The sequence below is a fragment of the Marseilla massiliensis genome (assembly GCF_016899955.1).
GTDB lineage: Bacteria > Bacteroidota > Bacteroidia > Bacteroidales > Bacteroidaceae > Prevotella > Prevotella intestinigallinarum.
The window spans coordinates 1-87,543 of sequence record NZ_JACJJL010000018.1 but is presented as its reverse complement, the minus strand read 5'-3'; the positions used below and the strand labels follow the sequence as shown (position 1 = coordinate 87,543).

Below are 87,543 nucleotides of genomic sequence, written 5' to 3'. Positions count from 1 at the left end.
TGACGATAGGATTATATTGAACCCAATCCTAACTTCTTGCTACAGAAGTATTTATCAAGCGACCAATCTGGGCGCACTTGCATAGATTTGAGTAGTGGTGACATTCTTATGTGTCAACATCTTCGATACTGTGTAAATGTCTGTACCTAAAGAGATTTGGATGACGGCGTATGAATGACGAAAGCAGTGGAAGGTTATGTGCTTTCTGATTCCGGCTTCTGCAATCCATTGTTTTAGGGGATGATGAGTCATGGAGCGAGTTAAGCCTTTGAAGACTTTTCCGGTGCCCCATTCGCCACACAACTCCAGTGCCTCCTGACTGATTGGGAGGGTGGCCTCGGTTTCAGTCTTTTCGGTGCAGATACGGATATAGTAACCTTGATCCGGACCGACTTCAAAATCATGCCAGTCCAGCTTCAAAATATCACTGATACGGAGGCCGGTCATGCAGGCAAACAGGGAGGCCTGTTTCAAGACTGGAATTTTGCAGGGTGTAGCTGCCAGTTTCTTGACTTCATCAAGTGTCAGATACTCTTTCTTGACCTCTTTCCATTCTATCTTTTCCAGGAAGTCGTTCAAGTTCTCACGCAGCATCTTCTCTTTGTAGGCTATTTTCAACAGGGCTCGAAAAGTAGAATAATAGCCGGCTGCCGAATTACGTGAGATATAAGCATTGGGATGATTGATTTGTTTGCATTTGAGCAGGTAATCCCTGAACTTCTCGCACAGTTCCACGGTGACATCGCCAAAGGTACATTTACCGCCGACAAATTTCTCAAAGTGATTATAAACGCAATCCCATTTCTCATACTTTTCTCGTGCCTTTGTCCGGAAGTAGGCAAGGAAATCTACCTTTTGTTTGTTCTTGTCCAGGAACCCAAATTCTTCATTAATAAGCGACTGGACACGGATACAGCGGATTGCCTCTGCTTTGTTCAGCATGTCCTGATTGAACATTCTTTGCTGCTCGTTCTTGGGTTTGGCATAGATGTAGATACCAAGGAATTCCCGGCGACTCATCTTCATCGTATAAGGATTGCGGATGGCCGGATAATAATCCAGATAAAGAGATATGCGGTCGTTACGCAATGGCTTTTGTCTCAAAGTTACGTTGGTGCATGTAAGTGTCATAGCTATATTGTTTTTTGATTAATACTTGTTTTTGTTGCAAATAAAATAGGTGTTCTAATGGTGGTATTTATCACCGGAAAATAACTTTCGACTCATTCTATCTTTGGAGGCTCAAAGAACTTGTCCAGCTCTGCCCGCAGGATCTTGGTATATTTACCGACCTTGATACGGGGAATATTATGGTATTTCACATAATGGTAGAGTTGATCTCGTGTCAGATTGAATCGCTCCATCGCTTCGGCAATGGTGTAGTATTTGGGCTCTTCTGGGGCAATGAGACCTTTGGCAATGTCCACATGCTTTTTGGAGTAGTACACCATGATGCCGACCTTCTTCTTGGGAATGGCATTCTTTGAAACAAAAGAATAGATGGCCGTCAGTGTCATACCGAACTTCTCCTGTATGTCTTGCGTGCTGTACCATTCCTTGATTTCAGGATCGGGAGCTTTCTTTGCAAAGTAGTCATCAATATGCTTTTTGCTCCAATAGGTTTTACCACGGTGAAAGGTTCGTGGAATATTATATTCCTTAGCGATATGAAATATCCAGGAATCCTTTACTCCATACTTTTCCTTGACTTCAGCGGTAGTGTAGAAATCATTAATGGAAGGTTTGTCTCTGACTGGAATCTTAAATTCTATAGATTTATTGAATAAGTTATCAATATCTTCTTTTTTCAATAGAAATTTATATCCAAGTCGGGTGGCTTTTAGCTCACCTCTTTTCAGATAGCCATAAAGAGTAGGTCGGGTTACTCCAATGTATGTGGCAGCTTCTGTAATAGTAAGAATAGGTTTGTCTCTGATTTTTGCAATCGGCTTCTCCTTGATGACTTTTTCGACAACTTGGTTGTTAGCCTTAATAGAAGCCTCACGTTTCTTCTGTTTATACAGAAGGTTTGCACATCTGTGCGAACAACAGGTTGTAGTTGTTTTATGCGCAATGAATTCTTGCTTGCACCACGCACAGATTCGTCTGATTTCAATGTTGCTACTCATGTTATTTCTCCTTATTTCTCCAATATTTTGTATAACTCCGTAAAATCCCGTAAAATGGCGTAAAAGTTCTCCACGACCTTACCAACGAAAATCCTCAGATTTCGTGGTGAGGTACACAGGAGGTACAAAAAATGGCGTAAAAAGGCTTAGCAACGATTATCAACGATACTTGAGCAACAAAAAAGGCGCCCGTAAAGAGCGCCATATTAATCGATTATAATCAATTTAACTATTTGATAATCAAATGTTTACTTGCCGATGCAAAAGTGGCTAAAGATGTTTTTTAGTACCTCTTCTGACGAGAATTCGCCAAGGATTTCGTTGAGGTGGTAGATACATTCGCGCAGGTCTTGTGACAGAAGGTCGGCCGGAAGGTTGGTGTTAAGGCCTTCTATCACCCTGGTGATTGCTTCGAGCGATTTGGTGAGGGCTTCATAGTGTCGGAGGTTGGTGACGATGGTGTCGTTGGCAGACATATCGGGAACGTCGGCCAGTTTGACAAGAAGAGATTTTAGCGTGTCGATGTTCGTGTTGTGTTTTGCAGATATCGTGACCGTATGGAATTGGGCACTATCTTGATCGTGCACAATCTCGTTCAAGAGCGGCGGTATTTCTGCTGTAATATCACATTTGTTCACGGCCAAAATTACCTGTTTGCCGCTTAGCCGGCCTGCCACCTGGCTGTAGAATTGGCTGAAGTCGCCTGCCGGCCTTTGCAGGTCGTACATCATTATTACAATCAGCGCCTTGTCCATGGCCATGAAACTGCGCTCAATGCCCATTGCCTCAATTTTGTCATTGGTGTCGCGTATGCCCGCAGTATCGATAAATCTGAAAGTCAGCCCCTCTATGCAGACAGTGTCTTCAATCACATCACGCGTAGTGCCATGCACATCGCTAACGATAGCCTTGTCGTCGTTGAGCAATGCGTTTAGCAGCGTCGATTTTCCGGCGTTAGTCTCACCGATGATGGCAACGGGTATTCCGTTTTTCAGCGTGTTTCCGGTTCCGAACGAGTTGGCCAGCTTTGCAATGGTGTGCTCGATAGTCTCGGCGAGTTGCCTGAGTTCATCCCTGTCGGCAAATTCAAGCTCCTCGTGGTCGCTGAAGTCAATTTCCAGTTCAACGAGCGATGTGAGGTGTAGCAGGTGGTCGCGCAGTTCCTTTAGTTTCCGGCTGAATCCGCCTCTCATTTGGTTCATGGCCACCCTGTGCGCGGCCTCAGATGACGAAGCAATCAGGTCGGCCACAGCCTCAGCCTGGCTCAGGTCCATCTTGCCGTTCAGAAACGCTCGCAGAGTGTATTCTCCCGGCCCAGCGGCCCGACATCCGTTGTCGATGAGCAATTGCATGGTTTTCTGCAATATGTAAGAAGAGCCATGGCATGATATCTCGACAGAGTCTTCGCCAGTGTAAGAGTGGGGGGCACGGAAAATGCTTACCAGCACATCGTCCACCACCTGTCCGTCAGAACCGCATATATGTCCATAGGTAACAGTCCCCGCATGGCGTTGGGCCAGAGATACGTGTGGTTTTGACGAAGGTGTGAATATGTTGTCGGCTATCGTAATGGCATCTTTGCCTGAAATGCGTATTATGCCCAAGGCACCGCCTGTTGCAGTGGCAACGGCGCATATAGTGTCGTTGGTGTTTGATATGTTGGATGGAGTCATCTTGTTGCGTATAATGTCTTAACTTTTTAGGTTGTATCCGTGTTGCCCTATGCCCCACCTTGAAGCGCCCGTAACTGGCTGAGTTTGAGAGAGAACCATCATCCCTGTCGCCTTTTCGTATTGTTATTTTACTTGTTAAATCATCGTTGCATAACCCATTGACATTTAGATAATTATCAATATAGGGCGTTTCATGCCGCAATATGTGCCGTTTCGCGTTGCAAAACATGCCGTTCTGCATCCTAAAATCGGCCATATCGCTCGACGAGGTGACAGCGGGTGGGGGATTGAACGCCATTTTGTAATGAAACATTCAATTTGCAATATTCTGTGGGCATGGCGTTTCCGGCCCGTTTGCCGGATAGTTTAAATATAGAAGTCGGCCATCAGCGTTGCGTGCTTCGGGTCGTTGAGAGTCAACTCTTCGCATTGCGCTGCCGGCTGTGGCCGCTTGGCATAAGCCAGCATAACCCTCTTTGGCGGCTTTGTCTCTTTTGTCCTGACATAGCACCTGCGCTTCTCAAACAGTCCGGCAATGGCGGCTGCAGCCTCCATGTGGTGGAGGTGGTCGGCCGGTAGAATCATTGAAAACTCGCCCTCACCTGCAAGCAGCCTGAACACGTGGCTTGCCAACTCGTCGTATGTCAGTGATGTGTTGTGCCTGCTCAGTGTCCGCTTGCTGTCGGGGCACTCGAGCGAACCTTGAAAATAAGGCGGGTTGCATGTTATTGCATCGTAAGTTCCGCCGCCGAATTGCTGCATCGGTTGGCAAACCACCTTCATGCGGCTTGAAAACGGCGACGCAGCCATATTTGCTGCAGCCTGGGCAGCTGCGTCCGGGTCGATGTCTATGCCGGTCACGCATGCGTCGGCGCAGCGTTGGGCAAGCATAAGTGCAATTATGCCTGTGCCTGTGCCTATGTCAAGCACGTCAAGCCTCTCACCTCCGTTTGGCGGCAAACCTGCCCACGCGCCCAGCAGTGTGGCGTCTGTTCCCACTTTCATGGCACATCTATCCTGCCAGACAGTAAACCTCTTGAATCTGAAATAGTCGTTAGGCATCGCTACTCACGGTTGCATGCAGTTTGTGATGCAAGGTATGCTTCGGCTTTTTCCAGGTCTCCGGGTGTGTCTATGCCAATGGTCTCGATGTCGGTAATGCCCACCTTTATCCTGTATCCGTTTTGCAGCCACCGCAGCTGCTCCAGGTTCTCCGCCATCTCCAGCGAACTTGGCGGCAGGCATGTTATTTCCTCCAACACTTTGCGCCGGTAGCCGTAAAGCCCGATGTGTTTGAGGAAAGGGTAGTGGCCGGCCCATTCATTGGCCTCTGCACCCCTGACAAACGGTATCACGCTCCGGCTGAAATACATCGCATAGCCGTTGTTGTCTACCACTATCTTAGGTGAGTTTGGATTTGATATTGCCACCATGTCATGTTTGAAGGCAATGCCGAGGGTGGCTATCTGGGTGGCCTTATCGTCGAAGCAGTCGCAAAGGGCCTTGATTTGCACCGGACTGACAAAGGGTTCGTCTCCCTGTATGTTTATGATGACGTCACAACCGGAGCCTATCTTTTCCATTGCCTCACGTATCCTGTCGGTTCCGCTGCGATGGTTGGCCGAGGTCATGACCACATTTCCGCCGAATGCCTTTACCGCGGAGCTAATCCGCTCGTCGTCTGTTGCCACATATACAGCGTCGAGCACCTTTGCCGCACGCTCGTAAACATGCTGTATGACAGGCTTGCTGCCCAGTGGCGCAAGTGGTTTGCCCGGGAAGCGGGTAGAAGCGAACCTTGCCGGAATTATACCAATAATGTCCATAACTATCTGTTTTGATTGGCTTGAAAGAGGCCTCAGCCTCTCTTTCTGGATTATCTGAATGCAAAGTTATAAAATAATGGATTGATAATCAGTTAAAAAAACTAATCTTTTTGGGCACGTGCGGTTTTTTTATTACTTTTGGCAATAATTTTAAGAAGAAACATTTTGAGACATATTATATTATCATTGTTCTTTATCCTACCGTCATTTGTGTGCGCCCAGAAAATAACATTGGGCACCTGCACGACGAAAGACGGCGGGGAGTATAGTGGCGAGATGGTGGGGGGCAAGCCCCAGGGCAAAGGCAAAGCCACTTACAAGAATGGCAACCGCTATGAGGGTTCCTATGTGAAAGGCAAGCGCCAGGGCTATGGCGTATATACATTCTTCGATGGCGAGAAGTATGAAGGCCAGTGGTTTCAGGACCAGCAGCACGGGCGAGGCACATACTACTTTGCCAACAACAACAAGTATGTAGGCCTTTGGTTTCGCGACTACCAGCAAGGCCATGGCGTAATGTATTACTACAATGGCGACAAGTATGACGGAGAGTGGAAGCAAGACCACCGGAACGGCAAGGGCACGTATACATTTGCCAACGGAGCTTATTACAAAGGCGAATGGTTGAACGACAAAAAGAACGGCAAGGGCTTCTTCGACTGGGGCGACGGCTCTACATACGACGGGCAATGGGTTGACAACCAGCGCTCTGGCCGCGGCACATTTAAGTATGCCGATGGCGACGAATACACCGGGCAGTGGAAAAACGACATCCAAAACGGGAAGGGAATATACAAGTTTAAGAACGGTGACGTTTACGAAGGAGATTACGTTCAGGGCGAGCGCACCGGCGTAGGTATATTCAAATATGCCAACGGAGATAAATATACCGGCCAGTTTTTCGAGGGAGACAAGCAGGGGCAAGGCACTCTTGTCTGGAAAAACGGCAATGTGTATGTCGGCGAATGGAAAGCCGACAAGCCCAACGGGGCAGGGAAGCTGACCACAAAGGCTGGCGATGTGTTTGAAGGACAGTTCAAAGACGGAAAGATAAACGGCCAAGGCATAGTTAGGTATGCCGACGGATGGAAGTTCAAGGGCACATTCAAAGACGGAAAGCGCAACGGCCCGGCCATAGAAGAAGACAAAGACGGCAACCGCTTTGAGGGCTCATATCTTGATGATGTGCGCGACGGGCGTTTTGTAGAGAAAGACCGCAACGGCAACGTCACGGCCAAAGGAGTATACATACGCGGCCATAAGAAGTTGGATTGAACCTGATGATGGATTGATATATGAATTTAAGTCTAATTTAATATTTAACAGTTATGGTAGTAGATACACTTGATAATCTGGAATTTTACAAGGGTTTGAATCCTTTGTTTGAAGATGTTGTTGAGTTCGTAAAGACGCATGACTTAAACAAACTCGAAGCAGGTAAGTATCAAATAAAAGGCGACGACCTTTTTGTCAACATAACGACAGCCAAGGGCAAGACCCCCGACGAAGCCGTGCTTGAGACACACAAGAAGATGATTGACATACAGATTCCGCTGTCTTGCGCCGAGACCTACGGATATACTCCGTTGTGCAACCTGCCCGACGCAGAGTACAACGCAGATAAGGACATCACCAAGATGCCCGGTTTGGCTGCCGACAGCTATGTGACTTGCCAGCCGGGAATGTTTGCAATATTCTTCCCCCAAGACGGACATGCCCCATGTATTTCAGCTGAAGCAGAGATAAAGAAGGCCATTTTTAAAATTTTAGCTTGACGCAATATGGTTGATAAGAAAGCAACAGGCCGCAAAAGAAAGGCAGAAGGTAAGCAGCCAGCCAAAGCGGCAGACAAGCATATCGGATTGGTTAAGAACGACCCGTGGCTTGAACCGTATGAGGACGCAATACGGGGCAGGCATGACCATGCTTTGTGGAAACTGGGGCAGATCACTGCCAACGGCAAGAAGGCGTTGGCGGACTTTGCCAGCGGGCACCTCTATTTCGGCCTTCACAAGTTGGCCAAGGGCTGGGTGTTCCGTGAGTGGGCACCGAACGCCACTGAGATATACCTCATAGGCGATTTCAACGATTGGAAAGAAACACCTCGTTATAAGCTTAAGCGCATAGAGGGAACCGGCAACTGGGAATTGCGACTTAGCGAAAAAGCCCTTAAGCACGGCGACCTTTACAAGATGAAGGTGAAGTGGCCCGGGGGCGAGGGTGAGCGCATACCTGCATGGTGCCAGCGCGTTGTGCAGGACGACAATACTAAAATATTCTCAGCCCAGGTGTGGAACCCGGAGAAACCATATGTGTTTAAGAAGAAGAAATTCAAGGCCGACAAGTCTCCTTTGCTTATTTATGAGTGCCACGTAGGCATGTCGCAGGACGCCGAGAAGGTTGGTTCATACCGTGAGTTCCAAGACAATGTGCTCCCGCGCGTCATCGCCGACGGTTATAACTGCATCCAGATAATGGCCATACAGGAGCATCCTTACTATGGTTCATTCGGATATCATGTCAGCTCTTTCTTCGCTCCTTCAAGCAGGTTTGGCACCCCCGATGAACTTAAGGAACTAATTGACACCGCACATCGCAACGGCATTGCCGTCATCATGGACATCGTTCATTCGCATGCCGTGAAAAACGAGGTTGAAGGGCTGGGCAACCTGGCCGGCGACCCCAACCAGTTCTTCTATCCGGGCGATCGTCACGAACATCCGGCATGGGACAGCTTGTGCTTTGACTACGGCAAGGACGAGGTGCTGCACTTCCTTCTCTCAAACTGCAGATATTGGCTTGAAGAGTTCCATTTCGATGGTTTCAGGTTCGACGGGGTCACTTCGATGCTGTATTATAGCCACGGCCTTGGCGAGGCTTTCTGCAATTATGGCGACTACTTCAATGGCCATGAAGACGACAACGCCATCTGCTACCTGACTTTGGCAAACAAGCTGATACATGAGGTCAACCCCAACGCCATCACAATAGCAGAAGAAGTGAGCGGAATGCCGGGCCTTGCGGCCAAGTTCGAAGACGGAGGCTATGGCTTTGACTATAGGATGGCGATGAACATACCAGACTTCTGGATAAAGATAATCAAGGAGAAGAAAGACGAAGACTGGAAGCCCAGCTCCATATTCTGGGAGGTAAAGAACCGTCGTCCGGACGAAAAGACCATCAGCTATTGCGAAAGCCACGACCAGGCTTTGGTAGGAGACAAGACCATAATATTCCGGTTGATAGACGCAGACATGTATTGGCATTTCAAGATAGGCGACGAAAACGAGACCGTCCACCGGGGTATTGCATTGCACAAGATGATACGCTTGGTGACGGCAGCGGCCATCAATGGAGGCTACCTCAATTTTATGGGCAACGAGTTTGGGCATCCCGAATGGATAGACTTCCCGCGCGAAGGCAACGGTTGGAGCTATAAGTATGCCCGCCGGCAATGGAATCTTGTTGACAACAAGGAGTTGGACTATCACTACCTGGGCGATTTCGACAAGGATATGCTCAAGGTTATAAAGAGCGTAAAGAACTTCCAGTCGCTGCCCTTGCAGGAAGTGTGGCACAACGACGGCGACCAAGTGCTCGCATTCAGCCGCGGCGACCTTGTGTTTGTATTCAACTTCAGTCCCACACGGTCGTTTACGGATTATGGGTTCCTTGTGCCGACAGGCGCTTATGACGTGGTTCTGAACACAGACTCAAAACTCTACGGAGGCAACGGGCTGGCTGATGACACCATGACCCACGTTACGAATTTCGACCCCTTGTATGTCCAGGACCACAAAGAGTGGCTGAAGCTGTATATACCGGCCCGCTCTGCAGTGGTGCTGCGCAAGAACTGAGTGGCGATGAGTTATAACTGAATATACTTTTGTCACATGGTCAATGGCAGGAATTGCCATCTAAATCCTTTCATGGGGTGCGCCCCGTTCAATCTGAAGAACAGGGGGCGCCCCATAAATTATGCAAGGCTCAGCATTGTCAAGCCTCAGGCACATAGGTCATGTGTACGTTTAAACGAAACAAGTGCATTAAATTATAAATGAGTTATACCAATCATAGAAGTGCAGACGGGCGCGTCAACTTGATGAAAGCTTTGTGCGCTGTTCTATTCTGTGGCTTTTCATTTGTCTATCTGCTGTTTTATCAGGCAGACATGCTTGCCGTGGCACAGCATATACTGAGTGGTGGCGTCACGACATACAACGGACTTATCGGTGCCATCATCATCACTTTGGTGTTAATGCTGCTGCAAGTTGGCGTGTCATCATTGGCGCGCCTCGGTGCAAAGTCGTACGCACTGACTTACTTCCCCTCTGCATTGGTTCTCGCTTTATTGTCAAGCATGAGCCCGGACGAGGCTGGCAAGATTGCCTTGGGCTTCGCTTGGTGGCTGGCCGTGGTGTTCTTGCTGCTGTGGGCAGGCTTGTGTGTCGTGCTGCGCCGCGTTCCCTCAGGACCCCCGAAGGGGGAGGACAGCTTTGTACAAGTGACAGACGTGCTGTGGAGAAACGTCATGCTGATGTCGGCAATCTTCCTTTTTGTGGGCTTTGCCGGCAACAACGACTCAGTCATGCATTATCGCATGAAAGCCGAGGGCATGCTTGTCAAGCGTGATTTTGCCGGGGTGCTTGCCGTTGGAACGAAGTCTAACGAAGCCGATGCTGCCCTGACACAACTTCGGGTGTATGCTCTGGCTCGCGAGGGTCGGCTGGCCGACGAACTGTTCAAATATCCAGTGAAGGGAACTTCAAGCGACATGATACCAATGGACGGTGCTACCAGGTGCCTTCTTTACCCCAACGACAGCATCTATAGGTTTCTTGGTGCCAAGCCAGCCAAGCCAATGGACGCCAAGCTATACCTGTCTGCATTGCAGCATTCAGGCCACGCGTCCGAGGCGGTACGTGACTATGTGCTGTGCGGATATCTCATAGACCGCGACCTGGACGGATTTGCCAATGCCTTGCCGAGGTATTATGAAATCAACGACAGCCTGCCGCAGCATTACCGCGAAGCCCTGACATTATACACACATTTGCGCGCCAATCCTGTGCTTGTGTATCACAATGATGTCATGGACACCGATTATGAAGATTTGCAAGAACTTGAAAAGACATTCGCGTCTGACGAAGAGCGTAACAACGCCGTTCGTCCACAATACTCAAGTACATACTGGTGGTATTTCGAATATGGGCATTGACAGTGGAAACGCATGTGATTTTCATGGCAAAATGATTAATTCAATATCCGGCCAAAGGTGTTTTGGCCGGATATTGAATTATGTAGCCACAAGCAAGATGCGCAAATGAAGTATACTGTCATGGCATTTTCATGCAACAAGACGCCAACAGGTTTGCACTGATTTTGCCCTCCATGAACAGTAAAAAGCCATTGGGGCACCGGCGAAGGAAGCAAATTGGCGGATGGAGCAAGGCTATTGCCATTGCAGCTTTGCCAAGAACGTAATAAGGAAATAAGCATATCAACATGTGACAAAGGGATATGCAGGGCTCAACAAAAGCCAAACATATCCCCTTTGCACATAAAACTATATACGGCCGTCACGCCTCAAGGCTAACCAATTCGCTGCCTCAAGGCTGCCAACAGTTCGTTGTTTTCAGTTTTGGTGCCTATCGTTATCCTCAGGCAATTGGCACACAGGGCAACCTTGTTGCGGTTTCTTACAATTATTCCTTTCCTTACAAGATAATCGTATGTTGCCTGTGCATCGTCCATCTCGGCAAGGAAGAAGTTGGCATTGGTAGGATACACTTTCTTGCAAGATGGCAACATGCCAAAGGCATCAATCATTCGTGTGCGTTCAAGCAGTATTATCTTAATCCACTTGTCCACCTTATACGGGTCTTTGAATGCCTCGATAGCCTGTTCCTGCGTCAGCGAGCTTATGTTATATGGATATTTCACCTTGTTGAACAGGCTGATAATCTCCTTTGAGGCAAAAGCCATGCCAAGTCGGATGGCGGCGCATCCCCATGCCTTGCTCATGGTGTTGAGCACGATGAGATTTGGAAATTTGTCCAAGTCGAGCCTGAAAGGCCTTTCGGTAGAGAAGTCGCTGTACGCCTCGTCGACTATCACAAGTCCATGGAAACGTCTCAGCACTTCTTCAATCTCATTGCGTTTCAGGTTGTTGCCTGTCGGGTTGTTGGGGCTGCAAAGCCAAATCAGCCTTGTGTCAGCATCGCATGCCGACAGCAAACTGTCTGCATTCATCTGGAACCCATTGTCAAGCAACACCGGCCTGTACTCTATATCGTTGATGTCTGCGCATACTTTGTACATGCCATAGGTCGGCTCTATGGCAACAACGTTGTTCACCCCAGGCTGCGTAAAGCATCGGTAAGCCAGGTCAATGGCCTCGTCGCTGCCGTTGCCGAGGAAGATGCACTCTGCCGGAACCCCCTTGACTCTTGCCACAAGCGTTTTGAGTTCGCTTTGCAAAGGGTCGGGATATCTGTTCAGAGGACTGTTGTAAGGGTTCTCGTTTGCGTCGAGAAACACATTCGCCGTGTGCCCGCTGTATTCATTGCGGGCACTGCTGTACGGAGAAAGGTTCCATATGTTGGGTCTTGTCAATTCTTTTAAATCCATCATTGCTTATATTTGGTATGCACATTCATATAATGGCCACATAAGGCATCTGCCGCGATCAGTTGCCAGAGAGGCTTTTCATTCTCAGCGTCATGGCATTTTTGTGTCCATCAAGCGACTCTGCGGCAGCCATTTCCGCTACGGCCGGCCCAATGTTTGCTATGCCCCGGCTGCTGATGTGCTGGAAAGTTATCTTGCGGAAATAGCTGTCCAGGTTCACCCCGCTGTACGATGTGGCATATCCGTTGGTGGGAAGCGTGTGGTTTGTGCCGCTCGCATAGTCGCCGGCACTCTCGCATGCATACCTGCCAAGGAACACACTGCCGGCGTTTACCACTCTTTCGGCCAGTTCGGCATAGTTGTCCGTTTGAATAATCAAGTGTTCGGGCGCATACAAGTTGGCCATATCCATGGCCTCGTCATCGTCATGCACCAATACCAGCTTGCTGTTATCGAGTGCTTGTGAGGCTATCGACTTGCGCGGGAGCGATTCAAGTTGGGCGGTTACTTCCTGCTGTACGCCGGTCAATGTCTTTTCGCTTGTCGTTATAAGGACAACCTGCGAGTCAGGGCCGTGCTCCGCCTGCGAAAGCAAGTCGGCTGCAATAAACGTGCAATCAGCGTTTTCGTCGGCAATCACGCAAACCTCCGAGGGGCCAGCCGGCATGTCTATTGCCACGCCATGCAGGCTAACCTGCTGCTTGGCTTCCATGACATACTGGTTGCCCGGGCCGAATATCTTGTACACATAAGGTATGCTTTCCGTGCCATAAGCCATTGCGCCAATGGCCTGGACGCCTCCTGCCTTGAATATGTCACTGACTCCGGCAACCTTTGCCGCAAACAGTACGGCAGGGTGAACCTTGCCGTCTTTGCCCGGCGGGGTGCACAGCACAATCCGCTCGCAGCCCGCAATCTTGGCCGGGGTGGACAGCATCAGCACCGTGCTGAACAACGGGGCGGAGCCTCCCGGGATGTAAAGGCCTACGCGTTGTATTGCCACCGGCTTCTGCCAGCACGTGACTCCCGGTTGCGTTTCAATCTTCGAGGGCGAAGTGAGTTGCGATTTGTGAAACACCTTGATGTTGTGGTAAGCAAGGAGTATGGCGTCTTTCAGCTTGTCTGACACGAGCTGTTCTGCCTCGTCCATTTCTTCTTTTGAAACAGACAGCGACTGCAAGCAGACGTGATCGAATTGCTCTTCGTATTTCTTTACGGCTTCGTCGCCATCGCGTTTCACGTCTTCAAGTATGCTTGAGACCGTCGAGCCCAACCTGGCAGCGTCGATGTGCGGGCGCTCCAATATGCTTTTCCACAGGCTCTTTTCCGGGTACCTGACTATTTTCATGCGCTTATTACAATATCATTTTTTCTATCGGAGTCACTAATATGCCCTGCGCCCCAAGTTCCTTCAGCTTTCCTATTATCTCCCAAAAGCATTTCTGGTTGAGCACCGTGTGCACAGAGCACCATTCATCGTCTGCGAGTGGTATCACCGTGGGGCTCTTCAGCCCCGGCAGAACGCTTATTATCTCGTTGAGTTTATCCTTCGGGGCATTCATTCGGATATACTTTTTGTCTTCGGCGCTCCTCACGGCTTCGAACCTGAAAACCATCTGATTGAGCAACGCCTTCTTATCGTCGGTCAGGTTTCGGTTGGCTATCAGCACTGCCTCACTGTGCATCACTACCTCAACCTCGCGCAGGTTGTTGCTCACAAGCGTCGAGCCGCTGCTGACGATGTCGAATATTCCGTCGGCAATGCCAATGCTTGTAGATATCTCGACGCTTCCGGTGATGACGTGTATCTCGGCGTCGATGCCTTGCTCTTTCAAGTATTTTGACAGTATGCCCGGATACGACGTTGCAATCTTTTTGCCATTGAACCATTCTTTCCCCGGATATTCAATGTCCTTAGGTATGGCCAACGACAGGCGGCACTTGCTGAACCCAAGCCGGCATATCACATCGGCTGCTTCCGAGCGCTCTTGAAATTCATTCTCGCCCACAATGCCCAAGTCGGCCACTCCGCTGGCTACGCTTTGCGGAATGTCGTCGTCGCGCAGGTAAAGCACTTCGAGTGGGAAGTTTACCGCTTGGGCAAGCAAAGTGCGTTTGCCCGCGCTTACTTTTATGTCTGCCTCAGACAAGAGGTTAATGGAGTCTTCAAACAACCTTCCTTTGGATTGAACTGCAATACGTAACATAATAATTCCGAGTTATATTAAAACGTGGCAAATTTACTCAAAAATACATGATTGTGCAAGATTTTGTGTAATTTTGCAGTCAAATTGTTAAGGTTTTGAGAGTAAATAGAATATTAGCTGCATATAAACATATAATATGCCACGGTGTTGGCCTGTTTGCCTTGTGCGTCAGCCCTGCCGTTGTTATGGCTTTGTCGGCCTGTTCCAATGGCAACAAGGGCGACGAGCAGGTTGTTGCACCGTGGGGTGTGGTCAACGACACGGTGGCATCCAATGCCACATTCGACCTTGATGAGATTGTCGGCAATGGCGAGATGATAATGGCAACGCTTAGCGGCCCCGAGTCGTATTACGATTACCACGGCAAGCATCTCGGCCTTCACTTCCTGCTTTGCCAGCGGTTTGCCGACAAGATAGGGGTCAGTTTGCGTGTTGAGGTGTGCCGTGACACCATGGAGCTAATGCGCAAGCTGATTGACGGCGACGCCGATGTCGCGGCATACTGGGTGTCGCCTTCCGACACGGCTGCGCTCGCCGACAGCAGTGGTGCCGTTGTGATGTGCGGGCCGCGCAACAATTCCGACGGTGCAAGGTGGGTGGCAAAGGCAAGCAGCGACATGCTGGTCAAAGCCATTGACGAATGGTTCAAGCCCTCGATGCTGGCCGATGTTGAGCGCGAAGAAGACTTTTTGCTTAGCTCCAAAAGTGTCAGCCGCCGTGTATATGCACCGATGCAAGACCGCCAGAAAGGCATAATTTCGCGCTATGACGCATTGTTTGTGAAGCACAGCCAGCGCATAAGGTGGGATTGGAGGCTGCTTGCGGCCCAATGCTACCAGGAGTCTACGTTCGACCCGAACGCAAAGTCGTGGGCTGGGGCATGCGGACTGATGCAGATAATGCCGTCGACGGCGGCGCATCTGGGGTTGGCCCTTTCAGACATATTCACCCCCGAGGCCAACATCGAAGCGGCTACAAGATACTTGGGTGAGCTGGAAAGCAAGTTCAGAGACATTGCCAACCGCAACGAGCGCACCAACTTTGTGCTGGCAAGCTATAACGGCGGCTATCACCATATTAGGGATGCGATGAGCCTTGCGGCCAAAAACGGCTCCGACCCGAAGTCGTGGAGCGAGGTGTCGCGTTATGTGCTGTTGCTCAGCGAGCCCCGCTACTACCGCGACCCGGTGGTAAAGCACGGGTATATGCGTGGCTTCGAGACGGTTGGCTATGTGTCGAAGATACGCCAGCGGTGGCAACAGTATGGTGGGGTGAGGAGCCCCCACGGCAGCGCCTCTGGCCTTACGCCGCGCAAGGCCAGGCACAGCAAGAAAAAGTTTAAGCTGAATCCCGACGGGCAATAGCCGTGCGGGCCGTTGCCTTGCCATGCCTCCGGCTTGCCTGTCACCGCGGAAAGCCGGAGGCATGGCTGTGCTATAGGAATAGCAACAGCACTATCTGGGCCACTATAACCCTCATGAACATGCACAGCGGATATACCGTGGCATAGCTTATCGATGCCGCGTCGCCTTTTATAGTGTCGTTGGCGTAGGTGAGGGCCATCGGATTGGCCATGCTGCCACACAAAATGCCGCATATCGTGCCGTAGTCGTATTTCTTGCTGTGAAGGGCTATGAGGCCTACCACGAGCACCGGCACCACCGTCAGCACAAAGCCCAGGCCCACCCATAGCAGTCCTTCCGGGCGCATGATGGTGTCGAAGAATTGGCCGCCAGACTCAAGTCCAAGGCACGCAAGGTACATAGACAGGCCCAGCTTGCGCAACATCAGGTTGGCGCTTTGCGTGGTGTATGTCACGAGGTGGAAGCGCGGGCCGAATGCTCCGACAAGTATGCCCACCACAATGGGCCCACCAGCAATGCCCATGCTCACAGGTATGCTTATGCCGGGTATGCTCAGGGGGACGGCGCCGAGCAAAAGACCGAGCACAAGGCCGAGATATATGGCGCCCAGGTTGGGCTCGTCGAGGCTGCGGGCAGCGTTGCCCAAGAACGGCTCAACGTTGTCGAGGGCCTTGGCCTCGCCAACAATGGTCAGTCGGTCGCCGTATTGCAGCCTCAGGTTGTTTGTGGCCAGTATGCTCATGTCACCGCGAATCACGCGGCTCACGTTGACTCCATAGGCACTGCGAAGCTGCAGGTGGCCCAGCATCTTGCCGTTGAGTTTGGGCCGGGTTATCACTATCACGCGCGATTCCACCTTAGAGTCGATGGCGTTCCAGTCTATTTCTTTGTTGTTCCAGTCTTCTTCTGCCTTTTTGCCAAAAAGTATTTCCAGGGCGGGCGCCTCTTGCTCGGTTGTCACCACCATCACGCTGTCGTTCAGCTTCAGCTCTGTTGTAGACCGCGGCACGATGACGTCATTGCCGCGCCAGATGCGCGAAACGATGAAGTGGCGGTGGCTCATCTCGTTGATGCGCGCCAGCGTGCGCCCGTCGATGGCCGGGTTGACCACCACAAACCTGGCGATGTATGTGTTGTGCTCGGTAGAGTGGTGCTCTTCCAGGTCGGATGCCCTGACGAAAAACTTGCGCATGATGAGCATTGCCAATATCACCCCGACAACGCCGAGGGGGTAGGTCACGGCGCAACCCAGTGCTGCCCCGTCGGCATTGAGCCCGAACAGCCGCAGCGTCTGTTGTGCGGCACCAAGGGCGGGGGTGTTGGTTGTTGCGCCGCACAGCACGCCCATCATGTCTGACAACTGCACCGGCAGAAACCAGCAGAAGGCAAGGGCCATCATCGTTCCGGCAGCAACGACGGCAAGCCCCCACAGGTTTAGGCTGAAACCTTCGTGGAAAAGCGAATTGAAAAAGCCGGGGCCGACGTGCAGCCCGAGCGCATATACAAACAATACCAGGCCGAATGTTTCGGCATAGCTAAGCATGCTGTGGTCGACAGTGATTCCGTAATGACCGGCAACGATGCCTATGAAGAATACAAATGCAACTCCTAATGAGATGCCTGCCACACGTAACTTGCCGAAAGCCAGTCCGACAGAGCATATTAGTGACAGAATTATTATTGTCTGCAGTGCCGACGGCGTAGCGAAAAGACTTTCAAGCCAATTCATAATTTGGTTGTTGTTTCTTTATTCGGCCGCGAAAGTACAAAATATTATTCATATTTGGCGCATTACGATGCAGAATCTTTGGTATTGCGGGCCACTTTGGGCCTTTATGGACACGCCGCTTGATGATAAGGGCTAATGGCGGTGCTGCAGGGCCCAAGGTTATTTCCATGTTTGACAAAATGTCAACAATAAGGTTGCATGCCTTGTTTCACACTGTGGCACGGGCCGTTTTGCAGGTCGGAAAGGGCTGTTTCACAGCCTCATACGGGCCGTTTCATGATGCAGAACGGCCACCGTGCTGATGCCGCTGTGCCACAGGCAGTTAACGGCATAGCCTCTGGCGTGAAATATTTTTACCCTTTCCTGTTTCATTAATTTTCACTGCCGGATGGCTGATATTGGTTATTTTTAGGTAATTTTGCGCAGAAATGACAATAAGTAGGTGTTCAAAATTAATTGCCATCAAATTGTACGCTATTTCTGAGATGCATGCCACAGTCCGAAGAGAGAGCGTAGCGGGCTACGCGACCGATGAGACTTTGGCATGCGGCCCGAAAGGGCACACAAGATGGTGGCAAAGATATAGAGGACACCTGCAAGGTATATTGTATCGGTTAATTTTGAACAGCTACTTACATAATTATATATAGGCAACAATGACCCTACATGTTTTCAACCCTGAGCACGACCTGGCTATGGGTGCCAACCTGGCAAACTTTACACCGCCGCTGGCTGCAAGGCGCCTGCGCATGGGCCTTGGCTTCATTCCGGCCTTGTGGGCTGCCGACGGCGACGCGGTGCTTGTAGACGACGTTGAGTTGGCCCGCAGCAATTTGAAAGAGGTGCTTACAGTCTTGTCGAGGCCCGCCCCGCGAGTGCACTTCGTCACCACTGCCGACCTGTGCGGCATGTCACCACAGTCCGTAAGCCCATGGGGGTGGGACAGGGCCGTCTGTCACAGGTTGCTACGCCACGGGGTTAGGCCCTCGTCATGCCCTACGGAAGGCTACATCGATGCCGTGCGCTCATTGTCACACAGGCGCACGGCAGCCATGCTCCTGCCCGCATTGCAGCAGGAAGGCACCGTCGGCATGGCCCGCGAGTGCACTTCGGCCGCCCAGATATCAGCCATGGCAGAGGCCCTTGGCCACGTGGTGGTCAAGGCGCCATGGAGCAGCAGCGGCAGGGGAGTGCGCATAATGCACGCCAGCGAGGAAGGGGGCAGCCTGATGGGATGGATAAAAAACATGTTAAATCAGCAGGGGTGTTTGATGGTTGAGCCGTATTATAAAAAGGTAAAAGACTTCGGCATGGAGTTCTTCAGCGACGGACGGGGAGGAATAACCTATCTCGGACTGTCGCTGTTTGAGGCAGAAGGCAGTGCATATACAGGCAACATGCTTGCTGCAGAGAGCGTAAAGAGTGCTGCCATAACGGCCTGCCTGCCCGGTGGCTTGCTCGATAGCGTCAAGGCTCGGATACAGCAGAGCCTTGCAGTGGGCATCGGGTGGACCTACACCGGGCCCTTCGGCATCGACATGATGGTGGTGGAGGGCAATGCCGGCAAGGGCTTCCTTTTGCATCCCTGCGTCGAGATAAACCTGAGGCGCACCATGGGCCATGTGGCGCTATCTCTCACCCCTGCCGACGAAAATGCCGTAATGACGATGAGAATAGCAGCTGGAAATAATTGCAAACTAAAAATACAAGCTTTATGAAATTACCTTTGTTGTTGCTCATGGCAGCACTGCCAATGGCATCCATGGCTCAGTATCGTTCGCAAGTGTGGTGTCCCGACAATGGCGACGGCACTTACACCAACCCTGTCATCAATGCCGACTACAGCGATCCAGACGTTTGTGTGGGGCCGTCTGGCACAGATTTCTACCTTACCGCAAGTTCGTTCAACTGCGTACCCGGCCTGCCCATCCTGCATTCCAACGACCTCGTCAACTGGAAAATAGTAGGCCACGCCATCAAGAAGATGGTGCCCGAGGAGGTGTTTGACAAGGCTGCCCACGGCATTGGGGTGTGGGCTCCGAGCATCAGGTATCACAACGGTGAATACTATATATACTGGGGCGACCCCGACCATGGCGTATTTATGGTCAAGACCAAAGACCCGGCCGGCGAATGGGAGGAGCCTGTGCTGGTGATGAAGAGCAAGGGCATCATCGACACCACGCCATTGTGGGACGACGACGGCCGTTGTTACCTCGTGTTTGGCTGGGCCGGCAGCAGGGCAGGCTTCAAGAGCGTGCTCTCGGTGTGCGAACTGTCGGCCGACGGCACCAAGGCCATCGGCAACCCGGTGATTGTCTTCGATGGAAACAACACCAACCGTACCGTAGAAGGGCCGAAGTTCTACAAGATTGACGGCTGGTATTGGATATTGGCTCCCGCCGGCGGTGTGCCTACGGGATGGCAGCTGGCCATGCGTTCAAAGAGCCCCTTCGGCCCATACGAGAGCAAGATGGTGCTCGCGCAAGGCAAGTCAGAGGTGAACGGCCCTCATCAGGGTGGCCTTGTACGCACGTCGCAAGGCGAAGACTGGTTTCTTCATTTTCAAGACAAGGGCCCCTATGGGCGCGTGGTGCACCTCCAACCGGTCAATTGGGTTAAGGGTTGGCCGGTGATGGGCGTCGACAAGGATGGCGATTTGTGCGGCGACCCGGTCACAAGATACAAAAAGCCAAACGTTGGCAAGACTTACCCGATACAGAACCCGGTGGAGAGCGACGAATTCAACGAGCCCGTGCTTGGCAAGCAATGGCAGTGGCACGCCAATTACAACCCCAAGTTCGGCCAGCCAACCCCTTACGGTTTCTACCGGTTATACACCAACAAGCTCAGCGAAAACTTCGTGAACCTGTGGGAAGCGCCCAACCTTTTGTTGCAAAAGACGCCGGCCGACTCTTTCACGGCTACGGCGAAGATAAAGTTTGCGGCCAAGAAAGAGGGCCAGTATGCCGGCATCATCATGATGGGACTTGACTACAGCGCCCTCGTTGTGAAGAGAGTGGGCGACAAGTTCCAGCTTCTGCAAGTGACATGCCATAAGGCTGACAAGGGCAAACCCGAGGAAGTGAAAGTCATTGCCGAGCTCGACGCTACCGACAAAGACAAAATCGACTACGAACCGGCTATATACGAGGAAATCTATTTGCGCCTGACGGTGAAGGATGGAGCCAAGCTGACATTTGCATACAGCAAGAACGGCAAGAAGTTTGAGACGGCAGGAGACGAGTTCCAGATGCGTGAAGGCAAATGGATCGGAGCTAAATTCGGCTTCGTGGCAGAGGAACCTGCAGGCAAAGCCCCGTCCGGCTTCCTCGACGTCGATTGGATCAGAGTAACAAAGTAAGTGCCACCATGGCATGTCAGGCTTAGTCCTGCCGCATGGTTAAGCCTGTATGAACATAAAAGCCCGCCATGATTGATGGCGGGCTTTTATGTTAGGATGTATCTGTCTGATGCCTTACTTCAACTTATACAGTGTGACCGGCGAATTCAAACCGCTCTTCACAGGCTTCCAGTCGGCGTATGTGCCCTTCTTATAGTTAAGGCCCACCATGTTGATTTCTTTGAACTTACGCCATTTTACACCCCGTCTGTCGAGGTCGGCAATCCTGTTTGCTGGCAGGTTTGTTACTTCTATGCATATCTTGTTGCTGCCCGCCTTCAGCTGGTTCTTGCAGTCCAGCACGAAAGGAACCGACCATGCGCAGCCAATAAGGCTGTCGTTGACATACACTCTGGCGCTCTCACGCACGTCGCCGAGGTCGATTGCCCAATTGCTCTTGGCCTCGTCCTTGGTCAGGTTGACGTAGGTTGTATAAGCACCGGTGCCCATCGTAACCTTCACTGAGTCGTCGTCGAGGGTTTCCCATGTAGTCAGTGTGGGCAGGTCGAATGTCTTTGCCACCTTGGGAGCGCTCTCAACGAAGCTCAAAGTCCACTTCCCGTTGAGCTGCTTGGCCTCGCTGAGCGACGTCTTGCGCTCAACCCTGTTGTCGGTCAGGGCATGGTCGTAGGTCTGCAATATCATCGACTCACCGCTGCGCAGGTTCATCTTCACACCTTCGGCAGTCACGTCAGCCTTGTATATCTCGCCATTCAAGGGGTTGAACCAACGTGCATCCTTCATGCCTACGGCCAGAGGTATGCGCGCATCCACGTCGTTGGGCGACAGGTTTGCTATGAAATAGTGGTGGCCGGAGTCGTTCTTGCGCCTTATCGCGCGCAGCCCGAACTGATACTTCATGGGCTCCGGCTTGGCTGCCGAGGCCATTTGCTGCTTGTCGATGCCGTAGATTATCTTCGCGCCCTGGCTTTTCAGCTCTTCTATGTGCGCCTTGACGTTTTCCGGCATGTTGCCGCTTCCGGGAATAATAAGCGCATGGTAGCGTGTGCCGGCAGCCGTCTCAAGCATGCCATCGTTGAACTTGGTGGTCAGGATGAAGTTTTCGCTGATGTAATCGCAGTCGAATCCCTCCCTGTCAATCTCCAGAATGCTCTTTATGAAGTCCGGTGCTTTCTTGTCCATGCTGTGGATGTCGAACATCATCAGCAGCGATTTGGGGCCAGTTCCGCTGCGTTCGGCCCACATGTCGCGCACAGGCAGCAAAACTAGGAAGTCGTTGTCGGGCTGCCCCATCTGCAGGAAGCTCTGGCATCTCTCAATGTATTTCATCAGATAAGGGGCGTCACGCCAGATGCTGTTGGTCGGGCTCATGTCGATGGAAGCATAGAACTTCCATCCCGGCCATGCGTCGTTGCGTGGCGAATAAGTCGTTCCATGGAAATACATGTTATTGACTCCGCATGTGAACATGAGGTCGATGTCGGGCTTGCACTGCGACAATGATGTGCGGAAGTGCTCTGTCAGCCATGTGAAAGTCTCGCTGCTGGCGAATGTCTTGCCGGTGATGTGAGCCGCGGATGCCGCATATTTCAGCATTGATATGTCGCTGTCGTTCTTGCGCGTAAACCCGCTGTCGGTCCGAAGGCCCTTGATGCCGAATTCAGAGAGGCCAAATCCCTCTATCTCGGGTATGTCCACAGCCGAATAAATGTCTATCAGGTTGGCTGGAGAGCCATGGCCCTGATTGCGGGTCTTGGCCCCGTGCTTGTGGGCCCAGGCCGTCCACTGGTTGACGTAGTTTTCCAAAAGCAGCTCTCCCAGGGTCTCCCTATAGTCTACGAGCACTTTGTTGCCGGCGTCTTCCTTGTAGCCAAGCAGCTCGAGCAGGTGTTCCTCGAGCTTGTATCCCCTGCGTTTCTCAAACTCCTCGAACAGCTTTGGCGTCCAGTTGGCCTGGTAAACCTCATACGAGTCGTTGAAGAACGTGTGCGGATATGGCGTGCCGCTCTTGTCGAAAGCATCTTCAAACCGTTGCAGGTAGTGGGCAACAGCGTCGTGGTCGAAGTGGTCTATCACGTAACCTTCGCCACCGGGTGCAGCCCGTTTCACCTTCTGACGTGTGCGTGAGCAGTAAACCGAGATGATGCGGTACTGCCCCTTCTTTGGAGCCTTCTTCCATGTCACCATGCCTTTGGCATCTGCGAATTCGGTCAGGTTGGCCACTGTGCCGTCTGCAGCGTATGCCATCACCCTGCTGAGCTTGGCATATGGCTTTTCCTTCTCGTCCTTGACACTTATGTCTACGCCCTTTCGCAGTTCCTTGCCCGTGGCATTCACGTCGGTACAAACCAGTTTGGCGGCAGCTTCTTCGATAGGCACGTACGGTCCGCCGAAGGGCCATCCCGTACCGTTATTCATGTCGATGAGGATTCCGTCCTTAGCTCCTTCGGACTCAACAAACTTAAGTGCGTTCATCCAGGGAGTCGACAGAAACTCCAGTTCGTTGTTGTCGTTGCCCTGGACGCCGTAGATAGGCGTTATCTCCAGGGCGCCAATGCCCGCCTTGGAATATTCCCGCATATTCCATTTCAAGTCTTCCTGGTTGACGGCAGAGCCCATCCACCACCATCGCGATCCCGGTTTGGCTTCGGGCTTGGCTACGGGCCACGATTGTGCCCACATGCCGCCGGCCACCATCAGTGCGCCGGCAAAAGCCATGAATCTGTAGTTCATATAATCTGTTGTATAATGTTTTGTTGTAAATCAGTTTACCGCAGTATGTCGGATGCACCGTCAATTGCCGTCGGGCTTGGCCAGCTCGACGTTGCGTGCGGGCGCCCATTTGAATGTTTTCCAGTCGTCCGGCTGACTCGGGTCAAAGTCCTTGAAGTCGGGCCTTATGTCTTTCACGAGCGGAAGGTTTAGTTTCTTCATGCCCATGACCACGATTTTAGCTACCTCATAAGCCCCGTAGGTGTTGAAGTGAGTGTTGTCAGCCAGGGCCTTGTCTTGTCCGGCAAATGTGTTTGCCGGGTAATGAACCAGGGCCCGCTTGCTGTCTTCATATCCCAGGGCCTCAAAGAACGTCGTCGTCTGTTGGTGCAGGTCAATCAGAGGCACATTCTCACGTTCAGCCACAGCCTTCATTGCAGCGGGGAAGTCGCCGTGTGTGTTGATGATTGTTTTCTTGTCGTCGGCAAACCTGCGTCGTTGCGTGGGCGTGCAGAATATTATTGTGGCACCCTTTGAGCGCACGTTGTCTATGAAAATCTTCAGGTTTCGGGTGTAATGGTACCATGCTCCCGTGCCCGGGCCCTTTTCCTTTTCGTCGTTGTGGCCAAATTCGCAGACCACATAGTCGCCCGGTTTCAGTGTAGTCATAATCTTTTCAAGGCGCTTTGAAGAAAGGAACGAACCGGCGGTGAGCCCGCTTTCCGCGTGGTTGGATATGGCGATGCCCGAGTCGAACCACCTTGGTATCATCTGGCCCCAGCTTGCCCACGGCTCGTTGTTTTGGTCTACCACTGTAGAGTTGCCGCAAAGGTACACCGTGGGGCAGCTGTCGTCACGCTCGATGTGTATCGACTTTACGGCCGGGGCGTCGCCGTTGAACTCAAGCGTGAGCTTGTTGTCCCAGTTGAGATATCCCTTTTCGCGCTCTTTAATCCTCACACGCTCTTTCTCATTGATTTGAGGGTTGCGCTTGTTTACCACAAATTCGTAGCTCGTGTACTGCCCTTTCTTGGTGTCAACATTCTCAACCATCAGCCGGCGGCCTTCAGCCCGTACTGTTGTGTTGCCTGCTTTCTTCTTTGAGCCAAGCTCAACCTTGACTTTATAGTTCCCGTCGGGCACTTTTACAGAGAAGTAAAAAGGGTCGTTGCTTTTCTTTTCCGGCTCTCCGAGTATGTCATACCCATAGCCGGCAGCATCCGTGTAGACTGGTTGTTTCTTTGTCATGTCGAAGTCAAACGTCTGTGCCTGCGACATGAAAGGAACAAAGGCCAACATGGCCAAAAACATTTTGTTTACCATCAGTTTGGTTTTTAAGTTATTATTTATTGATTGTTTAATAGCGTTTCTTTAGTTGTATTGGCACGTTAAAGCAATGCAAAGGTAATAAAAAAATAAGTTTCAGCAGGCAGCGTGTCATGCTTTCATGGTTAAAAGTCATTAACTGATGGATAGATATTTCTTATGCAGCCAATTAATCATGTCTTTCCCAACATGCCCGGCAGGTGGTAATAATGATTTACAAACACCCCGTTGCCGCATGAGCAGAGCCGTTTTGCATCGCGATATGGGCCGTTTCGCCGTGTAAAACGTGCCGTATGGCGTTGTAAAACGGCACGTTTTAAAGCGCTTTATGCCCAATGTGGCAACACGCTTTCTGTCAGGCGGTTACGCAATAAGTGGTTGGATTGACATTAAGCTTACATTCGCCCATACGGTACATCCGTTAGCCAAGCCGCTGGCATTGAGCGTTTACCATGCTTCAATGCATAATCCGCCATAATTGCCTCCCCAATTCCCGATGCCAGGTCTCTGTCCGGCCATCCGTGACTTTGAATAAGCCGTAAGCCGACATGCCCGGCATTGTGATGAAACCGACTCGTGCCCAACGCCCTGTTACAGGTAGATGGGGGCGGAAAAGCAAGTCTGCCCGGTAAGCAGCGGTGGCCGTAGGCATTCTGCCCCGTGCCCATCGTGCATCGGCCAATGGCTGTGTTTCAGCATGCAAACACGTTGCCTGCAATCCGTCAATGGGATTGGCAAACGGATGTGGCGTAACCATTATTTCACACACTTATGTTTGGTTGTTGGTTTTTTATGTGTAATTTTGCAGCCAAAAACGCGAGATATGGAAAAGACATTCAAGGCCGCATTGTTTGATTTAGATGGAGTTGTTTTCGATACAGAACCACAGTACACCGAGTTTTGGGGAGCGCAATGCAGGGAATTTCACCCAGAGAAACCACATTTGGAAAGAGACATCAAAGGCCAGACACTGGTACAGATATACGACCGCTATTTTGCCGGCGAGCTTGAGGCCGTAAGGCCAATCATAACGAAGCGGCTGAATGAGTTTGAACAGCAGATGGAGTTTGTCTACGTGGCCGGATTCGAATCGTTTATGGCCGACCTCAAGGCTTCAGGCGTATATACCGCTGTCGTGACAAGTTCGAACAACCGTAAGATGGAGGCCGTCTACGGCAAGCACCCCGAGTTTAAGCAGATGTTCGACGCCATACTTACGGCCGAAGACTTTGAGCGCAGCAAGCCCGACCCTGATTGTTACCTGAAAGCGGCCTTGCGGTTTGGGGCGGCGAGCAGCGAGTGCATCGTATTCGAAGACAGCTTCAACGGACTGAAATCGGGCAGGGCGGCAAAAATGAAAGTCATAGGACTGGCCACCACCAACCCGGCTGAAGCCATTGGGCCTTACTGTGACATGGTGGTAGACGACTATACGGTACTGGACTGTTCGAAGTGTAAGGCTCTGCTGTAAAAAGCGGCTTGCGGAGCCACCGGGGAAAAGTTGTTTTATAAAAGTTTTGCTTTTTTGATGAATTGGTGTAACTTTGCACCCCGAAATTTAAATTGAACGAATTTATGGCTGGATATTTGGTAAGCGACACACGTAAGGTTACTACGCATCGCTTCATGGAGATGAAGCAGAAGGGAGAGAAAATCTCAATGCTCACATCCTACGATTTTACGACGGCAGGCATCGTGGACGCTGCCGGGGTAGACGGAATTCTCATTGGCGACTCGGCGTCGAACGTGATGGCCGGCAACACCACCACAATTCCCATAACCATAGAGCAGATGATATATCATGCCCGTTCGGTGACAAATGCAGTAAAGAGGGCTCTCGTTGTGTGCGACATGCCGTTTGGAAGCTATCAGGCCGATTGCAGCGATGGAGTGAGAAACGCCATAAGGATAATGAAAGAGAGCGGCTGCGACGCCCTGAAGCTTGAGGGAGGCGTTGAGATATTGGACACTGTGAGGCGCATTCTCGACGCCGGCATACCCGTGATGGGCCATCTGGGACTGACGCCACAGAGCATCAACAAGTTTGGAACGTATGCCGTGCGCGCCAAGGAAGAACAGGAAGCCGACAAACTGATGTCCGACGCCAAGGCGCTTGCCGAAGCCGGTTGCTTTGCCATCGTGCTCGAGAAAGTGCCTGCCAAGCTGGCTGCCATGGTTACGGCAGAGGTGCCCGTGCCCACCATTGGCATCGGGGCGGGCGGAGCCACCGACGGACAGATACTTGTTGTGGCCGACATGCTGGGCATGACAAAGGGTTTCAGCCCCCGCTTCTTGCGCAGGTATGCCGACCTCAATTCAATCATGACCGACGCCATAGGCAACTATGTGAGCGACGTAAAGAGTAGCGATTTCCCCAACGAGTCGGAGTCTTACTAAGTCAGGGTTAAACGATATGCACACGCAAAACACTGTGGTTCACATAGATGTATGGCATAAGGACTTCTGGCTGATGGTCATGTCGACGTTTTTGTTGTCGGCATCGGTTTACATCCAGATACCGGCCCTGTCAGAGTGGTTGCCCTCTGTAGGGCTTAGCCATGTCGAGACAGGGGCTGCCTTGGGGGCGCTGGGCATCGGAATGTTTCTTTTCGGGCCTCTATGTTCGTTTTTTGTACAGCGTTTCCGGCGTAACATGGTCTGCGTGTGGGCCGTCGCAGGCATGATGGCAACAGAGCTTGGGCAGATGTATGCCGACCGTTTTGAGGGCTCGCCAGAGTTTGCCTTGCTCGTCATCGCGTTGCGTTTTGTCCAGGGTGCATGTTTCGGGTTGGCTCAGATGGTTCTGTGCAGCACGCTCATCATCGACACCACCGAGTCGTTCCAGCGCACTGAGGCCAACCACATAGCGTCGTGGTTTGCGCGTTTCTCACTGCCATTGGGCCCACTTGCCGGATATTATTCGTATGAGTTGACCGGCTTCGATGGCTCGGTCATAGCTTCGCTGGCCTGCGCATTCTTGGCTATTGTCTTCATAAGTATGGTCAAATTCCCGTTCAAGGCGCCCGGAGAAGACACTCGCCTGTTTCGGCTCGACCGTTTCTTCCTGCCTCAGGGTACGCTGTTGTTTGCCAACCTTGCAGTCGTCACGACCGTTGCGGGGCTGTTGCTGTCGATGCCCCCTCAGCCATTATTTTTTGCAATGCTGTTTGCAGGCTTGTGCCTGGCCGTGATTTCCGGCCGATTTGTGTTCCGCAATGCCGAGTTGAAGAGCGAAGTGATAACCGGGCTCATCATCATGGCAGCGTCGGTGCTGGCCATGCTCACCCGGACGCAGGCCATAGTGTCGTACATGTCACCGCTGCTGCTTGGATGCGGAATAGGCATCATCGGGGCGCGATTCCTGCTTTTCTTCATCAAGCTGAGCCGCCACTGCCAGCGGGGCACTTCGCAGAGCACATTCATACTGGGGTGGGAGTCGGGCATAGCCATAGGCCTGTTTGTAGGCCACGCAGCCTTTGAGGGCTCGGTACACGGGCTGCTGTCGCTGGCATTGTGCATGCTGGCCTTTGCCTTCGTGCTGTATAATTTCATAACCCACAAATGGTTTATGGCCAACAAGAACCGGTGATTGCCCGGTTCTTGTTGGTTACAGGCCGCAGATGGCGGCGTAAGGGCATGTCTTGCAGATGTTGTCGTCGGCCGTTGGAACAAACGGTATGTCGGGGTTGAACATGTCGTTTACCTTTTCCTTTATTTGTTCGGAAAACCTGTCGCGGTGCTCCATGACATCTGTTATGGGGGCCTTGCCGAAGCACAGCGTCGGGTCGTAATCGTCGCCGGCTGTGTGCTGTATGAAGAGCAATGCCGGGCTGACAGGCAAATTGGCCGGATTGAGTTGCGCAGACTCTCCGGCAATCAGGCTGTAGAGCATGGCCTGCAGGTAGTAGTCGCTGTGGTCTTTGAGCCTCGACGGGTCGAACACTGCCTCTATGTCTGGCAATGGCTTTATCTTTTTGCCGCCGGTCTTGTAGTCTACGACACGAAGACGCTCGCCGGCCCCGTCGCTTATACGGTCGATACGGTCGACCCTGCCGCCAATGGTTGTAGAAATGGTGCTGCCGCCTGCTTGAATCACGAAGTCGCGGCGCACATCTTCCTCAAGGCCGACAATGCTGAAAGGCGCCTGCTTCAAGTCTATCTCGATGAGACGGCGCAGGTACATTATTATGACGGCCCTGTTTATCAGTTGCAGTCCGTTATATTCAGTGGCCCTCACTCGGCCAGCCTTTATCTTGAACAGCTCGCTGTTGAAAGCCGAGTCGACAGCCCGCTCAATTGCCGCCGGTTGGCTGAGCAACGACTTCAGGGCACTTGGTGTTATCACGTCTTGCCGGCCTGACAGCTGCTCGTATATGTATTGGGCCGCCAAGTGGAATATGTTGCCAAACACCCGGTTGTCTATACCTTCGTCATCGTCTTGAAGTTCCTTGATATTGCAAACGTAATTGTAATAGAATTGCAGCTGGCATCTCATGTACCTGTTGATGGCCGATGGGGTGAGCAGCGCCTGTGGGTTGCGCGACAAATCAAACCTGGCCAGCAGGTTGTCCATTATGTGGCCCGACTTCTTTACCTCCCTTGGATTGCACACGGCCGGCGTCTGCCCCGACTGAAGGGCTTTTTGGGCAATGGCATGGTTGCTCTCAACCATTATCTGCAACATGAACCGGCTCATCTCGCCGGCATTGCCGTTGCTCACGGCGTTGTTGTATAATATGGTGATGTCGGTGGCGCGTTGTAGCAAGCGGTGGAAATAATAAGAGTAGACGGCCACCTTGTTGTCGACCGTCGTCAGTTCGTGGGCTTTCCTTATGCTGTATGGTATGAAAGATGTGTCGTTGACGCCCTTGGGCATGTTGCCTTCGTTGCAAGAAAGGATGAGCAAGTGGTCGAAATCAAGGTTTCTTGTCTCCAACACCCCCATCACCTGTACCCCCACAGCCGGCTCCCCGTGGAAGGGGATGCTTGTCGACTGTATTATCTGGTTGAGCAGCCGTTGCAGCGTTATGACGTCTATTGTCAAGTCGCCCGAAGCAATCAGTCCGTCGAGACGGTTGACCAGCGTGTACATTTTAAACAACGACTCCTTGAAGAGCGGATCTTTTTCGTCGGCAGAATTGTCGGCTATGCGCTTTAAGAGCTTGATGACCCATGAGGTGATTTGCCCCGCCCGCGTCGCATCTGCTGCGCCGTTGGCTGTGTCTTCAAACAGCAGTGAAAGCCCGTCGTCAATGCACAAGGTGGCTCTGTCGGGGAAGTAGACTTTGGCGTCGGTGTTTATTGCCTTGTGCAACTCTTTGCTTCCGGCAGAGATGTAGCACGCATAAGGGTGATTAAGCACAGCGTTCACATAGTGCAGCCGGTATCTGTCGTGGTTGGCATCGTATCCTGAGGTCTGCAAGGCTATCAGGGCATAGAGCAAGGAGCTTAGCGGTGACTGCGAAAGCGGGTAGCCTGTTGTTATGTTAACGCTCCCGATGTCGTCAGGCAGGCTGTGTATCACTGCATTCAGCAGGCTTTCGTTGCACAAGACTACAGCCGTGGAACGGCCTGCCGCCATGCGTCCATTGTCGTGAAGCCATTTGCTAACATAACGCGCCTGTATGTTTTCTGTCGGTGCAGAGATGTATGTAATCTGCTTGTTGGCGGCAAAGTTGTCGTATATGTCGGTTGCGTGGCTGTCCAGTTCGTTGGGGAAATCGCTCAGGTACGACGAGATGTAATGGCCGGCCTCATGCTGCACAGGGCCGTCGGCAGCCATGTAGTACTTGTCCAAGTCCCAATAGAAGCGGGCCTTGCCTTCGCTCTTGAGATGCTTGAAAAGCTGCCTTTCAACTTTTTGCAGCAGGTTGAAGCCTACGAAGATGTAGCTGCCATGACTGAACTCCACGGCCGTGTCGGTTACAACCCTACGGTATAGGGCACCTTCGTATGCCATCCCCTGGGCAGTGAGGCGCTCGTTATAGTCTGAATAGATGTCGCCGAACTTGCTCCACAGCCTCAAGAAGCGTCTTTTCAGTTCCGAGTCGTGGTCTTCTGTGAAATTGCTGAAGAACGTCTTTATTGCCTCTATCTGCTCAGGGCTGAGGTAAGCAACGCCATCCAGCTCGTGTATGTCTTTTAGGTTGGCAAACACTTTGCCGGCATCGGCCATGTTCTTGTCAATGTCGTCGAAGTCGGAAAGCAGCAGCTGGCCCCATCCGTAGAAATGGTCGAGGGGCTCGTCGATTCCGGTGCAGGCAACGAAACTCTTGTGAAGATCGCAAACCAACTTGATGTTGTCGCCGACTATAAGGTCGGAGTGCTCCCTGAACAAGTCGCTGATGGTTGTGTACACAGGGCTCCACACGGGCTTTCCCGCTGCACGCACCAAATATTCGTTGAGAAAGAGAGACGCACGCTTGTTGGGGAACACAATCATAGTGTCAGCAAGGTTGGTGCCGTGTTTCGACACTATATCCCGTGCGACGTATTCTAAAAATGTTTTCATACTTCTTCTATCCTGTTGTTGTAAACATACCAAAGGTAACCTTTAACGTCTGCATATCCCATAGACGAGATAAGCTCCATGTATTCGCCCACTTGGCGATGGTGCTCTTCGCGCGGCGTGCCAAACTTGAAATCGACCACGATGACCCGTTTGCCGTCTGTCATCACCCTGTCGGGCCTGCGCTCCATCAGTTGTCCGTTGCCATCCATAGACAGGATGGAGCATTCATTGAACAGAGTCCATTTGCCTGAGAACCAGTCTTTCACCCTGCTGTCGGTCAGTCGCTTGTGCAACATATCTATTATAGTCTGGCTCTTGTTGCTGTCGGTGGGCAATATTCCGTCGGCCCGGAGTTGAGCAAGCACCTGTCCTATGTCTGCAGTGGTGGCTATCGAGGAAAACACCTTGTGCAGAATGCTGCCCATCTTGATATAGTTGTCTTTCTCTTTTTCTGCATTTGTGGTTTCGGTAAACTCCTTGCTCCTGTTGCTCTGCCTGAATTCGGTGGTGTTCCTGTACGTTTCTATGACAATGCCCTCGGTTTCGGGCTCTTCCAAGAACATGTTGTCTGTGTGCATCGACTTTTTCTTTACGCCAAGGCTTAGTGTTCCATATTCAAACGTCATCGGCTCATCTGGGGAGTCTGGCTGGCACAGGCGTGCGTCGCCAAGGACATCGGCAACTTGAGGCAGGCACTCTTGTATCAATTCCGAACGTGAATTGGTGGCGTTGTATTTGCCAATCACGAACAGGTTGCGGCTGGCACGCGTAAATGCCACATACAGCAGATTCAGATTGTCGACGCAGTTTTGCAAGCGCTCCCTGACATATTCTTTTTCGTATACGGTGCCCATCAGTCCGGTGCCATAATCGACCGGAATCAATGGAATCATGTTGAAAGGCGCCGTCTCGGGCCTGCACCATATTATGTTACCCGAAGTTTTTTCCATCTGCCAGTCACAGAAAGGCAGTATTACGTTGTTGAACTCAAGCCCTTTGCTCTTGTGAATGGATATGAGCCGTATGCCGTTGAGCTTGTTGCTTTGTATGGTTGTGCTGCCAATGCTTTCGTCCCATTTGCTCACAAAAGTGTCGATGTCGGCCGCCATGTCTGATGTGAAGTTGCAAAGCTGGTCGAAAAAGGCACATACATAAGCGCTCTGGTCGTCAAGGCGCTTTAGCTGGAATATGTAGTATATCCGTTCGGCCAAGTCGTAAAGCGGGGTGCGGCGAAGCGACTCCATTGAGTCTACATAGGTTTTGGGAAGGAGCGACTCAGGGCCACCATATCCTGTAATCTCGTCGTCTGTGATATTGTTTCCGCAAACAGCATTCTGGTATGCCTTGGCCAGAAACACCTTTGCGATTGAATCGTCAGGATGGTTAAGCAGGTGCAACGCATTGACAATCACCCTGACAGCTATTGAGGCGTCGAGGCGGAAGGCCTCGTCGGACACTATGCTTACCGAAGGCTCGTGTTCGGCAAAGTATCCGGCGATGAGCGGTATGTACTTGTTGTTGCGCACTAAGATGGCTATCTCGTTCTGTGGTATGCCCAAGGCCGTCAGTTGTCTCACTCTTTCGGCTATCCCCTCCAGGGTCTGTTGCTGGTATTCGGCAGGCGGCAGCAACTCTATGCTCACATAGCCCTCGGCGCGCCTGTGTTCGGGTATGCCCTGGCATACGTCGCTGTAAGCACTACGCAACTGTTCGGCTGCAGCGGTTTCTCCCTCGGCCTGCGCGGCATATTCCTTCTCGGCGGCGGCTGAGAAAAATGCGTTGTTGAACTCAATGATATTGCGCTCCGACCTGTAGTTGGTTCCAAGATTCCTGATGTCGAGCTGGCGGTCAGGGTGGGGGAACTCGTGTTCGATATCGTTGAGAAGCCGCCAGTCGCTGTCGCGCCATCTGTAGATGCTTTGCTTGACATCGCCCACAATAATATTGTTGGCTGCCTCGCGGCTCATGCAGTCGGCAAGCAGAACCTTGAAGTTTCGCCACTGTATGGTGCTCGTGTCCTGAAACTCGTCTATCATGATGAACTTCAGCAGGGCACCTATTTTTTCATAGATAAATGGCGAGTCGCTGTCGTTGATGAGCGACATCAGCAAATACTGTGTGTCACTTAGTAGAAACCTGTTGGATGTCTCATTCAGTTCGCGAACCTTCTGTTCTATGCTTCCAAGGAGGCGCAGCTGGCTCAGGTGGCGCAGCGTCAGCTCTGCCGACTTATACCTGCACCATTGCACAGGCCTGTCGTCGACTGCCTTTTTCAGCAGGCCGATGAGCTTCTCTTCTGCCAGTGCACTGATTAACTTGCGATTGGGATGGGTCTTGCTGACCCATTTGTCGGGCTGCTCCATGCATTCGGTTATGCGCTTGCCCACAATCTTTTCGTCAAGCGTGCCTTTCTGAATCTTCAGGAAAAAACCGCATACGCCTCGGTCTTTGGACGCGAAGTCGTCGACAACAAGGCCGTTGTCAGAGATGATGTCGAAAAAAGTGTCGGCATAGCCTTTCATGCGTGCTGCAGCCGATGCCTTTTCTGAATACAACACCGACTTGTACTCATCGAACAAGGCGCCGTTGCCGATGGTACCAGCCAGCTGGCCTCTTGCTTCCTTATAGAATTCTCTGAAAATGGTAGTGCCAAAGGCCTTGATCGAACCTATTACATTCCAGCTCTTGTCTTCCGAAATGTTGTCGGTGATAAACCGCATTATCCATTGCAACAGTTCGTCGTGAGGCCCCAGACCCTCGATAAGGGCGTCGACGGCCTGCTCTTCTATCTGCTTGTCGTTGAGCTCTATGCGCAGATTGGCAGTGAGGTCGAGCTCCCTTGAAAGGTTTCTGAGTATGCTCTGGAAGAAAGAGTCAATGGTCTCAATCCTAAATCCATTGTAATTGTGGAGCAACAACCTCAGCGCCAGTCCCGCCTGCCGGCTGACAAAGGCAGGCGAGGCGTCGAGACCAGCGCAAATGGCTTCGGTATAAGAGCGTGAGTCGTCGAGTTGCTTCCATATCCCGTACAGCTGGCTGAGTATTCTGGTTTTCATTTCTTCGGTAGCCTTGTTCGTGAATGTCACGGCGAGTATGGAGCGAAAGTCGTATGGGTTGTGAATAAGCAATTTGATATATTCTATTGCCAAGGTGAATGTCTTTCCACTTCCGGCACTGGCTTTATATACAATTAGGGGTTTGTTCATAATAATAAATATGTGTGAGGGTAGGGTGTTGCACGTGGATGTTCCATGTCATCTCAATGCTGTTTAATATTGCTGTTGAAACTACTGGGGACGCCATGCAAGTGTTCAGGCAATACTGCAATATTATTGCAACAAGATATTGAAGTACAGTAATTTATCAAAAGTCTTGCGCGTAACGAAAAACTTTTACATGGCCAATCAACCATATTGCAGGGCGCAGACCGCCGGCTTATTGCGTTTAGGGCTCTTTTTACTACCATCTTCTGAATAATTCAAATGAGAATTTGCTGCCGAACTCATTGAAACTGCCATTGAGGAAACTCGCAAACAGACCTATAGAGAAATATCTGTTGGTGAGTCCGTAGCCTATTTCCGTGTATGGGCGCGTGTGTTCTATCTGTAGGAAATTTGCATATATACGTTCTGTCTCAATGTATTTACCGATGAGGGGTATCCAAGTGACAAGCAGCAGTGGCGACTCGTAGGATACATTAGTGCGGAAGTAATACTTTGATGCATTATACCATTGGCTGTTGAGGAGCTGGAAATCGCCTGTCCAGTCATCGTCCCAGCCACCGGGGATGTAATTGTCGTGGAAGTTGGCGAAGTCAACAAAGTAGTCGGTCGACTTGTTGGTGTAGAATCCGCCGCCGGCTCTTAGGTTGTATTTACGCAGGCTGTGCAACACCTTCTTGAACGAGGCGTCAAACTCCCAACGCTCGTATTTAATGTTTGATTGCAATATGTTGGTAAGCCCTCGCTCATAGTTAGCCGTGAACGTGGGCCATACCGGGTGGGGACGGAAAGTCAGCGTGACCATTGGCGCAAAGCTTCTGTATTCTGATGGCTTGCCCAATTGCTCCATCTCATGCCTGTTAACGGCAGAACGCCGGTGGTAGACGAAGCCCAAAGCCATCTCAAGATGCTTGGTAATCTGCATGTTACCCGACAGGCTCACCATCTCATCGTCGAAATAGTCGAGGTTGAGCGACGAGAAGTCGATTGTGTCGCGGTTTTCTTCCTGAATTATTTCCAGTACGCTCGAGTTGGTTATCCTGTTGCCGTTGGCCCATGTCAATTCCACCCATCCGTTGCGTTTCGCATCGAAGGTATAGCGGAGTGGGGCGTTGAAGTAAAACTTCTTAATCTTGAAATTGTATCCCAGCCTTGGCGTGAAGGTTATGTATCTGTCCGGCGCAAATATGTATCTGGCACCAATGTCCATCTTGTATGCAAGTCCGTGGCTGTGGCTATAGCTCAAGTATAGGGGGTTGAACAGCGGCGATAATGTCACCGATGCGTTATCGTTACTTGCATCTTGGCCGCTCAGGATATAGTCGTCGACGATGTCCCATGTTTTTTTCAGCATCTTGTTCTTGCGCTTCACAACCGTTGCCTGGGCGGAGTCTTTAGCAATGTTTTCTTGGATGTGCTCTCGATAGATGGATTCCTCTATACGTTCCAACGGGTCGGGCCTAACGCTGTCTATTATGCTTTCTGCTTTTTTGTCGTCGATGGAGTCAATGTCTGGCACTTTGCATTCAAAATTTGCATAAAACCTTACCCTGAGCTCGTTGCCCATGAATTTGAATACGGCCTTTGAGTCGCAACGTGTAGGCAGTAGGGCATAGGGGGTGTCGTCATCACCCATGTATGCATTTACCTCAAAGGTAACCATGTCGTACTCTCCGCTAAAGCGTGTGTGGATTATCTTGCCTGTATATCTGTCAATTATTGCAAAGCCTTTGACCAACTGTGTGTTGTTTAACTTCGGGGTAAAGTTGACGCAAGCCCTGCCTTCATCGCTAATGCTTATCCTGTATCTATAGAAAATCCTGTTGTTGTAATTGAACGGCGACAGCATGTATTTGTCGAACAGTGATATGCCATAGAGGTTGGGAATGATGAAGCGCATCATTACGTCCATTGCCTTCCTGTTGTGAGGAATGGTGCTTTTCAGCGTTTTTTGGTCGATGCGGTAATCGTCAATGGCCTTGAATGATATCCTACCGATGTTCTCACCGATGTAATTCCTGTTACCTCTTGCTATCGAATACATCGTGGGCACAAATATTAGGGTGGGGTTGCGTCTCACTGTCCTGAAGCTGTACTTGAGGTAAAAGTCGTCGGTGAAACCGCTGATGCTCGGCGCAAGGTTCCTTTTATATGAAAACAGCCTATCCATCACCAACGAGTCTGCTGTGACTTTGGCAAAAATAAAACTGGGCATATATAGAAATATGCCCAGTAATATTATTCTTACAAACGGCTTATATTTCACGACTTCAAAAATAATAATTATTATTGAGGCCGCAAAATAATATAACTCTTTTTAGCCTAAATATTTCATCAATATTTTGGCATTGCCGCTATCACGCAATTTGGCTATGCTCTTTTCACGTATCTGGCGAACACGCTCACGTGTCAGACCCAGCTGGTCGCCAATCTCCTCGAGGCCCTTCTCATGGCAACCGATGCCAAAACACTCACGAATGATGGTTATCTCGCGATCTTTCAGAACCTTGTTGAGTACGGAATTGAGCTCTTGTGCCATTGACTCATGGTCTACATGCCTGTCTGTACGGCTGTCTTCGCCACTGGCCATTACGTCGAGCATGCAATTGTCTTCGCCGTCCTGGAATGGGGCGTCTATCGATACGTGGTGGCCGTCGGCCATCAGGCTTTGGCCAATCTTGTCCTCGTCGAGGTTTGTCGCGGCACTCAATTCTGATACAGAAGGATGGCGCTGGTTCTCTTGCTCGAACTTATTGATTTCGTGATTGATTTTGTTGAGAGACCCTACTTGGTTGAGCGGCAGGCGCACAATGCGGCTTTGCTCTGCAATAGCTTGCAGGATGCTCTGCCTTATCCACCACACTGCGTATGAAATGAATTTAAAGCCTCGTGTCTCGTCAAACTTCTGTGCGGCCTTAATTAACCCAATATTTCCCTCATCTATCAAGTCAGTGAGCGTAAGCCCCTGATGCTGATATTGTTTGGCAACAGATACAACAAATCGAAGATTGGCCGTCACCAGCTTGTCCTTGGCTCTTTCGCCTTCAATACCACCTTTGCGGATTTTTTGAGCCAACTCAATTTCCTCATCGATGGAAATCAGCGGGGCGCGGCCAATTTCTACCAGGTACTTATCCAAAGCTTCGCTTGAACGATTAGTAATGCTCTTTTGAATTTTTAATTGCCTCATATCTATTAATTAATGCCTAAATAGTCTGTAACTGTCTGATAATCAATCGTATATCATATATACTGCTCTTAAGCGGTGCAAAATTACAAAAAAAACAGATACATTGCTCTCTTTTTTGCAAATATTTAACGTTAAAAAAGACAAACGGCGTTTTTTCTCATGCAAAATTTCCGCGATTCGGTAATAATTATTATTTTTGCTGGAAAAACGAAGAAACATGAAAAAGATAGCTTTATTTATAATATGTGCATCCATGGTAGCTATTGGCATGGGGCAGACTATGCCGGGCAGGATTACTCGGACAACCGTATTTGAAACATTCAGGCCAGCAATAATTACATTGAACGATGGCAAGCTCCTCAAGCAAAATGAAGCGAATATCTTCCTTAAGAATAGTTCCTTGGTATATAAGCATGGGCGCTTGAATATGGAGGCTGACATGGATCAGGTGGAGTCTGTAAATTTTGGAGACTGCGAATATGTGCGTGTCGATTCTGTTTTAGCCCGTGTGGTTGATACTCTCAACAATGATAAACTTCTTTGCGTATCGCTGATAGATGTGGATGCATACCGCACACAATTGCTCAATAACAGGCAGATAACGAATCTTGAGCTTCGAGAATTTGTAAATGTGAACGGTTCGGACGCGTCGCCGGAGGTACAAAGCAATTATCCCATGCGCAATACATTTTATTATGATATCGATGGCAAGATAATCAAGGTTCATGAGCGAAATCTCAAAAAGTATATTAACGACAAAAATAGGCGATTGTACAAAACCTTGCTGCAGTCACCAGACTTCAGTTGGGAAGACCCCACATCGCTCATTAAATTACTTAAACTGATCACAGCAACTACTTGATTTGCTGATGTTTATCATAATGCCGATTATCTGAAATTTAACACGGTTGTCGGAGAGGCAATATTGAGTGGTCGTTTTCAGTATTGTCCGTTGAGAAACTATTTTTGGTGCAAATTGCTATATATACTTTGCAAATTGCAAAATATTTGCTAACTTTGCAGTAAAGTAGCGAGATGTGTTTAAAATTAAAGTGATATGGAAGCTTTCTTTAGAACCCATGCCTATTTGGTCGAGCATACCAATGCACCAGTACGTCGCATGCTGATGGATGAGATAGACTGGAATGACCGCATGATTGGCATTAAGGGAACTAGAGGTATTGGTAAGACGACTTTTCTTTTGCAGTATGCCAAAGAAAACTTTGATGTGAATGATAGGCGTTGTTTATATATAAATATGAATAACTTCTATTTTCAGGGTCGTGGCATATTTGATTTTGCAGGAGACTTCTATAAAAATGGAGGCCGTGTCTTGTTGATAGACCAGGTCTTCAAGGAGCCGAATTGGAGTAAACAGCTTCGTGATTGTTATGATAAATACGACAAGTTGAAAATTGTTTTTACCGGTTCAAGCGTCATGAGGCTCAAGGAAGAGAACCCGGAACTCAATGGCATTGTAAAAAGCTACAATTTGCGGGGATTTTCTTTCAGGGAGTTTTTGAACCTCCAGACAGGCAATAACTTCCGGCCTTATACTATGAAGGAAATTATAAACGACCACGAACATCTAATCAAGCACATCTTGCCTAAGGTGTCACCCAACAAATATTTCAAGGAATATATACACCATGGCTTCTACCCTTTCTTCCAAGAGCATCGCAATTATTCCGAGAATCTGCTGAAGACCATGAATATGGTGACTGAAGTTGACATCTTGTTCATAAAACAAATCGAGCTGAAATATTTAACAAAGATAAAGAAATTATTCTATCTACTGGCGGTTAACGGTTCTAAGGCCCCCAATATCAGCCAGTTGGCCCATGATATTAAGACAAGCAGGGCAACAGTAATGAATTACATCAAGTATCTGGCTGATGCAAGGTTGATAAATATGATTTATCCTATTGACCATAGTTTTCCCAAAAAGCCGACCAAGGTGATGATGCATAATTCGAATCTCATTTACGCAATATACCCGATAAAGGTTGAGACACAGGATGTTATGGAGACATTTTTGGTTAATTCCCTTTGGAAAGACCATTTGGTTAATCAGAGTGGCCGCGACAATTTCTATACGATAGACGGCGACATGAAATTCAGGGTGTGTGACGCCAACGATTTCAGCCGGATAAAACCGTCATCCGATACGATATATGCGAGATATAATACCGAAGTGGGTAAAGGCAACGAAATACCCCTTTGGTTGTTTGGTTTCTTATATTAGACATAAAGGAACTTTTGTTTATTCATTAATATTTTATCTATTCAAAAAATGGCTAAAGAAAAAAAATTTATCACTTGTGATGGTAATGAGGCCGCTGCTCACGTGAGCTACATGTTCTCGGAAGTGGCAGCCATCTACCCTATCACTCCGTCATCTCCGATGGCAGAGCATGTTGATGAGTGGGCCGCCCGTGGTCGCAAGAACCTGTGGGGCCAGGAAGTCACCGTGCAGGAGATGCAGTCTGAGGCAGGAGCAGCAGGAGCCGTACACGGTTCACTGCAGGCCGGAGCCCTTACGACAACATTCACTGCATCGCAGGGACTTCTGCTCATGATTCCAAACATGTATAAGATTGCTGGTGAGCTGATTCCTTGTGTTTTTGATGTTTCAGCACGTACACTGGCATCTCACTCACTCTGCATCTTTGGCGACCATCAGGACGTCATGGCTTGCCGCCAGACAGGCTTTGCCATGCTTTGCGAGGGTTCTGTACAGGAGGTTATGGACCTTACAGCTGTTGCCCACTTGGCATCACTTAAGACATGCGTTCCGTTCGTAAACTTCTTTGACGGATTCCGCACATCGCACGAGTACCACAAGATTGAACTCATGGAGGAAGACGACATCCGTCCGCTTGTAGACGAAGCAGACATCAAGCGTTTCCGCGACCGTGCATTGTCTCCAGAGCGCCCTGTTACCCGTGGTACAGCAGAGAACCCCGAAACATTCTTCACTCACCGTGAGGCCTGCAATGAGTATTACGACAAAGTGCCTGAGGTCGTTGAGATGTACCTTGGCAAAATCAGCGAAATCACTGGTCGTGAGTACCACCTCTTCTCATACTATGGAGCAGAAGATGCAGACCGCATAATCATTCTTATGGGTAGTGCAACCGAGGCTGCACGTGAGGCCATTGACTATCTGAATGCAAACGGCCAGAAGGTCGGCATGGTATCAGTTCACTTGTACCGTCCGTTCTCTGTCAAGCACCTGCTTGCTGCAGTTCCCAAGACCGTTAAGCGCATAGCAGTGCTCGACCGCACAAAGGAGCCCGGCGCAGAGGGTGAGCCGCTGTACCTTGATGTAAAGAGCGCATTCTACGATGTTGAGAACAAGCCTCTCATTGTAGGTGGTCGTTATGGCCTTGGCTCAAGCGACACCACACCTGCCAAGATCATTTCTGTATTCAACAATCTGGCATTGCCAGAGCCCAAAAACCATTTCACTGTTGGTATCGTTGACGATGTTACATTCACATCGCTGCCACAGGTTGAAGAGATGGCATTGGGCGGAGAAGGCATGTTCGAGGCCAAGTTCTACGGACTGGGTGCTGACGGTACTGTTGGTGCAAACAAGAACTCCGTCAAGATTATCGGCGACAACACCAACAAGCACTGCCAGGCATACTTCTCTTACGACTCAAAGAAGTCTGGTGGTTTCACCTGCTCACACTTGCGCTTTGGTGACTCCCCCATTCGTTCTACTTATCTGGTGAACACACCTAACTTCGTAGCATGCCACGTTCAGGCATATCTCCACATGTATGACGTTACCCGTGGTCTGCAGAAGAATGGCACATTCCTGTTGAATACAATCTTCGACGGTGAAGAGCTTGTGAACTTCATACCTAACAAGGTAAAGCGCTATTTCGCCCAGAACAACATCACGGTATATTACATCAATGCAACAAAGATTGCACAAGAGATTGGCCTTGGCAACCGTACCAACACAATCCTTCAGAGCGCATTCTTCCGCATCACCGGCGTTATACCTGTTGACCTGGCTGTAGAGCAGATGAAGAAGTTCATCGTTAAGTCATACGGCAAGAAAGGTCAGGACGTTGTAGACAAGAACTATGCCGCTGTCGACCGTGGTGGTGAATACAAGCAACTCGCCATCGACCCGTCATGGGCAAATCTGGCTGACGATGCTGTCAAGGAAGACAATGCTCCCGCATTCGTTAAAGAGCTCGTTCGTCCTATCAACGCCCAGGCCGGTGACCTCCTCAAGGTTTCTGATTTCGTTAACCACGGCACAGCCGACGGTTCTTGGCAGGTAGGCACGGCTGCATACGAGAAGCGCGGTGTTGAAGCATTCGTTCCTGTATGGAATTCAGAGAACTGTATCCAGTGCAACAAGTGTGCTTATGTTTGTCCTCATGCATCAATCCGTCCGTTCGTGCTTACTGACGACGAGTTGAAAGGCTACGCCTCTCCCACCCTTGAAATGAAGGCTCCTGCAGCAATGAAGGGCATGCACTTCGTGATAGGTGTTTCTGTAATGGACTGCCTCGGCTGCGGCAACTGCGCCGACGTATGTCCCGGCAACCCGAAGAAGGGTAAGGCTCTTACTATGGTTCCGTTTGCAGGAGACGAGAAGAGGGCTTCCGAGTGGGATTACCTTGTAAAGGATGTTACAAGCAAGCAAAACCTTGTCGACATCAAGAGCAATGTGAAGAACTCTCAGTTCGCAAAGCCTCTGTTTGAGTTCTCTGGTGCTTGCGCCGGTTGCGGTGAGACACCTTATGTGAAGCTCATCTCGCAGTTGTTCGGCGACCGTGAGATGATTGCCAACGCAACAGGTTGCTCATCTATCTATTCTGCATCTATTCCTTCAACACCTTACTGCACAAACGAAGAGGGTCACGGCCCTGCCTTCAACAACTCGTTGTTCGAAGACTTCTGCGAGTTCGGTATGGGTATGGCTCTTGGAAACAAGAAGATGAGGGAGCGCATTGAGTTGCTGTTCAAGGAAGCCATAGCCAAGGAAGGCACACCGGCCGAGTTCAAGGCAGCTGCCGAGGAGTGGATAGCCGGCAAGAATGACGCCGATGCATCTAAGGCTGCCGCTGCAAAGCTGAAGCCGCTTATCGCTGCCGGTGCCGAAGCCGGATGCGAGCTGTGCAAGGAGCTTAAGACTCTCGACCACTATCTGGTTAAGCGCAGCCAGTGGATTATCGGTGGTGACGGTGCTTCTTACGATATCGGCTACGGCGGACTTGACCACGTTATTGCAAGTGGTGAGGATGTTAACATCCTGGTGCTCGACACCGAGGTTTACTCTAACACCGGTGGCCAGGCATCCAAGGCTACTCCGCTCGGTGCCATCGCCCAGTTTGCTGCCCAGGGCAAACGCATCCGCAAGAAGGATCTCGGCATGATAGCAACAACTTATGGTTACGTTTATGTTGCTCAGATTGCCATGGGAGCCGACCAGGCTCAGTGCCTCAAGGCCATACGTGAGGCCGAGGCTTATCCCGGACCGTCACTCATCATCGCCTACGCTCCTTGTATCAACCACGGTCTGAAGGCCAAGGGCGGCATGGGCAAGAGCCAGGCCGAAGAGGCAAAGGCTGTTGAGTGTGGCTACTGGCATCTGTGGCGTTACAATCCTACGCTTGCCGACGAGGGTAAGAATCCGTTCTCACTCGACTCAAAGGCACCGGATTGGAGCAAGTTCCACGACTTCCTCATGGGCGAGGTTCGCTACCTCTCTGTAAAGAAGGCATATCCTAACGAGGCAGAAGAGCTCTTCGCCGAGGCAGAGCGCATGGCACAGCTCCGTTACAAGAGCTATGTGCGCCAGACTTTGATGGACTGGAGCAATGAAAACCAGCCTGAAGCATAACAAGGCATTGCCTGCATTATAACTTGAAGCCTCCTGCCCGAAAGGGCGGGAGGCTTTTGTTTGTTGTCCATTCGGTCGCGAGTCAGATTGCGGAGCGGGCAATCAAAGCAGCCAGACGAGCATGGACAAAACATACCTCATCAAAACGATGGTCAGCTTGACGAGTATGTATATTACAACAACCATGAGCACAATGAGCACCACAGTGATGGCAGCCTTCTTGTTGACGGCACTTATCGTGGCCCTGTCACCATGTATAAAACCATCTATTAGTTTGAAATTCTGCATGTACGACCGTTTGAAAATATCCATCATGTCGCCTATGCCCAATGGAATCATGCCTATGGCAAGGTCACATAGAGAATTATATATGATGGCAAGAGTAAGTGGCAGCGACTTTATTTTGAATATGCTGATATACAGATACGGCAATGTCAATAGTTGAGTAATAAAGTCGCCTACCCCTTCAAGCAACAGACCAATTACGGCATCGAGATAGTATCTGTCCATCCATTTGGCAATTTGCCCAATGCATCTGTACGTCCCCGATTCTTTTATGCCGGCATATTTTAAATGATTGTATTCTCCCATGTCTACTTGTCTGGCATTATTGAAAGCAACATTATTTCGCTGCAAATTTAGCATAAATATTTCCAAACCCTATCATCCGTGCCATTTAATGTTGCCCAAGGATATCATGTATAGTTAAAAACGTGGTTGATGTAATGGCAGATAGCATACGGTTGGCAACCATTTCTGCCAATGGGCCGTGCCATGGTGGTTTATCGCACTGCACCACCACATGTCGGCAAATAACAAATCATGCCGTTTTGCAGTGCAAAACGGCATGATAAAGAAATGTAAGTGGCTTCCGCCGATTGTCAATGCCACGCAAGTGCAGCACGAAATCCAGCCCGTGTTGCTCAGGCGCCAATACCATTGGCTGTCACTTATTTCCACGCTTAAGCATCTCCCTTGCATACTTTGTCGGATAGCCTGGCCTTTGAGGACGCTCAGCCAAGCCGTTGGCAGTGCGCAAGAACCTGCCCGACTTCTCGGGTTTAACCACCATGTCGTTGTACTTCACAATGATGTGCACTGCCAGTTGCTGCCATCGTGCGAGCATTTGCTGGGCTTTTTCGGTTGAGTATTTTGTAAGATAAGCGGCCGCTTCAGCCGGAGATTGCTTGTATAAGCTCTGGGCGTGACTTTCAACCGACTGCTGGGCTGCAAAGTATGAAGCATCGAGCGAGTCGCGCACGGCCTTCAAACTTGGGAACATCTGCTCATATCGCGGATATACCATGTTGCTAACCCAGTTCTGCATCCAGAACGCATTGTCCTTAGAGAATGTCACAGCGTCGGCCCCGGGGGTATTGTAGCAGTGGGGAGCCTTGTCCACACAGCAGTAAACAGGAGTAAAGGGAGCCATGTTGGCATCGTCGTTGGCGAACCAAAGCACACCGCCAATCTCACGCGGCAGCCATGAGCGCATCTGGCTGACAAACACAAAGCCCGACTGTTGGGTTGATATGGGGCGCTCATTGAAGCATTTTTTGCCGTCCACCTCGTATTCGAGCGGGGTAAGCCGATAAGGCATCTGCCATATTCCTCCGCCTATATCACCCTCCTTGTCGAGCGCGAAAGGCGTTCCCTCGTAGTGGTCGCGCATGGCGTTTTCAATGTCGGCTACCGTAAGTTTCTTGTTTGGGATAATCCACAAGGGCATGGGTTCTGCATCGGTTGCGGTGCCCTCGGCGTATGGAACATACTTGTCCATGCCATTGCCAAACATGTTGAAGAAGCTCCAAACCCTGGCCTCGCACCAGCGGCGACCGCCAAAGTCGGGGGCTGCATAGGTCATACAGAAATTAAAATCGGCGTCTTTCCCATCATACCAGCCTTTCTCGCGTGCAAACTTTACAACATTCTTTGAGAACATAACGTTCTTCTTGTCTTTCTGGTCGAATGTCCTAATCCGGCTTTGGTTGGCATGTGCGCAAATGGCATCGTCGGGTATGCGTATGGCTACCCAAACAACGCTTTTGCTTCCGGGGCCGCAACCCATCATCTCCATTATCCACGCCTCATTGGGATCGCATATTGTGAATGTCTCGCCCTCGCTGTTATAGCCGTATTCCTCGGCCAGCTCGGTCATTACCGATATGGCCTCCCTTGCCGTGCGCGAACGCTGCAAGCCTATGTAAATCAGCGAACCGTAATCCAAAATTCCGGTAGAGTCAACCATCTCGGGGCGACCTCCGAATGTGGTTTCTGCAATGGTGACCTGAAACTCGTTGATGTTGCCAATCACATTGTATGTCACAGTCGCCTCTGGTATCTGCCCGTGATACTCGTTGGTATCCCAGTCATATATGTCGCGCATCTCTCCTTTGGCGTGCTTGCCGGCAGGATAATGGCAAAGGTTCTGGAACATGCCGTAGTCATCGGCACTGTACGAACACATCACAGACCCGTCCGCGCTCGCTTTCTTACCTACTATCAGGTTTGTGCATGGCAGTGCGTAAACAGCTACTGCAAGCATGCTTAAAACTAATGATATCTTCTTCATTGATTGTTTTGTTTATGTTAATTACAGGTTATGGTGAATCATGAAGTACCAGACGCAAAGTTTAATACACCAGTGCGTCTCTGACTACAGTCTTGTTGTTTCTGTTGTCGGTGACAACAAACGTCAATGTGCGCAAACGCCCAGCCTTTTTCACTGGAGTATCTGTCAGCGAACATACGTATCGGCTGCTCTTGTCGACATGCTCAAACAGAATGAACTCATTGTCGATGTAGCCTTTCACGGATTTCACTCCGCTTTCTCCGTCGGTTACGTTAAACTGCAGCCTGTCGTTGTCGTCCCAGCCATTGCGCCCAACCTTGACCACCGTAGGCGGGCGGTCGTCATAAGCAAGTCCGTAGGCAACCCCGAGCTCGCGTATGCGTGCGGTCACCCAGCCATTCTTGTATGTGCCTCCGAAATACCGGCCGTCGCCGCTCCTGACATACAGCTTGCTTGGGTCTATGCCTCTCGCCCGCACGGCCAGCCCCAACTCTGCCCACGACGCAAGCGGGCAAGCACTGTCATAAAAAGAATACATTGACATGTTGGGATCTTCCCTCTTTATCTCTATCGGACGGAGCATTATGTCGCCATCGAGTATCCCTTTAGGTATTACGAGCCAAACGCCGGGATATGAGTATGTTGAAATTTCATTATGTTTCATTGTCTTTCCGTTGGCTGGCTCTTTCTTGTGACCCAACTGCGTTTTGACGCCGCTCACCACAAAGCTATAGACAGAGGTGTTGCCATAATAGTCGGTAAGAGAATACTCTACCGTATAGTCTCGCTCTTCGTTGAAATCGACAATGCCGCCGTTGCTGTCGGTAGTGATAAACGGCAATGTATTGCCCTGGGTACGGAACGATTTCATGTACCAAACCCCGTAGCGCAGGTAATGCTCATAGTCGCCCCAATAGTTTATGCGGCGGTTTGCAAATGGCGGTATACCGTCAACGCAACTCCTGAACACCTCCCTGCCGTCTACCCTCAGCACAGTTTCCCTCACTCCGTACCTGTTGTATGTGGCCTCCGTGTAATCGTTGGCCCATATTCCAAAGCCCACCTTGCCCCATGCAGTAAACCTTCGGGCCAGCTTGTGTGAACCGAAGCCAAACGAACGCTTGGCCACCCCTCCCTCAAAGATGCCTTCGCCCGCCACGGGATAAGCCATGAATGCATGGGCCATTGGCGCCATGCCGTCGGCCACGCAGCTGCCCAGAACGTCAAGCGGGTCACGCAGCCGCCCCGTGCGTGTGTCGTGCATCTCAAGATGCAGGTGTGGTGCTTCGCTTGCGCCCGTGTTTCCGCTCACTGCCACAAACTGACCGCGGGCCACCGGACATGCCAGCGGCCCCAGGCGCACGTCGGCCACATAAGACTTATGCGCATACTGCCATTTGCGAAGCAACCTGGTAATTGCGGGGGTGAAAGATTTCAGATGGCAATACACACTGGTATTGCCATCTGGGTGGGTGATGTACAATGCATTTCCAAAACCTGACAGACCAACAGTTATCCTGCTGACATATCCGTCTGCCACAGCCATGAGCCGTTTGCCTTCCACCCCATCGGTCTTTACGTCTATGCCGCAATGGAAGTGGTTGAGCCGTGGTTCGCCGAAGTTGCCAGCCAGGGTGACGTCATAGCCTACAGGCGAAGCGTAGGTGACGCGTATCGCCAATAACAATCCTGCTATTGCGCTCAGCATGCCTTGAAGCTCATGTCGAGCCCTTTCACAGAGTGGGTCAATGCCCCTACCGACACAAAGTCGACGCCACACTCGGCATATTGGCGTATGGTGTCGAATGTTATGCCGCCGCTTGACTCTGTTTCATACTTACCGCCAATCATGTCGACGGCTTTCTTCGTGTCTTCAACAGTGAAGTTGTCGAGCATTATGCGGTCTACCCCGCCGTGCGAAAGCACCCTTGAAAGCTCATCGAAGTTTCTCACTTCAATCTCTATTTTCAAGTCGAGCCCTTTCTCCTTCAGGTATTTGTGGCATCGGTCGATGGCGTTTTCAATGCCGCCTGCAAAGTCAACATGGTTGTCTTTGAGCAATATCATGTCGAACAGGCCAATGCGGTGGTTGCATCCTCCGCCTATTTTCACGGCCTGCTTTTCAAGCATCCTCATGCCGGGAGTGGTCTTACGCGTATCGAGCACACGCGTGTGCGTGCCTTCCAGTTTCTCAACATACTTGTGGGTCATCGTGGCTATGCCGCTCATGCGCTGCATGATGTTGAGCATCAGGCGCTCGGTTTGCAACAATGAGCGCACCCTGCCGCTTACCACCATGGCCACGTCACCTTTGTGTACCGTAGAGCCGTCGCCCATGAGCACCTCGACCTTCATGTCGGGGTCGAACCGCCTGAACACCTCTTTTGCCACCTCTACACCGGCCAGTATGCCGTCTTCCTTGATAAGGAGCTTTGAACGGCCCATTGCCTCTTCGGGTATGCAACACAGTGTTGTATGGTCACCATCGCCAATGTCCTCGGCGAAGGCCAGGTCTATCAGCCTGTCTTCTAATTCGTTAACGCTTAGCATATTTCTATTCTTTATACTCTAAAACCCAATTGAGGGTGTTTTCTTGTCATTGATAAGCACCGCCAGATGGCCTTTTACGTCATAAGTATATTCCGAAGCCAACCCTCAGGCCTATAGTACTGTAGTCGCTGTGGTTTTTGAACGACTGGTTGTAGTAAATCTCCGGTTCGATGGTGACGGTGCGGCTGAGGAAGAAAGCATAGCCGAGTTGCACTCCCGGCAGGAAGTCGTCGTAAGAGTCGCCGGCGTGCATGTAGCTCATCGAGGCCCCGAGATACAGCCCGTTTTGCACTATATAGTACCTTGCACCTACTGCCGCGGTGAATGTCGATGGTATTTCATGCTTCTTGGAATATCCAATCTGTGCCGTTGCCATCCAGTTGTCTTCAAACATGTATCCGCCCTTTGCCTCTACGCCGAAGCTGCCTTTGTTCATACCGTTGTAACTAAGGTCAAGGCTTGACAGCGAAGCACCTATATATTTCTTGCCCGACTCAAACTGAGCCTTGCCGGCAAGTGACACCATCATGGCCATGAGCAATAGGAAAGTTTTCTTTCTCATAAGTTTATGCATTATTGGTTTGTTCACTATTTTATAGCCACCGGCCTGCCGTGACGTGACAAGCAGTTGTTGACATGTATGCCGCAGACCCTCCGATTTTGGGCTATGCCGGCGTCGCTGTTGTCACTATTCGCCTAACTGTGCCGAATGATAGTGCAAAAATAACCATTTAATTTGAGAAATGAAAAAATAATCATAACTTTGCAACTAAATAATCATAATTATGCGACTTTTCAAACTAACAATACCCTGCATCGCGGCCGTAGTGTTTCTGCTGATAGTGTGCCCGGCTACCGGTTCAACCATGAACTCGCGTTCACCCAAGCATGAGGTCAGGGCCGTTTGGCTGACAACAATCGGAGGGCTCGACTGGCCGCACACCTACGCCCGCACACCAGCGGCTGCCGCCTTGCAAAAGCGCGAATTATGCGAAATACTCGACCGTCTGAAAGAAGCCAATGTCAACACGGTGCTGTTTCAGACCCGAATCCGCGGCACCATGATTTATCCGTCGGCCATGGAACCGTGGGACGGATGCCTGTCGGGCCAACCCGGACTGTCGCCCGGATACGACGCTTTGCAGTTTGCCATAGACGAATGCCACAAGCGGGGCATAGAGCTCCATGCCTGGGTGGTTACCATACCCATAGGCAAGTGGAACGGGATGGGCTGCCAGAAAATCAGAAGGCGGCACCCGGGGCTTGTGCATAGGATTGGCGACGAGGGCTATCTTGACCCGGGCAAGCCGGCCACCGCCGAATACCTGGCACAGATATGCCGCGAGATTACGACAAACTATGATGTCGACGGCATACACCTCGACTACATACGCTACCCGGAAAACTGGAAACCGAGGCCAGAAGGCCACATCGGCCGCAGCAACATCACCCGCATTGTAAGACAGGTATACAACACAGTGAAAACCGAAAAGCCTTGGGTGAAGGTGAGTTGTTCGCCCATAGGCAAGTACAGCGACCTGGCGCTATATGACAGCTATGGGTGGAATGCCTACGCGAAGGTGTATCAAGACGCACAAAGCTGGCTTCGCGAGGGCATCATGGACGCTCTCTTTCCTATGCTTTATTTCCGGGGAAATCAGTTCTATCCTTTTGCACTCGACTGGAAAGAAAATAGCAACGGACGAATAATCTCCGCAGGGTTAGGCATTTACTTCCTTTCGAATAAAGAAAAAGATTGGGACATAGAAGTGATTAAGAGAGAGATGAACGTGCTCCGCAGCAATGGACTTGGGCACGCATATTTCCGCAGCAAGTTTTTCACCGACAACACGAAGGGGGTGTTCGACTTTGCCAAAGACGACATAGACCGCTACCCAGCCCTCGTGCCGCCGATGACATGGCTGTCGGACGCGCGCCCGAAAGGCCCCACCCGTCTGTCGGTAAAGAGAATGGCCGATTCCGACCGGCTCTCGTGGGGCGGGGCAAAAGACATGTCGACAGGGCCGTATCTCACCTATAACATATATGCGTCGGAGACTTACCCGGTAGACATTGCCGACGCCAGAAACATCCTGGCGGCAAACCTCAGAGACAGCAACGCCACGATTCCGCTGGCAGCCGAAGGCGCATTTGTGAATTATGCTGTGACGGCAGTCGACCGCTTCGGCAACGAAAGCCTTCCGCTATGCACCAAGCCAAACATGCCGGCCATGGTTCGGTCTACCTATCTGAGCAATGACGGCAATTGGTTGGCACTGCCCGACAAGGGCAACACGCTCGACGCAGAGTTTGTGGCAATAGAGACTCCACAGGGAGGACTTCTCTGCACACGCCCCTACGACGGCCCAAAGGCCGACATTTCGTCGTTGCCTGAAGGTGTATATGTGCTTAAGTCACTTAATTCAAAAGGCATTACCCACCGCCTGGGTCACTTCATAATACGCAGGCAAAGGGGCATGACCACGGACAACAAGCTGACAAGCGGGCATGAAGACTGCCGCTGGCCGCATTTCGGAGGAGTGGTCAAGCCTTCGGGGCTCTGACGGATGGCAACACTAAAGTGGGCACAGGCCTTTTTGCCCATTGGCATGACTCCACAATGTGGCCGGCCTTCATGCCAGAATATTGCAGAGGGCACGCCGGGCGGCAACATAACCGTTGCCACAGAGCGGCCTGGGCAGGCAATCAACCACACCTTATGGCTAACGAAATGCAGGCACCATGGACATGGCCCTATCGGTATTCAATTTCTCTGTGGGGCTACGGTTGTGCCATTGTCATTATTGCCCCGGCCTTTGCAAACGGCAATTCGGGCTGCGCTCTGGCATTGCTGCTGCCCGGTTGGGGCAAGGCCGGATAAACGCCTGGCGGTAATGACATTTGCATTGGAACATAATTATAGTGGCTTGCCTTTAGGTTGAGATTTAATTTAAGTATATATGCATAACATATTGTTATCAAGCTGTTTATAATGGAACACCATTTCTTGTAGATATATCGGCCGTTTTGCGATGCCAAAAGGGCCGTTTCATATTGTCGCAGAGCCTGTTTCGCAATCCCGAATGGCACATTCCGTAATACCGGTCACGAAAGTCGCCTATGGTGACAGGGCATGGTGGCTGTTTTCTGTTTTGCCTGAATATTAACCATGGATATAATAAAATGCTGTCGGCAGTTTTGCCGTCTCGGCCATTTGAGTTACCTTTGTAACATGATATTTTATTTTTCAGGAACCGGCAACACCCGTTGGGCCGCACGGCAAATAGCCGAAATCACGGGCGAAAGACTGCTGTCAATAGCCGGCGAGGCTGATGGCGACTGTAGGTATGCACTTGCCGAAGGAGAGCGCATTGGCTTCTGCTTTCCCGTACACGGTTGGCAGCCACCGGCCATAGTGCGCAATTTTATTTCAAAGTGCAAGTTTGACAATGCCAAGGGGCACTTTTGCTTCGCGTTGTGTACGTGCGGCGACAATATAGGCCGCACGATGGAGATGCTGGCAGCAGACTTGCATAAGGTTGGCATACAGGCTGACAGTGTGTTTTCGCTGGCCATGCCAAACACTTATGTTTGCCTGCCGTTTATGAACACCGACCGTCCCGACGTGGAACGGAAGAAAATAGCCGACGCCGGCAGTGCCATTGTGGAAATAGCCCAGGCAATAAAGGAGCGCCACAAGGGAGTGTGTTCGACAGTGAAAGGCCCTGTGCCATATCTGCTGTCAAATGTCATCGGGCGGTATTTCAACAGCAGGATGATAACCGACAGGCCTTTCCGGGTGGACAGCTCAGCCTGCATCAGGTGTGGACGCTGCGCCGCGGCCTGCCCTACAGGCAACATATCTGGTGGCGCCGGAAATCTGCCTGTATGGCATAACGACGGACACTGCACTTGCTGCATGGCCTGCTACCATCACTGCCCTGCCCACGCCATAAGCTACGGGCGCTCTACAAGGCACAAGGGACAATATTATTTTGGAAGGAAAAACAACAATGGAAACGCATGAGCGGTGTTCCGGCGGATTTCCATGTCGGCGACATTTTGTGCATTAAACGGCTCTGCCTTCAAGATATGTGGGCGCGTTTGCCATAAAAGCCGCCGGCATCAATATTATGGTAAGATGTGTGGCAAACAGCGGGTTGAACGTCACTCATTCCTATATGGCAAAACAAGCGACATTCACAAGCGGCAGCGGATTGCCCTGCCATGAGGTTTAGCATTGCCTTGTGCTTCCCGACGACAGTCGGATGCCATGAGGCTGGACTGATGGAGTGACTAAAACTGGACATCGGCCATGCTGAGCTGACAGATGTTGGCGAATGTACCAAGTGGATGGACCGGCCCCGGGGAAGCGCCCGTCGCTACGCGGCCGAACATGGCATTGGGCAAGCCGGCGGGCGCCATGGCATGGCACATGCCTCGGAAAAAATAATAATCCGTTTGGGCAATATGGCAAAAGCCCAAACGGATTATTGATTAAGTATCAAAAACACAACTGTCTTTAAAGACACTGCGCCCCTTTTACTTTTTCTTGCTCTTGTCGTTGAGCGTCGATTTATACCTCTTGTTCAGTCCGTTTATGACGTCGTTGGTGATGTCATGGCGCTTGTCGGCAAGCAGTATGTTGTCGCCGGCCTTCGAGATGATAAGGTCATACTTCTTGGTCTTGTTGTAGTCCTTCAGGAAGTTCTGCAATGAGTCGCGCAGCGCATTGTTGTACTTGGCAGTCTCAGCGTCGAGCTCGGCTCCGAGGCGGCTCTGCAACTCCTGCAGGTCTTGGTCCTGGCGCTGTATTGCAGCTTGCACACTGGCAGCCTGCTCCCTGCTGGCAAATCCGTTGTTCTGCAGCTTCTGCTGGAAATTGGCAGCGGCAGCCTGCAGCTGTTTTCCCTTCTGGGTGATAGTGTTACGGGCGTTATTGCTCTTTTTCTGCAGCACGGCGGTGTACTCCTTGCAGAACTTGTATTGCGACATCAGCGAATCGACCTCGACATAGGCAATCCTCATGCCTGTTGTTGCCGCGGGTGAGTCCTGAACTGGCTTCTCGTCCATCTTGGGGCTGGAGTTGTTGCATGATGTCAGCATGAACGATGCAACTGCCAATGCCAACGAAATACGAATACTAATGTTTCTTTTCATCTTCTTTATATTTGTTCTTTTAAATTATCTTAACAATCACTGAGCTCCGCTGCAACAGCCTTACACTGGCGAATGCCATAGCTTTTCAGCATGAAGCACGCATATTTTACCATCATACGAAAGAAAAATGCTAATAGCAATTATTAACGTGCTAAATAACATATTTTCAAACATAATTCTGTAATTTTGCGGCTACAAAGATAATACAAATAAATCAATTTACAGGCATGAATGCCTCAAAAAAGAATTAACATGGATAAAAGAGACTTGAAACCAAGTTGCGTCTTCGAGCAATTTGCTCGGGTGTGCGAGATACCACGCCCCTCGAAGCGTGAAGAGAAGATGATTGAGTATCTGCGTAACTGGGGCTTAAGCCACAATCTTGAGACAAAGGTGGACAGCGTAGGCAATGTGCTCATAAAGAAACCCGCCACTCCGGGATATGAGGACAGGCAGACCGTGATACTGCAAAGCCACATGGACATGGTTTGCGACAAGCTGGTTGACAAAGAGTTTGACTTCGACAACGACTCCATACAGACTCACATTGAAGGCGAGTGGCTTACCGCCGACGGCACGACACTTGGCGCCGACGACGGTATCGGAGTGGCTATAGAATTGGCCATACTCGATTCTGACGACATAAAGCACGGGCCGTTGGAGTGTGTATTCACTCGCGACGAGGAAACCCAGCTCACCGGGGCAAGTGGCATGGAGGCTGGTTTCATGAACGGGGACATGCTGATAAACCTTGACAGTGAGGATGAAGGCCAGATATTCGTTTCGTGCGCAGGCGGACGTACAACAATAGCAACGTTTGATTTCAAAGCCGAGAAGGCACCGGCCGGCTATTTCTTCATCAAAGGATGGATAAAAGGGCTCAAGGGCGGACATTCGGGTGACGACATAGAGAAAAAGCGCGCCAATGCAATCAAGATTCTGGGCCGCTTCCTTTACAAGGAAATGCAGAACCATGACATAAGGTTGGCTGCCTTCAATTCAGGCAAGATGCACAACGCCATCCCGCGCGACGGATCGTTCGTGATAGCTGTTCCCAACGATGCCAAGGAAAGCATACGCGCAGACTGGAACATCTTTGCGCACGACGTGCAAGAGGAATATCACGTGACGGACACCGACATGGAGTTTGGCATGGAAAGCACCGATGCCGCAGACGTAATGCCGCAGGAAGTTTCGGGCAAGTTCATCAGGGCAATACAGGCCGTAGACAATGGTGTGTTTGCAATATGCCAGGACAAGGCGCTCAACGGAATGGTTGAGACATCAAGCAACATAGCCAGCATAATTACCGACAATGGGAGCATCAAGATTGTTGCCTCGCAGCGCAGCAATGTGATGAGCAACCTTGAAAACCAGTGCAATACCATCAAGGCCCTGTTTGAATTGGCAGGCGCAAAGGTGGAGCAGACAGACGGTTACCCGGCATGGAAGATGAACCCAGACAGCAAACTGACCGACATTGCCGTTGATTCGTACAAGAAACTGTTTGGCAAGGAGCCCATCGTCCGCGGAATCCACGCAGGACTCGAGTGCGGCCTTTTCTCCGAAAGGTATCCCAATCTCGACATGGTGTCGTTTGGCCCGACATTGCGCGGAGTGCATACGCCGGATGAGAGACTGCACATACCCACGGTCGAGATGGTGTGGAACCACCTTCTTGACATTCTTGACAACATACCCACAAAATAGGAATATGAAAATAAGACACATTTTGTTGTCATCTGCAATGCTGTTGCTCGCTTCGTGCGGGCAACAGCATAAAGCCGAATCTGTTGTAGAAGACTTTATGGAAAACAACCTGAAAGATGCCTCAGCCCTGCAAATAGTTGAGTACAGTGATATTGACTCAACGAGGTATCTTAATGACTCTATAATAAATAAGCTGCGAAATACTGCCAAAAACTCGTCGATGTATGCCGGGCGCACAGAGTTTGCCCAGAGGAACAAAGACGAAAAGCTCATTATCATAAGGGTGAGATACAAGATTAACGGACAGGATTTCCATGACACCTTTTATTTAAATAAGGAGATGACCGGCGTCATAGCGCTGAAAAACAATTAATCTACCGTTGTTTGTAAAATTAATTAGAAAAAATTTGGTAGTGTGAAATAAAAGCAGTACCTTTGCATCGCATTTGAGAGAAGATGCCTAAAGAAAAGAAAATCTGAGGAAGTTTGGGTGAGTGGCTGAAACCAGCAGTTTGCTAAACTGCCGTGCGAGTTTATCGTACCGGGGGTTCGAATCCCCCAGCTTCCGCGGAATAAGGTATTGCGGTGGATTCATCTAATGGTTAGGATACAAGATTCTCAATCTTGGCATAGGGGTTCGATTCCCCTATCCACTACACGAAAGAGTTCATTGACTGAGCTCTTTTTCTTTTCTATATACAGATGTATGGTGGATTCATCTAATGGTTAGGATACAAGATTCTCAATCTTGGCATAGGGGTTCGATTCCCCTATCCACTACAAAGAAGGCCCGGAGTTTCTTCGGGCTTTTTTATTTCACTATGTCCATATATGCAGAACGAAACAATTTCAAGAACAAAACAACTATTAGGCGATGCGGCCATAAAGACATTGGAACACTGCCGTGTGGCTGTGTTCGGTGTAGGTGGTGTGGGCGGCTATGCCGTTGAGGTGCTTGCCCGTAGCGGTGTCGGCCAACTTGACTTGTTTGACAATGACCGCGTAAGCCTGTCAAACATAAACAGGCAAATCATAGCTTTGCATAGCACCGTTGGGAAACTAAAAGTTGATGTTGCCAAGGAGAGGGTTATGGACATAAACCCTGAATGCTCAGTTTTTGCCCATGCCGTATTTTATCTGCCGGACAACGCAGACAACTTTGACCTGACAAGATATGATTATGTGCTCGACTGCATAGACACGATAGCTGCCAAGGTAGAGTTGGTGAAACGCTGTAAGTCGCAGGGCATACCTGTTATCAGTTCTATGGGCGCTGCAAACAAAATGGATCCTACCGCATTTTGCGTGACCGACATATTCAAGACAAAGATGGATCCGATAGCAAAGGTAATGCGAAAGAAACTGAAAGAGCTTGGCATAAGAAAACTGAAGGTTGTTTGTAGCTATGAGCAGCCAATAAAGATTGTATGTGACGATGGTGGCAATCCGTCGAGGCATGTTCCGGCAAGCAATGCTTTCGTCCCTGCCGCAGCAGGGTTGGTGATGGGCAGCGAGGCTGTCAAGGACCTGATTGGCTACAATACGAAATAATGATATGTGGAACAATCAATCACGAGCGCCATTGCAACTATGTAATGGCACTCGTAATCAAAATGTCAAGGATGGCTGTTTTGCAGCAGCAGTAATGGTTTATGTCCGCTAAAAGCTGTTGCTCAAAATATAAGAATAGAATGCCCGAGGATTCTCTCCTCGGGCATTCTATTCTTATACTCCCAAAATGTGGCAGCAGTTTTTTTTATATTCTCTCAACCTGTTTCACCCCCTTTACAGTGCGCAACCTCTTTATTAGAGACTCAAGGCGCGAGGTGTCTTCAAGCATAACCACCAGGTTGCCCCTAAACAAGCCATCGTTGCTGTCGATGCTTATAGAGCGCAATGTCAGTCGTTCGTCTTTGCTTATTATGCTTGTAAGGTTGTTTACGATGCCGATGTCGTCATTTCCAATAACTCTGAGTGTGATTGAATACTTCGACGAACCTTTGCCGCTCCATCGGGCTTTGACAATACGGTAGCCGAAACGCTTTCTCAACTCTGCCGCATTAGGACAGTCGGTTCGGTGTATCTTTATTCCGCCGTTGACTGTGACGAACCCGAAGACGTCGTCACCATAAATCGGTTGACAGCAACGGGCAAGTTGATAGTCGATGCCCTTAAGGTTTCTGTCTATAACCAAAACATCGTCATTGGGCACAGACATCTCATTGGCAGCATTGAAATTGAATTCCTCCGCACTTCGGGCAGGCTGGTCCCCTGCCCCACTCTTTTCCTTTGACTGAAGCTCAACGTACTTGTCGATTACCTCATTGGTGTCCAATTCGCCATCTGCAATCTGCCTATAGAAATCGCTAACCTCTTTGAAGCCCATCTTTTTGATAAGCCGGGCCATGGTTGACTCATCGAATTCAATCTTGCGGTTCTTGAATTTCCTCTCTATGACTTCTTTTGCATACTGCCCTTCCTTCACCTGCGTTTCTTTCAAGGCCAGCCTTACCTTAGCCTTGGCGCGCGATGTCTTCACGATGTTGAGCCATGCCTGCTTGGGTTTCTGGGTGCTTGAGGTCAGTATCTCAACCTGGTCGCCACTGTGCAGTTCTTCGCGCAAGGTTACAATCTTGTTGTTTATCTTGGCCCCAGTGCAGCTACTGCCTATCTTTGAATGTATGTGGTAGGCAAAATCCAATACTGTTGCGCCTTTGGGAAACTTAAACAAATCTCCTTTTGGGGTGAAAACGAATACCTCGTCCTCATACAAATCCATTTTAAACTGGTCCATGACCTGCAGGTCATCGCTCGTTTCGAGGATGTTGCGTATGTTTGTAAGCCATTCATCGAGCCCGCTTTCACCTTTTATGCCCTTGTATCTCCAGTGTGCCGCCACTCCCCGCTCGGCTATCTCGTCCATCCTCTCGGTTCTTATTTGCACCTCAACCCATTTCTGTTCAGGCCCGAGCACCGTGATATGCAGGCTTTCATATCCATTTGACTTCGGCACAGACAACCAATCGCGCAAGCGCTTCGGATTCGGCTGATACATGTCTGTGACAATGGAATAAGCCTGCCAACACTGCATTTTCTCCTTGTCTTGCGGCGAATCGAGAATGATACGTATGGCAAACAAGTCGTATATGCCTTCAAAGGCACACTTCTGTTTCTTCATCTTTTGCCATATCGAATGAATGCTTTTTGTCCTGCCTTTCATGTGGAAGCGCAGTCCGGCATCCATAAGCCGTTTCTGTATCGGTTCGATGAACCTGCTGATATAGGCATCACGGGCCTGCTTGGTAGCATTCAGCTTGTCCTTTATCATGTAATAGGCATCGTGCTCCAAGTATTTCAACGACAGATCTTCAAGTTCGCTTTTCAGCTTATACAGGCCAAGCTTGTGGGCCAGCGGGGCGTAAAGATAGGCAGCCTCTTCAGACACCCTCATCTTGGCCTCAGTGTTCTCCGTGTCGCGTATTTGCCTCATGAGGTTAACCCTGTCTGCTATCATGATTAGAATCACCCGCATGTCTTCGGCGAAAGACAGCAACAGGTTTCGGAAATTCTCACTCTCAATGACAGGATTCTTGGCATACAGGTCGGCTATCCTTTCCAGGCCGTGGAGTATGCGGGCCACGGAATCGCCGAACTGCTCACGCACTTCGTCTATTGAAACATAACCGTTAGACACGCTTGGGTGCAGCAGTATCGCCAGCACGGCATCTCTTTTGAGCCCAATCTCGTCGACAACAATCATGGCTGTTTGGAAACCGAACAATACCGGGTTAAGCCCAAACACATCACGCTTGATGAGATTCTGCTTTACAGAATCAGCAAGGTGGCCACGTATCTTCTTCTCGTCATCGGGAAGAAGTGACGGCCCAATCTTTTCCTTCAGCGTGGAGTATAATAGCAAAGATGCTGCTTTTTCCTGATGTGTAAACTCAAATCTATCGGCCATAATTACTCTCTGTGTGTTAATATATCATTGCAAAGGTACAACTTTTATCTCATTATTTCAATTTTTCGGCGGAAAGTTAGTATATTTGTGACGAAATTACTTTAAATTCAATATATATGTTATCACAAGACGACTTGAAACAGATTGCCTCCAAGGGCATTTCAGAAGAGCAAATCAAGAATCAGCTTGATGAGTTTAAAACAGGCTTCCCATTTTTGAGATTAGAAGCAGCTGCCGGCATCGGCCATGGAATCATGGCTTTGACCGACGACGAATGCAAACAGTATGAGGCTGCATGGGAGAATTACAAGGAGCAAGGCAAGCAGATAGTGAAGTTTGTTCCTGCCTCTGGTGCCGCAAGCCGTATGTTCAAAGACTTGTTTGCTTTCCTTGACGCTGATTACGATGTTCCGACGACAGATTTTGAAAAGCATTTTTTCGACGGCTTGAAGCGGTTTGCTTTCTATGATGCGCTTGACAAGGCTTGCTTAAACAACGAAGGCAAGTCTGTCTGCGACTTGATAGCCGACGGCAACTATAAGGCGATTGTGGCCAACCTACTGGAGAGCAAGGGGCTGAACTATGGGCAGCTGCCTAAAGGATTGTTGCTTTTCCACAAATATGATGACGGTGTTCGCACTCCCATGGAAGAGCATCTGGTTGAGGGCGCCCTCTATGCTTCAAGCAAGGGTAAGTCTCGCATCCACTTTACAGTAAGCCACGAGCACCTGCACTTGTTCAAGTCGATGGTCGAGGCCAAGCTTGGATATTACAGTGAAAAATTCAACGTAGACTATGACATCTCGTTCTCTGAGCAAAAGCCCTCAACAGATACTATTGCCGCCAACCCAGACAACACCCCCTTCAGGACTGAAGACGGCAAGCTGTTGTTCCGCCCGGGAGGCCACGGCGCGCTCATCGAGAATCTTAACGAGATAGAGGCCGACATCGTATTCATAAAGAACATCGACAATGTAGTACCCGACAGGCTCAAAGGCGACACGGTGCTATACAAGCAAGTGATTGCTGGCGTGCTCGTAACGATACAGGAAAAAGTGTTTGAATACCTCAACCTTCTTGAGACAGGAAATTACTCACACGAGCAGCTCGAGAGCATCATACGTTTCGTGCAGAACGACCTATGCTGCCGAAAGCAGGACATCAAGCACTTGGAGGATGCCGAACTCGTGATATACCTCAAAAACAAGCTGAACCGACCGATACGCGTTTGCGGTGTGGTCAAAAACGTGGGTGAACCCGGCGGAGGCCCGTTCCTTACATACAACCATGACGGCACTGTGAGCCTGCAGATACTTGAGAGCAGCCAGATAGACAAGTCTAACAAGGAGTATGTCGAGATGTTCACCAAAGGCACACACTTCAATCCCGTCGACTTGGTCTGCGCCGTAAAGGATTACAAGGGCAACGCGTTTGACCTGCCTAAATACGTAGACAAGACCACTGGCTTCATCAGCAGCAAGAGCAAGAACGGCAAAGAGCTCAAGGCCCTCGAACTGCCCGGCTTGTGGAACGGGGCCATGAGTGACTGGAACACCGTTTTCGTAGAAGTTCCGCTGACAACGTTCAATCCTGTGAAGACTGTCAACGACCTGCTCCGCGAGCAACACCAGTAACAACCAACCTGAATAAAGCGAAGTGGCAAGCCCGACAACCGAGCTTGCCACTTCGCTTTGCCATTCTTAAAACTGGAAATAGATGAACGGTTGGATGGTGCTGCTCTTTATCTGGATAACTATATAGATGACAGCTGTTATAAGCAATGCGTCGACAACTATATTGCCCCGCTTCAGGCAATATATCATGCGCTCCTGCCACGAGTCTGGAATGAAGTGGGTCAGATAGCCCAAGGCAATCAGCATGAACACATATTTGTAATTGACGACAACCTGCCAGAACAGTTCGGGGTGGAAGTCGGTGAATATTTGCTTCAGCATTACACCACAGGCCTCGAACGTTCCGTTTCTGAAAAATATCCACGTGAAGCATACGAAATGGAAAGTGATTATGCACGCCAATGCCTTGCGCAAGCCGTGTGAACGGTAATTCCTGTCGTGGTGAAGCACATCGGTGCGGAAATACTTATGAGCAGCCAGCGCCAAACCGTGCATGCCGCCCCAAGCCACGAAATTTAGGCTTGCGCCATGCCACAATCCGCCAAGAAGCATGGTAACCACCAGGTTTACATACGTGCGCAGCTTTCCCTTGCGGTTGCCTCCCATCGATATGTAAATATAGTCGCGTATCCACGTAGAGAGCGAAATATGCCAGCGCCTCCAAAACTCCGTTATGCTGCTGCTGACGTATGGTGCGTTGAAGTTCATTGGAAAATGGAATCCCAGAAGCAGCGCCAAACCAATGGCCATGTCGCTGTATCCGCTGAAGTCGCAATATATCTGCAGGGCATAGCCATACAACCCGAGCAGATTCTCTATCCCGCTGTACAATCCGGGATTGTCGAATATACGGTCAACAAAGTTGAGGCTGATGTAATCGCTTATCACTGCTTTCTTGAAGAGGCCTATGGATATAAGGAACACTCCCTTGGCAAACATGTCGTTTGTAACGACCAACGGATGCCGTATCTGGGGGGCGAAGTCGCGCGCCCTGACTATGGGGCCGGCAACGAGTTGGGGGAAAAACGACACAAAGAACGCATAGTCAAGCAACGAGGGCAGCGGTTTGAGCTGTCCGCGATACACATCTATCGTATAGCTGAGGCTTTGAAACGTGAAGAAGCTTATGCCAACGGGCAGGAAGATGTCCCACGGCTGAAAGTTGAAGTCAACCATGCGGGCAATGAGACCTGCAAAGAAATTGGTGTACTTAAAATAGCCCAGCATGCCCAATCCGATGCAAAGGCTCAGCGCAACCAGCACCTTTGGCAACAGCCTGCGCTCGGGATGGCGCTGCCTGTAGTTCCATATTCCGGCTGCAATGAAATAATCGCTCACGGTGACAATGGCCAGAAGCACAAAGTAAACACCGCTGCTCTTATAATAGAAGTAGTATGAAAAGGCCGTGACAAACAGCAACCGAAGAACGCGCTGCCTCTGCAGGAGCATGTAGACGAACGAAAAGCCCAGGAAGAGAAACAGGAAAAGGCCGCTGCTGAATATCAGAGGCTCGTCTGGATTGTATGCCAACAAATGTAAAATACTGTCAAGCATTGTTCTATTTAATGTTGTTTCGACGTTTATAGTTTTCAAATCCGGCCATGAATGATTCAAAGATGTAGTTGGCCACATGCTTCCCGCCAGCAAAGCTCAGGTGGGTGTAGTCTTTGTTGGCCCATCCTTTGTCCACCATGGCTTTCATGCTCTCGCGCCCTCCCATGGCCTCGAACAGGTTGAAATAAGCCACACGGCACTCCGAGGCCATCAGCTGTTGGTAAGCGGCCAGCGACTCAACCCCGTTCATGGTACGTATGCCGGCAGCCGTGCGCTGGTCGCGGTCGGGCACGCTCACTATGAGTATCGAGGCCTCTGGGAATGCCTGGCGCAGGTTGTCGACAGCCTTCTGCATACGCTTGGTGTATGCCTTGTAATTGGCAATCTGGCTTTTTTCATTCAGCACGTTGAGTCCGAAATGCAGCACGATAAGGTCGTATGGGCGAAGCCTGGCAAAATCTCGCAATGTTTGCTGCGGTATGTTTGCCAGCGTATATCCTGCCGATCCCCTCATGCTGAAATTGTCGAGCACCACGCCTCCGGCCGATTCGAGCGCCATGCCGTAGACGTAGGTGTCGCGGCCAACGCCGGTGAAGCTGTATGATATGCTGTTGGTGGTGTCGGCCATGGTAAACATCTGTACCGACGGCGACGACTTCACGTTGTACGTGTGCCGCCTGCCGTTGCCCGTCTGTGCCGTCACTGTAAGCGTGGTGTCGGTACGCAAGAAGAGGCGGGCCACTTGCCACGAAGCCGAGTGCGGCTTGTATGTCGTGCCTTTAGTTGTGACAAAAGCCCCTTCAGACGGTATGAAGTATCGCTGGTTTATGCCCTCCACCTTGTGTGAGTATGGTTTCTTTACCACCTCATACTCTACAAAGCCTCCGAAATTTTGTGTTATCGTGCGCCGGAAACCGTTTATTTTGCTTCCGCAGTCAACCCACCCAACTCCGTTTCCGCCAAACGCCTGTTGCAGTTTTTCTCGCAAGTCGCACGTAAGTATGTCGCCCTCGATGAACGAATCGCCAAAGTAGGCAATACGCACCGGACGCCCAGCCGCCCCCGCACCGGCAAGCATGTGGTAAAAATGATCCATTCCACCGGCCTCGCCTGCAGAATAGTCGGCAATCATGGTAACACCATCAGGGTGCACCTCCTCCACCCTTGCTGCCGTACTGTCACTGTCGGCAACGGCAACGGGCGCAGGTGGAACTGGTGGCGCAACTACTTCGGCTGTGGCGCCGTCGGTCCCATAAGGTTCGGGCAGCACGTCGCTCAGTATGTTGACGTGGCGCAATTCAATGTCATTGACATATAATGTGGGCAACATGTGCATGGCCAGCAGTATTGCCACAACAAGGCCGGTCAGCACAAATGCCCGGGAGCATTGGTTCATGATTTGATGTTTATGAGGAAACCGTCCAAGACTTCTATGCCCTTGTTGGTACAGATGCCGCGCAGAGAGATAAATATAAGGTTGTAGAATATTTCTTCCATAGAGTACATGTTGTAGAGTTGCGACATCATTATATATCGTTCTTGCGCGCTTAGTATATATATAATAAGGTCGTAATTGACGTCTTCACGAAAATATCCCTCACCAATGCCCCGGTGGAGGAATTCGCGGAATTGCTTTTGCGACTTTTTCTTGTCTTCCTCGAAATACCTCATTATCCTGGGATATTTCATCAGGTCGGAATAGAATACAGGGTTGGTAAACTTGAATTGCTCTATTGTGAGCCTGAAAGAGTGAAGTATGATGTCCATAACGTTGTCGGCCCCTTCGGCAAATTCGCGCAGCGCTTCCTGCTGGGCACTCTTGCGCTTCTTGACGCCTTCAAACAGCAAGTCTTCCTTGTTCTCGCATATCTCGTAGATGGTGCGCTTCGAAATCGACAGCGAATTAGCAATGTCATCCATCTTCACCGCCTTGATTCCTTTCTCTGCAAACAGGGCCATCGCAGCAGACAGTATTTTCTCCTTGAGCGATTCTTTATATGTTGTTATATTTTTATTTTCAACCATAATCGATAATTTAATTTGCAAAGTTACTAAAATAATAAAAAAAGCCGATAGTTTTCAATTAGTTTTTCTTACCTTTGCATAGAAGTTAATATGCATCAAGCACCATTCTGCATGCTCACCGGGCCAGCCCGGATGGGAATCGCGGCCAAGCGTTTTCTTTACAGAAACGGGGGCGCGGCATGCCGGGCAAGGGCCCAGTGGCCCATACGGCCCATACGGGCATGCCGGACAGGCCGTTTGGACATCCCGTACAGGGCGTTTCGGGGCGGCAAATGGCGCATGTTGCAACATGTTGAACCATAGTTTGTTACATACAAATGGCAGGACAGGTAATTTTAACGTACGAAACGGGGCTGCTCAGCCAGCCATGCAACAACATAAAAACGAATTAAGGAGTAACTATCATGGTGAAAATTTCAAAGGAGGCCGCATTGCAGTATCATGCCAATGGCAGGCCGGGAAAAATCGAGGTCAAACCCACAAAACCCTATCGGACACAGACAGACTTGAGCTTGGCGTATTCTCCGGGCGTGGCATATCCGTGCCTGGAAATACAGCAGAACAATGAAGACGCCTACAAATATACCGACAAGGGCAACCTTGTGGCCGTGATAAGCAACGGCACCGCCGTGTTGGGCCTCGGCGACATAGGGGCCATAAGCGGAAAGCCGGTGATGGAGGGCAAGGGCCTGCTGTTCAAGATATACGGCGGCATCGACGTGTTCGACATCGAGGTGGCCGAGAAAGACCCGGAGAAATTCTGCGAGGCCGTAGAGCGCATAGCGCCCACTTTCGGAGGCATCAACCTTGAAGACATCAAGGCACCCGAATGCTTTTACATTGAGGAACGGCTGAAGAAGAGCCTTGACATACCTGTGATGCACGACGACCAGCACGGCACGGCCATAATATCTGCCGCAGGCCTGAGGAATGCCCTTGAAGTGAACGGCAAAGACATCAAGGACGTCAAGATTGTGGTCAACGGAGCCGGCGCGGCTGCCATATCGTGCACCAAGCTGTACATGGCGCTCGGCGCACGCCGCGAAAACATAGTGATGCTCGACTCAAAGGGAGTGATAACCAGCGACAGGGCAAACCTCACAGAGCAGAAAAAGATGTTTGCCACAGACCGGCGCGACATCCACACTCTCGAAGAAGCCATCAAGGGAGCCGACGTTTTTGTCGGGCTGTCGAAAGGTAACGTGCTCACGCAAGACATGATAAGGTCGATGGCCGACCAGCCCATCGTGTTCGCGCTGGCCAACCCTGTGCCGGAGATTAGCTACGAAAAGGCTATGGAGAGCAGGCCCGACGTGCTCATGGCCACGGGCCGCTCTGACTATCCAAACCAGATAAACAATGTGATTGGGTTCCCTTACATATTCCGCGGAGCGCTCGACGTGCATGCATCGGCCATCAACGAGGAAATGAAGATGGCCGCCGTCAACGCCATTGCCGACCTGGCCAAGCAGCCGGTGCCCGACGTGGTGAACGACGTTTATCACGTCAACAACCTCACTTTCGGCCCGTCGTACTTCATACCGAAGCCCGTCGACCCGAGGCTCATCACCGAAGTGTCGGCGGCTGTGGCAAAGGCCGCCATGGACAGCGGAGTGGCTCGCACGTCGATAACCGACTGGGCAGCCTACAAGAACCAGCTCAGGGAGATGCTCGGACAGGAGACTAAGCTCACGCAAAAGCTCTATGACACCGCGCGCAACAACCCACAGAGGGTGGTTTTTGCCGAGGGCATTCACCCCACCATGCTAAAGGCTGCGGTGCAGGCCAAGGCCGAAGGCATCTGCCAGCCCATAATCCTGGGCAACGATGAGCGCATTGCCAAATTGGCAAAGGAACTCGACCTGAACCTCGACGGCATAGAAATTGTCAACCTAAGGCACGACAACCAGGCCGAACGGCGCGAGCGCTACGCAAGGATTCTGGCCGAGAAACGCCAGCGCCAGGGCTATACTATCGAAGAAGCCAACGACAAGATGTTTGAACGCAACTATTTCGGCATGATGATGGTGGAGACCGGAGAGGCCGATGCGTTCATCACTGGCCTCTATACAAAATACTCGAACACCATAAAGGTGGCCAAGGAGGTCATAGGCATACGCAAGGAGTACAAGCACTTTGGCACGATGCATATCCTGAACTCCAAGAAGGGCACGTTCTACATTGCCGACACGCTCATCAACCGCCACCCCGACAAGGAGGTGCTCGTCGACATAGCAAAGCTCAGCGCCATGACAGTGAGGTTCTTCAACGACACACCGGTGATGGCAATGTTGAGCTACAGCAACTTCGGAACCGACGAGGCCGGAAGCCCGCTGCAGGTTCACCAGGCTGTTGAAGAGCTGCACAGGCAATGCCCCGACCTCGCTGTCGACGGCGAGATGCAAGTAAACTTTGCCCTCAACAAAGACTTGCGCGACAGCAAGTACCCCTTCTCGCGGCTCAATGGCCTCGACGTCAACACGCTCGTGTTCCCCAATCTGAGCAGCGCCAACAGCGCCTACAAACTGCTGCAGACGCTCGACCCTGACACAGAAATAATAGGCCCGATACAGATGGGGCTCAACAAGCCTATACATTTCACCGATTTCGAATGCAGCGTACGCGACATTGTAAACATCACAGCCGTGGCAGTGATAGACGCGTATGTAGACAAGCTGAAAAACAAATGCTGCATGGACTGATGCCGGCATAGCCACATCGCAGCCAAATAAATCCAGCCGCTCACTAAGACTGACACTCCGTCAGGCTGTAGTGAGCGGCTTATTTATGTTGTCAATCGTGCAAAAGAACTGTGGGCACGATTTTTGTTTACGCACACATTTTACGGTACAATTTTGTCATTTTTCCTCAAATTAATCATAAATTAATGGCAAAAAGATAATATTTTCGCAAATATTTTGATAAAACGCTTGCTATTTCAAGAAAATGCTTTATCTTTGCAAGCGATTTTCGGATACACAAACACAATTAGAACAACCAACTAATAAAACAGAAGATTATGAATGCAGCACAAGTCGTAGAGAATCTTAAATGCAGATTCCCCAATGAGCCTGAATACATCCAGGCCGTAAGCCAGGTACTCCCGACCATAGAAGAGGAGTACAACAAACACCCTGAATTTGAGAAAGCCAACCTCATCGAACGACTTTGCATTCCTGACAGAGTTATCGAGTTCCGCGTTACATGGGTTGACGACAAAGGCCAAGTGCAGACCAACATGGGCTACCGCATCCAGCACAACAACGTGATAGGCCCTTACAAAGGCGGCATTCGCTTCCACAAGTCAGTAAACCTGGGCATATTGAAATTCCTTGCCTTCGAGCAGACTTTCAAGAACTCGCTTACAACATTGCCAATGGGAGGCGCAAAGGGCGGCTCCGACTTCTCTCCGCGTGGCAAGAGCGATGCAGAGGTGATGAGGTTCTGCCAGGCATTCATGAACGAATTGTACAGGCACATAGGCCCGGACATCGACGTGCCGGCCGGCGACATAGGCGTTGGCGGACGCGAAATAGGCTATCTCTTCGGGCAATACAAAAAGCTTACCCACGAGTGGAGCGGTGTGCTAACAGGCAAGGGCCGCGAGTTTGGCGGTTCGCTCATCCGCCCGGAGGCAACAGGCTACGGCACTGTTTATTTCTTGCTGTCAATGCTCAGCACCAGAAACATCGAGCTGGCCGGCAAGAGCGTGCTCATCTCCGGGTCGGGCAACGTTGCACAGTATGCTGCAGAAAAGTGCATACAGCTCGGCGCCAAGGTTCTCACCCTGTCAGACTCTGACGGCTATATCTACGACCCAGATGGAATAGACCGCGAAAAGCTTGACTATGTCATGGAGCTCAAGAATATAGAGCGCGGGCGTATCAAGGAATATGCCGATGAATATCCCAACGCCGTTTATCACGCCGGCGAAAGGCCTTGGGGCGAAAAGGCAGACATTGCGCTGCCATGCGCCACACAGAACGAAATCAACGGCGACGAGGCTAAGACGCTTGTGGCAAACGGTGTAATAGCTGTTGCCGAGGGCGCCAACATGCCTTCGACTCCCGAAGCCATCGAGGCATTCCAGAGTGCCAAGATTCTTTATGCACCGGGCAAGGCTTCAAACGCCGGCGGCGTGTCGGTGTCGGGCCTCGAGATGAGCCAGAACTCGGAAAGGCTCAGCTGGACAGCCGAAGACGTTGACAACCGACTCAAAGTCATAATGAAGGACATTCACGACAACTGCGTGAAATACGGAACCGAAAGCGATGGCTACATCAACTACGAGAAGGGGGCAAACGTTGCCGGATTCATGAAGGTGGCCAAGGCCATGATGGCACAGGGCATCGTATGATGAGACCACTACAAGACAACACAAAAGCTTGACATTTCCAAGAAACGGGGGCGCACCTGCAAGGGGCGCCCCCATTGTTTTTTCACGGCCCCCGATGCCTGCCCCCCAGGGGACACCGGCACCATCACCGCCCAAGCCAGCCTGTCGGCGGCCGCAACCGAATAATGCGCCGTAAGCCAGCAAAATTGGTTGCTGTTGCCCAAAAGCCTGCGATAAATGCTCACAGAAGCCCCTCCCATTTGGCCATCTCGGAAAATTATATTAATTTTGCGCTAAATTTACAGACAGTGTTGTTTTTACAGTAAAATAATAAGGCAAAGAGATTATGATCACAGTCACAAACTTGGCTATTCAATTTGGGAAGAAAGTACTTTACAAGGATGTGAACATCAAGTTCACCAATGGAAACATATATGGAGTCATCGGTGCGAATGGCGCGGGCAAGTCGACATTGCTGCGGGCCATCAGCGGCGAACTCGAACCCAACAAAGGCTCGGTGGAACTCGGGCCGGGCGAGCGCATGTCGGTATTGGAGCAGGATCACTTCAAATACGACGGCTACAGCGTGCGCGACACCGTCCTCATGGGCCATGCGCCTCTGTGGGAGAACATGAAGGAGCGCGAAGCTCTCTATATGAAGCCAGACTTCAGCGAGGAGGATGGCATCAGGGTAGCCGAACTTGAGGATAAGTTTGCACAAATGGACGGTTGGAACGCCGAGAGCGACGCCGACCAGTTGCTTACCAACCTGGGCATAAAAGACGACCTGCACGACAAGATGATGAGCGACCTGTCAAACAACGAGAAGGTGCGTGTCATGCTGGCCAAGGCTTTGTTCGGCCACCCCGACAACCTTTTGCTCGACGAGCCTACCAACGACCTCGACCTGGACACGGTGATGTGGCTTGAGGAATATTTGAGCAACATTGAGCAGACTGTACTGGTGGTGAGCCACGACCGCCACTTCCTCGATGCCGTGAGCACCCAGACCGTAGACATAGACTTCGGCAAGGTAACAGTGTTTGCCGGCAACTATTCGTTCTGGTATGAAAGTTCGCAGCTGGCCCTGCGCCAAGCCCAGAACCAAAGGCAAAAGGCAGAAGAGAAACGCAAGGAACTCGAAGAGTTCATCCGCCGTTTCTCTGCCAATGTGGCAAAGAGCAAGCAGACGACAAGCCGCAAGAAGATGCTTGAAAAGCTTAATGTTGAAGAAATACGCCCATCATCAAGGAAGTATCCCGGCATCATATTCCAAATGGAGCGCGAACCGGGCACACAGATTCTCGAAGTCAACGACCTCAAGGCAGTAGACACTGACGGCACAGTGCTCTTTGACCACGTTAATTTCACAATTGAAAAAGGGCAGAAAACGGTATTCCTCAGCCGCACGCCAAAGGCCATGACGGCCTTGTTCGAGATTATCAACGGCAACCGCAAGGCAGATGCCGGAGATTTCAAGTGGGGCGTAACGATAACAACAGCATATCTGCCACTCGACAACTCGGAGTTTTTCGACAGCGACCTTAACCTCGTCGACTGGCTCAGCCAGTTTGGCAAAGGCAACGAGGTGCAGATGAAGAGCTTCCTGGGCAGGATGTTGTTCAAAGACGAGGATGTGCTCAAGAAGGTTAACGTGCTGAGCGGAGGCGAGAAAATGCGTTGCATGATAGCAAGGATGCAGCTGAAAAACGCCAACTGCCTGATACTTGACACACCGACAAACCACCTTGACTTGGAGAGCATACAGGCATTCAACAACAATCTCATAAACTTCAAAGGCAACATTCTGTTTGCCAGCCACGACCACGAGTTCATACAGACTGTGGCCGACCGTATCATAGAGCTCACTCCGAACGGCACTATAGACAAACTGATGGAATACGACCAGTATATATACGATGAGAGTATAAAGGAGTTGAAGGCCAAGATGTACGGCAACAATTAGGCATGGTTTTTGCAGTACTGTTTTGTAATACAACAAAAGACAGACAACTATTATGGAAGAGAAGGAAAAGGAAATAGAAATAGAGAACGGCGACGAGAAGGTCTGCGAAGAGCAGGCCGGCGTTAACGGCGATGAGACTGCAGCAAGCCAGACGGAAAATGAAACCACTGCCGATGAAAAAGAAGCAGAGAAGAGTCCGCTTGATGTTGCCAATGAGCAGATTGCCGAACTTAAAGACAAGTATCTGCGCTCTGTTGCCGAATTTGACAATTACCGCAAACGCACATTGAAAGAAAAGGCTGAGCTGATATTGAACGGTGGCGAAAAAGCCATATCTGCCATTCTGCCAGTCCTCGATGACATGGAACGTGCCATTGCAAACGGAGAAAAAACAGAAGACCCAAAGGTTCTCAGGGAAGGCATGGAATTGATTTATGCAAAATTTCAAAAGGTTCTCGAGGGCTTGGGAGTGAAGAAGATTGACACGGAAGATGCAGATTTCGACACTGATGTGCATGAAGCTGTCGCCATGGTTCCTGGCATGGGCGATAACAAGAAAGGCAAGGTGCTCGACTGCATTCAGACAGGATATATGTTAAATGAAAAGGTAATACGCCACGCCAAGGTGGCCGTAGGACAGTAACCACCAACGACTCTGGCAAAGCAAATGGCAAAGAGAGACTATTATGAAGTGCTGGGCGTAGGCAAAGACGCATCTGAGGATGAAATAAAAAAAGCCTACAGGAAAATAGCAATAAAATATCATCCCGACCGAAACCCAGGCAACAAAGAGGCTGAAGAAAAGTTCAAGGAGGCTGCCGAGGCGTACGACGTTCTCCATGATCCGCAAAAGCGCCAGCAATATGACCAGTTCGGATTCAATGGACCAGCAGGCGGAGGCTTTGGTGGATTCAATGGCGGCAGCATGAACATGGACGATATCTTCTCTATGTTTGGCGACATATTCGGAGGACGTGCCGGATTTGGCGGCTTTGGTGGCGGACAGCGCCGTCCACAGCAGTATCGCGGTAGTGACCTCAGGCTTAAGGTTAGGTTGTCGCTGAACGATGTTGCCAACGGTGTGACAAAGAAATTCAAAGTCCGTAAAGACGTAGTCTGCTCACATTGCCATGGAAGCGGTGCTGAGAGCGGTAGCGCTGCCGAGACCTGCCCCACCTGTCATGGGTCGGGAGTGGTAATGCATACTACGCAAAGCTTTTTCGGAATGGTGCAGACGCAAGGCGTATGCCCGACCTGCGATGGCGAGGGAAAGGTAATAAAGAACAAGTGCCACAACTGTGGTGGCAGCGGTATTGTCAAAGGAGAAGAAGTTGTTGAAATCAACATCCCGGCCGGTGTGGCCGAGGGAATGGTCGTCAACATTCCAGGAAAGGGCAACGCCGGTAAGCACAACGGGATTAACGGCGATATTCAAGTTTATATCGAAGAAGAACCGAACGACACATTCGTGCGCGACGGTAACAATCTGATATACAACCTTTTGCTTGATTTCCCTACAGCAGCACTTGGCGGTGAGGTCGAGATACCAACCATTGAAGGTACCAAGTTGAAGGTTAAGATTGAGAATGGAACGCAACCCGGTAAGACACTGAGACTTAAGGGAAAGGGACTACCGGCCGTACAAGGCTACGGACGTGGCATTGGCGATTTGGTCGTCAACATCAGTGTATATGTGCCGAAGACGCTGTCCAAGGATGAGAAAGAGGCCTTGTTGAAGTTGCGTAATAGCGACAACTTTAAGGGAGATTCCGAAACCAAGCAATCAATCTTCCAGCGATTTAAGAATTATTTCAACTAAATATCAACGATGGGGTGCTGATATCGAGGCACCCCATTTATTTTAGCAGACCTATGACTTATAAAGAAACGACAGAGTACTTGTTTAACCAGATGCCGATGTTTGAGAGGCAGGGCGCGTCAGGATACAAGGAAGGATTGTATAACACATTGATGCTGGATGCCCATTTCAACCATCCCCACAGACATTACAAGACAATCCATGTTGCAGGGACAAACGGCAAAGGATCGTGTTCACATACAATGGCTGCATTTTTTCAAGCCTGCGGATACAAGGTCGGACTATATACTTCACCACACTTGAAAGACTTCCGCGAACGTATAAGGATTAACGGCATGCCAATTAGTGAAGAGTATGTTGTTAAGTTCGTAGAAGACGAGCGCAACTTCTTTGAACCTCTACACCCATCCTTCTTTGAAGTTACGACTGCTATGGCGTTCAAGTATTTCCGTGATGAGCAAGTTGACATTGCAATAATAGAAGTAGGGCTCGGCGGAAGACTTGATTGCACGAATATAATAACGCCTGAATTGTCGATAATAACCAACATCAGCTTTGACCATACCCAGTTTCTTGGCAATACACTCGCGCAAATTGCACGTGAAAAAGCCGGCATTATAAAAGATGGGGTACCTGTTGTAGTCGGTGAATATAACACAGAGACTCGTCCTGTTTTCGAAGAAGTTGCCAAGAGCCACGGCTCTGCAATCATCTTTGCAGCAGACGAACAAGAGGTCGTGGCAGCCCAACCACTTAACAACGGTGGAATGATGTATAAAACAAAGCATTTTGGCGAATTGGTCGGCGACTTGAGCGGACTGTATCAAATTAAAAATGCGAACACTGTATTAACGGCCATCCGCGTATTGAGCGAATCAGGTCAATATCCACAACTTGATGCCAATACAAATCCGAACATGATTGTGGCGCATGCAAGGGATGCATTTAAGCAAGTTGCAGCATCAACAGGACTGATGGGAAGGTGGCAAACCGTAAGCACCAACCCGCTTGTGATATGCGACACCGGGCATAATGTAGGAGGCTGGAAATATCTGAGCGAACAGCTCAAACGTGTGGACTGCCGTTCCAAGCGGATTGTTTTCGGCATGGTTAATGACAAGGACATTGATGGAGTGTTGGAATTATTGCCCAAAGACGCAGTTTATTATTTCACAAAAGCCAACACTAAGCGGGCCTTATCCGAAATTGAGTTACAGAAGATGGCAATCCGTCATGGGCTGGTCGGAAATACATATCCGACAGTGAAACAAGCTTATGAAGAAGCGAAACAGTCTGCATCACAAGCAGATTTGATTTTTGTTGGTGGCAGCAGCTACGTAGTGGCAGATTTCCTATGCGCATTCGTTTAGTTGTTTTTAACACTGATGTAAACGTTTTTTTCCGCGTTTAATTTGTCGATTCCGTTTTTTTTCGGTTACTTTGCAATTAATACGATAACTAAAAACAATGGAATTATGACGAACACTGCAGAAAACGTGAATCTGTGTGGTCTGAATCGGAAAGATTTCCAGACCACGATTAACGGGAAGAAAACCGACTTATACATACTTCGAAACAGGAAAGGCTATGAAGTTGCCATAACCAACTATGGTGGTGCTATTGTTGCTATTATGGTTCCCGACAAGGATGGCAACGTGGCAAACGTCATTCAAGGCCACGACAACATTCAAGATGTGATAAACAGCCCGGAACCGTTCTTGTCGACATTGATAGGCCGTTATGGCAACCGCATCTGCAAAGGCCAATTCACACTCAACAAGAAAGAGTATCAGTTGGCGATAAACAACGGGCCCAATGCACTGCATGGCGGTCCGACGGGATTCCATGCGCGTGTTTGGGAAGCTCGCCAGATGGGTCCCCGCTCCCTTGCACTGCACTATGTTTCAGCCTACGGTGAAGAAGGCTTTACTGGGGAATTCAGGGTTACAGTTGAATTCACATTCACTGATGACAATGAGCTAATTCTGGAATACCTCGCCTGTACAAACAAGAAGACCATCATGAACCTTACGCACCATGGCTTTTTCAGTTTAGCTGGCATCGCAAACCCAACTCCGACGATTGATAATCTTGTTTGCGAAATTAATGCAGATTATTACATTCCAATCGACGTCAATTCAATTCCTACCGGCGAGATTCGCTTTGTCAAGGACACCCCGTTTGATTTCCGTACTCCAAAGGAAGTGGGCCGTGATATCGACGCAGACGACGAGCAAATCAAGAATGGCGAAGGGTACGATCACTGTTTCGTGCTCAACAAGAAGGAAGAAGGCGAACTGAGTTTTGCAGCCAAGATAAAGGAGCCGGTAAGCGGGCGCACCATGGAGGTTTATACGACAGAGCCTGGTGTGCAGGTTTACACCGACAATTGGGCCGACGGATATTCCGGGCAACACGGGGCAACATTCCCACGCCGCAGTGCAATATGCTTTGAGTGCCAGCACTTCCCCGATACGCCAAACCATCCGTATTTCCCGTCGGTGGTTTTGGAGCCAGGCGAGCAGTACAAGCAAAAAACGATATATAAATTTGGAGTGGAAAAATAAATGCACTAACAACAATAGTATTTACAAACCAACCACATTACATTCTAAAAAGAAATGAACCCAAGTCAAAGACCGAACTACACGTTCGCACTTATCGTCGTGTTCATTGTATGTTTCCTCATCGGATTCATAACAACAATGAACAACTCTATGATTGCTTTCTGTTCAGAAGCCTTCAAACTCACTGCACAGCAAGGCCAGTATGTTAACACCGCTTTCTACGGTGCTTACCTATTGTCCATCCCATTCGCGTTTTTAATGAGTAAAATCGGCTATAAAAACACGCTCATACTGGGTCTGGCAATATCAGGTATTGGCTTTATTGTCAATTCTATCGGCATAAGGTCTGCAATATCAGCAGGCATCAATGTCTACGCCATCTTCCTGGCGTCGATGTGCCTCGTAGCAATGGGTGTGGTGATGCTTCAGAATGTTGCCAATCCTTACGTCATGGTATTAGGCTCACCCGAGAAGGGAGCTTTCCGAATGACACTTAGCCAGGCTCTCAACTCTGTTGCCACAACGGTTGCCCCGTTGTTTATCACCTACGTGATAATCAATGGCAAGGCTCCCGCTCCTGAGCACGTTCCCGGGCCGTTCATGGGTCTTGGCATCTTTGCAATCATCATTTGCGTTATACTTGTTTTCCTCAAGTTGCCGCAAATAGACGAAGGGAAACAGGCTGAAGAAGCCGGCGAACACCATGAGTATAAGAGCAGTGTATTCAAGTATACTCACGTTTGGTTGGGTGCCCTTGGAATATTTATGTATATGGGTGTCGAGATTGGTGTGCCCTCAATGCTCCCCTACCGTTTCCAGATGCTGTATCCAGACATGAACAGTGCCGCATTGGCAGCATTGGCAACGCAGTACCTGGCATTCTATTGGGGCGGCATGATGGTGGGCCGTTTCATCGGCGCCGGTATCTTGACAAAGTTTGAGCCCCGCAAGCTCCTGTCTGCATGCCTCTGCCTTGGTGCTGCTTGCATTGCGCTGTCGTTGATAACAGCCAGCAGCATGGTCGGCATTTGGTTCATGCTTGCAGCCGGACTGTTCCACTCTGTGATGTGGCCACTGATATTCAACCTTGGACTGCAGGGCCTTGGCCCGCACACCAAAGCTGCGACAGGCATTATCAATACCGGTGTCATCGGGGCTGCGTTGTTGACCCCAATAATGGGTATCGTCGTCGACGCCACAAGCGTCATCGTGGCCCTTTGCCTTATGTTTGTTTACTATGCATATATCATCTGGTTCTGCAACTTCGGTAGCAAGATTGGAATCAGCAAATAATAACCAACAAAATTAGAAGACTTATGGATATAGAATTTGTTAGAAGTAGATTCATCAAACATTTTGATGGTAAGGAAGGCAACATATATGCTTCTCCTGGTCGTATCAACTTGATCGGTGAACACACTGACTATAATGGCGGCTTCGTTTTTCCCGGTGCTGTCGATAAAGGTATAATGTGTGAAATAAGGCCAAATGGCACCAATACGATAATGGCGTATGCCATCGACCTGAAGGATCGCGTAGAGTTCAAGGTTGACGACCCGCAGGGCCCGCGTGCAAGTTGGGCACGCTACATCTACGGCATCGTTCAAGAAATGCGTAAGCTCGGCGTCGATGTGAAAGGATTCAATACAGCCTTTGCCGGTGATGTGCCTCTCGGAGCAGGCATGTCGTCTTCTGCAGCCCTCGAGAGCTGCTACGCTTTTGCCCTCAACGACCTCTTTGGCGACAACAAGGTGAGCAAATGGGACATGGTGCTGGCAGGCCAGGCCACAGAGCACAACTACTGTGGTGTTAACTGCGGCATAATGGACCAGTTCGCCAGCGTGTTCGGCAAGGCAGGATGCCTTATGCGCCTTGATTGCCGCAGCCGCGAATTTGAATACTTCCCGTTCAACCCTGTAGGCTACAAACTGGTATTGCTCGACTCTGTTGTAAAGCACGAGTTGGCCGGATCGCCCTACAACGACCGTCGCAACAGCTGCGAGAATGTAGTAAAGCACATTGCAGCCAAGCATCCGGAAGGTAAATTTGAGACACTGCGCGACTGTACATGGGAGCAACTTGAAGAGGTCAAGGCCGAGGTCGGCGACGAAGATTACCGCCGTGCCAAGTTCGTGCTTGGTGAGAAAGACCGCGTGCTTGCCGTTTGCGATGCATTGAACGCCGGCGACTACGAGACAGTGGGCAAGAAGATGTACGAGACCCACTACGGCCTTTCAAAAGAGTACGAAGTTTCTTGCGAGGAGCTCGACTACCTCAACGACATTGCCAAAGAGAATGGCGTTACAGGCAGCAGGATAATGGGTGGCGGCTTTGGCGGTTGCACCATCAACCTCGTGAAAGAAGATTTGTATGACAAATTCATTGCTGATGCGAAGGCTAAGTACACCGCCAAGTTCGGCCATGCACCCAAGGTGTATGACGTTGTCATCAGCGACGGGGCACGTAAAATCTGCTAATCTCTGAATTGACAGTTTAAATTAAGATTCCAATCCCCAAAGTTCGGATGGCAATCATTCGGGTTATCAGTTTGCCCGGTGCCTTTGCCGGCTGAGCTTTGGGGATTTCCGTCTAATATGTGCATCAGGAAGTGCGGCTCTCCATTTACGGTTCTAAAGGCAGCCGTAGAAAGAAACTGACTACAACATTATATTAAAACGATGAAAACGATATTTACTTTGATCCTTACTCTTTGTGCAGAATTATGCCAGGCTAACGGCCGGAACACCATATACGACACCAATGTCAAGACCCTGCAGGTGGTCGTAAATAAAGACTGGCTGTCGCCTGCCGTGATGGAATTGAAAAGCAGCGACGTGCTCCACATCAGTTTCGACGAGATGTCACACGACTATCACCGCTTTGTATATAAGATAGAGCATTGCGAGGCAGACTGGTCTGTATCGGATGGGCTGTTTGAAAGCGATTACATTGAAGGATTCAACAACAACCCAATAGAAGACTACCAGAACTCCATAAACACCACAGTATTGTATACGCATTACAAATTGGACATTCCCAACGACAAGTGCAGGCTGAAAATCAGCGGCAACTACAGGCTTACTGTATACGATGAAGACAACGACAACCGAAAGGTGCTTACCGTTGAGTTCATGGTGGTCGAGTCGGACATGAACGTAGGCTTGGCCGTCACTTCTAATACTGACATTGACCTAAACGAAAGCCACCAGCAACTGTCAATGACTTTAAATTACGGAGAATTCAGCATAACCAATCCCACCGAGCAGATACATACCGTTATCACGCAGAACAACAGGCCTGAAAGCGCCCGGATAAACGTCAAGCCAAACATCGTGAACAACAAGGGACTGCAATGGAACCATAACAAGCAACTCATTTTCGACGCCGGCAACGAATACCACAAGTTTGAGGTGCTGGCCCTGAGCCATCCGACGATGGGCATCGACCGCATTTCGTGGGACGGACACAACTACAACGCCTACCCTTTCGTGGCCGAACCGCGCAAGAACTACCTGTATGACGAAGACGCAAACGGGGCTTTCTACATACGCAACAGCGACAACATAGAAAACGATTACACCTGCGATTACGTTTATGTACACTACCGGCTCAGGTCGCCGGAACTGACAGGATGCAACATTGCCGTCAACGGACAGTGGGCAACCGACGAAGACCAATCGGCCTATGTCATGCAGTACGATCAGGCAAATGCCGAATACCAGGCCACAATATTGCAGAAACAAGGCTACTACTCCTATCGTTTCATAACTGTCGACAGCAATGGCATGACAGGCATTCCGCCCACAGAAGGCAACTTCTATCAGACCGAGAACCGCTATCAGGCATACGTTTACTACAAGGGAACAGGTGAAAGGACATGGCGCCTTGTGGGCTACAGGCAAGTTGAGTTCAGAAGCGACACCCCGTCGGCCGTCTCTGTCGGGCTGTAGGCTTGGGCGTAGGCCGGCAAATCACCGATTGCTCCGACACCATGCACAGCAATGCCAATGCCACCAAAGGCGAAGGCGCCACCGGCAGCCATCGGCAAACCAAATGAACAGCAGTGCCATGGCAAACGTGTTGCACCGCAATACTTTGGCAGTCTTATCAAGACAAAAGGCGCAACCACACATATTAGTTATGGTTGCGCCTTTTGCGCTTATTCATATACTTAGCTAACCGCCAGCCGCCAAGCTCTGCCAATCAGCCGACTGCCTGCGCGGCACGTCTGCCTACGGGGCGCATTCGGCAGACAAGCCGGTAAGACTAAAACTTTTGCCTCACAGCGAGAGGCAAAAGTTCAAATCTTCAGTTCTTTCATTATCTCGCTTAATTTCTGAAGCGTAGATATGCGAGTAGGCACGAGCGGCAGTCGCAAAACGTTTTTTATCATGCCCATCTCGTGCAGCATAGCCTTGACGCCAGCCGGGTTGCCATCTACAAACAGCAAACCGAAAAGGTCGGTAAACCGATGGTGTATCTCGCGCGCAGCTGCATACTCCCCATTAAACTCGAGCCTAATCATCCGCGAGAACTCCTTGGGAAGCGCATTGCCAATGACGCTGATCACTCCCACCGCCCCGCATGAAATCATGGGGAATGTCAGGGCATCATCACCACTTATCACATCAAAGTCGGCCGGCTTGTCCTTTATTATCTCATCCACCTGCTCCAGATTGCCACTGGCCTCCTTTATCGCCACAATATTCTTGCAGTCGCGCGCCAGCCTGACCGTTGTGGCAGCTGTCATGTTGACCCCAGTGCGGCCCGGAACATTGTATAATACCACAGGCAACTTCGTTGCACCTGCAATAGCCTTGAAGTGAAGGTAGAGACCTTCCTGCGATGGCTTGTTGTAGTAAGGGCAAACGCTAAGTATTCCCGATATTCCATTAAGGTCTGCCGACTTCAGCTCTTCAACAACAGCCATTGTGTTGTTGCCGCCAAATCCCATCAATATAGGAACGCGCCCGCCTACTTTCTCAACAACTAAATCCTTTATGCGACTCTTTTCGTCGGAAGTAAGACATGGGGTCTCGCCTGTCGTGGCCAATATGCAAAAGAAATCGGCACCATTCCGCAGCTGGTAGTCAATCAGCCTCGACAAAGAGGCATAGTCAACCGAACCGTCTTCGTTGAATGGGGTTATCAATGCTATTCCTAAGCCTTTAAAGATATTGTGAACCATAAAAACGTTGGTTATTCTGTTTCTACGCGCAAAATTACACAAATTAATTGTAATTTGTCACTTCGTTGAGCTTTTTTTCACTTCTTTGCTCTGATTTAATTCATTATTGATGCCATTCTATCATTGAAACAGGTCAATCTGACAGCACCGCCAGATGGGTTTGCCTACATCCCGGACGGATGATGTGCCGGGCAGGAAAAGGCAACCCCGTGATGTTAAAAAACCGACATCGCCAAATGCTTATAAAATATATTCTGAAATTCTGCAAAAAGGATATACCCCTTTGAAATCAAGAGAGTTAGAAGAATTACCTCGTTTTCGGGTAATGAGTTGGCAACCGTTCCAATTGCCGTGGTCTGCATCGCTTTGCTTGTTCAAGTAACTCTTCGGATGCAAAGGTACAAAAAATATTCAGGCTGAAAGAATCATCCCAAATATTCTTTCAGCCTGTTTTGTATCCACCATTATGTTGTTTGAGGCTTGAAATAATTAACAAGCAAGGAAGCCACAGTAAAAGCGATTCCCGTCCAAGCCACGCCTGCCCATCCATAATGTTGCCAGGACAGACCGGAAACGAAAGTGCCCGCAGAACCGCCCAAGAAGTAAATGGTCATATAAACGGTATTGACACGATTGATGGCAGATGCGTCAAGGGCGACTACGCTGGTCTGATTCGACAAATGGATGCATTGCATACCGGCATCAATCAACAGGATGGCAACTATCATCCACAGGTAGCTGTCATTCCCTAAAAATGCCAGCAGCCATGCAGCCAATACCACACATCCTCCGGCAATAGAAAAGAACCTTGCACCGTACTTTTGGATATAGCTGCTGATGAATACGACCGTGGATGCACCTGCCAGTCCGCACAAACCGAGTGCCCCGATAATGTCGTCACTTGCAAAGAAAGGTTCCTGTTTCATCCGGAAAGCAAGGCAACTCCACAGGGCGAAGAACGAGCCATAAGCCAATGCCGCCCTCAGCGACGCGATACGCAAGTACGGGTATTGGGAGAGCAGACGCAACAAGGATTTCATCAGCCCTGCATAACTTTCTTGAGAGCGGGCAGACAGCACGGGCAGCATCTTGTAAATCATCAGAAAACATCCGAGCATAAACACGCAAGCCACGAAATAGACGGAACGCCATCCCCACACATCAGCCAGAAAGCCACTGAAGACCCGCGAGCCGAGAATGCCTATGAGCAAGCAGGATTGTATAATGCCCACATTGCGCACCTTGTGTGCAGGTGCTGAATGGTAAGACACCAACGGGATGAAGAACTGCGGCATGACCGAAGATGCGCCGGCAAGCAAGGATGCGCCCCACACCCAGTAGATGTTCGGGGCAAGGGATATGGCAAGCAAGGCGCACGCAGAAACGATATAATTGGTCAATATCAGCTTCTTTCGTGAAACCAAATCACCCAGTGGGATGACAAATACAAGTCCGGTCACATATCCTATCTGGGTCAATGTCGCTACCATGCTGGCAGAAAAGTCATTTACCGCGAAGTCTTTTGCCATGCTGCCCAACAAAGGCTGGTTGTAGTAACAGTTGGCGACGGAAAGTCCGGTAGCGGCTGCCATCAAAGCCAGCAGAGGTGCCGGAATGCCTTGATTCTCCCTCAATTCATACTTCATTTTCCGCCTCCTCTCAATATGATACGACTTTCAATCCAATCAAGGAAGCAATGAGTGTGAACAGGAAGAAAAGCCGGATGGGAGTGGCAGGTTCCTTGAAAACGAATATTCCTATCAAGACCGTGCCGACCGCCCCGATGCCTGTCCAGATGGCGTATGCCGTACCCAAAGGCAACGTCTGCACCGCCTTGGCAAGCAAAGCCATGCTCAGTATGGTGGAAGCAAGGAACCCGCTTCCCCACAGATAGAATCCAATACCCGATGCCGCCCTCGTTTTCCCCAAGCAGAATGTAAGGCTTACTTCAAACAATCCTGCCAACAATAAGATTATCCAATTCATACCTATGATTTATTAAATTCGGGCGCAAAAGTAAGCAAGTAATCCCTAACAGCTTTTTACATTTGGCAAAAACCGATTTTGCATTTGACAAAAAGCAACCGTTCATTCTCGTTTCTATGTGCTATTTTATAATTTTGCACACCGAATACAACAATGCGCTATGGATATAAAGGAAATCATCAATCAAAGATATGCTATGCCGGACACGTCTTTGGACAAGTTGCGGCAATGTTTGACGGAAGTTTCGTATCCCAAAGGATTCCGCGTGCTGGAAAGCGGCAAGGTGGAGAAGAACATCTTTTTCATCAAGGAAGGCATTGTCCGCGCCTATACCTCGGTGGACGGGAAGGAAATTACCTTTTGGTTTGGCAAGGAAGGAGCGACCCTTGTTTCCATGAAAGGCTATGTGAATGACGAGCCGGGATATGAAACAATGGAGCTGATGGAAGACTCGATATTATATGTATTGGAAAGGAAAGAACTGAAAGAGTTGTTTTCGGAAGATTTACATATCGCCAATTGGGGGCGGCGTTATGCGGAGATGGAGTTGCTTGCCACCGAGGAACGGTTGATTTCCATGTTGTCCGCCATCGCCTCTGAACGTTATAAGGAGTTGTTGGAGAAAGAACCTGATTTGTTACAGCGATTGCCGTTGGGAAGCATCGCCACTTATTTGGGTATCACACAAGCGAGTTTGAGCAGGATTAGAGCACAAATAAAGTGACGTTTCAACCAATGGGAGGGTAGCAAGCGGTTTGAGGCAGACCAAAACACAAACTTGCGATCCTCCCGTTTGTCAGATTTACAACCCTATTCCTTTGTTTTTACGAGGCGATATAACCGTCTTCCGAATGGATGAAAACAGCCTGTCGAACTGTTCCTTGAACCATTCGCCAATCACTTGCCCATTGATTGCAAGTGCGAGTTTGGATTTGTCCGCCGGGTCTTTCACCATTTGGAAACCAGCCCTTTAGGTCATGAACTTCCTCCTGTGTTCCTCCGAATAGAGTTCGACTTCGTAGAACAACGGCTTGCCGCTGATGAGCGTGGCGGTCTGCCTCTCGTTGAAGCCGACTTTGAGGCAGAACTCCTCCATATACACCAACTCTTAGAACAACGGAAACCATTTCTTGGCTTTCTGGATGATAGATTTCAGGAATGACACTTCCTTTTGGTGTGCCGTTTCCTTGTCCGCCATTTCCCTGCGGTGCTTGGATTGCAGTTCCATAAGCTGGCGGCTGTGTTCCTCCTGCTGCCGCTCCATCTGTTGTTGCAACAACTCAATGCTCTCATCACGAGCGGCGACCTCGCCTTGCAAGGTGCGGTTGTCGGCTTCAAGCTCTTTCAATTTGCCGCTTCCCAAAAGAGAACCGACCTTTGCCACAAGTGCAGCTTTTGCCTCGGTCTTGGCGGCTTCCAGCTTCTCCGACTTGATTTCCTTCCGCACTTCGTCAAGCTGCCGTTCCGCCTGCCGCTGTTCGGTTTGTAGTTGTTGCACGTTGGCTTCAAGCTCTCCCGTCTGCCGTTTCAGGTCACGATAATATTGGGCGGTGGTGGTGTGCCGTGCTTCTGAACCCCGTATGCCACGCTGCAAGCCGTACTTCGACATCGCTGCGGCATAGCTGTCGTGGTAGGCGGCAAGCCTTTCTCGGGTCAGGAGGTCATCGGCGCACAGGCGCACGGCGTCGGCTTTCTTGCGGTAGGTGCGTTTGCCCTCCGTCTGCTTCTTCCTTGCTTTCCTGCGCTCTCCCGTCACTATCGGCACGACCGTTGCGTGGATGTGCGGCGTGTGCTCGTCCATGTGCAGCACTGCCGAAACGGTGTTCTCCCTGCCGAATGTGCGGTGCAGCCATTGCAGGTTGTTATCACACCATTCGTTTAGCCTGCCCTCGTCCTGCACCCTCGCCATGTCCTCGTGCGTACCCGAAAGCACGATGCGGATTGCCCTCACTTGGTCGGGCGTTATCTTCCGTTTGATGCCCGCCATGCGAATGCGGTGGCTTATCGCTTCGGTACGGTCTGCCACGCCGTCGGGGAACTGCACCAGCTCACGGTTGAGGTGGGTGCGTGTGGGGTCTGCGTTCTTGGGCGTGGTCTTGCGTTCGATATGGTCGGATGCGCCCGTGTCAGCCGACCCTTTCGCCTTGTTGATTTGGATGCTGATATATCCCATGTTCGTTTCTTGTTTTTGAGGTTGTACAAACTTGTTTGTCGGTGTCCGCCTGTCTGCGGTCATAGCCGCACGGGGCAAGCGGGGGTGTCCAGAGGGGTGCAACCCCGCTGGCTCATTGGGGTGTTTTTAGCATTAGCGTCAGCGGTGCGTGAAGAAAACGCCCTAATGAGCCTATGGCTTTTTGTTTCCCCAAAAGCCTGCGATGGTGTCGGCGGTGATGTCGGTGGACATTGGTCGCCTTTTTCTTTTTGCCAGCCTTGCATGATATTCGGTGCCGTTATGCCGGCATAATTGCCTGTCGGCACACGGGCATACAGGCAAGGATGGTGCTGCCGTTTCCTCGATGGACTTGTTGAGGGGTGAAATTCCGATGAATTGATGATTGGATAGTCTAATACACTGACAGCTAATAGAATAACCTTTCATCAGCGTTTCATCAAACCGCTCGCCAAAAGAAAAGTGATGTGTGGGGCTGCGTTCGTTTTCTCTTTTCATCAGCCAAATACTTTTGTTGAGCGTTTGATGAGTATGTAAGTTACTGTTATTCTTTATGTTATATATGCTTTCATCATTTCATCAAAATATCAGAGCATTTCCAACTGTGATTTGCTTACCGTGTAGTAGCGTCCAATCCTCCTGACGGGTGAGTAGCGGCATTCACGGTTGTAGTCATATTGGTAGGTCGTGTAGGAAAGCGAATTGGATGCAGGAGCCAGCTTCCAGCACTCCTGCACCACTTTCCGAACCTGCGCCTTCTCCACCTTTACTTGAGAGCAGACGAGCAACGGGATAATGTCATTGAGGCAAAAAGAAACAGAACTGATGCCCACGCTTGCCATGATGTCGAGCAGCAGTTCCGCCATCTCTATCTCCAAACGGTTGCGGTTGCTTCGGATTATCTTCCGCAGGGCATCCGTTTCCAGCCGCTTCGGGTCGAACCACATGCGGCTTTCCTTTTCGGTGAATAGCTGCCTGTGTTGCAGGAAATGGAGAAAAGTGGGTATCTCCGCTTTCAGTTTTTGCAGGAAGTCAGTGTCATCACTCCGCAGCGGCACAATCTTCCGCACCCAATAGCGTGTCTCCCCTGCGTCAATGATGACGGGCAGGTGCTCGTTGTTGGAGCAAAGCACGAACTTGGCGAAGAAGCCTATCTCGTCACGGTCTTTGCCTTTCGCCTCCACCTTGTAGGACAGAGTGGTGCTGAGGTTCTTCAACCGCTCGCTGTCCTCACGGCGGTTGAGCAGCACCTCGTCCACCATGATGAGCAGTTTGCCCGCCCAATCTGAATTGAACTGGCTGCGGAAATCCTCGTTGGTGTTGAACGTCACGTTGTTTTGGAATACGGCTTTCAGGAAGTTCAAGAACGTGCTTTTGCCCGTGTTCCTCTCTTCGGACACGAGCAACAGGATGGGCAGCTTCTGAACGGGGTAAAGATATAGCAGTTGCAGGTAATCCATCCCCAACTCGTACTGTTCGCCGAAGATGTGCTCCACCAACGAGCGGATGCAGGGAAAGTCGCCTTGTCGGGGAACATGGCTTATCGGCTCGTAGAGGTTGAGGAACTTGCCGACTACGGGCTGGTAGCCCACATGGTCGGGTACGGTGCAGAAGCCGTCATACTTGGGGATGCCTGCCATGTAGTCCTTGCCGTAGTCCTGCCGCAGGGTCTCGGAGTTCCATGCGATGCGCTTTCTCACATAGCCGCCGTCAATACGGGGCTGGTTCACAATCTTGTAGAGCGTTGTGCCTACACGGATAAATTCTTCTTTTTTCTCCATATTTCAAATACAGGTTTTAGTGCCGCCGACACCTTGTCGGCAAGCGGGTTGAACATGGGTGCAAAGCTACGGTAGGATGGCTAAAACATTGATAAGTAAAACGATGCAGAACGGCGCAAAAGAAACCAACCGATAAGAAAATGCAGCGGAACGGGTAATATCTGCCACTAAAAGACGAAAAGGAAAAGCCCGAAGAAGCAAAATCGCACTTCTTCGGGCAGACTTGGGTTGTGTGAATGCACGAACGTATTGATACGCAACCGCACCCCGCTAACACTTACACGATTGCTTGCTGCCTAACGAGAGCCAAAGCATTTGCCTTTCTTTTCGCAAGCACAACTTTTCCAACAGGGCATCACGCACCCTTGCGGCATTGGGTGTGTCGATACGGAAAGCGAGTGCCACCACCATTGGCAGGGAATATGCTTCTGAATAATAACCGTTGGGCAGCTTAATGCGCCTTTCCACCTCGCAAGGGTTCAACACTCCGCTTTTGTACACGGCTCGGATGGCGGCACGGAGTGTCGGGGCGATTACGTCGAACAGTCTTACCAATTCCATTTCGCTCATCCAAACATTTGCGGTATCGGACGGCACGGCAACCCTGCCGTACTCGTCCATCGTGATTATTGTCCGTTTCATATCCCTGCCACTTTGATGTTGCCGAAAGTCTGGTTCAGTTGGTTACCGAAAGCCGTCAAATCGTTACCCAGCTTCTGTGTGGTTATCTGTAGGCTCGGCTGTCGGCGCCATGCCACCTTACGGTGGTAGGTTTCCGACAGCCTGCCTCCGAACCGTACGTACACG

61 protein-coding genes, 3 tRNA genes and 2 pseudogenes are annotated in these 87,543 nt (G+C 50.2%); 34 read left to right on the top strand and 32 right to left on the bottom strand.

Annotated features, from left to right (window positions below; all coding sequences use genetic code 11):
• Positions 1-54: 54 nt before the first annotated feature.
• The 5 genes from H6B30_RS11055 to kdsB form a co-directional block, all read right to left on the bottom strand.
• On the bottom strand, positions 55-1,131 hold the full coding sequence (locus tag H6B30_RS11055; RefSeq protein ID WP_205110577.1) for a site-specific integrase: 1,077 nt from the start codon (positions 1,129-1,131) through the stop codon (positions 55-57).
• Between the two features lie 92 nt (positions 1,132-1,223).
• On the bottom strand, positions 1,224-2,129 hold the full coding sequence (locus H6B30_RS11050; RefSeq protein ID WP_205110575.1) for a helix-turn-helix domain-containing protein: 906 nt from the start codon (positions 2,127-2,129) through the stop codon (positions 1,224-1,226).
• Between the two features lie 248 nt (positions 2,130-2,377).
• Complete coding sequence (mnmE, locus tag H6B30_RS11045) at positions 2,378-3,802, bottom strand: tRNA uridine-5-carboxymethylaminomethyl(34) synthesis GTPase MnmE (RefSeq protein ID WP_205110573.1); 1,425 nt, start codon at positions 3,800-3,802, stop codon at positions 2,378-2,380.
• Positions 3,803-4,168: 366 nt separating this feature from the next.
• Positions 4,169-4,864 (bottom strand): tRNA1(Val) (adenine(37)-N6)-methyltransferase, encoded by a 696-nt coding sequence (locus H6B30_RS11040; protein ID WP_205110571.1) that lies wholly within the window; start codon positions 4,862-4,864, stop codon positions 4,169-4,171.
• Positions 4,865-4,866: 2 nt separating this feature from the next.
• Positions 4,867-5,628, bottom strand: coding sequence for a 3-deoxy-manno-octulosonate cytidylyltransferase (gene kdsB, locus H6B30_RS11035; RefSeq protein WP_205110569.1), 762 nt, complete (start codon positions 5,626-5,628; stop codon positions 4,867-4,869).
• A gap of 165 nt (positions 5,629-5,793) precedes the next feature.
• Here kdsB and H6B30_RS11030 point away from each other — a divergent pair, with 165 nt between their 5' ends.
• The 4 genes from H6B30_RS11030 (at position 5,794) to H6B30_RS11015 (ending at position 10,846) form a co-directional block, all read left to right on the top strand.
• Positions 5,794-6,903 carry a phosphatidylinositol-4-phosphate 5-kinase gene (locus H6B30_RS11030; protein WP_205110568.1) on the top strand — a complete coding sequence of 370 codons (1,110 nt, stop codon included), beginning with the start codon at positions 5,794-5,796 and terminating at the stop codon, positions 6,901-6,903.
• 53 nt (positions 6,904-6,956) lie between these two features.
• Positions 6,957-7,403 carry a NanQ anomerase/TabA/YiaL family protein gene (locus H6B30_RS11025; protein WP_205110566.1) on the top strand — a complete coding sequence of 149 codons (447 nt, stop codon included), beginning with the start codon at positions 6,957-6,959 and terminating at the stop codon, positions 7,401-7,403.
• 6 nt (positions 7,404-7,409) lie between these two features.
• Positions 7,410-9,485 (top strand): alpha amylase C-terminal domain-containing protein, encoded by a 2,076-nt coding sequence (locus tag H6B30_RS11020; RefSeq protein ID WP_205110564.1) that lies wholly within the window; start codon positions 7,410-7,412, stop codon positions 9,483-9,485.
• 200 nt (positions 9,486-9,685) lie between these two features.
• Positions 9,686-10,846: a DUF6057 family protein gene (locus H6B30_RS11015; RefSeq protein ID WP_205110562.1), complete on the top strand. Its 1,161-nt coding sequence runs from the start codon at positions 9,686-9,688 to the stop codon at positions 10,844-10,846.
• 374 nt (positions 10,847-11,220) lie between these two features.
• Here the strand turns inward: H6B30_RS11015 and hisC are convergent, their stop codons facing one another.
• Genes hisC through hisG form a run of 3 tightly spaced genes read right to left on the bottom strand, consistent with a single transcriptional unit; the run spans position 11,221 to position 14,465 of the window.
• Positions 11,221-12,261 (bottom strand): histidinol-phosphate transaminase, encoded by a 1,041-nt coding sequence (gene hisC, locus H6B30_RS11010; protein ID WP_205110560.1) that lies wholly within the window; start codon positions 12,259-12,261, stop codon positions 11,221-11,223.
• Positions 12,262-12,316: 55 nt separating this feature from the next.
• A complete protein-coding gene (hisD, locus tag H6B30_RS11005; RefSeq protein ID WP_205110558.1) occupies positions 12,317-13,606 on the bottom strand; it encodes a histidinol dehydrogenase in 1,290 nt (429 codons plus the stop codon).
• Between the two features lie 7 nt (positions 13,607-13,613).
• Positions 13,614-14,465, bottom strand: coding sequence for an ATP phosphoribosyltransferase (hisG, locus tag H6B30_RS11000; RefSeq protein ID WP_205110557.1), 852 nt, complete (start codon positions 14,463-14,465; stop codon positions 13,614-13,616).
• Positions 14,466-14,650: 185 nt separating this feature from the next.
• On the opposite strand from hisG, the gene H6B30_RS10995 reads away from it, so the two are divergent.
• Positions 14,651-15,829, top strand: a complete 1,179-nt coding sequence (locus H6B30_RS10995; RefSeq protein WP_205110555.1) for an MltF family protein — start codon at positions 14,651-14,653, stop codon at positions 15,827-15,829.
• Positions 15,830-15,899: 70 nt separating this feature from the next.
• Here H6B30_RS10995 and H6B30_RS10990 read toward each other — a convergent pair whose 3' ends face one another.
• Positions 15,900-17,558 (bottom strand): putative transporter, encoded by a 1,659-nt coding sequence (locus H6B30_RS10990; RefSeq protein ID WP_205110553.1) that lies wholly within the window; start codon positions 17,556-17,558, stop codon positions 15,900-15,902.
• Between the two features lie 656 nt (positions 17,559-18,214).
• Between H6B30_RS10990 and H6B30_RS10985 the strand changes: the two genes are divergently transcribed.
• On the top strand, positions 18,215-19,276 hold the full coding sequence (locus tag H6B30_RS10985) for a hypothetical protein (protein WP_205110551.1): 1,062 nt from the start codon (positions 18,215-18,217) through the stop codon (positions 19,274-19,276).
• Positions 19,273-20,922: a glycoside hydrolase family 43 protein gene (locus tag H6B30_RS10980; RefSeq protein ID WP_239483912.1), complete on the top strand. Its 1,650-nt coding sequence runs from the start codon at positions 19,273-19,275 to the stop codon at positions 20,920-20,922. Before H6B30_RS10985 ends, H6B30_RS10980 begins: the two co-directional genes overlap by 4 nt.
• Before the next feature lie 114 nt (positions 20,923-21,036).
• Here H6B30_RS10980 and H6B30_RS10975 read toward each other — a convergent pair whose 3' ends face one another.
• Together H6B30_RS10975 and H6B30_RS10970 are read right to left on the bottom strand one after the other, a co-directional pair.
• Entirely contained in the window at positions 21,037-23,655 is a 2,619-nt protein-coding gene (locus tag H6B30_RS10975; RefSeq protein WP_239483910.1) for a glycosyl hydrolase, read from the bottom strand.
• A gap of 60 nt (positions 23,656-23,715) precedes the next feature.
• Positions 23,716-24,933: a rhamnogalacturonan acetylesterase gene (locus tag H6B30_RS10970; protein WP_205110549.1), complete on the bottom strand. Its 1,218-nt coding sequence runs from the start codon at positions 24,931-24,933 to the stop codon at positions 23,716-23,718.
• An 850-nt stretch (positions 24,934-25,783) separates the two neighbouring features.
• Here H6B30_RS10970 and H6B30_RS10965 point away from each other — a divergent pair.
• The 3 genes from H6B30_RS10965 to H6B30_RS10955 all read left to right on the top strand — a co-directional run bounded on the left by H6B30_RS10965 (position 25,784) and on the right by H6B30_RS10955 (position 28,549).
• Entirely contained in the window at positions 25,784-26,431 is a 648-nt protein-coding gene (locus tag H6B30_RS10965; RefSeq protein WP_205110547.1) for an HAD family hydrolase, read from the top strand.
• Between the two features lie 104 nt (positions 26,432-26,535).
• Complete coding sequence (gene panB, locus H6B30_RS10960) at positions 26,536-27,357, top strand: 3-methyl-2-oxobutanoate hydroxymethyltransferase (RefSeq protein ID WP_205110545.1); 822 nt, start codon at positions 26,536-26,538, stop codon at positions 27,355-27,357.
• A gap of 16 nt (positions 27,358-27,373) precedes the next feature.
• Entirely contained in the window at positions 27,374-28,549 is a 1,176-nt protein-coding gene (locus H6B30_RS10955; RefSeq protein WP_205110543.1) for an MFS transporter, read from the top strand.
• A gap of 18 nt (positions 28,550-28,567) precedes the next feature.
• Here the strand turns inward: H6B30_RS10955 and H6B30_RS10950 are convergent, their stop codons facing one another.
• The 4 genes from H6B30_RS10950 to H6B30_RS10935 all read right to left on the bottom strand — a co-directional run bounded on the left by H6B30_RS10950 (position 28,568) and on the right by H6B30_RS10935 (position 37,882).
• Positions 28,568-31,471: a PD-(D/E)XK nuclease family protein gene (locus H6B30_RS10950; RefSeq protein WP_205110541.1), complete on the bottom strand. Its 2,904-nt coding sequence runs from the start codon at positions 31,469-31,471 to the stop codon at positions 28,568-28,570.
• Positions 31,468-34,677, bottom strand: coding sequence for a UvrD-helicase domain-containing protein (locus H6B30_RS10945; protein ID WP_205110539.1), 3,210 nt, complete (start codon positions 34,675-34,677; stop codon positions 31,468-31,470). Before H6B30_RS10945 ends, H6B30_RS10950 begins: the two co-directional genes overlap by 4 nt.
• Positions 34,678-34,930: 253 nt before the next feature.
• A complete protein-coding gene (locus H6B30_RS10940; protein WP_205110537.1) occupies positions 34,931-36,862 on the bottom strand; it encodes a DUF5686 family protein in 1,932 nt (643 codons plus the stop codon).
• Positions 36,863-37,009: 147 nt separating this feature from the next.
• Positions 37,010-37,882: a sigma-70 family RNA polymerase sigma factor gene (locus tag H6B30_RS10935; RefSeq protein ID WP_205110535.1), complete on the bottom strand. Its 873-nt coding sequence runs from the start codon at positions 37,880-37,882 to the stop codon at positions 37,010-37,012.
• A gap of 217 nt (positions 37,883-38,099) precedes the next feature.
• On the opposite strand from H6B30_RS10935, the gene H6B30_RS10930 reads away from it, so the two are divergent.
• The 3 genes from H6B30_RS10930 (at position 38,100) to nifJ (ending at position 43,754) form a co-directional block, all read left to right on the top strand.
• Positions 38,100-38,744 (top strand): hypothetical protein, encoded by a 645-nt coding sequence (locus H6B30_RS10930; RefSeq protein WP_205110533.1) that lies wholly within the window; start codon positions 38,100-38,102, stop codon positions 38,742-38,744.
• A 195-nt stretch (positions 38,745-38,939) separates the two neighbouring features.
• Positions 38,940-40,127 (top strand): ATP-binding protein, encoded by a 1,188-nt coding sequence (locus H6B30_RS10925; protein WP_205110531.1) that lies wholly within the window; start codon positions 38,940-38,942, stop codon positions 40,125-40,127.
• Positions 40,128-40,175: 48 nt separating this feature from the next.
• Positions 40,176-43,754, top strand: coding sequence for a pyruvate:ferredoxin (flavodoxin) oxidoreductase (gene nifJ, locus H6B30_RS10920; protein WP_205110529.1), 3,579 nt, complete (start codon positions 40,176-40,178; stop codon positions 43,752-43,754).
• Positions 43,755-43,856: 102 nt separating this feature from the next.
• Here the strand turns inward: nifJ and H6B30_RS10915 are convergent, their stop codons facing one another.
• From H6B30_RS10915 to H6B30_RS10895, 5 genes are all read right to left on the bottom strand, one after another.
• Positions 43,857-44,264 (bottom strand): DUF4112 domain-containing protein, encoded by a 408-nt coding sequence (locus H6B30_RS10915; protein WP_205110528.1) that lies wholly within the window; start codon positions 44,262-44,264, stop codon positions 43,857-43,859.
• A 436-nt stretch (positions 44,265-44,700) separates the two neighbouring features.
• The gene (locus H6B30_RS10910) at positions 44,701-46,326 is read right to left on the bottom strand and encodes a dipeptidase (RefSeq protein ID WP_205110526.1); all 1,626 of its coding nucleotides are present in this window, start codon (positions 46,324-46,326) and stop codon (positions 44,701-44,703) included.
• A 61-nt stretch (positions 46,327-46,387) separates the two neighbouring features.
• Complete coding sequence (locus H6B30_RS10905; RefSeq protein ID WP_205110525.1) at positions 46,388-48,034, bottom strand: M23 family metallopeptidase; 1,647 nt, start codon at positions 48,032-48,034, stop codon at positions 46,388-46,390.
• The gene (gene nadC, locus H6B30_RS10900) at positions 48,028-48,876 is read right to left on the bottom strand and encodes a carboxylating nicotinate-nucleotide diphosphorylase (protein ID WP_205110523.1); all 849 of its coding nucleotides are present in this window, start codon (positions 48,874-48,876) and stop codon (positions 48,028-48,030) included. Before nadC ends, H6B30_RS10905 begins: the two co-directional genes overlap by 7 nt.
• A gap of 79 nt (positions 48,877-48,955) precedes the next feature.
• Positions 48,956-49,438, bottom strand: coding sequence for an outer membrane beta-barrel protein (locus H6B30_RS10895; RefSeq protein WP_205110521.1), 483 nt, complete (start codon positions 49,436-49,438; stop codon positions 48,956-48,958).
• 223 nt (positions 49,439-49,661) lie between these two features.
• On the opposite strand from H6B30_RS10895, the gene H6B30_RS10890 reads away from it, so the two are divergent.
• On the top strand, positions 49,662-51,440 hold the full coding sequence (locus tag H6B30_RS10890) for a glycoside hydrolase family 10-like protein (protein ID WP_205110519.1): 1,779 nt from the start codon (positions 49,662-49,664) through the stop codon (positions 51,438-51,440).
• A gap of 668 nt (positions 51,441-52,108) precedes the next feature.
• Positions 52,109-52,903 (top strand): EFR1 family ferrodoxin, encoded by a 795-nt coding sequence (locus H6B30_RS10885; protein ID WP_205110517.1) that lies wholly within the window; start codon positions 52,109-52,111, stop codon positions 52,901-52,903.
• 515 nt (positions 52,904-53,418) lie between these two features.
• On the opposite strand, the gene H6B30_RS10880 is transcribed toward H6B30_RS10885, so the two are convergent.
• Positions 53,419-54,036: an OmpH/Skp family outer membrane protein gene (locus tag H6B30_RS10880; RefSeq protein WP_205110515.1), complete on the bottom strand. Its 618-nt coding sequence runs from the start codon at positions 54,034-54,036 to the stop codon at positions 53,419-53,421.
• 252 nt (positions 54,037-54,288) lie between these two features.
• On the opposite strand from H6B30_RS10880, the gene H6B30_RS10875 reads away from it, so the two are divergent.
• The 6 genes from H6B30_RS10875 to H6B30_RS10850 all read left to right on the top strand — a co-directional run bounded on the left by H6B30_RS10875 (position 54,289) and on the right by H6B30_RS10850 (position 57,297).
• Entirely contained in the window at positions 54,289-55,746 is a 1,458-nt protein-coding gene (locus H6B30_RS10875; RefSeq protein ID WP_205110513.1) for an aminoacyl-histidine dipeptidase, read from the top strand.
• A gap of 4 nt (positions 55,747-55,750) precedes the next feature.
• Complete coding sequence (locus tag H6B30_RS10870; RefSeq protein ID WP_205110511.1) at positions 55,751-56,119, top strand: hypothetical protein; 369 nt, start codon at positions 55,751-55,753, stop codon at positions 56,117-56,119.
• Positions 56,120-56,226: 107 nt separating this feature from the next.
• Positions 56,227-56,314 (top strand) — tRNA-Ser (locus tag H6B30_RS10865).
• Positions 56,315-56,330: 16 nt separating this feature from the next.
• Positions 56,331-56,402 (top strand) — tRNA-Glu (locus H6B30_RS10860).
• A gap of 52 nt (positions 56,403-56,454) precedes the next feature.
• Positions 56,455-56,526: transfer RNA gene (locus H6B30_RS10855), tRNA-Glu, on the top strand.
• 51 nt (positions 56,527-56,577) lie between these two features.
• Positions 56,578-57,297: a tRNA threonylcarbamoyladenosine dehydratase gene (locus H6B30_RS10850; RefSeq protein WP_205110509.1), complete on the top strand. Its 720-nt coding sequence runs from the start codon at positions 56,578-56,580 to the stop codon at positions 57,295-57,297.
• A gap of 205 nt (positions 57,298-57,502) precedes the next feature.
• Here the strand turns inward: H6B30_RS10850 and H6B30_RS10845 are convergent, their stop codons facing one another.
• Positions 57,503-59,710 carry a RelA/SpoT family protein gene (locus tag H6B30_RS10845; RefSeq protein ID WP_205110507.1) on the bottom strand — a complete coding sequence of 736 codons (2,208 nt, stop codon included), beginning with the start codon at positions 59,708-59,710 and terminating at the stop codon, positions 57,503-57,505.
• 116 nt (positions 59,711-59,826) lie between these two features.
• On the opposite strand from H6B30_RS10845, the gene H6B30_RS10840 reads away from it, so the two are divergent.
• On the top strand, positions 59,827-61,344 hold the full coding sequence (locus H6B30_RS10840) for a DUF4301 family protein (protein WP_205110505.1): 1,518 nt from the start codon (positions 59,827-59,829) through the stop codon (positions 61,342-61,344).
• 66 nt (positions 61,345-61,410) lie between these two features.
• On the opposite strand, the gene H6B30_RS10835 is transcribed toward H6B30_RS10840, so the two are convergent.
• Genes H6B30_RS10835 through H6B30_RS10825 form a run of 3 tightly spaced genes read right to left on the bottom strand, consistent with a single transcriptional unit; the run spans position 61,411 to position 64,923 of the window.
• The gene (locus H6B30_RS10835) at positions 61,411-62,898 is read right to left on the bottom strand and encodes an MBOAT family O-acyltransferase (RefSeq protein ID WP_205110503.1); all 1,488 of its coding nucleotides are present in this window, start codon (positions 62,896-62,898) and stop codon (positions 61,411-61,413) included.
• Positions 62,899-62,902: 4 nt separating this feature from the next.
• Positions 62,903-64,294: a GDSL-type esterase/lipase family protein gene (locus tag H6B30_RS10830; RefSeq protein ID WP_205110501.1), complete on the bottom strand. Its 1,392-nt coding sequence runs from the start codon at positions 64,292-64,294 to the stop codon at positions 62,903-62,905.
• Positions 64,291-64,923, bottom strand: a complete 633-nt coding sequence (locus tag H6B30_RS10825) for a TetR/AcrR family transcriptional regulator (protein ID WP_205110500.1) — start codon at positions 64,921-64,923, stop codon at positions 64,291-64,293. The genes H6B30_RS10830 and H6B30_RS10825 overlap by 4 nt, the downstream gene beginning before the upstream one ends.
• A gap of 404 nt (positions 64,924-65,327) precedes the next feature.
• Between H6B30_RS10825 and H6B30_RS10820 the strand changes: the two genes are divergently transcribed.
• The 11 genes and pseudogenes from H6B30_RS10820 to H6B30_RS10775 all read left to right on the top strand — a co-directional run bounded on the left by H6B30_RS10820 (position 65,328) and on the right by H6B30_RS10775 (position 79,561).
• The gene (locus H6B30_RS10820; protein ID WP_205110498.1) at positions 65,328-67,625 is read left to right on the top strand and encodes an NADP-dependent malic enzyme; all 2,298 of its coding nucleotides are present in this window, start codon (positions 65,328-65,330) and stop codon (positions 67,623-67,625) included.
• A 317-nt stretch (positions 67,626-67,942) separates the two neighbouring features.
• Positions 67,943-69,280 carry an NADP-specific glutamate dehydrogenase gene (locus H6B30_RS10815; protein ID WP_205110496.1) on the top strand — a complete coding sequence of 446 codons (1,338 nt, stop codon included), beginning with the start codon at positions 67,943-67,945 and terminating at the stop codon, positions 69,278-69,280.
• Between the two features lie 325 nt (positions 69,281-69,605).
• A pseudogene (locus H6B30_RS16820) lies at positions 69,606-70,145 on the top strand (ATP-binding cassette domain-containing protein); the annotation flags it as partial.
• A 33-nt stretch (positions 70,146-70,178) separates the two neighbouring features.
• Complete coding sequence (locus H6B30_RS16815) at positions 70,179-71,225, top strand: ABC-F family ATP-binding cassette domain-containing protein (protein WP_421930560.1); 1,047 nt, start codon at positions 70,179-70,181, stop codon at positions 71,223-71,225.
• Positions 71,226-71,277: 52 nt separating this feature from the next.
• Positions 71,278-71,868 carry a nucleotide exchange factor GrpE gene (locus H6B30_RS10805; RefSeq protein WP_205110485.1) on the top strand — a complete coding sequence of 197 codons (591 nt, stop codon included), beginning with the start codon at positions 71,278-71,280 and terminating at the stop codon, positions 71,866-71,868.
• 24 nt (positions 71,869-71,892) lie between these two features.
• Entirely contained in the window at positions 71,893-73,044 is a 1,152-nt protein-coding gene (gene dnaJ / locus H6B30_RS10800) for a molecular chaperone DnaJ (RefSeq protein ID WP_205110483.1), read from the top strand.
• 53 nt (positions 73,045-73,097) lie between these two features.
• On the top strand, positions 73,098-74,414 hold the full coding sequence (locus H6B30_RS10795; RefSeq protein ID WP_205110481.1) for a bifunctional folylpolyglutamate synthase/dihydrofolate synthase: 1,317 nt from the start codon (positions 73,098-73,100) through the stop codon (positions 74,412-74,414).
• Positions 74,415-74,519: 105 nt separating this feature from the next.
• On the top strand, positions 74,520-75,611 hold the full coding sequence (locus H6B30_RS10790; RefSeq protein ID WP_205110479.1) for an aldose epimerase family protein: 1,092 nt from the start codon (positions 74,520-74,522) through the stop codon (positions 75,609-75,611).
• A gap of 54 nt (positions 75,612-75,665) precedes the next feature.
• Entirely contained in the window at positions 75,666-76,904 is a 1,239-nt protein-coding gene (locus tag H6B30_RS10785) for an MFS transporter (RefSeq protein ID WP_205110477.1), read from the top strand.
• 23 nt (positions 76,905-76,927) lie between these two features.
• The gene (gene galK / locus H6B30_RS10780; protein ID WP_205110476.1) at positions 76,928-78,088 is read left to right on the top strand and encodes a galactokinase; all 1,161 of its coding nucleotides are present in this window, start codon (positions 76,928-76,930) and stop codon (positions 78,086-78,088) included.
• 201 nt (positions 78,089-78,289) lie between these two features.
• Positions 78,290-79,561, top strand: coding sequence for a type IX secretion system plug protein (locus H6B30_RS10775; protein ID WP_205110474.1), 1,272 nt, complete (start codon positions 78,290-78,292; stop codon positions 79,559-79,561).
• A 350-nt stretch (positions 79,562-79,911) separates the two neighbouring features.
• On the opposite strand, the gene dapA is transcribed toward H6B30_RS10775, so the two are convergent.
• From dapA to H6B30_RS10760, 3 genes are all read right to left on the bottom strand, one after another.
• Positions 79,912-80,799 carry a 4-hydroxy-tetrahydrodipicolinate synthase gene (gene dapA, locus H6B30_RS10770; protein ID WP_205110472.1) on the bottom strand — a complete coding sequence of 296 codons (888 nt, stop codon included), beginning with the start codon at positions 80,797-80,799 and terminating at the stop codon, positions 79,912-79,914.
• Positions 80,800-81,263: 464 nt separating this feature from the next.
• Positions 81,264-82,445: an MFS transporter gene (locus H6B30_RS10765; RefSeq protein ID WP_205110471.1), complete on the bottom strand. Its 1,182-nt coding sequence runs from the start codon at positions 82,443-82,445 to the stop codon at positions 81,264-81,266.
• Positions 82,446-82,458: 13 nt separating this feature from the next.
• Complete coding sequence (locus tag H6B30_RS10760; protein ID WP_016662057.1) at positions 82,459-82,785, bottom strand: DMT family transporter; 327 nt, start codon at positions 82,783-82,785, stop codon at positions 82,459-82,461.
• 160 nt (positions 82,786-82,945) lie between these two features.
• Between H6B30_RS10760 and H6B30_RS10755 the strand changes: the two genes are divergently transcribed.
• Entirely contained in the window at positions 82,946-83,509 is a 564-nt protein-coding gene (locus H6B30_RS10755; protein WP_016662058.1) for a Crp/Fnr family transcriptional regulator, read from the top strand.
• Between the two features lie 78 nt (positions 83,510-83,587).
• Here the strand turns inward: H6B30_RS10755 and mobV are convergent.
• The 4 genes and pseudogenes from mobV to H6B30_RS10735 all read right to left on the bottom strand — a co-directional run bounded on the left by mobV (position 83,588) and on the right by H6B30_RS10735 (position 87,378).
• A pseudogene (gene mobV / locus H6B30_RS10750) lies at positions 83,588-84,958 on the bottom strand (MobV family relaxase).
• Positions 84,959-85,129: 171 nt separating this feature from the next.
• Complete coding sequence (locus tag H6B30_RS10745) at positions 85,130-85,453, bottom strand: hypothetical protein (RefSeq protein ID WP_239483909.1); 324 nt, start codon at positions 85,451-85,453, stop codon at positions 85,130-85,132.
• Between the two features lie 89 nt (positions 85,454-85,542).
• A complete protein-coding gene (locus tag H6B30_RS10740) occupies positions 85,543-86,736 on the bottom strand; it encodes a primase-helicase family protein (RefSeq protein WP_205110468.1) in 1,194 nt (397 codons plus the stop codon).
• A 270-nt stretch (positions 86,737-87,006) separates the two neighbouring features.
• Positions 87,007-87,378: a virulence RhuM family protein gene (locus H6B30_RS10735; RefSeq protein ID WP_205110466.1), complete on the bottom strand. Its 372-nt coding sequence runs from the start codon at positions 87,376-87,378 to the stop codon at positions 87,007-87,009.
• Between the last annotated feature and the right edge of the window lie 165 nt (positions 87,379-87,543).

What these genes read in the sequence shown, in the direction of transcription:
- H6B30_RS11055 (WP_205110577.1), bottom strand. Translation starts at nt 1,131, where the DNA reads ATGACACTTACATGCACCAACGTAACTTTGAGACAAAAGCCATTGCGT.
- H6B30_RS11050 (WP_205110575.1), bottom strand. Translation starts at nt 2,129, where the DNA reads ATGAGTAGCAACATTGAAATCAGACGAATCTGTGCGTGGTGCAAGCAA.
- mnmE (WP_205110573.1), bottom strand. Translation starts at nt 3,802, where the DNA reads ATGACTCCATCCAACATATCAAACACCAACGACACTATATGCGCCGTT.
- H6B30_RS11040 (WP_205110571.1), bottom strand. Translation starts at nt 4,864, where the DNA reads ATGCCTAACGACTATTTCAGATTCAAGAGGTTTACTGTCTGGCAGGAT.
- kdsB (WP_205110569.1), bottom strand. Translation starts at nt 5,628, where the DNA reads ATGGACATTATTGGTATAATTCCGGCAAGGTTCGCTTCTACCCGCTTC.
- H6B30_RS11025 (WP_205110566.1), top strand. Translation starts at nt 6,957, where the DNA reads ATGGTAGTAGATACACTTGATAATCTGGAATTTTACAAGGGTTTGAAT.
- H6B30_RS11020 (WP_205110564.1), top strand. Translation starts at nt 7,410, where the DNA reads ATGGTTGATAAGAAAGCAACAGGCCGCAAAAGAAAGGCAGAAGGTAAG.
- H6B30_RS11015 (WP_205110562.1), top strand. Translation starts at nt 9,686, where the DNA reads ATGAGTTATACCAATCATAGAAGTGCAGACGGGCGCGTCAACTTGATG.
- hisC (WP_205110560.1), bottom strand. Translation starts at nt 12,261, where the DNA reads ATGATGGATTTAAAAGAATTGACAAGACCCAACATATGGAACCTTTCT.
- hisD (WP_205110558.1), bottom strand. Translation starts at nt 13,606, where the DNA reads ATGAAAATAGTCAGGTACCCGGAAAAGAGCCTGTGGAAAAGCATATTG.
- hisG (WP_205110557.1), bottom strand. Translation starts at nt 14,465, where the DNA reads ATGTTACGTATTGCAGTTCAATCCAAAGGAAGGTTGTTTGAAGACTCC.
- H6B30_RS10995 (WP_205110555.1), top strand. Translation starts at nt 14,651, where the DNA reads ATGGCTTTGTCGGCCTGTTCCAATGGCAACAAGGGCGACGAGCAGGTT.
- H6B30_RS10990 (WP_205110553.1), bottom strand. Translation starts at nt 17,558, where the DNA reads ATGAATTGGCTTGAAAGTCTTTTCGCTACGCCGTCGGCACTGCAGACA.
- H6B30_RS10985 (WP_205110551.1), top strand. Translation starts at nt 18,215, where the DNA reads ATGACCCTACATGTTTTCAACCCTGAGCACGACCTGGCTATGGGTGCC.
- H6B30_RS10980 (WP_239483912.1), top strand. Translation starts at nt 19,273, where the DNA reads ATGAAATTACCTTTGTTGTTGCTCATGGCAGCACTGCCAATGGCATCC.
- H6B30_RS10975 (WP_239483910.1), bottom strand. Translation starts at nt 23,655, where the DNA reads ATGAACTACAGATTCATGGCTTTTGCCGGCGCACTGATGGTGGCCGGC.
- H6B30_RS10970 (WP_205110549.1), bottom strand. Translation starts at nt 24,933, where the DNA reads ATGTTGGCCTTTGTTCCTTTCATGTCGCAGGCACAGACGTTTGACTTC.
- H6B30_RS10965 (WP_205110547.1), top strand. Translation starts at nt 25,784, where the DNA reads ATGGAAAAGACATTCAAGGCCGCATTGTTTGATTTAGATGGAGTTGTT.
- panB (WP_205110545.1), top strand. Translation starts at nt 26,536, where the DNA reads ATGGCTGGATATTTGGTAAGCGACACACGTAAGGTTACTACGCATCGC.
- H6B30_RS10955 (WP_205110543.1), top strand. Translation starts at nt 27,374, where the DNA reads ATGCACACGCAAAACACTGTGGTTCACATAGATGTATGGCATAAGGAC.
- H6B30_RS10950 (WP_205110541.1), bottom strand. Translation starts at nt 31,471, where the DNA reads ATGAAAACATTTTTAGAATACGTCGCACGGGATATAGTGTCGAAACAC.
- H6B30_RS10945 (WP_205110539.1), bottom strand. Translation starts at nt 34,677, where the DNA reads ATGAACAAACCCCTAATTGTATATAAAGCCAGTGCCGGAAGTGGAAAG.
- H6B30_RS10940 (WP_205110537.1), bottom strand. Translation starts at nt 36,862, where the DNA reads ATGGATAGGCTGTTTTCATATAAAAGGAACCTTGCGCCGAGCATCAGC.
- H6B30_RS10935 (WP_205110535.1), bottom strand. Translation starts at nt 37,882, where the DNA reads ATGAGGCAATTAAAAATTCAAAAGAGCATTACTAATCGTTCAAGCGAA.
- H6B30_RS10930 (WP_205110533.1), top strand. Translation starts at nt 38,100, where the DNA reads ATGAAAAAGATAGCTTTATTTATAATATGTGCATCCATGGTAGCTATT.
- H6B30_RS10925 (WP_205110531.1), top strand. Translation starts at nt 38,940, where the DNA reads ATGGAAGCTTTCTTTAGAACCCATGCCTATTTGGTCGAGCATACCAAT.
- nifJ (WP_205110529.1), top strand. Translation starts at nt 40,176, where the DNA reads ATGGCTAAAGAAAAAAAATTTATCACTTGTGATGGTAATGAGGCCGCT.
- H6B30_RS10915 (WP_205110528.1), bottom strand. Translation starts at nt 44,264, where the DNA reads ATGGACAGATACTATCTCGATGCCGTAATTGGTCTGTTGCTTGAAGGG.
- H6B30_RS10910 (WP_205110526.1), bottom strand. Translation starts at nt 46,326, where the DNA reads ATGAAGAAGATATCATTAGTTTTAAGCATGCTTGCAGTAGCTGTTTAC.
- H6B30_RS10905 (WP_205110525.1), bottom strand. Translation starts at nt 48,034, where the DNA reads ATGCTGAGCGCAATAGCAGGATTGTTATTGGCGATACGCGTCACCTAC.
- nadC (WP_205110523.1), bottom strand. Translation starts at nt 48,876, where the DNA reads ATGCTAAGCGTTAACGAATTAGAAGACAGGCTGATAGACCTGGCCTTC.
- H6B30_RS10895 (WP_205110521.1), bottom strand. Translation starts at nt 49,438, where the DNA reads ATGAGAAAGAAAACTTTCCTATTGCTCATGGCCATGATGGTGTCACTT.
- H6B30_RS10890 (WP_205110519.1), top strand. Translation starts at nt 49,662, where the DNA reads ATGCGACTTTTCAAACTAACAATACCCTGCATCGCGGCCGTAGTGTTT.
- H6B30_RS10885 (WP_205110517.1), top strand. Translation starts at nt 52,109, where the DNA reads ATGATATTTTATTTTTCAGGAACCGGCAACACCCGTTGGGCCGCACGG.
- H6B30_RS10880 (WP_205110515.1), bottom strand. Translation starts at nt 54,036, where the DNA reads ATGAAAAGAAACATTAGTATTCGTATTTCGTTGGCATTGGCAGTTGCA.
- H6B30_RS10875 (WP_205110513.1), top strand. Translation starts at nt 54,289, where the DNA reads ATGGATAAAAGAGACTTGAAACCAAGTTGCGTCTTCGAGCAATTTGCT.
- H6B30_RS10870 (WP_205110511.1), top strand. Translation starts at nt 55,751, where the DNA reads ATGAAAATAAGACACATTTTGTTGTCATCTGCAATGCTGTTGCTCGCT.
- H6B30_RS10850 (WP_205110509.1), top strand. Translation starts at nt 56,578, where the DNA reads ATGCAGAACGAAACAATTTCAAGAACAAAACAACTATTAGGCGATGCG.
- H6B30_RS10845 (WP_205110507.1), bottom strand. Translation starts at nt 59,710, where the DNA reads ATGGCCGATAGATTTGAGTTTACACATCAGGAAAAAGCAGCATCTTTG.
- H6B30_RS10840 (WP_205110505.1), top strand. Translation starts at nt 59,827, where the DNA reads ATGTTATCACAAGACGACTTGAAACAGATTGCCTCCAAGGGCATTTCA.
- H6B30_RS10835 (WP_205110503.1), bottom strand. Translation starts at nt 62,898, where the DNA reads ATGCTTGACAGTATTTTACATTTGTTGGCATACAATCCAGACGAGCCT.
- H6B30_RS10830 (WP_205110501.1), bottom strand. Translation starts at nt 64,294, where the DNA reads ATGAACCAATGCTCCCGGGCATTTGTGCTGACCGGCCTTGTTGTGGCA.
- H6B30_RS10825 (WP_205110500.1), bottom strand. Translation starts at nt 64,923, where the DNA reads ATGGTTGAAAATAAAAATATAACAACATATAAAGAATCGCTCAAGGAG.
- H6B30_RS10820 (WP_205110498.1), top strand. Translation starts at nt 65,328, where the DNA reads ATGGTGAAAATTTCAAAGGAGGCCGCATTGCAGTATCATGCCAATGGC.
- H6B30_RS10815 (WP_205110496.1), top strand. Translation starts at nt 67,943, where the DNA reads ATGAATGCAGCACAAGTCGTAGAGAATCTTAAATGCAGATTCCCCAAT.
- H6B30_RS16815 (WP_421930560.1), top strand. Translation starts at nt 70,179, where the DNA reads ATGTGGCTTGAGGAATATTTGAGCAACATTGAGCAGACTGTACTGGTG.
- H6B30_RS10805 (WP_205110485.1), top strand. Translation starts at nt 71,278, where the DNA reads ATGGAAGAGAAGGAAAAGGAAATAGAAATAGAGAACGGCGACGAGAAG.
- dnaJ (WP_205110483.1), top strand. Translation starts at nt 71,893, where the DNA reads ATGGCAAAGAGAGACTATTATGAAGTGCTGGGCGTAGGCAAAGACGCA.
- H6B30_RS10795 (WP_205110481.1), top strand. Translation starts at nt 73,098, where the DNA reads ATGACTTATAAAGAAACGACAGAGTACTTGTTTAACCAGATGCCGATG.
- H6B30_RS10790 (WP_205110479.1), top strand. Translation starts at nt 74,520, where the DNA reads ATGACGAACACTGCAGAAAACGTGAATCTGTGTGGTCTGAATCGGAAA.
- H6B30_RS10785 (WP_205110477.1), top strand. Translation starts at nt 75,666, where the DNA reads ATGAACCCAAGTCAAAGACCGAACTACACGTTCGCACTTATCGTCGTG.
- galK (WP_205110476.1), top strand. Translation starts at nt 76,928, where the DNA reads ATGGATATAGAATTTGTTAGAAGTAGATTCATCAAACATTTTGATGGT.
- H6B30_RS10775 (WP_205110474.1), top strand. Translation starts at nt 78,290, where the DNA reads ATGAAAACGATATTTACTTTGATCCTTACTCTTTGTGCAGAATTATGC.
- dapA (WP_205110472.1), bottom strand. Translation starts at nt 80,799, where the DNA reads ATGGTTCACAATATCTTTAAAGGCTTAGGAATAGCATTGATAACCCCA.
- H6B30_RS10765 (WP_205110471.1), bottom strand. Translation starts at nt 82,445, where the DNA reads ATGAAGTATGAATTGAGGGAGAATCAAGGCATTCCGGCACCTCTGCTG.
- H6B30_RS10760 (WP_016662057.1), bottom strand. Translation starts at nt 82,785, where the DNA reads ATGAATTGGATAATCTTATTGTTGGCAGGATTGTTTGAAGTAAGCCTT.
- H6B30_RS10755 (WP_016662058.1), top strand. Translation starts at nt 82,946, where the DNA reads ATGGATATAAAGGAAATCATCAATCAAAGATATGCTATGCCGGACACG.
- H6B30_RS10745 (WP_239483909.1), bottom strand. Translation starts at nt 85,453, where the DNA reads ATGAAAAGAGAAAACGAACGCAGCCCCACACATCACTTTTCTTTTGGC.
- H6B30_RS10740 (WP_205110468.1), bottom strand. Translation starts at nt 86,736, where the DNA reads ATGGAGAAAAAAGAAGAATTTATCCGTGTAGGCACAACGCTCTACAAG.
- H6B30_RS10735 (WP_205110466.1), bottom strand. Translation starts at nt 87,378, where the DNA reads ATGAAACGGACAATAATCACGATGGACGAGTACGGCAGGGTTGCCGTG.